The sequence below is a fragment of the Pseudomonas sp. B21-031 genome (assembly GCF_024748985.1).
GTDB classification, from domain to species: Bacteria; Pseudomonadota; Gammaproteobacteria; order Pseudomonadales; family Pseudomonadaceae; genus Aquipseudomonas; species Aquipseudomonas kermanshahensis.
Map to the genome: position 1 here is coordinate 2,979,114 of NZ_CP087181.1, position 115,343 is coordinate 3,094,456.

General features: G+C 63.0%; 60 protein-coding genes and 1 pseudogene (2 of these 61 cut by a window edge). 23 read left to right on the top strand and 38 right to left on the bottom strand.

The genetic code is table 11. The annotated features are described in order from the left end of the window. A pseudogene (locus LOY53_RS26690) lies at positions 1-22 on the bottom strand (SDR family NAD(P)-dependent oxidoreductase) (its annotated part extends 623 nt beyond the left edge of the window); the annotation flags it as partial. Between the two features lie 192 nt (positions 23-214). Here LOY53_RS26690 and LOY53_RS13220 point away from each other — a divergent pair. Further along, the gene (locus tag LOY53_RS13220; RefSeq protein WP_252824202.1) at positions 215-1,156 is read left to right on the top strand and encodes a LysR family transcriptional regulator; all 942 of its coding nucleotides are present in this window, start codon (positions 215-217) and stop codon (positions 1,154-1,156) included. Between the two features lie 2 nt (positions 1,157-1,158). Here LOY53_RS13220 and asnB read toward each other — a convergent pair whose 3' ends face one another. The 9 genes from asnB to LOY53_RS13265 all read right to left on the bottom strand — a co-directional run bounded on the left by asnB (position 1,159) and on the right by LOY53_RS13265 (position 11,763). After that, on the bottom strand, positions 1,159-2,994 hold the full coding sequence (gene asnB, locus LOY53_RS13225) for an asparagine synthase (glutamine-hydrolyzing) (protein WP_258704144.1): 1,836 nt from the start codon (positions 2,992-2,994) through the stop codon (positions 1,159-1,161). Between the two features lie 10 nt (positions 2,995-3,004). Continuing rightward, positions 3,005-4,390 (bottom strand): amidase, encoded by a 1,386-nt coding sequence (locus LOY53_RS13230; RefSeq protein WP_252824204.1) that lies wholly within the window; start codon positions 4,388-4,390, stop codon positions 3,005-3,007. Continuing rightward, complete coding sequence (locus LOY53_RS13235; RefSeq protein WP_258704145.1) at positions 4,377-5,372, bottom strand: AMP-binding protein; 996 nt, start codon at positions 5,370-5,372, stop codon at positions 4,377-4,379. Before LOY53_RS13235 ends, LOY53_RS13230 begins: the two co-directional genes overlap by 14 nt. Further along, positions 5,369-5,653 carry an acyl carrier protein gene (locus LOY53_RS13240; protein WP_252824206.1) on the bottom strand — a complete coding sequence of 95 codons (285 nt, stop codon included), beginning with the start codon at positions 5,651-5,653 and terminating at the stop codon, positions 5,369-5,371. The genes LOY53_RS13235 and LOY53_RS13240 overlap by 4 nt, the downstream gene beginning before the upstream one ends. Then, positions 5,650-6,057 carry a hypothetical protein gene (locus LOY53_RS13245; protein ID WP_258704146.1) on the bottom strand — a complete coding sequence of 136 codons (408 nt, stop codon included), beginning with the start codon at positions 6,055-6,057 and terminating at the stop codon, positions 5,650-5,652. Before LOY53_RS13245 ends, LOY53_RS13240 begins: the two co-directional genes overlap by 4 nt. Before the next feature lie 9 nt (positions 6,058-6,066). After that, on the bottom strand, positions 6,067-7,782 hold the full coding sequence (locus tag LOY53_RS13250) for a prenyltransferase/squalene oxidase repeat-containing protein (protein WP_258704147.1): 1,716 nt from the start codon (positions 7,780-7,782) through the stop codon (positions 6,067-6,069). Next, positions 7,779-9,065: a phenylacetate--CoA ligase family protein gene (locus LOY53_RS13255; protein ID WP_258704148.1), complete on the bottom strand. Its 1,287-nt coding sequence runs from the start codon at positions 9,063-9,065 to the stop codon at positions 7,779-7,781. Before LOY53_RS13255 ends, LOY53_RS13250 begins: the two co-directional genes overlap by 4 nt. 352 nt (positions 9,066-9,417) lie before the next feature. Then, the gene (locus tag LOY53_RS13260) at positions 9,418-10,551 is read right to left on the bottom strand and encodes a glycerate kinase (protein ID WP_252824213.1); all 1,134 of its coding nucleotides are present in this window, start codon (positions 10,549-10,551) and stop codon (positions 9,418-9,420) included. A 114-nt stretch (positions 10,552-10,665) separates the two neighbouring features. Next, positions 10,666-11,763, bottom strand: a complete 1,098-nt coding sequence (locus tag LOY53_RS13265) for a sugar diacid recognition domain-containing protein (RefSeq protein ID WP_238217551.1) — start codon at positions 11,761-11,763, stop codon at positions 10,666-10,668. Positions 11,764-11,925: 162 nt separating this feature from the next. Here LOY53_RS13265 and LOY53_RS13270 point away from each other — a divergent pair, with 162 nt between their 5' ends. The 3 genes from LOY53_RS13270 (at position 11,926) to LOY53_RS13280 (ending at position 16,944) form a co-directional block, all read left to right on the top strand. Beyond that, positions 11,926-13,254 carry an MFS transporter gene (locus tag LOY53_RS13270; protein WP_027595414.1) on the top strand — a complete coding sequence of 443 codons (1,329 nt, stop codon included), beginning with the start codon at positions 11,926-11,928 and terminating at the stop codon, positions 13,252-13,254. 190 nt (positions 13,255-13,444) lie between these two features. Continuing rightward, positions 13,445-14,965 carry an FAD-dependent oxidoreductase gene (locus LOY53_RS13275; RefSeq protein ID WP_252824214.1) on the top strand — a complete coding sequence of 507 codons (1,521 nt, stop codon included), beginning with the start codon at positions 13,445-13,447 and terminating at the stop codon, positions 14,963-14,965. A 65-nt stretch (positions 14,966-15,030) separates the two neighbouring features. After that, positions 15,031-16,944, top strand: a complete 1,914-nt coding sequence (locus LOY53_RS13280) for a sigma-54-dependent Fis family transcriptional regulator (protein WP_252824215.1) — start codon at positions 15,031-15,033, stop codon at positions 16,942-16,944. Between the two features lie 53 nt (positions 16,945-16,997). Here LOY53_RS13280 and aldA read toward each other — a convergent pair whose 3' ends face one another. Beyond that, entirely contained in the window at positions 16,998-18,431 is a 1,434-nt protein-coding gene (aldA, locus tag LOY53_RS13285) for an aldehyde dehydrogenase (RefSeq protein WP_258702752.1), read from the bottom strand. 7 nt (positions 18,432-18,438) lie between these two features. Continuing rightward, positions 18,439-20,619, bottom strand: a complete 2,181-nt coding sequence (locus LOY53_RS13290; protein WP_252824217.1) for a PQQ-dependent dehydrogenase, methanol/ethanol family — start codon at positions 20,617-20,619, stop codon at positions 18,439-18,441. A gap of 276 nt (positions 20,620-20,895) precedes the next feature. Here LOY53_RS13290 and LOY53_RS13295 point away from each other — a divergent pair, with 276 nt between their 5' ends. Then, on the top strand, positions 20,896-21,906 hold the full coding sequence (locus LOY53_RS13295; protein WP_252824218.1) for an aldo/keto reductase: 1,011 nt from the start codon (positions 20,896-20,898) through the stop codon (positions 21,904-21,906). 213 nt (positions 21,907-22,119) lie between these two features. On the opposite strand, the gene LOY53_RS13300 is transcribed toward LOY53_RS13295, so the two are convergent. From LOY53_RS13300 to LOY53_RS13370, 15 genes are all read right to left on the bottom strand, one after another. Further along, positions 22,120-22,332 carry a cold-shock protein gene (locus LOY53_RS13300; RefSeq protein WP_027595420.1) on the bottom strand — a complete coding sequence of 71 codons (213 nt, stop codon included), beginning with the start codon at positions 22,330-22,332 and terminating at the stop codon, positions 22,120-22,122. Positions 22,333-22,536: 204 nt separating this feature from the next. Continuing rightward, positions 22,537-23,616: a metal-dependent hydrolase gene (locus tag LOY53_RS13305; protein WP_252824219.1), complete on the bottom strand. Its 1,080-nt coding sequence runs from the start codon at positions 23,614-23,616 to the stop codon at positions 22,537-22,539. Positions 23,617-23,711: 95 nt separating this feature from the next. Continuing rightward, positions 23,712-24,962, bottom strand: coding sequence for an OprD family porin (locus LOY53_RS13310; RefSeq protein WP_252824220.1), 1,251 nt, complete (start codon positions 24,960-24,962; stop codon positions 23,712-23,714). A 51-nt stretch (positions 24,963-25,013) separates the two neighbouring features. Further along, positions 25,014-26,213 (bottom strand): benzoate/H(+) symporter BenE family transporter, encoded by a 1,200-nt coding sequence (locus LOY53_RS13315; protein WP_099454062.1) that lies wholly within the window; start codon positions 26,211-26,213, stop codon positions 25,014-25,016. Further along, complete coding sequence (locus tag LOY53_RS13320) at positions 26,213-27,541, bottom strand: aromatic acid/H+ symport family MFS transporter (protein ID WP_085274393.1); 1,329 nt, start codon at positions 27,539-27,541, stop codon at positions 26,213-26,215. The genes LOY53_RS13315 and LOY53_RS13320 overlap by 1 nt, the downstream gene beginning before the upstream one ends. Positions 27,542-27,599: 58 nt before the next feature. Continuing rightward, entirely contained in the window at positions 27,600-28,361 is a 762-nt protein-coding gene (locus tag LOY53_RS13325; RefSeq protein ID WP_027595425.1) for a 1,6-dihydroxycyclohexa-2,4-diene-1-carboxylate dehydrogenase, read from the bottom strand. A 133-nt stretch (positions 28,362-28,494) separates the two neighbouring features. Further along, entirely contained in the window at positions 28,495-29,505 is a 1,011-nt protein-coding gene (benC, locus tag LOY53_RS13330) for a benzoate 1,2-dioxygenase electron transfer component BenC (protein ID WP_252824223.1), read from the bottom strand. 70 nt (positions 29,506-29,575) lie between these two features. Beyond that, positions 29,576-30,061, bottom strand: a complete 486-nt coding sequence (benB, locus tag LOY53_RS13335; RefSeq protein ID WP_027595427.1) for a benzoate 1,2-dioxygenase small subunit — start codon at positions 30,059-30,061, stop codon at positions 29,576-29,578. Then, on the bottom strand, positions 30,058-31,416 hold the full coding sequence (benA, locus tag LOY53_RS13340) for a benzoate 1,2-dioxygenase large subunit (protein ID WP_027595428.1): 1,359 nt from the start codon (positions 31,414-31,416) through the stop codon (positions 30,058-30,060). Before benA ends, benB begins: the two co-directional genes overlap by 4 nt. A gap of 95 nt (positions 31,417-31,511) precedes the next feature. Continuing rightward, positions 31,512-32,441 carry an RHS repeat-associated core domain-containing protein gene (locus LOY53_RS13345; protein ID WP_258702753.1) on the bottom strand — a complete coding sequence of 310 codons (930 nt, stop codon included), beginning with the start codon at positions 32,439-32,441 and terminating at the stop codon, positions 31,512-31,514. Between the two features lie 93 nt (positions 32,442-32,534). Beyond that, a complete protein-coding gene (gene benR, locus LOY53_RS13350; RefSeq protein WP_252824227.1) occupies positions 32,535-33,491 on the bottom strand; it encodes a benABC operon transcriptional activator BenR in 957 nt (318 codons plus the stop codon). Positions 33,492-33,737: 246 nt separating this feature from the next. Further along, on the bottom strand, positions 33,738-34,793 hold the full coding sequence (locus tag LOY53_RS13355; RefSeq protein WP_258702754.1) for a GlxA family transcriptional regulator: 1,056 nt from the start codon (positions 34,791-34,793) through the stop codon (positions 33,738-33,740). Positions 34,794-34,932: 139 nt separating this feature from the next. Then, complete coding sequence (proX, locus tag LOY53_RS13360; protein WP_258702755.1) at positions 34,933-35,961, bottom strand: glycine betaine/L-proline ABC transporter substrate-binding protein ProX; 1,029 nt, start codon at positions 35,959-35,961, stop codon at positions 34,933-34,935. 57 nt (positions 35,962-36,018) lie between these two features. Continuing rightward, positions 36,019-36,972, bottom strand: coding sequence for a glycine betaine/L-proline ABC transporter permease ProW (proW, locus tag LOY53_RS13365; protein ID WP_258702756.1), 954 nt, complete (start codon positions 36,970-36,972; stop codon positions 36,019-36,021). A gap of 19 nt (positions 36,973-36,991) precedes the next feature. Further along, positions 36,992-37,870 carry a glycine betaine/L-proline ABC transporter ATP-binding protein gene (locus tag LOY53_RS13370; RefSeq protein WP_276534038.1) on the bottom strand — a complete coding sequence of 293 codons (879 nt, stop codon included), beginning with the start codon at positions 37,868-37,870 and terminating at the stop codon, positions 36,992-36,994. A 395-nt stretch (positions 37,871-38,265) separates the two neighbouring features. Here LOY53_RS13370 and LOY53_RS13375 point away from each other — a divergent pair, with 395 nt between their 5' ends. Further along, the gene (locus LOY53_RS13375) at positions 38,266-39,240 is read left to right on the top strand and encodes a LysR family transcriptional regulator (protein ID WP_027596803.1); all 975 of its coding nucleotides are present in this window, start codon (positions 38,266-38,268) and stop codon (positions 39,238-39,240) included. A gap of 8 nt (positions 39,241-39,248) precedes the next feature. On the opposite strand, the gene LOY53_RS13380 is transcribed toward LOY53_RS13375, so the two are convergent. Both LOY53_RS13380 and hisN read right to left on the bottom strand, forming a co-directional pair. Beyond that, positions 39,249-39,980 (bottom strand): hypothetical protein, encoded by a 732-nt coding sequence (locus LOY53_RS13380; RefSeq protein ID WP_258702757.1) that lies wholly within the window; start codon positions 39,978-39,980, stop codon positions 39,249-39,251. Positions 39,981-40,068: 88 nt separating this feature from the next. After that, positions 40,069-40,860, bottom strand: a complete 792-nt coding sequence (gene hisN / locus LOY53_RS13385) for a histidinol-phosphatase (RefSeq protein ID WP_252824233.1) — start codon at positions 40,858-40,860, stop codon at positions 40,069-40,071. Positions 40,861-41,080: 220 nt separating this feature from the next. Between hisN and LOY53_RS13390 the strand changes: the two genes are divergently transcribed. Further along, complete coding sequence (locus LOY53_RS13390) at positions 41,081-41,725, top strand: LuxR C-terminal-related transcriptional regulator (RefSeq protein ID WP_252824235.1); 645 nt, start codon at positions 41,081-41,083, stop codon at positions 41,723-41,725. 149 nt (positions 41,726-41,874) lie between these two features. Here the strand turns inward: LOY53_RS13390 and LOY53_RS13395 are convergent, their stop codons facing one another. The 5 genes from LOY53_RS13395 to LOY53_RS13420 all read right to left on the bottom strand — a co-directional run bounded on the left by LOY53_RS13395 (position 41,875) and on the right by LOY53_RS13420 (position 85,330). Further along, entirely contained in the window at positions 41,875-43,878 is a 2,004-nt protein-coding gene (locus LOY53_RS13395; RefSeq protein WP_408981301.1) for a MacB family efflux pump subunit, read from the bottom strand. A gap of 2 nt (positions 43,879-43,880) precedes the next feature. Continuing rightward, positions 43,881-45,038: a macrolide transporter subunit MacA gene (macA, locus tag LOY53_RS13400; protein WP_258702758.1), complete on the bottom strand. Its 1,158-nt coding sequence runs from the start codon at positions 45,036-45,038 to the stop codon at positions 43,881-43,883. Positions 45,039-45,101: 63 nt separating this feature from the next. Beyond that, complete coding sequence (locus LOY53_RS13405) at positions 45,102-56,426, bottom strand: non-ribosomal peptide synthetase (RefSeq protein ID WP_258702759.1); 11,325 nt, start codon at positions 56,424-56,426, stop codon at positions 45,102-45,104. Further along, complete coding sequence (locus LOY53_RS26695; RefSeq protein ID WP_309475924.1) at positions 56,423-78,754, bottom strand: non-ribosomal peptide synthase/polyketide synthase; 22,332 nt, start codon at positions 78,752-78,754, stop codon at positions 56,423-56,425. The genes LOY53_RS13405 and LOY53_RS26695 overlap by 4 nt, the downstream gene beginning before the upstream one ends. 207 nt (positions 78,755-78,961) lie before the next feature. Beyond that, positions 78,962-85,330 carry a non-ribosomal peptide synthetase gene (locus LOY53_RS13420; RefSeq protein ID WP_258702760.1) on the bottom strand — a complete coding sequence of 2,123 codons (6,369 nt, stop codon included), beginning with the start codon at positions 85,328-85,330 and terminating at the stop codon, positions 78,962-78,964. Between the two features lie 415 nt (positions 85,331-85,745). On the opposite strand from LOY53_RS13420, the gene LOY53_RS13425 reads away from it, so the two are divergent. From LOY53_RS13425 to LOY53_RS13440, 4 genes are all read left to right on the top strand, one after another. Further along, complete coding sequence (locus tag LOY53_RS13425; RefSeq protein ID WP_258702761.1) at positions 85,746-86,528, top strand: helix-turn-helix transcriptional regulator; 783 nt, start codon at positions 85,746-85,748, stop codon at positions 86,526-86,528. A 17-nt stretch (positions 86,529-86,545) separates the two neighbouring features. Further along, positions 86,546-88,012 carry an efflux transporter outer membrane subunit gene (locus LOY53_RS13430; protein WP_258702762.1) on the top strand — a complete coding sequence of 489 codons (1,467 nt, stop codon included), beginning with the start codon at positions 86,546-86,548 and terminating at the stop codon, positions 88,010-88,012. A gap of 55 nt (positions 88,013-88,067) precedes the next feature. Then, the gene (locus LOY53_RS13435; RefSeq protein ID WP_252824241.1) at positions 88,068-88,958 is read left to right on the top strand and encodes a universal stress protein; all 891 of its coding nucleotides are present in this window, start codon (positions 88,068-88,070) and stop codon (positions 88,956-88,958) included. A gap of 256 nt (positions 88,959-89,214) precedes the next feature. Next, positions 89,215-91,350, top strand: coding sequence for a TonB-dependent siderophore receptor (locus LOY53_RS13440; RefSeq protein ID WP_252824242.1), 2,136 nt, complete (start codon positions 89,215-89,217; stop codon positions 91,348-91,350). A 114-nt stretch (positions 91,351-91,464) separates the two neighbouring features. Here the strand turns inward: LOY53_RS13440 and LOY53_RS13445 are convergent, their stop codons facing one another. The 3 genes from LOY53_RS13445 to LOY53_RS13455 all read right to left on the bottom strand — a co-directional run bounded on the left by LOY53_RS13445 (position 91,465) and on the right by LOY53_RS13455 (position 93,435). Continuing rightward, a complete protein-coding gene (locus LOY53_RS13445) occupies positions 91,465-91,986 on the bottom strand; it encodes an acyloxyacyl hydrolase (protein WP_027596791.1) in 522 nt (173 codons plus the stop codon). Positions 91,987-92,187: 201 nt separating this feature from the next. Next, a complete protein-coding gene (locus LOY53_RS13450; RefSeq protein WP_252824243.1) occupies positions 92,188-92,934 on the bottom strand; it encodes a phytanoyl-CoA dioxygenase family protein in 747 nt (248 codons plus the stop codon). 57 nt (positions 92,935-92,991) lie between these two features. Continuing rightward, entirely contained in the window at positions 92,992-93,435 is a 444-nt protein-coding gene (locus LOY53_RS13455; protein ID WP_252824244.1) for a carboxypeptidase regulatory-like domain-containing protein, read from the bottom strand. A 431-nt stretch (positions 93,436-93,866) separates the two neighbouring features. Between LOY53_RS13455 and tssG the strand changes: the two genes are divergently transcribed. Genes tssG through tssK form a run of 4 tightly spaced genes read left to right on the top strand, consistent with a single transcriptional unit; the run spans position 93,867 to position 97,587 of the window. Continuing rightward, positions 93,867-94,877, top strand: a complete 1,011-nt coding sequence (tssG, locus tag LOY53_RS13460; RefSeq protein WP_258702763.1) for a type VI secretion system baseplate subunit TssG — start codon at positions 93,867-93,869, stop codon at positions 94,875-94,877. Continuing rightward, positions 94,874-95,443 (top strand): FHA domain-containing protein, encoded by a 570-nt coding sequence (locus LOY53_RS13465; protein WP_258702764.1) that lies wholly within the window; start codon positions 94,874-94,876, stop codon positions 95,441-95,443. The genes tssG and LOY53_RS13465 overlap by 4 nt, the downstream gene beginning before the upstream one ends. Beyond that, positions 95,440-96,222, top strand: a complete 783-nt coding sequence (gene tssJ / locus LOY53_RS13470) for a type VI secretion system lipoprotein TssJ (RefSeq protein WP_258702765.1) — start codon at positions 95,440-95,442, stop codon at positions 96,220-96,222. The genes LOY53_RS13465 and tssJ overlap by 4 nt, the downstream gene beginning before the upstream one ends. A 30-nt stretch (positions 96,223-96,252) precedes the next feature. After that, positions 96,253-97,587, top strand: coding sequence for a type VI secretion system baseplate subunit TssK (gene tssK / locus LOY53_RS13475; protein ID WP_258702766.1), 1,335 nt, complete (start codon positions 96,253-96,255; stop codon positions 97,585-97,587). 64 nt (positions 97,588-97,651) lie between these two features. On the opposite strand, the gene tssM is transcribed toward tssK, so the two are convergent. Continuing rightward, positions 97,652-101,320, bottom strand: a complete 3,669-nt coding sequence (tssM, locus tag LOY53_RS13480; RefSeq protein ID WP_258702767.1) for a type VI secretion system membrane subunit TssM — start codon at positions 101,318-101,320, stop codon at positions 97,652-97,654. A gap of 286 nt (positions 101,321-101,606) precedes the next feature. On the opposite strand from tssM, the gene tssF reads away from it, so the two are divergent. The 8 genes from tssF to LOY53_RS13520 all read left to right on the top strand — a co-directional run. Continuing rightward, positions 101,607-103,370, top strand: coding sequence for a type VI secretion system baseplate subunit TssF (tssF, locus tag LOY53_RS13485; RefSeq protein ID WP_258702768.1), 1,764 nt, complete (start codon positions 101,607-101,609; stop codon positions 103,368-103,370). 16 nt (positions 103,371-103,386) lie between these two features. Then, positions 103,387-104,190: a type IVB secretion system protein IcmH/DotU gene (icmH, locus tag LOY53_RS13490; RefSeq protein ID WP_258702769.1), complete on the top strand. Its 804-nt coding sequence runs from the start codon at positions 103,387-103,389 to the stop codon at positions 104,188-104,190. 243 nt (positions 104,191-104,433) lie between these two features. Beyond that, entirely contained in the window at positions 104,434-107,178 is a 2,745-nt protein-coding gene (locus LOY53_RS13495) for a type VI secretion system Vgr family protein (protein ID WP_258702770.1), read from the top strand. 64 nt (positions 107,179-107,242) lie between these two features. Continuing rightward, positions 107,243-111,769, top strand: a complete 4,527-nt coding sequence (locus LOY53_RS13500) for an RHS repeat-associated core domain-containing protein (RefSeq protein ID WP_309475925.1) — start codon at positions 107,243-107,245, stop codon at positions 111,767-111,769. 606 nt (positions 111,770-112,375) lie between these two features. Further along, entirely contained in the window at positions 112,376-112,639 is a 264-nt protein-coding gene (locus LOY53_RS13505) for a PAAR domain-containing protein (protein WP_258702771.1), read from the top strand. A 301-nt stretch (positions 112,640-112,940) separates the two neighbouring features. Next, the gene (locus tag LOY53_RS13510) at positions 112,941-114,239 is read left to right on the top strand and encodes a hypothetical protein (RefSeq protein WP_258702772.1); all 1,299 of its coding nucleotides are present in this window, start codon (positions 112,941-112,943) and stop codon (positions 114,237-114,239) included. 283 nt (positions 114,240-114,522) lie between these two features. Next, a complete protein-coding gene (locus LOY53_RS13515; RefSeq protein ID WP_258702773.1) occupies positions 114,523-115,158 on the top strand; it encodes an RHS repeat-associated core domain-containing protein in 636 nt (211 codons plus the stop codon). A 22-nt stretch (positions 115,159-115,180) separates the two neighbouring features. Beyond that, positions 115,181-115,343 carry the beginning of a hypothetical protein gene (locus LOY53_RS13520; RefSeq protein ID WP_258702774.1) on the top strand. Its footprint extends 188 nt past the window's final position, so only the first 163 of its 351 coding nucleotides appear in the window; it begins with the start codon at positions 115,181-115,183; its stop codon lies off the right edge, out of view.

A 115,343-nucleotide genomic window follows, 5' to 3' on the forward strand; every position in this document is an offset into this window, starting at 1 on the left:
TGAATGGGTCTGTGATTGGCATTGCAGGGCACCTTCGATTCTCCTTTTTTACGATAACAATAAAAAAATCAATGACTTAATATTAAAAGCATGCAACTTTGATATCTCAGGGATATCACCGAGGCTTTGTCACTCGGTGGCCACGCACTATGATGGCCGCCTTGCAGGGGTGGCGCCTGCCAGGCACCCCGGCAAGTCGATGAAGGAACATAGAATGATCGAGACACGTTTGCTCAGGCAGTTCATTGCCGTGGCCGAAGAACTGCACTTCCACAAGGCCGCCATCCGCCTGCACATGGCGCAGCCGCCCCTGAGCCAAGCGATCAACCGCCTTGAAGAAAAGCTCGGCTTCAGCCTGTTTCTGCGCAACAAGCGCGGGGTCAAGCTGACTGCCGCTGGCATGGCCTTTCTGGAAACCGCCTACCGCACGCTCAAGGAGCTTGAGCAAGGCATCGAATACGCGCGCAATGTCTCGGAAGGCATCTGCGGGAAGCTGACCATCACAGCCATCTCCATTGCGTATTACGAGTCGCTGCTCACGACCTTGCGCAGGTTCCGCGAGGTCTACCCGAATGTACGCCTGACCATCCGCGAGATGCCCTCAGCCTCGCAGGCCAAGGCCTTGATGGCCGGCGAAGCCGACATCGGTTTCATGCGCAAGCTGCCGATGCCACCCGATACCATCGAGTCGCGGCTGTTGCTCAACGAGCAGATCATCATGGCCTTGCCCGCCAACCACGCCAGGGCCAATCAGCCGCTGGTAGACCTGCGCGATTTTGCCGAAGAGGACTTTGTCTTCACCCCGCAAGCCCTGGGCAGTGGCTACCACAGCCAGTTGATCGCCCTGTGCGAGTCGGCCGGTTTCTACCCCAAGGTGGTGCAGGAGGCAGCGCAGATCCACACCCTGATCGGCTTGGTCGCCTGTGGCTTCGGCGTGGCCCTGGTGCCGGAGTCGATCGCTTACTCGACGCTGCGTGAGCGCGTGCAATTCCGCCCGATCCGCCCGATCAAGGACCAGCCCACCCCGACCATGGGCTTGTACATGAACTGGAACATCCAGAACGCTTCGCCGGCCCTGGGCAGTTTCATCGCCATGCTCGACCAGGGCGCGCCGAAGCGCTTCAGCGACACCCTGCAGAACCCTTTGATCCTGTAGCCCTACACCGTCAACCGGTACTCGCGTAGCCAGGTGTCCAGCGCCAGGGCCGTCTCCAGGTTGTTACGCCGCAATTGCGAGTTGAAATAGCCCTCGGGCTGGCGCAACTCGGCGGCCAGCCCGCTGTGGTCGACGACCTGGAACACGGGCCGGTCTCGCGCCTCCAGCAACTGCCGAGTACGCTCGCGCAGAAAGCGCTCATAGGCCAGGTTCGCCGACGTCGGGTATGGGCTTTTGCGCCGTTGCAACACTGCAGGCGGTACCCGGTCGGCGCCGGCCTGCTTGAGCAGCCATTTTTCCTCGCCATCCTTGCCCTTGATCGACCACGGCACGTTGTACACGTACTCCACCAGTGAATGGTCAGTGAACGGCACCCGCACCTCAAGGCTGGCGGCCATGCTCAGGCGGTCCTTGCGATCGAGCAGAATCGGCAGCCAGCGCTGCAGGTGCATGTGGCAGATTTCGCGCATGCGCCGTTCCTGCGGGCTGTCCCCTGGCAGATGCTCGACGCTGTCCAAGGCCTGGAGATAACAGCTGTCCTGATACTGGGCAAAATCGCAGGCCCGGTTGAACTCAGGGTTGATCAGCTCGGGCTGCAACAGTTGCATGCGCGACAGCCAAGGGAAGCGCGCTGCGGCCACGGCCTGCGGGTCGCGGAACCAGGCGTAGCCGCCAAACACTTCATCTGCCGCCTCACCGGAGATGGCCACCGTGGAGTGCGCGCGGATCGCCTTGAACAACAGGTACAACGAGGTGTCCACGTCGCCGAAAGTGGCCGCGCTGTCGTTGGCGCGGTACACCGCCAGGCGAGCCAGGTCCGACACCAACTCCCGGTTGTCGATGAGGATGGTCTGGTGCCGGCTGCCGATGTACTGGGCCGCCGCCAGGGCATAAGGCTGGTCACGTTCGGGGCGAAACGCATCACTTTGAAACTGCTCGGCCTGGCCGACGAAATCCACCGAGAACGAATTTACCGCCCCGCCCTGCTCGGCCACTAACCGCTGTTGCGCCATGGCGGTCAGCAGGGTCGAGTCCAGGCCACCGGACAGCAGCGAGCAAACCGGCACATCGGCATGCAACTGCTCGCCCAAGGCATTGTCGAGCAGCTCGCGGGTGCGTTCGACCGTGGTCGCCAGGTCGTCCTGATGCTCGCGGCGTTGCAACTGCCAGTAGCGGCTGATCTTTACCTGCCCCTGGGGCCGCCAGGACAACCGATGCCCCGGCGGCAATTCGCTGACCCCGCGAAAAGCCGTGCGGGTGGTCCCACGGGACAGGCTCAAGGCATCCACCAGGCCAACCGCGTCCAAGGTGCTGGCAACCTCGGGGTGGGCAAGAATCGCCTTGATCTCGGAGCCGAACAGCAGCCCCTGCTGATGACGGGTGTAGTACAGCGGTTTGACCCCCAGGCGATCGCGCACCAACAGGAAGTGACCGTCGCGCCCATCGAACACGGCAAAGGCGAACATGCCATTGAGGTGGTCGCAGCACTGCTCGCCCCACTCCAGGTAGGCGTGCAGTACCACCTCGGTGTCGCTGCGCGTATGAAACACATGCCCGGCCTGGCGCAAGCGTTCGCGCAGGGCATGGTGGTTATAGACCTCCCCGGTGTACACCAGCGCGACCTCTTCACCCGTGGCGAAGCGGTAGGTCATGGGCTGCACGCCACCGCTCAGGTCGATGATGGCCAGGCGCCGATGCCCCAGCAAGGCATTGCGGTGCTGCCAGCTGCCGCTGGCATCCGGCCCCCGCAAGGCCAGGGTATCGGTCATGGCGCCGAGCACCTGGCGCTGGTGCGCCAGGTCGCGGGTGTAGTCCACCCAGCCTGTAATTCCGCACATGGTTCGCCCCTTACACCTGAAGACGACGGGTAGGCAGCAGGCCGATCAGCGCCTGCACGCGTTTGGCGATGTCCAGTAACTGCTGCTCGCTGTCGCGTCGGCCCATGATCTGTATCGCCAGGGGCGCCTTGCCGTCAGCGCTGAGGGCGATCGGCACGGTAATGGCCGGCAGGCCGCTGAAGCTGGCCAGAGGGGTGAAACCGATTTTCTGGGCGTAGTCGTGATCGTCCGGAGACGGAATGGTCGAATCACCTGGTTGTGGGCTGCGCCGGTCGAAGGGCCGGTTCGGGTCCATCGGGAAAATAACGACATCCACCTGAGCGGCCTCGAACCAGGCCTCGATACCCGCACGCACGGCGTCCATGCGGGCATGAATACGCGAGTAGTCGCTGTCGCTTACCCCTTCACCTACCTTGAGCGCGCTGAGCGTTGACCAATGCAGTTCGCAGTCGAAGCGCCGCGCCCAGGCCGCAGACGCCAGCCAAGCGTCGCGCGCGCACAGCTGCCAGGCATCGCCACGGCAGGCCCACAGGTCGGGCATGGCCACTTCACGCGGGGCCATGCCCAGGTCGGCCAGTGCAATACGGGCCTGGCTCAGCATGTCGAGCATTGGTGCGCTGGTCAGTGCTGGGTCGAGCGCGTGTTCAAGCACGCCGACACGGTACTGCTGCTTGAGCGACTGCTGATCGCCCAACAATGGCCCCAAGCCCAGCATCGGCAGCAGCAGGGCAAGGTCGTCGGCACTGCGGGTCACCCAACCCAAGGCGTCCATGCGTGGCGACAGCGGGAATACACCGGCCAGGCTGGCGGCCTTGTGGGTCATGCGCAGGCCAACCATGCCACAGTGGGACGCCGGCCAACGCACCGAGCCCAGCACATCGGTACCCAACGAGATGTCGCACAGGCCTGCAGCCACGGAAACCGCAGACCCGGTGCTGGAACCCGACGGGTCGATGGTCGGGAAATGCGGGTTGCGGCAGCCTGCGCCGAACGCGATGTTCAGCTCGGTGGTCGCCACCTTGCTGGTCAGCGCGATACGCGGGTCGAGGTGGCTCAGCGCCTCGGCGCTGCGTTGCGGGTAGTGACGGTAGCTGCGCAGCCCCAGGCGGGTCGGTAGGCCGGCGACGTCCACGGTGTCCTTCACCCCAAGCCGGACCCACGGCGCCTCAACTGGGCGGGTGCTGGTCAGGCAGCGATAGTGGCTGTCGGCGTGATCGCGCCAGGCCTCATACTGTGCAGCCCAATCAGCCGCCAGTGCAGGGCTGCGTTCCAGCAGTTCGAGGCGCTTGCGCAGGCTTAGGCCGAGGTATTCGGGCTGTTCGCGGCCACTGGCCAGCGGCGCACCGCAGTGGTTCAGGTAATGGGCGATGGTGCCCTGGGTATCAGCGTGGCTCATGTGTGTATTCCTTGACGGTGGATGAGGCGGCCCACGGTTGGGGCTTGCCGGTGGCAGACAGCGGCAGGTGCGCGACCCGGCGCACGGCAACCGGTCGCGGGTGGTGCGCAGGCCAGTGCGTGAGCGCTTCGCGCACGGCCTGCTCGGTCAACGTTGGCGAACTGAACAGCACTTCGAACGCTTCGGCGCGCAACCCATCGCGCACCGCTACGCAGGCCAGGGCCGGGCATTGCAGGCGCTGGCCGAGCTCGCTGGCCAGGCGCGCCAGGTCGAGCCGAACCCCGTTGACCTTGATCAGGCTGCTGGCCCGGCCCAGCCATTGAAAGCGTCGCGCGTCCAATGGCAGTACCAGGTCATCGCAACGATGAGCGTGTGCCGGGGTTGCAGCGCCCTGCTCCCGCGCGATACGTGGGCTGCTGACGTCCAGCGGGCCGGCTGCGCCGATCGGGCTCAGCAACTCGACATCGCTCAACAGCGTCCACGGTTGCTCTGCGGTACTCTGCGCATCCAGCGCGCGATAGGCCATGGCCCCGGTTTCGGTGGCACCCAGCAACTCGATGAAGCGCACCTGCGGCCCGGCGAAGCGGTGCACGATGGCCAATGCGTCCGGTGGCAACAGCGATGCGCTGTGCACCACCAGTACCGAACGCCGTGCTGACAGGCGCGCCAGCAGTGCAGGCAAGAGCCGCCAGGTGCTGGCAATGGCGAGGATCACACAGGGCCCGTCGCCATCGAGTTGCGGTAACTGCTGCTGTTCCAACGAGCAGGCCTGCAACCGCGCGCTCAGCCATTGCGCACCGACCTCGCCCAGGATCATCCCGTAGCTGTGGCAGCTCGGCGCGAACGACAGGACCTCGGTCGCGTCAGCCGCCCAGCGGCCGAGAATCAGCGCGGCCTCGTCGACCATCTGCGCGTGGCTGCGTAGCCAGTGGCGTGGCGCGCCGGTGGAGCCCGACGTGGTGAACAGATGATCGCCGCTCACGGGGTGGCCTGCAGGGTCAATTGGTCTTCGCGTTTCTGGGCGACGAACTGCTCCATCTTTTCCAGTGTTTCAAACCAGTAGCGAACGTCGTCACTCAGGTAATCCACTTCGATGGCGAAACAGCCTTCAATGACGGTGATGACTTCGACGGCCATCAGGCTGTCGAAGCGTTCGCCTAGAAAATCGCGGAAGCTGTCGCGCTTATCGATGGCGTTGAGCTCGTCGCCGAGTAGTTGCGCCAGTGCCTGACGAATCTGCTGCTCAATAGAAAGGTTGCTCACGCGCCTGGTTTTCCTTGTTGAGGGTGGGCATTGATCAATGCCGTTCCCGCGCTGTAGAACACGTGTTCTGGCAGGATCGGATCAAACTGCAGGTAGATGAAAGCGTTCGGGTAGTGACTCACCAGGCAACGGTGCAGGCCTTCGGCCAAGGCCGTATGGGCTAGCCCGTCGCGCGCCGCCGACAGGGTGATGCGCAGGTAGAACTGCAACGCCACACCGTGGCCATCCACGGTCGGCAGTGGCATACCGGCGCTGAACACACACCCAGTTTCCAGCGCGTTGAAAAACACCATGCAGTGCGTGGTATCGGCGCCCTGCGCTTTCAGCAGGCGGGTGAACGCCAGGGCCAGGCGCTTGCGCTCGATGGGCTGCAGTGGTGCACAGGTAACAGTAATGGTTGGCATGCCTGCTCCTCACGACAGCTGCAGGTTGGGCAGGTGCTGACGCTTGCCTTCGGCAAACCCCTGCAACAAGCGCCCCAGGCAATCGGACAGTGCGTCGTGGCCCTCCAGGTACAGCGGCGACCAGGCATGGCCTTGGCCGCTGCGCACCTTGTCGAGGAAGAACTGCAGGTGCGCGCGGTCGACCGGCAACCCCTGCGCGGCGCCGAACGCCACGGCCTGGTAGGTGCTGAGCAAATCAGGGATGCGCTGGCCGAAGTTAGCGAAGCCGCCTTGGCGCACCTTGTGTGCAACCAGCAGTTCGTTTGCCTGCTCGCGCACATCCCGGCCCACATGGTTCAGGCAGATCAAGGCTTGCAGGCTGGCACGCAAGGATGCCTGCCCTCGTGGGTAGGCGGCGTGCCCACTTTGCTGAGCGCAGCTGGCCACAAAGGCCTCCAGCGCCACAAGGTCGACCCCAGCGTTGTTGCCCAGTTGCTGGAGAATCGCCACCGCAGACGCGGTGGACACCAGGTCCGACCCGCGCCCCTCCCAGAACCCGAAGCCACCATCGGGGTTCTGCAACGAGGCCAGCCAGTGCCCGACCGCCGTGCGCGCCGCTGGCTGGGCGGCGAAGGCACCCGCCGCCAAGCCCCAATTGGTGCAGCGGACTTCAGCGCCCCGCCCTGGCATGTACATGAGCCCGGGCTCGTTAGGCATCTGGCAGCCTTCGATCCACTGCAAGGCTGCCGCCCGCTGCGCAGCACTCAGCTGTTCGCCGAGCACGGCAGCCGCCGTGCTCAGCACATCCGCCGCGCTGTCGACCTGCCGATAGGTGTAGCCACCCTGAGGCAGCGCCAAGGTCGCGATGAACCGTGCAATGTCATCTGCCAGGTGGGCCACCGGCTCTCCCAGGGCCTTGAGCGAGCCCACCGCGCAAAAAGCGGCCCAGACGTCCTCGCCGTCATAGCCCTGCCAACGCACGAAAGCGCCACTGAGCCGACGCAGTGCCTCGATCCAGGCGACACAACCGTGGCGCGCCAACGGCTGCGCATGCAATGCCACAAGGCTCGCCGTGGCGCGGTAGGTCGCCCACAGGCACGGCTGCTCGGCTGCCTCGCTGAAGCGAAAGCCGCCGCTTTCCACCTGCTGCGCCTGCAACCAGGCAATCAACCGCGGCTGGTCCCACTGCGGTGCTGGCAGCCCTTGCTGAGCCAGCGCTCGTGCGGCCATCACGCCGTAGAAGCAGGCACGAGTGTCGGCCAAGTTGCGCCGGGCAAAGTCCGCCGACCAACTGAGGCCACCATTGCTGCACTGCAGCCCTTCCAGCCAGGCGTACAACGCCGGGGCATCGGCCACCTGCCCCTGGCACACTTCGATTAACGTGCGCACTGCATAGTGGGTGGCCCAGACATCCGCCGTCTGCCCAGGGCACATGGCGTAGGCATCACCGTCGAACAGCGTTTGCAGCCAATCGGCAGTTTGGGCGCCATGGTCAATGGCGATACCCAGGTCCTTGAGCGTTTCGGTGCAATAAAAAGTCGCCCAGGCGTCGGATGGCATGCCCTTGCTCCAGGCGAACCCCCCGTCGCGGTTACGCCGGGACTGGATATAGCTGTGCAGCGCCGACGTATCGACGCTGTCGAGGCGCTCGACCCAGGCCAGGCTGCGGATCGCGGCGTACGTGCACCACAAGTCAGGCTGGCCGTTGCCCAAGCCGTGCTCTTGGGTAAGGGGTGACGTGGTCATTGCTTGCCCCCCACGAAGCGCAGGTTGGTCTTCTTCCAGCTTTTTTGCGAGCCACCGCTCTTGTTGATGGCCGACAAGTTGTTGACGAACAGCACACGGCTCCAGCGCAGCCCCATCAGTTGCTCGGAACGTGCCAGCAGCTGCGCTTGTAATAGGCCTTCCTGGGCGTTGTCCCAATGCACGTCACGCTCAAGGATCAACGCGGCGCTGTCGTTCTGGCGATCGATTTCGATCACATAGCCGGTGGCGTCGCAGGCGCCGTAGACCACCTCTTCGACGGCGCGAATCTCAAGGTCTACCCCGGCCACCGCGATGCTGTCGCTGTCGCGGCCATTGACCAACAGGCTGGGGCTGCTCCGCCCGGGGTGCCAAGGCGCGGTAATAGTGACGCTGTCGCCGGTGTCCAGCCGCAGTAACGGCCGCGCGTACAGGTTCAGCGGGGTGACGACGAGGCGGCCGGTCAGGCCTTCGGCGGGGGGTACCAGCCTGCCGTCCGGCAACAGCAGCTCGAAATAATTCGTGGCCGTGGCCAGGCGCATCTGCAGGTCCCCGCCTACGGCTGCCAGCGTGCCGGTCTCGGTACTGCCATAACTGGCGTCGTATACCTCGCAGTGCCACCCGCGGGCCAAACGGTCACGAAACGGCTGGGTGTTGACCTCGCCCAGCAGCATGATCGTGCGCACCGACTGGGCAAACGTGTCGAGCAGCTCCCGCTGCTTCAGGTAGCGGGTCAGTTGCACCAGTACGCCGGGGGCGATGAACAGCACCGTGGGCCGGAAGGTGTCAAAGGTCGTGCACACCCGTTCCCAGTCGGTGATGCCGGTGGTAAAGGGGTAGAGCCGTACATGCGACACGTCGAGGTATTCGCAGACGTTGGCGATCAGGTCACCGACCGGCACGATGTCCGATGGCATCAGGTTGGCCACCCGCGCCCCGGGCTGCAGCACCGCTCGCCAGTGGCTGGCGACGCTGACGGCATTCCAGATGATGTCGTGTTTCAGGCGCGGGGTTGGGGTTGGCTCGCCGGTGGTGCCGGTGGTGGCGTAGTACTTGGCCGCATCGCCAAGGGCTACGGTGCAAAACGCCAAGGGTTGGCTTTTCAGCGCGGCCTTGGCGGTCAGCGGCAATTGCTGGAACGCTGTGAAGCTGTAGGGGCCAATCCCTGCGTAATGGCTGCTGTGTTGCGCACGCGTCCAGACTGCTTGCAACTTGCGTTCATAAAATGCGGCATCGGGCACACGCCCGACCTGCTGTTGAAGTTCGCCCTCGGCATCCTTCAACACGCCGAAATCCTTATCGCCATGAACTAACATCGACTCGCCCTCTCGAATAAACAGTGCAGAGAATTGGCGAGCGACGGGGGTTAAGTAAAATACTTAATAGTAAGTAGCGGTGAGAGTCGGACGGTATTACTGGGCCGAAATAGAGCCTTTTGCGTGGGTTGTATGTAGTGCTTTTCTGATCGAAATCAGCGATTCGGCCTTTGTTTATGGCGAGATATCAAACAAAGATAATTTCCATATTTGCCAAGTCTCATAACTTCGGCATGGACGTGTAGGCGCGGCCTTAGGGCGCGAAAGGGCTGCAAAGCAGCCCCCACGCTAGTTGCACTTACACGGAAATCTCTGACCGCGCTTACACCGCGCAGCGCCACAGCCGGGCGATATCACCGGCGCGCGCCTGCAGCAGCTCGCGGGCGTTGGCACACGCCTGCTCCAGGCTCATCGGCCCGCTGGCCAACGCAAAGGCCGCGTCGATGCCGTGGCCATACAACTGCTGATACCCCTCCCCCAGCGTGCCCGCCAGCACCACCACCGGTACACCATGGCGCTTGGCGACCCGGGCCACACCCATTGGCGTCTTGCCACGTAGAGTCTGGGCATCGAAACGTCCCTCGCCGGTCAGCACCAGGTCGGCGCCTTGTACCAGCGCGTCCAGGCCGGCCAGCTCTGCCACCACCTCGACGCCAGGGCGGAACTGCGCGCCCATGAACGCCTTGGCCGCAAAGCCCATGCCGCCTGCAGCGCCGCAGCCCGGGAAGTCACGCACGTCCTCGCCCAGCAATTGCGCGCAGTGATCAGCAAAGTGCCCCAGTGCCTGGTCCAACGCGTGAACTTGCTGCGGGTTTGCCCCCTTCTGCGGGCCGAAAATCGCCGAAGCGCCATTGGCACCGCAGAGTGGGTTGTCGACGTCGGCAGCAACCTCGACCTGGACCTCGGCCAGCCGAGGGTCGAGGTCGCTGGCATCGATACGTGCCAGCTTTGCCAGGGCCAGCCCCCCTTCTTCCAGTGCGTGCCCCTCAGCATCCAGCAGCCGCAGCCCCAGGGCGCGCAGCATGCCACTGCCGCCGTCATTGGTCGCGCTGCCACCAATGGCCAAGACAATGCGCCGGGCACCTGCGGCCAAGGCGGCGGCGATCAGCTGGCCCGTTCCCCAGGTGCTGCTGCGGCAGGCATCACGCTGCTGGGTGGGCACCAATTGCAGGCCACTGGCCTGGGCCATTTCGATGATCGCCGTGCGGCTCTGCGGCAGCCAACCCCAGCCGGCCTCGACGCTGTGCCCCAGCGGCCCACGTACAGCCAGGCGGCGTAATTCTCCCTGGCTGGCGGCCAAAATGGCGTCCATGGTGCCTTCACCGCCATCGGCCATGGGGCATTCGACCAATTCGGCATCCGGCCACACCTCGGCCAAGCCGGTGGCAATGGCGCGGGCGACACCGGCAGCGCCGAGGCTGTCCTTGAACGAGTCGGGGGCGATGACGATCTTCATGGGGATTCTCCTGTCCAGATGAGCGGCATGCTGACAGTTGCCTGGCAAGGTGGCCTCGGTCAAATGCACAAGACGGCGGAGGCGTTGTTTGGGCAAATGCCTTTGGCCGACGCTTCACTCAGCCCGCAGCAGCTGCAACCCCAGGTACAGGCTGAGCATCCCCTCCATCCGCAAGGGGTCGACCTCACCCAGTTCAGCGATCCGCTCCAGCCGGTAGCGCAGGCTGTTGCGGTGAATGCCCAAGGCGTCGGCACAAGCCTGGCTCTGGCCATCATGGGCACACCAGGCGCGCAAGGTCGCAATCAACTGACCACTGGCGTCTTTGGCGCGGATACGTTGCAGCGGTTGCAACAGCTCATCCAGCGCATCGTCATTGCGATGCCGCCACAGCAAGGCCGGCAACCGGTACCGCTCAAGGCTGAGCAGGCGCTCGGCCGGCAGCACCTCCTGCCCATAAGCCAGCAGGTCGCGCACCCGGCGATAACCACGGCGCAGTTGTTCCAGGCTTTGCGCCACGCACCCCAGGGCCAAGCGCTCGACCTGCCAGCCGTGACGCTCGAGGCGCTCCAGCAACCGCGCTTCGTCCAGCACCAGACCCGCCGGGCGACACCACAGCAGCGATTGCCGTGCGGGGCTGACGCACCAGCTGTCCGGGTAACGGCTCATCAGCCAGGACGACAGGGCTTCGGCAGGCGGCCCTGATTCCAGCTCGAACAGGCAAGGTACCCTTGGCAGTTGCGGCTTCAGGCCGAGCTGACGGGCTTCATCGAGCAGCCGAGGCGAATCGCCGCTGCCCCCCAACAGCAAGGCCAGCAGGTCGTCGCAGCGTTGCCGCCGCCATTGCTGTTCAACCTGCAGGTGGCGCTGGGCCAGGAGCATTTCAGCAGTCATGCGCACCAGTTCGCCATAGGTACGCAGCTGCTGCGGGTCGCCGGTCAGGCCCAACACCCCCATCAGCCGGCCATCGAGCATCAATGGCAGGTTCACCCCGGGCTGCACGCCTTTGAGGCACTTGGCCGCGTCCACGTCGAGCTCGACGATCCGGCCGTTGGCCAGCACCAGTTGTGCACCCTCGTGGCGGGTATTGATGCGCTCCGGCTCGCCACTGCCCAGGATCAACCCCTGGCTGTCCATGACATTGACGTTGCACGGCAATATGGCCATCGCACGATCAACGATATCCTGCGCCAGGTCATGGTCGAGTTCGAACATTCAATGGTCCTTAGGGTGGTAGGCTTTGGTCTCGGGCACAGCGCCCTTGGTCAATCGCTGTGCAAAAGCACAAAGACAGGCACGCCGCTGTCCCCGAGACTCGTCAGGGCGAGCGCCGGAACAGGCGACGCGGTGACAACCATAACAACAGAGAACCCGATCATGGCACACAGCCCCGCCCCTGACCAAGGCACGGACACCACCCGCAACGCGCTGTATCGGCGCATCACCTTGCGGCTGATTCCGTTCATTTTCATCTGCTACCTGTTCAACTACCTGGACCGCGTCAACGTCGGCTTTGCCAAGCTGCAGATGCTCGACGCGCTGAAATTCAGCGAAACGGTATACGGCCTTGGCGCCGGTATCTTCTTCATCGGCTACGTCCTCTGCGGCCTGCCGAGCAACCTGGCGCTCAACCGCTTCGGCCCACGGCGCTGGATCGCGCTGATGATGATCGCCTGGGGCAGCCTCTCGACCTGCCTGCTGTTCGTCACCACCCCCACCGAGTTCTACACCCTGCGCCTGCTGACCGGCGCGGCTGAAGCCGGCTTCTTCCCTGGCGTGGTGTTGTACCTCTCGCGCTGGTTCCCGGCTGCCCGTCGCGGCGGCATCATGGCCTTGTTCATGTCGGCGATCCCGGTGTCGGGGCTGTTGGGCGGGCCGTTTTCCGGCTGGATCCTCGAACATTTCGCCGCCGGCCAGCATGGCCTTGCCGGCTGGCAATGGCTGTTCCTGATTCAGGGCCTGCCCACCGTCGTTCTGGGTTGCCTGGCAATCCGCCTGCTCAGCGACGGCTACCAGAAGGCCGCCTGGCTGAGCCCGGCCGAACGCCAATTGATCGAAGCCGACCTGAAGGCCGATGCCGCCAGTAAACCCGCCACCACCGGTGACGGCGTGCTCGCGGTGTTGACCAACCCGTTGATCTGGACGTTCGGCTTCGTCTACTTCTGCATCCAGAGCGGTGTGTACGCGATCAACTTCTGGCTGCCGTCGATCATCAAGAACATGGGCTTCGACAACCCCTTGTTGATTGGCTGGCTGAGCGCCATTCCGTACCTGCTGGCGGGTGTGTTCATGATCGTCTGCGGGCGTTCGGCAGACCGGCGCAACGAACGTCGCTGGCACCTGGTGGTACCAATGCTGATGGGCGCCATCGGCCTGTTGATTGCGGTCAACTTCGCCGGCAACCCGACCATCGCCATCCTTGGCCTGTCGATCGCCACCATGGGCGCCCTCACCGGCCTGCCGATGTTCTGGCCAATGCCTACCGCCCTGCTCAGCGCGGGTGCAGCCGTGGCCGGCCTTGCGCTGATCAACTCGGTGGGCCAGATGGCCGGCTTCCTCAGCCCATACCTGGTGGGTTTCATCAAGGACCAGACCGGCTCGACCGATGCTGCGCTGTATTCGTTGGCGGCATTGATCGTGGTCGGTAGCCTGGTGGCGCTGCGGGTGACGCGTGCAGGCGCGTTGGCCACGGCCAAGGCCAACTAGAACGCCTGTGTAGGAGCAGCCTTGTGCTGCGAAGAGGCCGGCGATAGCAGCGAAAATTTGCTGTGTGATCACCGGCCTCTTCGCAGCTCAAGGCTGCTCCTACAGGGCAATGCCCCCGATCGTCGGCTCGGGTCAGCAACTCATCACCACAGGCGTCAAATGGTTCCAAAGGCCCCTTTGGAGAACCCCCATGACCCAGCACGCCGTGGCCCGCCTCGATCAGCTCGACCCCAACCGCCCCCTGCGTGTGCAGGCCGGCAGTGAAGAACTCATCCTGATCCGCCAGGGCGACCTGGTGCATGCCTACCAGGCCAACTGCCCGCACGCTGGCGCCCCGCTCGAAGAGGGCGTGATCTGCTCGGGGCTGCTGGTCTGCCCATGGCACAAGGCGGCGTTTGCCGTGGACGAAGGTGCGGTGTGCGAACCGCCGGCACTGGCCGACCTGCGCCGCTACCGTGCGTGGGTCAAAGGTGATGAGGTGTGGGTAGATGACCAACCCTTGGCCAAGACCGAGCCCCCTCGGCACAGCGATGCCCGTTGTTTCGTGGTAGTCGGTGCCGGCGCCGCCGGCAGTGCCGCCGTCGCTACCTTGCTGAGGCACGGTTTCGCCGGTCGCCTGGTCTGGCTCGACCAGGAACACCAGCCGGCCTACGACCGGACCGCGCTCAGTAAATTCGTCATTGCTGGGCAAATGCCGCCTGATGAAGTCCCTGCCTTGCTCGAAGCGGATGACTTGCGCAAAGGCCACCTGATCCGTCAGCACGGCAAGGTCCGCACACTCAACAGCGAGAAACGCCAGATCATCCTTGCCGATGGGCAGCACATTGACTATGACGCTTGCCTACTGGCAACGGGCGGTAAAGCGCAACGCCCAGCGCTCCCCGGCGCAGACCTGCCGGGTGTATTCACCCTGCGCTCACGTGAGGACGCCGCGCTGTTGCTGGACGCCGCAGAACCCGGGCAGCCGGTGGTGATCGTCGGCGACGGTTTCATCGGCCTGGAGGCCGCCGCTGCACTGCGCAAGTACGGCCTGCAGGTGCACCTGATCACCCGCCATGAGGTGCCGTTGGCCAAACAATTGGGTGAACGTATCGGGCGCAGCATTCGCGCGCTGCACGAACGCAAAGGCGTGGTCTTTCACGGCCCCACCGAAGTCGAACGTTTCGAAGGCCAGGCTAAGGTGGAGGCCGTGTTGCTGGCAAACGGTGAACGGCTGCAGGCGCCATTGGTACTGCTGGGCACCGGGGTCAAACCTGCCACGGCCTGTGTGCAAGGGGTGGCGCTGGCCGACGATAAATCGCTCCCGGTCAATGCCGAAATGCTTGCGGCACCTGGGCTGTGGGCCGCTGGCGATATCGCCACCTTCCCCCTGGCTGGCCGGCCCGTTCGCATCGAACACTGGCGCCTGGCCCAGCAACACGGCGTGATCGCTGCGGCCAACATGCTCGGCGAGCAGCGCCGCTACGAAGATGTGCCGTTCTTCTGGACCTACCAGCATGGGCGCACCTATGAAGTCCTGGGGCATGCACGGGACTGGAACCGCATCGAGTACGTCGGCCAGCCAGAGCAAGGCGACTTCGTCGCGCTGCAATGCGTGGATGAGCAAGTCGAGGCCGTCATCGCCAAGGGCTACTCGGATGCCATGGCGCAGCTGTCGCAGCGGATGAAGCGGCCGTTACGGCTGGACGAGGCGCTGAAGCTGATTGGCTGACTTTTCCTGGAAAAAATCAGCTATGGTTTCCCCACCTCTAATAACAAGCATTTCGTGGAGCGCCCATGGCCGCGCACACCCCTTCACCCCGCGCCAGTGAACTGGCCGCCTTCGTCAACTGCCACTTCGCCGAGCGCGGCCTGACGCCAGAACCGGTGATTGCCGAATCCTGGTACCGCAGCATCACCCAGCACCGCCTGGACCCCGAGCTGCGCCACGTCGACAACATCCTCAGCGCTGCCGAAATCCGCCAGCACCAGGCCCAACACGAGGCCTACCTGAGCATCGCCAGCCAAGGCGTCAGTGGCCTGGCAAGGCGTGTGGTGGATGCCGGTTTCGCCGTGCTGCTCAGCGACGCCGACGGCATCACCCTCGATGCCCGCCTGCCAGCCGACCACCAGCGTTACACCCGCTCCGGGTTGATTGTCGGCGCGCGCTGGGACGAGTCGATCGCCGGTACCAACGGCATCGGCACTGCCCTTGCCTCGCAGCAAGCGCTGACCATCCACCGCCAGGAACACTTCCTGGCAACCAACGCCCGGCTCAGTTGCTCGGTCGCGCCTATCTTCGATGCCCACAACCAACTGCTCGGCTGCCTCAACGCGACCTGCCTTTATAACGACGGGCCCAAGCAGGCCCAGCACCTGACCTTGCAGTTGGTGACGCTGTACGCCCGGCTGATCGAGAACAGCCATTTCCGCCAGCGCTACCGCGACTGCCTGACCTTGGCCATCAAGCCACGTGACGATTTCTCCGACCTTGCCGCCGAGCAACTGCTTGCCCTGGACGAAGGCGGCCGGGTGATCGGCGCCAATCGGGCGGCCTTCCTGGCGCATGCCGGCACGCTGCTGGGCGTGGCGATCGAGCAACTGCTGCCCGCCAACATTGACCAGTTGCTCGACCTTACCCGCGGCGGTGCCCGTGGCACTCAGTTGCACGGGCATGTGCAAGCGCATCTGCTGGACGTCGGCCTGCGCATACCGGCCGGCTACCGCCAATCCACGCCGTCGCGGCCCCTGCCGGCGCGTGCGGCTTACCCCACGCTTGAGCATTTGGCAGGCGAGGATGCACAGTTGCAACAGGGGGTGAAACGCCTGCGCAAGGTGCTCGACAAGGACATCGCCATTTTGCTGAACGGCGAAACCGGTACCGGCAAGGAGGCCTTCGCCCGTGCCTTGCACCAGGCTAGCCAGCGCCACGCCAAACCCTTCGTCGCACTCAACTGTGCGGCGATACCCGAGTCGCTGATCGAAAGTGAACTGTTCGGCTACCGCGCTGGCAGCTTCACCGGCGCCAACCGCAAGGGCATGAAAGGCAAGCTGGAGCAGGCCAATGGCGGCACGTTGTTCCTGGATGAGATCGGCGACATGCCAACGCACCTGCAAACGCGCCTGCTGCGGGTGCTTGCCGAACGCGAACTGGTAGCACTGGGCGCAGAGGCGCCGGTGACGCTGGATATTCAGGTGATTTCGGCAACGCACCAGGACCTGCAAGCCATGATCGCCGATAAAGGCTTTCGCGAAGACCTTTACTACCGGCTATGCGGCATGCGCATGACGTTGCCGGCATTGCGTGAGCGCAGTGACCGACGTGAATTGATCGAGCGGTTGTTGGCGGGGTTGCCGGGAGGGGCTGATTTGCGCTTGAGCGATCAGGCCTGGCGTTGCTTGTTGGGGTATGCCTGGCCAGGAAACGTGCGGCAGTTGCTCAATACATTGCGCCAGGCGGTAGCGCTGGCGGAAGGTGGGGTCATTGAGCTGGCAGATTTGCCGGAGGAGCTACTGGACCGTGCAGTGCCTGCCAGGCCAAAAGTGCTGGAACAGCAGGTCGAGGATGCCGAGGCGCGGCACTTGCTGGAGGTTCTGAAGCGAGAGCGCTGGAACATGAGCCTGGCAGCAGAGGCGGCGGGGATTTCGCGGTCGACGTTGTATCGGAAGATGAAGCGGTACGGGATCGTTCAGCCGAACCAGTTGGGGTGACTGTACCGGCCTCTTCGCGGGCAAGCCCGCGAAGAGGCCAGATAAGCCCACCCTTATCCCTGGATGTACACCACCTGCGTGCGCGTGTACTCATACAACCCGTGCTTGCCATCCGCCCCGCCGATCCCGGACTTGCGCGCCCCGGCATGGAAGCCCTGCATAGCCTCGAAGTTCTCGCGGTTGATGTAGGTCTCGCCAAAATCGATCTCGCGGCTAGCCTTCAACGCCGCGTTCAGGTCGCGGGTGTACAGCGAAGACGTCAGCCCGTACTCGCTGTCATTGGCCAAGGCAATCGCCTCGTCCAGGTCATCGACCACCTGGATCGGCAGCACCGGCCCAAAAATCTCCTTGCGCATGATCTCCATGTCGGCGGCGCAGCCCGCGAGCACGGTCGGCTGGTAATGGAAGCCGGCCCCCAGGTCCGCCACCTGCCCGCCGGTCACCAACTGGGCGCCCTGCCCGACCGCCGTGCGCACCATCTGCGCTACCTTGTCGAGCCCGGCCTGGTTGATCAGCGGCCCCATGTCCAGGTCGGCCTGGCGCGACGGGTCGCCGTAACGGGTCGCTGCCATGGCTTGGGCCACCTTGTCGACGAACGCGTCGGCCACCTTGCGCGCCACATACACCCGCTCGGCGCAGTTGCACACTTGGCCAGTATTGATCACCCGCGAGGCAACAATGGCTTTCGTCGCCAAGTCCAGGTCAGCGTCCGCCAGCACGATCGCTGGGGCCTTGCCGCCCAGTTCAAGGTTGAGCTTGGTGATGTTCGGCGCTGCCGCCGCCATGATCCGTGCGCCCGTGGCGACGCTGCCGGTAAAGCTGACCAAGTCGATACCGGCATGGCTCGACAGCCCATGGCCGACGCTGGCCCCCTTGCCCCCGACCACGTTGAACACCCCCGCTGGCAGGTCGGTCTCGGCCACCAGCTTGGCGAACTCATAGCAGTTGATGGGCGTTTCTTCACTGGGCTTGATCACGATGGTATTGCCCGTGAGCAGCGCCGGCGCCATCTTGCGGGCGATGAGGAAGAACGGGAAGTTCCAGGGCAGTATCCCAGCCACCACACCCAGCGGTTTGCGCATCAGGAAAATGTGCTCGTTGGCACGGTCGCTGGTCAGCACCTCGCCTTCAAGGCGCCGCGCCCATTCCGCCATGTAGTCGAGGTAGTCGGCGGTGAAGTTCACCTCGACCTGCGCCAGCCCCGGCACCTTGCCGCCTTCCTGGGTGATGATGCGCGCTAGGCGGTCGGCATTGGCACGCACCTTGGCGGCGATCTGGCGCAGGTAGCCGGCGCGTTCGATGGCAGGCTTCGCTGCCCAGCCTTTTTGCGCTTTGCGTGCCGCTGCAATGGCCCGCTCCACCTGTTCGACCGGCGACTCCGGCACACGCCCCAGTAACTGCGCGTTGGCCGGGTTGTACACTTCGATCAGCCCCTCGCTGGGTACGAAGGCGTTGTCGATGTAGTTTTGGTAGATCGCTTCAGTCATGGTCATCTCACTCCTGTGACGGGTTGTCGGCCAGTGACGGCTGGGCAGCCGGCTTGGCGCTGAATTGCTGCCAGGCGTTGCCTTCGCTTTTCAGGTCATGGGCACGCTTGATGAGGTACTGGTGCACCTGCTCGACTTGCTCGGGCTTGAGGTTGTCGGCAAACGACGGCATGCCATCCGGCACGCGACCGCCATAGAGGATGCCGAGGAACATCTGGTGCTTGTCAGCACTGAGTTTGCGCAAATCTGGCAGTACCCCGCCGCTGACGGCATGGATGCCGTGGCACTGTGAGCAGTTGCCGTCGTACAGGGCCGCACCGGCGGCGACAGTCTTGGCGTCGGCGGTCATCGGTGGGGGTTCGGGCGCATTGGCGGGTGGCGCTGGCTCACGCAATTTGGCGGTACCGCCAATCTTGTAGGTCAGCACTTGCGAGAATGGCTGTACCCCGGCACGCAACGACAACGCCCCGGCAAACGTCGAGAAGGCCCCGCCCCAGCCGGCCATGAAGGTGACGTACTGCTCGCCATCGACCGAATAGGTGATCGGCGCTGCCATCACGCCACTGGCGGCGGGGGATTCCCACAGCTTCTTGCCGGTGTCGGCGGCATAGGCGATCACACGGCCATCGGCGCTGCCCTCGAACACCAGGTTGCCGGCGGTGCTCAAGGTGCCGCCGTTGAAGATGGTGATGTAGGGCACCTCCCAGGCCGGCGCCTGTTTCACCGGGTCCCAGGCGATCAGCTTACCGGACCAGGTCTTGGCCATTTCCAGCAGGCCATCGGCACCCTCGGGCATCATGCCGGTGCGTAACCCCAGCTGGTACACGCTTTTGAACGGGTTGCGCTTGGGCGCCTCGGGGATGTGCTCGTAATAGGCCGACATGATATGCGCTGGGATGTACACCAGGCCGGTGTTGGGGTTGTAGGACATTGGGTGCCAGTCATGCGCGCCCCAGAATGCCGGGGTCACCAGCTTGCGCTTGCCGTCCTTCCAGTAGGCCGCTGCCTCATCGTCGAGAATCGGCCGCCCGGTTTTCATGTCGATGCCCTTGGCCCAGTTCACCGGCACGATATTCTTCGCGGACAGCAACTCGCCGGTCGCCCGGTCGAGCACATAGAAGAAGCCATTCTTGGGCGCCTGCATCAGCACTTTGCGCTGTTTGCCGTTGATTGGCAGCTCGGCGAGGATCATGTGCTGGGTGGCGGTGAAGTCCCAGGCATCACCGGGGGTGGTCTGGTAGTGCCAGGCGTATTCGCCGGTATCGGCATTGACCGCGACGATCGACGACAGGAACAGGTTGTCGCCTTTGGCCTGGCTGCGCCATTTAGGGTCCCACATCGAGCCGTTGCCAACGCCGATGTACAACAGGTTCAGCTCAGGGTCGTAGGCGAACGAATCCCAGGCCGTGCCGCCGCCGCCCCACTCAACGAATGCGTCGCCGTGCCAGGTCTTGCTGGCAATCTCCATGGCCTTGTCTTCAGGCGGCAGCTTGGGGTCGCCCGGCACGGTGAAGAAGCGCCAGGCCTGCTTGCCGGTTTCGGCGTCATAGGCCGTCACATAGCCACGCACACCAAATTCCGCCCCACCGTTGCCAATGATGACCTTGCCGTTGACCACCCGCGGCGCACCGGTGATGGTGTAGCTGCGCTTATGGTCGTCGCGGGTGTCCACCGACCACACGCGCTGGCCGGTCTTGGCATCGATCGCCTCCAGGCGCCCGTCCAGCACGCCCACGTAGACCTTGCCCTGCCACACGGCCACGCCGCGGTTTACCGCATCACAGCACGCCTCACCGGCGCGATTGCGGTCTGACTGCGGGTCGTATTTCCACAGCAGCTTGCCGTTGCGGGCATCCAAGGCATACACCACGGAAAACGGCCCCGTGGTGTACATCACCCCATCGACCACGATAGGCGTCGCTTCAACACCCCGGTCCAGGTCGAGCTTATAGCTCCAAGCCAGGCCCAATTGATTGACGTTGTCCTGGTTGATGGCCTTGAGCGGGCTGAAGCGTTGTTCATCGTAGGTACGGCCGTGGCTCATCCAGTTGCCAGGTTCCTGGTCGGCCTGGATGATCCGCTTGCCATCCACTTCTGCAGCAAAAGCGGTTGCGCAGCACGCCAAGGCAAGGGCCAGGCAGCCCAAGGCGTGCGGAAGGGGCCGGCGGTGCGGGCCTGTTCGGTTCATGGTCGGTTCTCCGTTCTTGTTATGGCGACACCGCATCAGGCGTCGATAACAAACAGAGCAACGGCTGTGCCAGCATCACCCAGCACCCTCGAAACAGCCATTACAGAGCGGTTGCTAGGCAAACGACCGGGCAGTGGCTGAGGCCTGCGCATGCAGCAGCCATGGCACAGCTGATGCAGGCTTGGCACAGGTGTGTCAGCCACTGTGGCGGGCTTTCAATGGCGTGCGGTTGTGTGTAAAACAGGCAGACAAGCCCACTGCAAAGGACTCAACCGCATGATCTACCGTCCCCTTGGCCAGAGTGGCCTGCAGGTTTCCGCCCTTACCCTGGGCAGCATGATGTTCGGCGAGCAGACCAGCACCGAGGACTCACTGCGGATCATCGAAAAAGCCTGGGACCAGGGCATCAACTTCATCGACACCGCCGATGTCTACAACAACGGTCGTTCGGAAGAAATCGTCGGCGAAGCCGTAGCGCGCCATCGCCAGGACTGGATAGTGGCGTCCAAGGTCGGCTTTGGCCCGGCCGACGGCCTGCCCAACCGCAGCGGGCTTTCGCGCAAGCACATCTTCAATGCCATCGACGCGACGCTCACGCGCATGGACCTGGACTACCTCGACGTTTACTACCTGCACCGCGAAGACCACAAGGTACCGCTGGAAGAAACCGTGCAAGCCATCGGCGACCTGCTGCGCCAAGGCAAGATCCGCTATTGGGGCGTGTCCAACTTCCGTGGCTGGCGCATTGCCGAGCTGTGCAACCTGGCCGAGCGACTGGGCGTGGCCAAACCGGTGGTGAGCCAGCCGCTGTACAACATCGTCAACCGCCAGGCAGAGCCCGAACAGCTGACCGCTGCGGCCTACCATGGCCTGGGCGTGGTGCCGTTCAGCCCCTTGGCCCGCGGTGTGCTCAGCGGCAAGTACGCACCCGGCTCGGTGCCAGATGCCTGCAGCCGTGCCGGGCGCCAGGACAAGCGGATCATGGAAGTGGAATGGCGCCAGGAATCATTGGCCATCGCCCGCCAGATCCAGGCGTATGTCGAAGCCAAGGGCGTGGGCATCGTCGAGTTCGCGATTGCCTGGGTACTTAATAACCAACTGGTGAGTTCGGCCATTGTCGGGCCGCGCACCGAAGCACAATGGGACACCTATGCCGGCGCATTGAACGTGAAGATCACGGCGGAGGATGAAGCGTTCATCGATTCGCTGGTAACGCCGGGGCATGCCTCGACGCCAGGGTTCAATGACGTGGCGCACTACGTGAGTGGGCGACTGGCGCGCAATTGATGGCAGCCGTTTGATTGAAGCCAAGGGGCCGCAAAGCCGCTTGGCGGTTCTACCGCGTTGCGGCAGATACAAAAAAAGCTCCCTATCTTTCGATACGGAGCTTTTCTTTACACGCCACACAATTGCCAGGCTTCACGCCGTTCGATCAAGCACCCAGGTCAACCCGCAAGGTTGCAAGCACCTGTTCGAACGCCGAGCCGGCGGGTGCGTGTCTTACTCAGGTCGCACTTGGGCGGCCTGCATGCCTTTTTGCCCTTTTTCGGCAACAAAGCTAACAGTCTGGCCTTCTTTCAGCGACTTGAAGCCGTCCGATTCAATGGCTTTGAAATGAACGAAGAGGTCGTCGCCACCACCCGCTGGGGTAATGAAGCCGAACCCTTTTTCATCGTTGAACCATTTAACTGTACCGGTTTGTCTGTTGGACATGCTCTGAGCCCTCGATGGCTTATTTGATGCGTTTTACGTGAAATTACAACGAGGGCCTTATCAAACAACCAGCCCCTGCAGTGGCATATTGAGCGCTTTGGCGACGATAAGCTACTAAGAATTCCACCAAGCCGCAAAATAGCTGCGCCCTGTACCCGATTTCCCCCGCAAAATGGGGGCTGCGGCGGTAAACAGAATCTCCGTTTAATCGCCCGTGGGCTGCGCTGCAGCCGGCTTCAGGTAGCGCGAAGTCCACTCAGCCAGTGGCAATGGGGGGTGCTGATCGACGATACGCCGCCAGATCAAGCCCAGGTCATGCCCGTTGAACATCGATGCCACCCCTGCCCCTCGCCACGCCGTGGGCGTGTCGGCAATCCAGTGCCCCTGGCTGTCACGGTGGGCCATGTTGAAGCGGAAGGTGTAGTTGCCGGGGATGCCCATGCGCAGGTCGGTCACCACCAGGGCGCCGTCGATTTCGTCATAGCGCAACCAGTCATCAGTGAACCAGCGCAGGCGCTGATGCAAAGGCGCACCGGCAACCGCAGCGGCCAGCTCAAGGTTGCGTGGCAGGCGCTGCATTTCTGGCGGTTGCTGGTCGAACCCACTGCTGACGCCTTCGAAGTAGTCGCCGTCCGGCGTCTTGGCCAGCACGCGCCAGATCAGGCTGTTGAAGGCAATCGGCACGGCACGTACGTCGCTGACCGTGATGCCCTGCTGGTCCAACGCGGCCTGAAAGCGTTGCTCCGCCTGCATGCGCCCAGCCAGGCCAAAGCCGAGGTAGGCCGTACTGAAAACCAGTGCCAGGGTCAGCAGCCGCACGGCAGCGCCCGTCACGCCCTTGGCGAGGGTGTAGATCACTGCCGCCAGCAGCGGCACGGTGTAGACAGGGTCAATGATGAACACCGCAGCCCAGCTTTGCGGGGTCAGCGCCAACGGCCAGAACAGTTGCGTGCCATACACGGTAAAGGCATCCAGCACCGGGTGCGTGACCAGCACCAGCCAGAACGCCAGAAACAGGCGCGGCACGGTATAGCCTTTGCCTGGCCAGCACCGGTTGACGCACCAGGCCAGCAGCAGCGCCAGCCCGGTCAGGACGAAAAGGGAGTGGGAGAACCCCCGGTGGTAGGTCATCTGCGACACTGGGTCAGCGTAGCGGATGACCACGTCCAGGTCGGGCAATGTGGCCAGCGCTGCGCCGTACAGCAGCGCTCGGCGGCCTTGGATGCGACCGAGCACAGTGCCCTGGAGGGCGGCGCCGAGTACGGCTTGAGTCAATGAGTCCAAGGCGGGATTTCCTGAGAGGATGACGCGTGAAAGCTAACCCCCTCAACCCTCTGGGTGCAAATGCGGCTCAGTGACAAAAGATGGCAGCTGGGTTTTCACAACAACTGCCAGGTGTACACCAGGGTCAAGCGATTCTCGTCGATATCACTGCGGTAGTTGGACCGTGCCATGGCATTTCTCACGCGAATGCCCAGGCCTTTCAACGCCCCACTCTGCACCGCATAGCCGATATCCAGGTCGCGCTCCCGGTCACGGCCCTCGTAGCCCTGCCCGGTATCGACATTGTTGCCGGTGATATAGCGCACCGTTGCCGTCAGCCCCGGCACGCCCATGGCGGCAAAATTGTAGTCGTAGCGCACCTGATAGGAACGCTCGTCGGTGTAGGCGAACTCGTAGGTAGGCACCTCGTTGCCCAAGGGTGAGATATTGGCAAATACCCGCGGGAACGGGCTGTCACCATAAATGCCCTGATACCCTGCATGGAAGCTGTGCCCGCCATGGCGGGCGGTGAACAGCGAGAAGAATGCCTGGTTATCGATACTGCCCAGCAGGGCGTCGCCGTCCTCGCGGGCGGTGAAATAGCCAAGGTTGGCGCTCAGCACCCAGTCACCGACAGGTTTGCTGTGTTTAAGGCCGACAAAGCCTTGCTCGTAGATATCTTCCAACTGCCCGTACCACAGGCTGACACTGCTTTGGTTCGCATTGAACGCGTAGTCGCCCCCCACATAGTTGAACGCATCACTTTCAGCCTGCCGCATCGGCACGTGGCCGAGCATGGCATTCATCTTGCCGTCGCCGCCCTCGTTGCGCAGGTGGGTTGAGGTCAGATGCCCGGCTTGCAAGGTCAGCCCCTGCAGCTCGGTCGACAACAGGCTGGCACCTTGGTAAGTCGGCGGCAGCAGACGGATATCACTGAACGTCAGCACCGGCAGGTTGGGCTGCAGTTCGCCCACCCGCAGCTCGGTTTTCGACAGCCTGGCCTTGAACGTCGGCGCCAGGCGGCTGTATTCGTCTGCGGCGCGGCCATCGCCATGCACCGGCAACAGACCGGTATTGACCCGGTCCGGGCTGCTGTCGAGTTTGATGCCCAGCAGGCCGAGGGCATCCACCCCGAACCCCACCGTGCCAGGCGTGTACCCCGATTTGAAGTCAAGGATGAAGCCCTGGGCCCACTCCTCGGCCTTGGACTGTTGATTGGCGCCGACAATGTCGGAGAAGTCGCGGCTGAAATAGTAATTACGGGCGCTGAGGCTGGCCTTCGAATCCTCGAAGAAGCCGCCTTCAGCAGCCAGCAGCGGTGGGCTGAGCAATGTCAGGCCAATAGCGACGCAAGGGGTGTGGTTCATTCCGAAGCTCTCTTGATCTTGTTTTTATGGAATAAAGAGGGAACACAGGCATCATGGGGTGCGGCGCATTACCTCCCGCGCTTGAGGCCGCCGCAGAACGAGCAGCGCGTGGGCCAGCAGGCCGAACAGCAGGCCCCAGAACGCCGCCGACAGGCCAAGGAAGGACACCCCCGAAGCGGTGACCAAAAAAGTGAACAGCCCGGCATCACGCTCAGCAGGCTCGGCGAGACTGCGTGCCAGGGCTTCGCTGATTGCCCCGTACAGGGCCAGCCCGGCAAGGGCCGCAATCAGTGCCGCCGGAAATGCCGCAAACAGCGACATCAAGGTGGCCCCAGCAACCCCAAGCAGTAGGTACAGCACACTGCCGGCGACGGCCGCGACATAGCGCCGGCGCGGATTTTCATGGGCCTCATGGCCTGTGCACAGGCTGGCGGTGACAGCCGCCAGGTTCAGGCCGTGGCAAGCAAAAGGCGCGAGCACGGCGCCACCGATGGCGCTGGCACTGATCAACGGGCTGGCCGGTGTGGCGTAGCCGGCGTTGCGCAGCACGGCCATCCCCGGCATGAATTGCCCGGTGAGGGCCACCAGCACCATGGGCAACGCTAGGCTGAACACCGCCGCCAAGCTGAATTGCGGGGTAATCCACTGCGGCGAGGCCAGTTGCAGCACCAACGCCTCGCTGCGAAACGCCCCGCTGGCCACAGTCACGACGGCGCCCACGCACAGTACGGCGGCCACCGCATAGCGCGGCTGAAGCCTGCGCATCAGCACATAGGTGATGAACATCGCCACCACCAGCAGCGGCTGCACCGGCAAGGCGCGGAACACCTCGATGCCGAAACTGAACAGGATGCCGGCTTGCATGCCGGCGGCAATGGAGCCCGGCAAGCGCGCGATGATGCGGTCGAAGGCCCCGCTGATGCCGATCAGCAGCAGGATCAGGTTGGCCACCAGGTACGCCCCCACGGCCTGCTCCAAGCCGAGCTCAGGCAGGGCCGTGACCAACAGCGCCGAGCCTGGGATCGACCAGGCGATCACCACCGGCACCCGGTAGCGCAGGCTGAGTACAGCGCCGAGCACTCCGCTGCCCATGGAAACGGCCCAGACCCAGGAAGACAGCTGGCCATGGGACAACTGCGCGGCCTCGGCAGCGTGAAAGATGATCACCAATGGGCCGGCGTAGGAGATCATCGTCGCCAGGCAGCCGGCGACGATGGCGGACAGCGAGCTGTCCTTGATCAGGGTTTTCATTACGCTTGCGCCGCCGTGGCCAGGCCATGGCGCTTGCCACTGACCAGGTGCACGGCCATGGCCAGCGCGGCAATCGCGCCAGGGATGGCGAAGGCGATGAAATTCAGTTGCAACGGCAGGTTGATGCCCATCAGCGCGCCCCCCAGCAGCGGGCCGACAATGGCGCCATTGCGGCCAATGCCCGACGCCCATCCCAGGCCGGTGGAGCGCACCGCCAGGCCATACATCTGCGCCGCGCCGGCATACAGCAGGATCTGCGTGCCGATGGTGGTGGCGCCGGCGATGAAGATCAGCAGGTACAGCACCGGCATTGGGCTGTTCACCCCCAACAGGCTGATCGACAGCGCGGCGGCGATGAAGAAGCCGACCTTGACCTTGACCAAGTTGTAGCGGTCGCCCAACCAGCCCCCCAAAATCGCCCCGGCCATGCCACCGAAGTTCAGTGCCAACAGGAACGACAGGCTCGAACCCAGGCTGTAACCCGCGTTGGCCATCAGCTTCGGCAACCATGAACTGAGCGCGTAGACCATCAGCAGGCAGCAGAAGAACGCCAGCCACAGGGCCAGGGTGCGCACGGCCAGGCCGTTGCGGAACAGCTCGACGACCGAGCTGCCAGCCCCCTTGCGGTCGGTTGCCTGAAGCACGTCGCCAGGCTGGATGTCGCACGCGGGGTCAAGCTGTTTGAGCAGCTTGCGGGCTTCTTCGGTGCGGCCTTTACGTACCAGGAAGCCAATGGATTCTGGCAGGTAGTAGAGAATCACCGGCAACAGCAGCAGCGGTACCGCCGCAGCGAAGAACATCGACTCCCAGCCGAAACGCGGCAGCATGAAAATACCGACGCCTGCCGACAGCATGCCGCCCAGCGAATAACCACTGAACATGATCGCCACCAGCGTGCTGCGCAGGCGTTTGGGGGCGTATTCGTTCATCAATGCCACGGCGTTAGGCATCAAGCCGCCACACCCGAGGCCGGCGATGAAGCGGTAGATGCCGAACTCGCTGGGGCTGGTGGCAAAGCCGTTGAGGATGGTCGCCGTGGAGAACAACGCGAAGCAGATGGCGATTCCCTTCTTGCGCCCGATGCGGTCGGCCAGGCTGCCGAATACCAGGGCGCCGAACATCATGCCGAACAGCGCGTAACTGCCCAGGGCGCCAGCCTGCAGGGGCGTCAGGCCCCACTCTTTCATGATCACCGGCAGTACCACGCCGTAAATGAACAAGTCATAGCCGTCGAAGATCAACAGCAGGCCGCACCAGGCCATGACCATCCAGTGGAACGCGGTAAAGCGCGCATTATCGATGATCGGGTGCACGTCAAGGGTTCGCATGGCATCTGTCTCTGTTGTTTTTGTTGTGGAGTAAAACGGTTGCCGAGGGGGGGCTGCCTCAGCCCAGGTCGCCGCCCCCTACCGGCAGCGTTACGCCGGTGATGTAGGAGGCTTCGTCGGAGGCCAGGAAGAGAATGGCGCCGACCTGCTCGTCGATGCTGCCGTAGCGGTGCATCAGGCTGCTGTCGAGGGTCTGGTCGACGATTTGCTGGTACCAGGCCTTTTCCTGCGCGCTCTGCTCGGCGGCGTTGCGCGGCACGCGCCGTGGCGGTGCCTCGGTGCCGCCAGGGGCGGTGGCATTGACACGGATACCGCGGCCGGCGGTTTCGAAAGCCAGGCAGGCGGTGAGCGCGTTGACGCCGCCTTTGGCCGCGCCGTACGGCACGCGGTTGACGCCACGGGTGGCGATGGACGAGACGTTGACAATGGCCCCTGCCCCGCGTTCGAGCATGTACGGCAACGCGGCATGGCAACACCACAAGGTGGGGAACAACGAGCGGCGCACTTCGGCCTCGATCTGCTCCACTTCGTAGTGTTCAAAAGGTTTGGCCCAAATGGTGCCGCCGACATTGTTGACCAGGATGTCGAGGCGGCCGAACGCTTCGACCGCAGCGGCCATGACGCGGGCACAATCGCTGTGCAGTTCGAGGTCGGCGGTGAGGGTCAGCATGCCCTCCCCGGCCAGTTCGTGGACCAGCTCGGAGCGGTCCACCGCCACTACCTGTGCGCCTTCGGCCTTGAGCCGCCAGCACACGCCGCGGCCAATGCCTTGGGCGGCGCCGGTGACCAGGGCGACTTTGCCTTGAAATCTTGTGTTCATCAGTATTTCTCCATGCTGACGCGGACGCTGTGGGAGCGGGCTTGCCCCGCTAGCAGACCCCACGATGGATGGCACGGGCTGCGCCCGTGTTCGCGGGGCAAGCCCGCTCACACAAGGGCGGTCCCAAGGAAACTCAGGCCGCGGCGGCGAACTTCTCGTAGTAGAAGTTCGCCGGCGTAATGCCCTGCTCGCGAACGTACTGGCTGACTGCCTCGACCATCGGCGGAGGCCCACACAGGTACACGTCCACATCACCGTCATTGAGGTGGCGCGGTTCGATGTGCTGGGTGACATAGCCTTTCTGCGGGTGCTGGCTGTCTGGGTTGGCCACGCAGGCGCTGAAGGTGAAGTTTGCAATGCGCGCCGCCAAGGCCTGCAGGCGGTCCAATTCGACCAAATCGAAGTCGTTGGTGACCCCGTAGATCAGGTGCAACGGGTACTCGCTGCCCTGCTCGGCGATCTTCTCCAGCATCGCGGTGAACGGTGCCAGCCCGGTGCCGCCTGCCAGCAACAGCAGTGGGCGTTGGATCGGCCGTAGGTAGAAGCTGCCCAGCGGGCCTGCCAGGCTCATGCTGTCGCCGGCCTTGGCCAGGTTGGTGAGGAAGCTGCTCATCAAGCCGCCCGGCACGTTGCGGATCAGGAAGCTGACCTCGCCGTCCTTTTGCAGCGAGCTGAACGAGTAAGCGCGGCTCTGCTCGCTGCCGGGCACCTTGAGGTTGACGTATTGCCCCGGCAGGAACGCCAGCCGGCTCAACGCCTCGCCCTTGATCGACAGGGCAATGGTGCTCGCCGACAACTGGCGCACGTCGCTGATGGCGGCTTCGAAGCTGGCCTGTTCGGTCTTGCACACGTGGGAAGAGGCCGGAATGCGCACCACACAGTCGGATTCAGCCCGCATCTGGCAGGTCAGCACATAGCCTTCGGCGATTTCGTCCTCGCTCAGGGCGTCTTCGATGAAGTTGTCGCCCAGGTCGTAGCGCCCGGACTCGGCCTTGCACTTGCAGGTACCGCAGGCGCCGTCACGGCAGTCCAGCGGGATGTTGATGCCCTGGCGGTAGGCGGCGTCAGCCACGGTCTCATGGCCAGTGGCCTCGATGAAGCGGGTTACCCCGTCCTCGAAATTCAGTGCGATCTGGAAGCTCATGTTGCACCTCGCGGGCGAGCCTGCCCGCGGCGCGCCATGTGGCACACCGGGCGGCTCGCGTTACCTCGGTTCAGATGTGGTAGATGTCGATGACCTGACGCACGTAGTCGTTTTTCAGGACCACCTTCTTGGCCTTGATCAACGGCTGCTCACCGCGCAAATCGAGGGTGTAGAAGCTGCTGCCGAAGTAGCTGTCGGTGGTCTTGTAACGAAAGCTCAGGGTGTGCCAGTTGAAGCGCACCTGGCAGTAACCTTCGCCCTGTTCGACGATCTCGATGTTGCTGATGTTGTGCGAGGTACGGGTGTCCGGCACGGTCGCGCTGGAGCGCTCGGTCTTGATGCGGAACACTCGGTCCTCAAGGCCTCCACGGTTGCCATACCAGATCAGCGAGATTTCGCTTTGTGGGTCTTCGGTGAGGCGGTCGTCATCGTCCCAGGACGGCATCCAGAAGCTGGCATCGGCTGCGTACAGCTCCAGCCACTGGTCCCATTCGGCGTCGTCCAGGTAGCGCGCTTCGCGGTAGAGGAAGTCGCGCACGGTTTCGTAGAGGCTCATTGCACGGCCTCCACGGGGATCAGTTGCTGTTCATCCTTGAGCGCCTGGATCATGGTGTCCTGCCAGTACTTGTGCTGCAGCACGAACAGGCCTTCGTCCTCGGTGCGCACGCCTGACAGCAGCGGCTTGAGCTCGATTTCCTGGGCCGCCTCGTCAGCGCCCTCGACCCAGTGGGCAGCGCCGCGGGACATGTCATTCCAGCCGGTGCCGCCACCGTAACCGGTCTGGCACGAGCGGAACTCTTCAAGATCGTCCGGGGTGGCCATGCCGCTGACGTTGAAGAAGTCCTCGTACTGGCGGATGCGCTTGGCGCGGGCGTCGGCGCTTTCGCCTTTGGGCGCGATGCAATAAATGGTGATTTCGGTCTTGTTCACCGAAATCGGCCGGGCAATACGGATCTGCGAGCTGAACTGGTCCATCAGGTACACATTGGGGTACAGGCAGAGGTTGCGCGAGTTCTCGATCATCCAGTCGGCGCGTGCCTGGCCGTAATCGGCGGCCAGCTGGTCACGGCGCTCGTAGGCCGGGCGGTCTTCTGGGTTGGCCCAACGGGTCCACAGCAGCAGGTGGCCATGGTCGAAGGAATAGAAGCCCCCGCCCTGCTTGGCCCAAGCGCCTGCGCTCATGGTCTTGATCTCGTCACCCGCCTCGCGCTGTTTGCGCTGGTTCTGGGTGGCGGCGTAGTTCCAGTGCACGGAGCTTACGTGGTAGCCGTCGGCGCCGTTCTCGGCGGTGAGCTTCCAGTTGCCTTCGTAGATATACGAACTGGCGCCACGCAGCACTTCCAGGCCTTCGGGCGACTGGTCGACGATCATGTCGATGATCTTGGCCGACTCGCCCAGGTGCTCTACCAGCGGTTTCACATCGGCATTCAAGCTGCCAAACAGAAAGCCCCGGTACGACTCGAAGCGCGCGACCTTGGTCAGGTCGTGGGAGCCGTCGCAGTTGAAGCTGTCGGGGTAGCCGGCGTTGCTCGGGTCTTTGACCTTGAGCAGTTTGCCGCTGTTGTTGAAGGTCCAGCCATGGAATGGGCAGGTGTAGCTGGCACGGTTACCGCGCTTGTGCCGGCACAGCATGGCGCCGCGGTGGCTGCAGGCATTGAGGAAGGCATTGAGTACCCCGTCCTTGTTGCGCGCGATAAAGATCGGCTGGCGCCCCATGGTCAGGGTGAGGAAGTCGTTCTTTTCGGGGATCTGGCTTTCGTGCGCCAGGTAGATCCAGTTGCCCTCGAAGATGTGCTTCATCTCCAGGTCGAACAGGCGTGGGTCGGTGAACATCTCGCGCTTGCAGCGGTAGATACCCTGTTCACGGTCGTCTTCGAGCATGGCATTGAGGTAGTCGAATCCCAGGGACATGGCCAGGGTCTCCATTGTTATTGTTCAGACCGGGTCAGGTTAGGGATTCGACGGGCGGGGGACTATCCGGATTGTGCAGAGTGCTATCCAGTCATTCAGGCCTTTCTAATCGCTGTATTTGCTTTTAGCCATTTTTCCCTATTGGTACTTGCTCTGCTCTGAGCCTCCAAGGTTAATTTAATCCTTGTTGCGAGGAGTTCGAGTTTTTCCACCCCCTCAGCAAGCCAGTCTGCGGCGATAAATCTGGTATCGGTGGACGATTTGATTGGGTGAGTTTTCATATTGGAGATCAGCGCTAGCCCATCCCGATGAAGGGACACCATCGCACTTTGAACCAGCTGTAGATCCTCGGGAAGGAATTTATCGCGCGCAAACAGCTTGTCAATCCACGCTCCAGTCCCCTTGCCCTGATAGGCAATGAGATCTGCAAATTTGTCTTTGTCGCGGCTGGTTATGTGATGCGCGAACGAATAACTATCTCTACTATTATATTTGGTCGGTGGTTTATCTATTGAAAATGGGCCTTGATAGATGAGGTCCGGTATGGAGCTTCGCCGCGGCCGAATTCCAAAAAAAGACTTCCAATCATGCCCACTGGGGTCTGCCCTATTCACAGGGTCGCCGCCACAGTAACAGTACGTATTCACTCCCCCCGCCCCAAATGGACTGAGACTGTCGGCGCTATTGAACCTCATCAACACGGGGTTGAACCCCCGGTATCCATCCCCCAACAAATAATGACACGTCGTAGATTCTTTGCGCTGCCCATTGAATCGCAACAATGAGGAACCCGTGCTATCACCTTCATAGCCGTAACCCGTGTATTTCATCGACGATGCTTGCCCTCCCATACATTCCAAGACCGAATCTTTTAGGTCAGTCAAGTAAAATGTAACATGTTCAGCATCCCGCTGACCGAGCACCTGGCCTGCCGCACGCAATAGCGTCAATGCCTGCGCACCAGGATATTTGACCATCGCCAGACCCTCCGGCGAGTAAAAATACAACTGCTGCAAAGTAGACATAAGTGCCACCATTTTATCCATGAAGGCAAATGGTGGGTCCGCGCTAATCCGCCCGCAACTGGCAGAAATAATAGGTACGAAGCACGGCTCCGCTTAACCGCGTCGCTTGAAGGTCTGCGATGGCAGCTCACCAAATTGCTGCCGGTACACCTCGGAAAACCGCCCCAAATGCAGGAAGCCGTAATCCAGAGCAAGCTCCGTCACACTTCGCACCCCACACGTGGCATCACTCAAACACGCCTGCACCCGCGCCAGCTTGCGTTGCCGCACATAATGCTTAGGCGTGGTACCCAAGTGCCGATCAAACAAGGCATACAACGACCGCACACTCATGCAGGCCTGCTCTGCCAGCACTTCAGCGGAAAGTTCAAGCTTCAAGTTGCGCTCGATGTAATCCAGAATCCGCTCCAGGCTAGCCGCCGGTGCACTCAGGCTTTCGCGCCGAATGTTGGTGCTCATCAAGGTCAGCAGTTTGCTGGCCACAATCTGACTGTAATGCCCCTGCACCCGCGGCAACGACTCATTCACCTCGGCTTCATGGCACACCATCGCCAGCAGGTTTACAAAGCCATCCAGCTCTTCCAATCGGTAGTGGTTACGCAGAAACCGCACACCGCCATCCGGCCGATGCCAGCGTTGTTCGTCGCAGATCGAATCGAGCAGCCGGGTCGGCACCTTGAGGATGAATTTTTCGCAGTCTTCCGAGTAAGTCAGGTCAACTGGGTCGTCCGGGTTGATCAGCAACAACTCGCCCGGCACCAAGTGATGCTCGCGCTGGGGACCGCGCCACAGGCAGTTGCCGTTGAGCAACACTTGCAAGTGGTAGATGGTTTCCAACGCAGGCGAGGTGACGCGCACGCTGCCGCCGTAGCTGATACGGCACAGGTCGAGTTCGGCGAACTTGCGGTGGCTGAGGCTGGCCTGGGGGTGGGTGGTGCGCGACAAACCGATGCAGTGCTGGCCCACATGCTGGTTCACATAATCGGACACAGCATAAGGGTCGGCGTGGTGAAACACGCTACTGCGCTCGCTCAGCAGGCGGCTTTCCATAGGCAAGGCACTCGGTTTCGTTATTGTTCTGGGCGCCGCTTCCTACGGGCCTTGGGGCCGGTGGTTGCGGTCGATCACGGTTATTCTATCGGGCTGGTCGCTGGGTACAGAGGCAGGCGACAGCCGGTGAATAGGCACACACTAAGCAAAAAGGCGGGGGTTGGGCAATGCGACCATTGGAATCGTGGGCGGATAGCGGACAACAGGGCAAGGTTAAGCGTGCGATTATCGAACACTATTTCATTTTTACGGTATCGCTATCTCCTGCCGCCCTGCCCACCCTTGGCTCCTCGCCCGAAACTGGCGCGGCGCAACGGCGAACAGATCACGAAAGCGCCGGTAGAAATGCGGAAAACTGACAAAGCCGCTGGCCACGGCCACTTCGGTTAATGACTTGCTGGTGTGTTGCAGCAACTGCCGGGCATGGGTCAGCCGCAATTCCAGGTAGTAGCGCGGCGGCGTCGCCTGTACATGGCGGCGGAACAGCCGCTCCAAGTGGCGACGCGATAAGCCTGCATGGTCAGCGATTTCGTCGATGCCGATCGGGTCTTCGATATTTGCATGCATCAGCTCAAGGGCCAAGCGTACGCCCTTGGGCAGGCTGGGGTCGATGTCCGCTGCAGTGGCCGGGGCATCGCTCATCACCCGTGCGCGATCGCACGCCAGCATCTGCTCCACCGCCCGGCGCAACCTGTTGCCGCCTCTGTGTTCGAGCAAGGCCAGCATCATGTCCAGGGCACTGCTGGCCCCTGCGCAACTCAGGCGCCGACCGTCCAGTACATGGGCTTGGCGGCTGACACGTACCTTGGGGAACAACTCGCTCATCATCGCTCGGCCATCGGGGTGGAAGGCGCAGTCGTGGTCATTGAGCAGGCCCGCTTCGGCCAGGAAGTAGGTGCCGTTCCATAGACCACCCAGCTGGCAGCCATGCTGGTCGGCCTGGCGCAGCTTGGCGCGCAGCAGCGGTGCGCTTTCCAGGCGCACCCGGAACCCACCGCATACCAACAGGGTGTCTAGCACCTGCACATCGAGTTCGGCCAGTGGCGTGTTGACCGGCAAGGCGATGCCCAGGTCGCTCATGACCTGTGTTCCATCACCCACTACCTGTATTTGGAACAGTGGCGTGGCGCTCATCAGGTTAGCGGTGACCAGGGTGTCCATGGCCGCAGTAAAGGCCATCATGGAGAAATGCTCACGTAACACGAAGGCGACGCGTTGGCACGGCATCGACAGCGAGGTACGGCCTGCGGTGTCCAGGTGGGCCAGGTTGGCGTTCTTGAGGGTGCTTTCAAAATGGCGCATGGCTTTGACTCAACTGCAAAAATCGCGTTGGCTTCTTCGCGAGCAAGCGCGCGCCTACAGGCAGCGCGCAAACCCAACGCTGGCACGCCCCCTGTGGGAGCTGGCTTGCCCGCGAAGAAGCGCTCACCGATGGAACAGGTTACTTGCTGGCCTGTGTCGCCGCCGCGCGCGACGCTTGCAGCCACGCGTCGAACTGCTGGCGATGCGCCGCAACCCATTCTTTGGCATGGCGGGTGATGTCAGCAGGCTTTTTCTCACCTTGCTGCATCTTGAGGTTCTGCGCGCTCTCGTCCGCCGTGGTGATCTGCATCAGCGACAGGAACTTGGTGGCTGCTGGGTTTTCCTGGGCGAATTCCTTGTTCAGCACCGCCTCGACCTTGTCGACCGCAAAGCCCAGGTTCTTGCCCTTGTACATCGTGTCGACATCGTTGTTGCCATCCGGCAGGTCGGTCTTCGGCACTTCCAGCCAAACCACGTCCTTGTCCTCCACCAGCACGGTGGAGATCCACTGTGGCACCCAGGTGAAGTACAGGATCGGCTTGCCTTCCTTGTAGCGGGTGATGGTGTCCGCCATCAGCGCGAAGTACGAGCCCTGGTCAACGTGCACGCTGCTGTCCAGGTCATAGGCTTTGATGTGGTGCGAGATGATCAGCTCGCAGCCCCAGCCAGGGTTACAGCCGGTCAGGTTGGCCTTGCCGTCGCCGTCAGTGTCGAACAGCTTGGCGATTTCCGGCTTCTTCAGGTCGGTGATGTACTTGATGTGGTACTGCTCGGCGGTCTTCTTGTCGATCAGGTAGCCCTGCAGCACGCCGGGCATGATGTCGCCGGACTTGACCATCACGTCATCGCCGCCGGCCTGCTGGTAGAACTTGTCGTGCAGTTTGTCCCACAGGTGCACGGTGAAGTCGGCATCGCCATTCGCCAGGGCCACCATCATCACGCCGTACTCGGTTTCCTTAGGGTCCTGGACCTTGTAGCCCAGCTCGCGCAGGCCTTCCATGGCGACTTCGCCACGGAAGCGCTCTTCGGCGATGGAGGGGAAGATCGGCGTTACCTTCACGCCCTCGCCCGGCTTGTCGGCCGAGGCGTTGGCGCACAGCGAGGCGATTACCAGGGCCAGGGCGGTGGCGCCTTGCAGGATGCTGCGGGAGAACTTGGATTCCAACATCGTCGCGTACCTTCTTCTGGCTTTTATGTCGTGTGCGGCAGTACGAATGTGTTTGCGTCAGGCGGTCTTGCGCCGCCCTGCAGCGTGCCCTGAGCCGCATAGGCGCAGCACCGCACCCACGGGCCCGGCGTGGTACCAGCGCAGGCTCGGGTCGGCATTGGTGCGCGCGCCCATGGCCTGGGTCAGGCGGTCGAGGAAGATCGCCAGCAGCACCAGCCCCATGCCACCGACCGTGGCCAGGCCCATGTCCAGCCGGCCGATGCCGCGCAGTACCATCTGGCCCAGGCCGCCGACTGAGATCATCGAGGCGATCACCACCATCGACAGCGACAGCATCAGGGTCTGGTTGAGCCCGGCCATGATGGTCGAGGTGGCCAGCGGCAGCTGCACGCGGGTCAGCATCTGGCGCGGCGTGCAGCCAAAGGCGCGGGCCGCTTCGATCTTGTCTTCCGGCACCTGGCGGATGCCCAGGTTGGTCAGGCGCACCAGCGGCGGCAGGGCAAACACGATGGTCACCAGCACGCCCGGCACGTTGCCGATGCCGAACAGCATCACCACCGGCACCAGGTAGACGAACGCCGGCAGCGTCTGCATCGCATCGAGCACGGGGCGGATGATGCTTTCCAGGCGGTTGCTGCGGGCGCAGACAATGCCCAGCGGGATGCCGATCACCGCGCAGAAAAACACCGAAGTGAGCACCAGCGCCAGGGTGGTCATCGACTCCGACCACACGCCGATCAGCCCCAGCAGGGTCAGGGTGACGAAGCACAGCAGCGCCATGCGCTTGCCCGCCAGCTGCCAGCCGAGCAAGGACGACAGCAGGATGCCAATGGTGGGCGGGATGCTCTGCAGGGTGAACTCGATGCCGTTGAGCACTTGGTCGATCGGCCAACGGATGGCGCGAAACACCTCGCGGAAGTTGTGCACGAGGAAGTTGAGGGTAGCGGTGACCCAATCGCCCAGGGGGATGGTGGCCGCCTGGAACGGGTCGAGCAGGCTGAATTCGGACATGGGCAAACCTCGCGTGGGGTCAGTGGCGGCTCAGGGACTGCAACGGCGTGCTGTTGGCCAGGCTGGAACACTGGCAGCGGCTGTTGAAGGTCTTGAAGAACGCGCGCACGTAATCGTTGGCCGGCTGGTTGATCAGCTGTTGCGGGGTGCCGATTTGCACCACCCGGCCGCCCTCCATGATCGCGATGCGATGGCCGATGCGGATGGCTTCCTCAATGTCGTGGGAAATGAAGATGATGGTGCGCTGCTGCTCGGCCTGCAGGCGCATCAGCTCGCCCTGCATCTCGTTGCGGATCAACGGGTCGAGGGCCGAGAAGGCTTCGTCCATCAACAGGATGGTCGGGTCGTTGGCCAGCGCCCGGGCCAGGCCCACGCGCTGCTGCATGCCGCCGGACAGCTGGTGCGGGTAGCTGTGCTCGTGGCCGGCCAGGCCGACCTGGCTCAGCGCCTCGCGGGCACGGCGGTGGCGTTCGGTTTCAGCAACGCCGGCGATTTCCAGGCCGAAGGCGGTGTTCTGCAGCACGCTCATGTGCGGCATCAGGGCGAAGGACTGGAACACCATGCCCATTTCCTTGCGGCGCACATCGAGCAGGGCTTTATCGGACAGGCCGGTGATTTCGCGGCCGTTGAGGTGGATGCTGCCAGAAGTGGGCTCGATCAGGCGGTTGAACAGCCGCACCATGGTCGACTTGCCCGAGCCCGACAGGCCCATGATGACGAAGATCTCGCCACGTTTGACGGAAAAGCTTGCATCGAACACGCCGACGACGTGGCCGGTCTTGCTGAAGATTTCGTTCTTGTCGGCGCCCTTGCGGAGCATCTCCATGGCCATGTTCGGGTTGGGGCCGAACACTTTGAAGATGTTGTTTACCGAAAGAATCTCATCGGCATGGCTCATACGACCCTCGTTATTATGCTTATTAACCAATCTATCAACATCGCACTGTTCGGTAAGGCGGGTAGATCAGTGCGAGTACGCTTGGCAGTCCGTTCAAGAGCGAACGTGAGTCAACACCGGCACGCAGAAAGTCCTGCTTCAAAAAGTTATTCGACATCGATGTCTCAATGTCGCGCCGTGGGATTTACGTTATGCCTTGGCCCAGGGTGGGTCCAACGACATTTGCAGGGCGCTAATCATTACCTGAAGTTATCAATCAAGGCCTGAACCCACCCTGCACTTGTAGGAGCAGCCTTGTGCTGCGAAGAGGCCCGCTCATACACTGGCTATGGGTGCCTGTACCGGCCCTTTTGCAGCACAAGGCTGCTCCTAGACAGGACCTGAACCCTACCGACATGGTCAGACACTCCGAACCCGATCAGACCTTGATCAAGATGCCTTCGCTGCGCGCGGTCAAAGTCTTCGTCGCGGCCGCCAAGTACCAGAATTTCACCCGTGCCGCCGAGGCCCTGTGCGTCACTCAGGCCGCCGTGAGCCGGCAGATCCGTGAGCTGGAAACCTACCTGGGTGCCGAACTGTTTACCCGTGTCGGCCGCGCGGTAGAGCTGACCGTGGCGGGTTCAATCTTCTTCGATGCGGTGCAGTTATCGTTCGTCAACATCTCCCAGGCGGCCGAGCGAATCCGCAGCAACATCAACCCCAAGCACGTGGTTACCCTGTGCTGCTCGCCAGCGTTTGCCGCCCTGTGGCTGGGGCCACGGATGCCGAAGTTCTTCGAGCAAAACCCGGACATCGACATCAACCTGGTGACCACCCAGAACTTCCTGTCAATGGAGCCTGGCGTACGGCCGGACATCTACATCACCAAACTGGGCAAGATCCAGGCCGGCTACAGCTGCCACCCGCTCAACCATGATGTGGTCTACCCGGTATGCAGCCCGCAATACCTGGCACAGCACCCACAGCTGGCTACCTTGGAAGGTATTCGCGACGGCTCGCTGCTCAACCTCAGCCCCTACGGGCGCTCCCAGGTGGCCGAGCACGTCGACTGGAATGTCTGGTTGGCGTTCCATGATGTCGACCTGAAGAGCCGTGCCAGCACGGCGCCGCATTTCTTCAATGCCAATGACTACAACCTGCTGGTGCAGCTTGCCCTGAGTAGCCAGGGCGTGGCATTGGGTTGGCACCACCTGGTGGGCCCGCTGGTGGAGCAAGGCTTGCTGGTGCGGCCGGTCGAACAGCAGTTGGTGCTCAAGGACACCTTCCATTTCCTGGCCTTCAACGAAGACAAGGAACATGACGCCAGTTGCCGACGGTTGCGCGACTGGTTGTTGGCGGAGTTTCAGCCGTTGCTGACGGCCGCCACTTAAGGCCCGCGTCACTGCACCGGCAAGAAATTCATCAACAACAGGCTTTGCGCATAATTGAGCCCGATCCGGCGATAGCGCTCGTCCAGCAGCTCTGCCAGCAAATCCAGCCGCGCCACGATCTTGCCGAACTCGACGGCAAAACTCAGGTTGCTGCCCTCCTCCGAAATCTCGTTGGAGAACAGCAACAGCACGCCATTCGCATCCTGCCGCTGGCTCAGCATCCAGGTGGCTTTCTCGATATTGCGTGCCGCGTTATTGACGAACAGCGGGTCGATGGTGTCCGTCATGTAGAACTCGGTGCGCCCGCCATGGGCGGTAATCAGCATGCTGCCGATGGCATAGATGAACGCGCCGACCCGGTCCCCGCGAAACTCCGGGCTCAACGCGTAACTCAAGGCGGCAAGGTCGCGGCGATTGCCCAACTGCGCCAACGGTTGGCGCTGTTCGATGGCTATCCGGATCTGCCGCTCGGCCGTGGCGGCATCGACGTAGCCAGACATCTTCCACTGGTTGGGGTTGCGCAGGTACAGCTTGTTCATCAGCAGGTACAAGCTCTGCAGGTTGTCGCGCATCGACAGTGTCGCCAGGCGGTCGACGCTGGTCTGGAACAGCTCGCTGGGCTTGCCGTTGCCGAACTGGCTGATGACGTCACGGCCCTGCTCTTGGGTACAGGCGCACAGGCACGTCAGGGCACCTGCCAACAGCAGGCCGGGGACTATTCTGGAAGGGCTTGCAACCATCGGCACCGGGTCGATATTCGGCGGCCGCACCGGGGATCAGTGCAGCCTGGCCAAGCATAGAGCCCAAGAAACCGAAAAAGTGCGATGGTCACATGGCGTGACGCAACATCTCCACCACCTGCGCATGCAACGCCGGGTCACCACAAGCCACCACACACCCGCCATGCTGCGCCGAGCTGCCATCCCAGGCCGTGATCACACCGCCCGCCCCTTCGATGATCGGCATCAAGGCCTGCACGTCATACGGCTGCAGGCTCGCCTCCACGATCACATCGACAAAGCCCGACGCCAGCATGCAATAGGCATAGCAGTCGCCGCCGTAACGCATCAGCCGAGCCTTGCCGGCCACGGTCTCGAACGCTGCCTTGCGCGCTGCGGTGTCGAACATGTCCGGGGTGGTGCACATCAGCGTGGCCGAGGCCAGGTCGGCGCAGGCACGGGTTTTCAGCGGCGTGCCACTGCGCCAGGCCCCTTCCGGGGTACCGACGAAGCGTTCGCCGGTAAAGGGCTGGTTCATCACCCCTACCCGCGGACGCGCGCCATCGTTCAAGGCAATCAAGGTGCCCCACAGCGGCAAGCCGGTGATGAACGCGCGGGTACCGTCGATCGGGTCGAGTACCCAGGTCAAGGGGCTGGAGCCCACTGCCACGCCTTGCTCTTCACCCAAAATGCCGTGCTCGGGATAGCGCGCCTGGATCAGCGCGCGCATGGCATCTTCAGCTGCCTTGTCGGCCACCGTCACCGGGTCGTACAACCGCCCGCCCTTGTCCTCGACGTCCAGGCTGGCACGGAAATACGGCGTGATCGCCACAGCGGCGGCATCGGCCAACTGCTCGGCAAAGGCGCGGAATTCGCCAATCTGTTCAGCACTCAGGGACATGGGGCAGGCCTCTTGAAGATGATGGGGGCCAGCATCATACCCGACAACCCGCGCCACAGCAGTCGCCTGCCATAGATGCCATTATTATGCCACTATCGCTACTTCATTTAACCGTCACTCAATCGTTGTACTAGGATACCCATCACCTCCCGAATGCGGCCCAGGATGCGGGCCAACAGCCAGACGGGAAATTGCACCACCGGACCTCATGGACGACACGATGAATTCGCACCTGCTCTACCCACAAATCGGCAAAGTCATTGCCAGCACCGGCAGCCGCCAGTTTCCGCGCATGCTGCACGACCTGATCCAGGCCCACCTGACCATCGACGCCACGCACATCCGCCTGCTGCCCGTGGCCCCGGCCGGCCCCGACGCCAACGCGCCCGTGATCAACGAGACCGTATTTTCCTCGGACGTGCAGCCAAGCAGGGACTGCAGTGACCCGTCGCGCTTGCACCTGATTCGCCGCAAAGGCGACGCCCGCTACGAAATCCATGTACTGCGCGCGGACTCCGCCTATGGCTTCTCCGCCTTCGAGCGCAACCGCCTGGACGACATCTCGCCGTTGCTGCTGCCGATGCTGGAAAAACACATCGATGCCCTGCAACCCGCCGCCGAGCGCGCCACGCAAGAGAGCCTTGAACAGCGTTTTCTCGACCGCCTGGCGCAATCGGGGCTGAAGCTGTCCGAACGGGAGCGCCAGGTATGCCTTGGCCTGCTGGCCGGGCATACCGCACCGGAGCAGGCCGAGCGGCTGGAGTTGAAGGTGAATACGGTCGAAAGCTATTTACGCCGGGCGGCGATCAAGCTGGGTATCAGCGGGCGGCATTCGTTGATGCGCTGGATGTATACGGCAGTTTGATCTTGTAATCCCCTACTGGACATAAATTGCCTTGTAGGAGCAGCCTTGTGCTGCGAAGAGGCCGGTGATAACACCGTAAATCTTCGTTGCTATTACCGGCCTCTTCGCAGCACAAGGCTGCTCCTACAAGGGTTGAGGTACGGGGCACCTCAATCCCGCGCCAGCGCCTCGATCGGGTCAAGCCGGGCCGCATTGCGCGCTGGCACAAAGCCGAACACCACCCCAATCAACGTCGAACAGGCAAACGCCATCACGATCGACGCCGGTGAGAACACCATCTCCCACTGTTTGACGAACAACTCGAACAGGTAGCCGATGCCGTACGACAAGCCAATACCGACCAGCCCGCCAAACAGGCAGACCATCACCGCCTCCACCAGAAACTGCTGACGAATGTCCGACTGCCGTGCCCCCACCGCCATGCGAATGCCGATCTCGCGGGTACGCTCAGTCACCGACACCAACATGATATTCATCACCCCGATACCGCCCACCACCAGCGAAATCACCGCGATCAGCGACAGCAGCAGGGTCAGCGAGCGGCTGGTCTTTTGCACGGTCTGCATGATGCTGTCGAGGTTGTTGGTGAAAAAGTCCTTGGTGCCATGGCGTTGCAGCATCAGCTTGGTCACCTCCTCCTCGACCCGCTTGCTGGGCACGCCGTCCTTGATGCGCACGCTGATACTGTCCAAGTGGCGTTGGCCAAGCACGCGGCCGGCAGCAGTCTCGTACGGCACCCAGATATTCAGCTGGTTGCTGGCGACGAACAGGTTCTTGTTCTCGGCGGTGACGCCGATCACGGTGCACGGCAGGTTCCCCACCAGGATCACCTGCCCCAGCGGATCTACGTTGGGGCCGAACAGGCGCTTGCGGGTGTTATGGTCGATCACCACCACCTGGGCCTGGCGCCGGGCGTCCTCGGCACTGAACACAATACCGGCGGCCAGGGGGATGTTGCGCACCTGGAAGTAGTGCTCGCTGACGCCATTGAGCTGCACATCGACATCCAGGTTGCGGTAGCGCACCAAGGTGCTCTGGCCGATCACAGGGGTGGCGCTATCGACGTAGTACAGCGCATTGAGCGCAGTGACGTCGGCGGGCACCAGGGTTTCGATGGTCTTCGCCCGGCTGTCTCCGAAGTTGCTGCCCGAATAGATATCGATGGTGTTGCTGCCAATTGCCTGAATGTCCTTGAGCACGTAGCCCTTGGCCCCTTCGCCGATGGCCGAGATGGACACCACCGAGGTGATGCCAATGACAATCCCGAGCATGGTCAACAAGGTGCGCATGCGGTGCGAGATCAAAGCGATCCAGGCCATCTTGAAGGCCTCGCGGAACATTCCCAGGCTAGCGACCAGACGCCTTGCTGGCGACGCGACCGGTGCCGGCTCGGCCACCGGGGTGGGCATGGCTGCGGTGCCCGTGCGCCGGTCGCTGACGATCTGACCGTCGCTGACCTCGATGACCCGTTCGGCATGCGCGGCGACTTTGGGGTCGTGGGTCACCAGGATCACCGTGTGCCCGGCTGCGTGCAGCTCCAGCAGAATATTCATCACCTCTTTGCCGCTGGCCGTGTCCAGCGCACCGGTCGGCTCGTCGGCGAGTATCACCTGGCCACCGTTCATCAGCGCCCGGCAGATACTCACCCGCTGCTGCTGCCCGCCGGACAACTGGCTGGGGCGGTGTTCCAGATGCCCGGCAAGGCCCAGGCGCGTGAGCAGCTCACGTGCCCGGTCGTGGCGTTGCCCATGCGCAGTGCCGGCATACACTGCTGGAATCTCGACGTTGTGCAGGGCATCGAGGTGCGGCAGCAGGTGGTAGCGCTGGAAGATGAAGCCAAAATGGTCGCGGCGCAGTGCCGCCAAGGCATCGTCGTCCAGCGTGCGTGTCTCTTGCCCGCCGACCTGGTAGCTGCCACTGCTGGCGTTGTCCAGGCAGCCGAGGATGTTCATCAAGGTGGACTTGCCGGACCCGGAGGCGCCGATGATCGCCACCAACTCGCCACTGTGGATCTGCAGGTCAATACCCTTCAGCGCCAGGAACTCGCGGTCGCCGGCCAGAAAACTGCGGCTGACACCCTGCAGGCGCAACAACGGCTCGCCGTTGCAGCAGGCAACGGCGCTGTGTGCGCTCAGCTCGACATTCATGTTCATGCTCACGCCCCTGCTTCGCCAGACACCGGCTCACCAATCACCACACGGTCACCTTCGGCCAGGCCATCCTTGATCTGCACTTTGACGTTGTTGTTGATCCCCGCCTGCACGTTGCGCACCTGGGCGAAGCCCTTGGCATCGAGCACCCGCACCGGGAAGCTGCCGTCGCCATTGCGCGCGCCCAGGGCGGCCACCGGCACAGTGAGCACGCCTTCGGCCGTGTCGAGCACAATATGTACCTGAGCAGTCATCGAGATGCGCAGGCGGTGCTCGGGGTTCGCCACCTCGAACAGGGCGTTGTAAAACACCGCGCCATTGGGTTTCGTGGCACTGCCATCGCTGTTGTCGATGCTTTGCGCGTAGTTCTGCGGGGCCGGCTCGGTGCCGCGCAGCTTGGCGTAGTAGCGTTTGTCTTCACCGAGGATGGTGAAGTACACCGGTTGGCCTGGGCTGATGTGGATCACATCGGCTTCCGACACCTGCGCCTTGACGGTCATGGTGTCGAGGTCGGCCAGCTTGAGCAGCACCGGCGCCAACTGGTTGGCGATCACGGTTTGCCCTTCTTGCGTGACGATGCCCACCACATGGCCGTTGATCGGTGCATTGATGCGGGTGTAGCCCAGGTTGACCTTGGCCGTGTCGATCTCGACGCGGGCACTCTGGATCTGCGCATCGAGCGAGCGCACGGCGGCCTGCTGCACCTCGTATTCCGACTCGGCGTTCTCGAAGTCCTGGCGCGACACCGACTCGTCGGCCTGCAGTTCGCGATAGCGCTCATACACCCGCCTGGCCTGCTTGAGCTGGGCCAGGCTAGAACGGCGCTCAGCCTGCAATTTGTCCTCGTCGACCTCCGCCTGGCGCAAGGTATTGCGCAGCACCAGCGGGTCGATTTCGGCCAGCCACTGGCCCTCGGTGACCTTGTCACCCAGCTTGACCTTCAGCGAGCGCAACTGCCCCGACACCTGGGCGCCGACGTCCACCTGCTTGATGCCCTGCAACGTGCCGGTGGCCAACACGGCGTTCTCGATGTCACCACGCTCGACCGTGGCGGTGATGTACTGCGGCGGCTTGGCCGGGGCCTGGACGGCATACAGCGTGATGCCGGCGACCAGGGCCACAGCGATGCCGAGGCTGAATTTGCGGAATCTGGACTTTTCCATGAACACTCACTATCTCTCGGGATTCGCATGACCCGGCCCCACTGGGGCCGGGAAGGCCCATCTTTAAGGGGTAACCTTGCCGTGGTGCAGCGCCTGCCCGTCGTGCCACCAGGCCGCCAGGCTGAACACATCCGGCACCTTGAGGATGCTGAAGTGGTCACCGGGCCCTTGCCACAGCGCAAGCGTGGGCATCAGTTGCTGCCAACCAGCCTGCATGGCGGCATGCTCGCGGGCATTGCCCAAGGCATCCAGGCCCGGGTCATCCACCAGTACCAGGCCGACCGGCCCGTGGTAGCTCAACGTTGGCCGGTAGGCCGTGCGCAACGCCGTGGCGAAGGTCCGTACGGTGCCGTCCAGCGCCCCAGGCTGCGACCGCGCCGGCAGCAATCCGACCCGCACCATGGCCGCGTGCAACTGGCTCAACTGCTGATCATCGCTGGCCCCGGCAAAGGCGCCTGGGTCGATACCCAGGGTTTTCCCGGTGGACAGCTGCAACGCCTCGATCAGCCGTTGCAAGGCTGCGCCCAGGGTGTAGGGCTGGCCACAGGTGCCGCCCTCGCCCGGCGCTTCGCTGTCGATCAGTGTCAATGAACGCACGTGCCGGCCCTTGGCCTCGAACCGGGCAGCCATGGCATGTGCCACCCAGCCGCCAAACGAATGCCCGACCAGGTTCAGCGGCCCCTGCGGATAAAGCGCCTCGATGGCCTGCACATGACAATCGGCAGCAGCCTCCACCGAAGTGTGCGGCACCGAGCAGCCGTCCAGCCCCCGCGCCTGCAGGCCGTACAGCGGCCAGTCCGGGCCCAGAGCCTCGGCCAGGCCAATGAAGCTGGTGACGCTGTCGCCAGCCCCCGGCACGCAAAACAACGGTGCATGCCCGTGCTGACCAGTCTGGATCGCCACCAAGGGCTGATAAGCCGCTGCCTTGGTGATGTTCGTGCTAGGCACACTGCCCAGTAGCTGGCCAAGCGCCTGACCGAGTGCGGCCACGTGGGGCGCCTGCATCATGCTGCGGTGGTCCCCCGGCACACCCAGGAGGACCAGGGCCTGGGACGGCAGGGCTTCACGCCAGCCCAGAGTCGACTGGCTGTCACTGCCCTGTTCAGCGCGCAGCAGGTGCACCGGCACGCTCAACGGTGAAGGGCGGTAATGTGCCAACGCACGGCCGTGCGCCAGTTCACGGGTGAAGTAGTGCAGCAGTTGCGCGTCGGTCATGCTCGCCCATAGCCCATAGAGCAACTGGTGCTCGCGGCAGCTGGCGACCAGCGTGGCAAAATCGGCCTGACCGGCCTCCAGTTGCTGCAGGCGTGCCAGCTTGTCGGTGCCTGCCGGGCCTTGCGTGCGCCAGAACGTGCTGCAGTTCAACAGCAACTGCCGTTCGAGTGCACGTGGCCCCTCCCAGCGCGCCTTGCCCTGGTCGGCCAGGCGCGGCACATAGGTGTCGATCAAACCGAGGAATTCGACCTCCTCGTCCACACCCAGCAATTGGTTAGCCATTTCGAAGGCCACTACCCCACCGAACGACCAGCCTGCCAGGCGATACGGCCCCTGTGGCTGCACGCTGCGCATCTGTTCGATCTGGTAGCGGGCCAGGCACTCGAGCGTTTGTGGCTGCGCTTGATCGGCCGGGATGCCGGGTAGCCCATAGAGGGCGAAATCACCGGGCAGGTGCTGGCCCAGCACCGGGAAGTAGAAATCCAGGCCGGTGAATTCGTGAACCAGGAACAGCGGCGTCTGACTGCCCCCTGCACGCACCCGGATCACCCCGCGGTGCGCAGCGTCAGGGCTGCCGAGCCTGGCCGCCAGCAAGGCCACGCTGGGGTGCTGGAACACATCGTTGATGGCCACCTTCAGGCCCGCCTTGGTCATCTTGTCGACCAGCCGGATTGCCGCCAGGGAGTGGCCGCCCAGCTCGAAGAAGTTGTCGTGCCGCCCTACCCGCTCCACCCCCAACAGTTCGGACCAGATCGTTGCCAACCGGGTTTCGGTTTCACCTTCTGGCGCTTGGTACTCGCGGTTCTGCAGGGCCCCGGTATCCGGTAATGGCAAAGCCTTGCGGTCGAGCTTGCCGTTGGGGCTCAAGGGCAGTGCCTGCAGGTGGACGAACAGCGCCGGCACCATGAAGGTCGGCAGGCGCCCGAGCAATGCCGAGCGCAGCGCCTCCACCGGGAACGACTCCCCCGTGTAGTAAGCGAGCAACTGCTGCTCATGAGCGATCACCACGGCCTCCTTGACCCCCTCTATCCGCGTCAGGCAGGCCTGGATTTCGCCCAGTTCGATGCGCAAGCCGTGGATTTTGACCTGATCGTCGTTGCGGCCCAGGTATTCGAGGTTGCCGTCTGCCAGGTGCCGCGCCAGGTCGCCAGTGCGGTACAGGCGTGCACCAGGGCGGGTGCTGAACGGGTCGTCGAGGAACCGTTCGGCGGTCAGTTCGATGCGGTTCAGGTAGCCTCGGGCGACTTGCACGCCGCCGATGAACAGCTCACCGGCCACGCCTTGCGGTACTGGCTGGCCTTGGCTGTCGAGTACGTAAAGCGTGGTGTTGGCGATGGGTTTGCCGATGGGGGTGTTGTCCGGCGCCGTCACGCAATGCCAGGCGCTCACGTCCACCGCTGCTTCGGTCGGGCCGTACAGGTTGTGCAGTTCGACAGTCGGCAGTTGCGTGTGGAAGCGTCGGACCAGGCTGCCTGGCAGAGCTTCGCCGCTGCACAGGACGCGCTTGAGACCATCGGCCGATATTTGGCCGTGAGCCAGGAACACATCCAGCATCGAGGGCACGAAGTGCAAGGTCGTGACGTTTTCGCTGCGGATCACCTGGCGCAGATACGCCGGATCACGATGGCCGCCGGGACGCGCCATGACCAGGCGCGCGCCAGTTTGCAGCGGCCAGAGGAACTCCCATACCGATACGTCAAAGCTGAACGGGGTCTTCTGCAAGACCACGTCGTCTGCGCCGAGGTTATAGGCGTCTTGCATCCACAACAGGCGGTTGACCACGCCGGCATGCTCGTTCATCACGCCCTTCGGCAAGCCGGTGGAGCCTGAGGTGTAGATCACGTAGGCCAGGTGACGCGGGGTCAAGCTGGTGACAACTGGGTTGCTGGAAGGCTGGACGTTCCAAGTCGGCTGATCCAGGTCGATAACCTGGGCCGAATCCGGTACGTGCCGCGTAGCACTGTGCACCAGCACCGCCACTGGCGCGCTATCGCTCAGCATATGCCGCACGCGCTCCGCTGGGTAATCCGGGTCAACCGGCACATACGCGCCGCCGGCCTTAAGAATGGCCAGCAAGCCAACCACCATCGACAGCCCACGCTCGACGCAAATCGCCACCCGATCATCAGATTTAACACCCAGTTCAATCAGGTGATGTGCTAATCGGTTGGCTTGCTCATTCAGCTGGCGATAGCTCAGTACCCCGTCTTCGGCTTTAACCGCGACCGCATCCGGCGTACGCAACACCTGCGCCTCGATCATCCCGTGCAGGGTCTGCTCAAGGTCATAATCCACCGCCGTGTCGTTGAAGCCCTGCAGCAACCGCTTGCGCTCATCGGCATCCGGCAACCCGACATGGCCCGGAAAGGCCCGATCGCTCTCCACGAAGGCCCACAGCAATTGTTCGAGATACCCCGCATAACGCACGATGGTCGCCCGCTCGAACAGGGCTGTGGCAAACACGATACCGCCGGCAAAACCTTCGGCGCGTTCACCCAGGCTCAGGCTCAGGTCGAACTTGGCAATGCACGCGGGCCCACTCACTGCGCTCACCGACAGATCGGCCAGTTGCAGCGCCTGCCGCTCCGGGCTGGCGTCCCAGTCCAGGGTGGCTTGGTACAGCGGCGTATGCGCAAGGCTTCGGCGCGGGCGCAGCAACTCGACCACCTGTTCGAACGGCAAGTCCTGATGCGCCTGCCCGCCCAGCACCACGGCCTTTACCCGGGCCAACAAGGTCGCCACATCCGGTGCCCCCGAGGTGTCCACGCGCAACGCCATGGCATTGACGAACATGCCGACCAGGCCATCCACTTCAGCCTGCCTGCGGTTGGCTACCGGCGAGCCGATCACCACTTCATCCTGGCCGGCCAGCCGGCTCAATAGCACCGCCCAGGCCGCCATGAACAGCATGTAAGGCGTGACGCCATGGCGCCGGCACGCGGCTTTAAGCTCGACACTCAGGCGCGGGGCCAAGCTCAGCGCGACGCTGTCACCGGCATACTGCTGACGCTCCGGCCGTGGGTGGTCCCAGGGCAAGCCGAGCAGCGCTGGTGCCCCGGCCAGCTGGCCAACCCAGTAATCGGCCTGCTGGCGCAGCGCATCGCCGCTCAGCCAGCGCCGCTGCCACAGGGCATAGTCGATGTACTGCACGGGCAAGGCCGGCAAGGGGGCGTCACCACCGCAGCTGAAGGCTTGGTACAACTCGCCAAGCTCGCGCACCAACACCCCCAGCGACCAACCGTCGGCCACCAGGTGGTGCAAGGTCAGCAGTAGCAGGTGGTGGTCCTCGGCCAGCTGCAGCAGGCGCCCACGCACCGGCAGGTCGCGGCTAAGCACGAAAGGTTGGCTCGCCTCCTGACGGATCAACGCCGCAATAGCGGCTTCATCCAGGCCCTGGCAAAGGTCCCGGCCAAACAGGAAGCCTTCGCTACCGGTTGCCAGGACCACCTGCGGCTCGCCTTCCTGTTCAACAAAATGGCTGCGCAAGCTTTCATGGCGCTCGACCAGGCGCCTTAACGCGCGCTCCAGCGCCCCAGCGTCCAAACGGCCCTTCAGGCGCAGAGCCAGGGGAATGTGATAGGCCGCGCTGGCTTCCTCCATCTGCGCCAGAAACCACAGCCGCTGCTGGGCGAACGAAAGCGGTAAAGCACCGTCACGTGGGCCCGGCTGGATGGCCGGCAAGGTATCACCGTCACGCGCAAGGCAGGCGGCCACCGCGGCCAGGCTGTCATCGGCAAACAGGTCGCCCAATGCCAGCTCCAGCCCCAGGCGTTGGCGAACTTGAGCCAACATGCGCATCGCCAGCAGTGAATGGCCGCCCAATTCGAAGAAGCGGTCGTGACGCCCGACGCGTTCCAGGTGCAGCAGTTCACCCCACAACGTGGCCAGCGCCTGCTCGCGCTCGCCTTCCGGTGCTTCGTACGCTGTCACCGCCAGGTCCTGGGGCGCCGGCACCGGCAAGGCCTGGCGATCAACCTTGCCATTGTTGTTCAGCGGCATCTGCGGCAATGCGACAAAAGCGGTAGGCACCATGTAATCTGGCAAGCGCCCACGCAGGAACGCACGCAGGTCAGCGGCCTCCACTGGGGCCTCGTGCCGGGTAAACCAGGCCACCAGCCGCAATGGGCCCTGCTCGTTCGGCACAGCCATCACCACGACTTCACCGACACCCGGTGCCAGTGCCAACTGCTGCTCGATTTCGCCCAGCTCGATCCGGTAACCGCGAATCTTGACCTGGTCGTCATTGCGCCCCAGGCACTCCAGTTGGCCGTCAGGCTGCCAGCGCACCAGGTCGCCGGTGCGGTACAGCCGAGCGCCCGGCTGCGGGCTGAACGGGTCATCGATAAACCGCTGCGCCGTCAGTTCTGGGCGGTTCAGGTAACCCAGGGCCACGCCGTCGCCGCCGATATACAGTTCACCGACCACGCCTTGCGGCACGGGCTGTTGCCAGGCGTCCAGCACATACACCTGGGTATTGCCGATCGGTCGGCCAATCGGCACTTGGGCTGCATTGGGCGCCAATTCACGCACCTCGCAGGTCACCGCGAACGTGGTCGTTTCAGTGGGCCCGTAGCCATTGAGCAGGCGCAGCTCAGGTGCTTTGTGCAGCAGGGTGCGGAAGGCGGCGGGTTCGGCACGCTCACCGCCGCTGATCAGCACGCGCAGCGCGGCCAGGGCCTCGGGGATCAACTGCACGTACTGATTGAACAACGCCGTGGTCAAGAACAGAACGGTGATGCCCTGCTCCGCCAGCGCCTTCGCGAAAAGCGCTGGGTCGACCAGCGTGCGGTGGTCGATCACCCGCACCTGCCCGCCATTGAGCAACGCGCCCCACACTTCCAGGGTGCTGGCATCGAACGCCGGGTTGGAAGCGAAAGCGATGCGGTCGCTGGCCAACAACCCGGCATACCGCTCGTTCAGCACCAACCGCGCAATACCCCGGTGCGGCACGCACACGCCCTTGGGTTTGCCCGTGGTGCCAGAGGTGTACATCACATAGGCCGCACTGCCAGCATCCTGAGCCAACACAGGGTTGTGGCCAGGCTGGTCATCGAGGACCAGTTGGTCCAGGTCGACCCGCCGTACCGCATACTCAACCGGCGTGCCAGCAAGTGTCAGCAGCGCGGTGGCCTGACAATCCTCGACCATGAAGGCCTGGCGCACGGTCGGGGCATGAATGTCGAGCGGTACATAGACCGCACCACACTTAAGCACGGCCAGTTGCGCCACCAGCAAGTGCAACGTGCGCGGCAGCAGCACGGCCACATAGGCACCCGGTGCCACACCAGCGCCCATCAGGTAGTGGGCCAGACGGTTGGCGCGTTCGTTGAGGGCCCCGTAGCACAGCGCCTGGTCGCCCTGCACTGCCGCCACGGCCAGGGGATGGCGCGCCACGCGCTGCTCAAACAGCTGCTGCACGGCTTGGTCCCGGGGGTAATCGCGCTGCGTGGCATTGAAACTGTGCAGCAGTGTGTGGCGCTCGGCGTCGCCAAGCAACGGCACCTGTGCCAGCGGCTGTTGATCATCGCCGATCATGGCCCAGAGCACGGTTTCGAAATAGCCGACATAGCGCCGCACGGTTGCTTCGTCGAACAGCGAGGTGGCGTAGTCCAGGCTGCCGGCCAGCGTGTCGCCGAATTCGCCGAGGTTCAGCGTCAGGTCGAACTTGGCGACCTGGCCAGTCTGGGCCACGGCCTCCAACTGCAGGCCCGGCAGTTGCAAGGCGCCACCTTCGATCGCCTGCCAATTGAGCGTGGCCTGGAACAAGGGGGTATGGCCGAGGCTGCGCACTGGGCGGACGATTTCCACCACCTGTTCGAATGGCAGGTCCTGGTGCGCCTGTGCCTCCAGCACGCGCGTGCGGACCTGCTCCAGCAGGGTTTGCGCCGTCGGTGCGGCAGCCGTGTCGATGCGCACGGCCAGGGTATTGACGAACAAGCCCAGCAGCGGCTCCAGCTCGGCACGGCCGCGGCCCGCCACAGGGCAACCGATGACGATTTCGCCCTGGCCGGAAAGCCGCGTCAACACGGCGGCCCAGGCGCTCAGCACGGCCATGTACAGGGTTACCCCGTGGCGCTGGGCCAGGCTGCGCAGGCCAGCCGCCAGGCGGGGCTGCAACTGCAGTGGCAGGCTTGCGCCGGCAAAGTCCTGGCGTTCGGGGCGTGGGCGATCACTGGGCAGTTTGAGCAGGCTGGGCGCGCCGTCCAGGGCCTGGCGCCAGTAATCGGCCTGGCGCTGCAACTGGGCGCCGGCCAACCAGCGGCGTTGCCACACGGCATAGTCGCCGTACTGGATGTCCAGGGCCGGCAGCGGATCATCCTGGCCCTGGCAGCAGGCCGTATACAGCGCGCTCAGTTCGCGGGTCAGCACGCCCAGTGACCAGCCGTCGGCAACGATGTGGTGCACGGTCAGCGCTAGCACATGATGCTCTGCGCTCAAGCGCAGCAAACGCGCACGCAGCAGCGGCCCGTGGGCCAGGTCGAAAGGCGCACTGGCCACTTCATGCAAGCGGGCCGGCAGCGCCTCAACGCTCAGGTCTTCACGCTGGAACCAATCGGCACCCGCAGTGGTAGCCAGCACCACCTCGGCACTGTCATCGCGTGGTACGAAGCGGCTGCGCAAGCTCTCGTGGCGCTCGATGATACCCAGCAAGGCCGCTTCCAGCGCATCGGCATCCAGTGCCCCGCGCAGCCCCAGGGCCAGCGGCACATTGTAAGCCTGGTTGCCGCCTTCCATTTGCGCCAGGAACCACAGCCGCTGTTGGGCGAACGACATCGGCAGCGGCGCATCGCGCGGCACCGGGCGTATCGCTGGCAGCTCACTGCGCCCGGCATGGGCCAGTACCTCGGCCACGGCGGCCAGCTCGGGGTTGGCGAACAGGTCGGCCAGGCTCAGTTCGACACCCAGGCGCAGGCGCACCTGGGAGACCATGCGCATCGCCAGCAGTGAATGCCCGCCCAAGCTGAAAAAATGGTCGCGACGGCCGACCCGCTCAACGTGCAGCAACTCGGCCCATAGCGTTGCCAGCGCCTGCTCCAACGCCCCTTCGGGGGCCTCGTAACCCTGCTCGAACAGCGCCGAGCGCTCCGGGCGTGGCAATGCGCGGCGGTCGAGTTTGCCGTTGGCCGTCAGCGGCAACGCCGGCAGCTCAACATACGCCACCGGCACCATGTATTCCGGCAGGTGCGCCTGCAATTGGCTGCGCAGGCCTTCTGGGGTGAGCGGTTGGACGCCTGCCTGGGCGGTGAAGTAGGCCACCAGGCGCGGCTGGCCGGGCTGGTCCTCGCGGGCCAGCACCACGGCTTCATCGATGCCAGCCAGGGCGTTCAGCCGGCTTTCGATCTCGCCCAGTTCGATGCGCACGCCGCGGATCTTCACCTGGTCGTCGTTGCGCCCCAGGTAGTCCAGGGTGCCGTCCGCCAGCCAGCGCACCAGGTCGCCTGTGCGGTACATGCGCCCACGGGCGACGAAGGGGTCGTCCAGGAAGCGCTCGGCGGTGAGCGCCGGGCGGTTCAGGTAGCCTCGGGCAACCCCGGCGCCACCAATGTACAGCTCACCTGGCACACCCAACGCGACAGGCTGCAGGTGTGGGTCGAGTACGTACAGACGGGCGTTATCGACCGGCCGACCGATGTGCAGCGCCCCGCCCGCTTCCACCGCGCCGGAGCTGGCCACCACCGTGGTTTCGGTCGGGCCGTAGTTGTTGACCACGGCAAAGCGCTGGGTGCGGTTGAACTGGCGCAGGCGGTCACCGCCGATCAACAGGGTGCGCAGGGTCGGGTGTTCGAGCTGATGGTTGAAGGCATACTCGGCCACTGGCGTCGGCAAGAAGCTCACGTCCAGGGGCTGCGCCTGCCACCAGGCGAGCATGGCATCCAGGTCGTCGTTGCCCTCCGACGCCGGCGCCAGGTGCAACGTGGCCCCGGCGCACAACGCCGGCCAGACTTCCCAGGCCATGGCGTCGAAACCAAAACCGGCCAGGCTCGAAGTGTGCCGGCCATGGCACAGGTCGAAGGCGCGGCAGTGCCAATCGACCAGGTTGTTGACGGTCTGGTGCTCGACCATCACGCCCTTGGGCTGCCCGGTGGAACCGGAGGTGTAGATCACATAGGCCAGGTGGCACGCGCTCAGCCCCGGCACAACCGGGTCGCTCTCGCATACAGGCCAGTGCGGCTGATCGAGCAGCACCACCGGCACCGCGACAGGCCCCAGGCGCTCACGCAGCACCTGCTGCGTCAGCACCGCTACCGGGCCGCTGTCATTCAGCAGGTAGTGCACGCGCTCATCCGGGTGGGCGGGGTCTACCGGCACGTAACCGGCTCCGGCCTTGAGTACCGCTAACAAGCCCACCAGCGTCTGAAGGCTGCGCCGCGCCACCACGGCGACGCGGTCGTCAGGCCGCACGCCCAGGTTGATCAGGTGCTGCGCCAGGGCATTGGCCTGGCGGTTGAGCTCGGCGTAACTCAAGCGCGTACCGTCACAGGTGGCGGCGACGGTGTCAGGGTGCAGCTCGGCGCGGTGTGCAATGCGCTGGTGCAGGGTCAGTTGCCGCTCATACGGGGCCGGATAATCGTTGAACGCTTCCAGCAGCTCCGTGCGCTCGCTGTCGGGGAGCATGGCCAGCGCCAGGACCGACGACTGCGGTGCTTGCACCAGGCTTTCGAGGGTCTGCTGCAGGTAAGCACAGACGCGCTGCGCCGGCACTTCGGCGCTGGCCAGCAAGGTCAGGCGAAACGCTTCGCCCAGGTCGTCGACGCTAAGCGTCAAGGGGTAGTTGGTGGCTTCGGCCGACTCGACGATGTCGATGCCGGCCAGGGCTGCGCGGCGTGGCTGGGTGCTGTCCACTGCGCTGTGGCGGTAATTGAGCAAGGCATTGAACAGCGGCGCCGGCGCCGCCACACCGCTGCACCGCTGGGCCAGGGCCAGTGGCGCGTGTTCATGGCGCATCAATGCGCTCAGCCGTTGGTGGGTGGCGCGGATCGCCGTCGGCAAGTCAGCACTGTCCAGGTCCACGCGTACCGGCAGGGTATTGATGAAAATCCCCAGCGCCCGGTCGGTGGCTTCGGCGCCCTGCAAGCGCCCCATCAGCACTGTGCCGAACACCACCTGCTCGCGACCGGTCAGCCCACCCAGCACGCGCCCCCAGGCCAGGTGGAAGAGGCTGGCGACGCTCACGCCCAGGCTACGCGCCTGGCTGCGTAGCTGCTGGCACAGCGCAAGTGGCAGGTCGAGCGCGTGCTCGTTGTGCACCTCGCCCACGCCTTGCACATCCTGGATGCCGTAGGCCAGGGTCGACGCGTCGATCCCCCCCAGCATGTCGCGGAAAAACGCCTCGTGTTCGGCCTCGCTGATACCCAGCACGGCTTGTGCCACATAATTGCGAAACGGCACCGAGGTGCCGAGCCGATCACCCTCGCCGGCCAGAAACGCGATCAGTTCGTGACGCACCACTTCCAAGGCACTGTGGTCCATGGCGATATGGTGGAACTGCAGGGTGGCGGTCAGTGCGCCATCGGCCTGCTCGGCCTCACGTAGCAGGCGGATTAGCGGTGCCTGGGTCAGGTCGAGCCTGCCGCGCGTGGGGTCGTTGTCGGATAACGTCGCCACCTGCAGGTCGGCGCGGCGCCAGACCACCTGCACCGGCGTTTCCAGCCCTTCCCAGTGCACCGAGGTGCGCAAGATGTCGTGGCGGGCAATTACACCACGCAGCGCATCGGCAAACGCCTGCAAGCGGGCCTCGCTGGCAAACACGAAACGCGCCTGCATCACGTACGGGTCGCTGTCGGTGGCACTGGCGTGGTGGAACAGCATGCCCTGCTGCAGCGGTGCCAGCGGGTAGATGTCTTGCACGTTGGCCGCGCCGCCGGGGATGCAAGCGACGATGCGGTCAAGGGTGCCCTGGTCCAGGTCGATCAGGTTGAGGTGCTGCGGCGTAATGCGCGTGCAGCCCGGCTCGATGAGGTTGGACGGCACGTGTACCGCGCCCTGTTTCACGGCCACGTACTCGCCGCGCTCGATCATCGCCACCAGCGTTGGCTTGTGTTCACGCAGTTGCGCCACCAACGCGGGGTCGGTCAGGGCCTGACGGTTGCCCTGGACGGCCAGTTGGCCGTCCTTCAACGCCAGTTGCACGTTTTTGGCCGTCAGTGTTGCCAGTAGTTGGTTGATGCTCACAGGACGATCTCCATTCTGTCTGTGATGGCTGCGTAGCCCGCCAAGGTCGGTTGGTCGAACAGGGCGCGCACGTCGGCTTCCAGGCCTTGATCACGCAGGCGGGAGGTCAGGGTCACCGCCAGCAGCGAATGGCCGCCCAGTTCAAAGAAGTTGTCATGCCGCCCTACCCGCTCAACGCCCAGCAGCTCAGCCCAGATCGCAGCCAGCAGGGTTTCGGTTTCGCCTTCTGGGGCTTCGTAAACACCTTTTTGCAGGGCTTCGGCGTCCGGTAATGGCAAAGCCTTGCGGTCGAGTTTGCCGTTGGGGCTTAGGGGCAGTGCGTCCAGGTGCAGGAACAACGCGGGCACCATGAACTCCGGCAGGTGGGCCAGCAATGCCGTGCGCAGAACGTCTGCGGCCATTTGCTCACCGGTGTAGTACGCCACCAGACGCTGGTCGCGGGCCACCACGACGGCTTCCTTCACGCCTTCGATGGCCGTCAGCCCAGCCTGGATTTCACCCAGCTCGATACGCAGGCCGCGCAGCTTCACTTGGTCATCGTTACGGCCCAGGTACTCGATGTTGCCATCGGCCAGGTGCCGCGCCAGGTCGCCGGTGCGGTACAGGCGTGCACCAGGGCGGGTGCTGAACGGGTCGTCGAGGAACCGTTCGGCGGTCAGTTCGATGCGGTTCAGGTAGCCTCGGGCGACTTGCACGCCGCCGATGAACAGCTCACCGGCCACGCCTTGCGGTACTGGCTGGCCTTGGCTGTCGAGTACGTAAAGCGTGGTGTTGGCGATGGGTTTGCCGATGGGGGTGTTGTCTGGTGCCGTCACGCAGTGCCAGGCACTCACGTCCACCGCTGCTTCAGTCGGGCCGTACAGGTTGTGCAGTTCGACAGTCGGCAGTTGCGTGTGGAAGCGTCGGACCAGGCTGCCTGGCAGAGCTTCGCCGCTGCACAGGACGCGCTTGAGACCATCGGCCGATATTTGGCCGTGAGCCAGGAACACATCCAGCATCGAGGGCACGAAGTGCAAGGTCGTGACATTTTCGCTACGGATCACCTGGCGCAGGTACTCTGGATCGCGATGGCCGCCGGGGCGCGCTATGACCAGACGTGCGCCGGTTTGCAGCGGCCAGAGGAACTCCCATACCGATACGTCAAAGCTGAACGGGGTCTTCTGCAAGACCACGTCTTCAGCGCTGAGGTTATAGGCGTCTTGCATCCACAACAGGCGGTTGACCACGCCGGCATGCTCGTTCATCACACCCTTCGGCAAGCCGGTGGAGCCTGAGGTGTAGATCACGTAGGCCAGGTGACGCGGGGTCAAGCTGGTGACAACTGGGTTGCTGGAAGGCTGGGCGTTCCAGGTTGGCTGATCCAGGTCGATAACCTGGGCCGAATCCGGTACGTGCCGCGTAGCACTGTGCACCAACACCGCCACCGGCGCGCTGTCGCTCAGCATATGCCGCACGCGCTCCGCTGGGTAATCCGGGTCAACCGGCACATACGCGCCGCCGGCCTTAAGAATGGCCAGCAAGCCAACCACCATCGACAGCCCACGTTCGACGCAGATCGCTACCCGATCATCAGATTTAACACCCAGTTCAATCAGGTGATGTGCTAATCGGTTGGCTTGCTCATTCAGCTGGCGATAGCTCAGTGCCCCTTCTTCGGCTTTAACCGCGACCGCATCCGGCGTACGCAACACCTGCGCCTCGATCATCCCATGCAGGGTCTGCTCAAGGTCATAGTCCACCGCCGTGTCGTTGAAGCCCAGCAGCACACGCTCACGCTCCTGCGCTTCCAGCACCGGCAAGCGCTGCACCGGCAGTGCCGGCGTCTGCTCCAGCGCCTCGACCATGGCCTCCAACACCTGGTTCATCTGCCCACAGATACGTGCCGCGCCTACGTCGGCCGGGGTCATGGCAACCAGGCGGAAGCCCTCCCCCAGGTCATCCACGTTCAAGCCCAGCGGGTAGTTACTGCGTTCCTGGCTTTCCAGGTTGTCGATACCTTGCGTCGCCTGCCGCTGGCTGTCAGTGACCTGCGTGCTGTGCCGGTAGTTGAGCATGGCGCTGAACAACGGCAAGGGCGCAGCCACGCCACTGCAACGCTGGGCTAACGCCAGCGATGCATGCTCGTGGGCCAGCAAGGCACTGAGGCGCTGATGGGTAGCACGGGCCCCTTCACGCAGGCTGATACCGCCCAGGTCGACCCGCAGCGGCAAGGTGTTGATGAACATGCCCAGCGCCCGCTCGGCGCCTTCACCGCCTTGCAGGCGGCCCAACAGTACGGTGCCGAACACCACGCTGTCCTGGCCACTGGCGGCCGCCAGCAGGCGCGCCCAGGCCAGGTGGAACAGGCTGGCGACGCTGATACCCAACTGCCGGCCTTGCTGGCGCAGGCGTTGTGCCAGGTCGTCACGCAGCCACAGCTGGGCCTCCTCGATGTCTCGGCCGTCACCCTGCACATCGCTAAGGCCGAACGGCAGCGTTGGCGCGTCAATATCCGCCAGTTGCCCGCGGAAGAACGTTTCATGCTCGGCCTGGCTGATACCCAGCCGCGCCTGGGCCACGTAGTTACGGTACGGGACCGGTGCCTGGGCCGGCTCGGCCGCACCCTGCAGATAACCGATCAGCTCCTCGCCGACCACTTCCATGGCGGTGTGGTCGAGGACGATGTGGTGGAACTGCAAGGTGGCTTCGATGCGTGCCGCGCCCGGCTGCTGCGTGTACAGCAGACGGATCAGCGGTGCCTTGCTCAGGTCAAGCATTGCCTCGCTGTCGCGACCACGCGCCATGACCGACAACGGCGCCTGCCGCCAGACCACCTGCACCGGCTGCGGCAAGCCTTCCCAGAGCACCGCTGTGCGCAGCACGTCGTGGCGGGCGATGACCTTGTCCAATGCTGCCGCGAAGTTGTTCAAGTGTTCGCGGCTGGCGAACCCGAAGCGCGACTGCAGCACATAAGGGTCGTGCCCCTGCGCGCTGAGGTGGTGGTACAGGATGCCTTCCTGCAAGGGTGCCAGCGGGTAGATGTCCTGCACGTTGCAAGCACCGCCGGGTACCTGGGCAACGATGCGGTCGATGGCCGCCTGCTCCAGCGCCACCAGCGGCAGCATGCCGGGGGTGATGTGCGGGCAGCCGGCCGGGATCAGGTTGTCCGGCACCTGCACTTGTTGCACCTGGCCCAGGGTCGTCGCCAGTGCCGCCACCGTCGGCTGGCCAAACAGCGTACGCACATCCACCTGCACGCCCTCGCGGCGCAAGCGCGCGGTCAGGTTCACCGCCAGCAACGAATGGCCACCCAGCTCGAAGAAGTTATCGTGCCGGCCCACTCGCTCAACGCCCAGCATGTCGGCCCACACCGCTGCCAGGGCCATTTCCACTTCGCCCTGCGGGGCGACATAGGCCTGGCCTGCAAGCAGCGCCGGATCCGGGTCGGGCAACGCCTTGCGGTCGAGCTTGCCATGGCTGGTCAACGGCAGTGCTGGCAGGCAGGTGAAGGCCAACGGCACCAGGTGAGCGGGCAGGCTTGCCTGCAAAGCCTGGCGCAGTGTGTCCACCGCCACCGGTGTGGTTTCAGTGAACCAGGCCAGCAGCCGCTCGCCACGCACCAGCACCACCGCATCGCCGATACCAGGCTGCGCGGCAAGTACACTTTCGATCTCGCCAAGCTCCACCCGTACGCCGCGGATCTTCACCTGGTCGTCGTTACGGCCCAGGTAATCCAGGGTGCCGTCAGCGTTCCAGCGCACCAGGTCACCTGTGCGGTAGAGCCGCGCATGGGGTTGGGCGGCGAACGGATCGGCAATGAAGCGCTCCTCGGTCAGTGCCGGGCGGTTGAAGTAACCGCGGGCCACCCCGGCGCCGCCAATGCACAACTCGCCCACGGCGCCCACCGGCACCGGCTGGCGGTGCTCGTCGAGCACATACACCTGGGTGTTGGCGATAGGCTTGCCGATATGCAGCGCTCCCGCGGGTACCAGTTGCCCGGACGTGGCCACCACGGTGGCTTCGGTCGGGCCATAGTTATTGACCAGGGCAAAACCTGGGTCGCGCTCGAACTGGCGCAGGCGATCGCCGCCGACCAGCAGCGTGCGCAAGGTCGGGTGCTGACGCTCACGGCGCAGCGCCTGTTCGGCCACGGGTGTGGGCAGGAAGCTGACAGCCAGCGGCTGCTCTAGCCACCAGTCGAGCAATTCGTCGACGTGCTCACCGGCGATGCGTGCGGGTGGCACGTGCAGCACTGCCCCCGTGCACAGCGCCGGCCATACCTCCCAGGCCACTGCATCGAAGCCGAAACCGGCCACCGTGCTGGTATGGCTGCCCGCTTTCAAGGCAAAGGCCTCACAGTGCCAGTGCACCAGGTTGGCCAGGGTCGCATGCTCGACCATCACCCCTTTCGGCTGGCCGGTGGAGCCGGAGGTGTAGATCACATACGCCAGTTGGCGATCATCCAGGCCTGCCACGCAGGGGTTGCTGTCGGCTGCGCCCTGCCAGGCATCGCGGTGCAGCTCGACACGCGGAGTGTCCCCCACCAGCGCCAGGGTGGCCGCATCGACCAGCACCAATGCCGGCGTGCTGTCTTCAAGCAGGTAGGCGATGCGTTCGCCTGGGTAGGCCGGGTCGATCGGCACATAGGCCGCACCGGCCTTGAGGATGGCCAGCAGGCCGACCAGGCGCTCCAGGGTGCGCGGCAAGCACAATGCCACCCGGTCGCCGACCTTCACCCCGCGGCTGATCAGGTGATGCGCCAGGCGGTTGGCGCAGCGGTTAAGCTCGCCGTAGCTCAGTACCTGGCCATCCTGCACCAGCGCTGCCGCTTGCGGTGCGCGGGCCGCCTGGGCCTCGACCAAGGCGTGCACGGCCTGCCCTTTCGGGTAGTCGCGTGCGGTGGCATTGAACGCTTCCAGCACCTGCTGCCGGGCTACCGGGCACAGGATCGACAACGCGTCGACCGGCTTGCCCGCAGACTGCGTCAGCGCCTGCAGCAGTTCGACCAAGGCCTGGTTCATCCAGCCAGCGACCCGTTCGGCGCCAATGCCTGCCTGGGCCAGCACACTCAAGGCAAAGCCTTCGCCCAGGTCGTCGACACTCAGGGTCAGCGGGTAGTTGCTGCGTTCCTCGCCGCCCAGCAGGCGAACACCCTGACTGTGGGTATCGCCGTCGGCAGGCACCCCTGCCGTACTGTGGCGGTAGTTGAACAAGGCGCTGAACAACGGCGTGGACGCCGCCACGCCACTGCAGCGCTGGGCCAGTGCCAACGAGGCATGCTCGTGCGCCAACAGCGCCGAGAGCCGCTGATGGGTGGCGCGCACCGCCTGCGCCACCGGTGCAGTCAGGTCGATGCGCAGCGGCAAGGTGTTGATGAACACGCCCAACGCCCGGTCGGCCCCTTCACCGCCCTGCAAGCGCCCCATCAGCACGGTGCCAAACACGACATCGGTGCGGTTGGCGAGCACACCCAGCACCCGTGCCCAGGCCAAGTGCGCCAGGCTCGCGGCACTTACGCCCAGCTGCCGAGCCTGTTCGCGCAGGCCACGGGCCACGCTGGCGTCAATGGCCAGGTGGGCTTCTTCGATAGCGTGGCCGTCACCCTGTACGTCGCTCAGGCCAAACGGCAAGGTCGGGGCGTCAAGGTCCCCCAGCATCTCGCGGAAGAACGCTTCATGGCTGGCATCGTCGGCCCCAAGGCGGGCTTGGGCAACATAGGTGCGATAAGGCACTGGCGCCGGCAAGCGTTCGCCCTGGCCCGCCAGCAGCAACTGCATTTCGCTGGCGATGACTTCCATGGCGGTATGGTCCAGGGCCAGGTGATGGAATTGCAGAATCGCTACCACGCGCTGGTTAGCCGGGTCATCGGCATGCAGCAGGCGCAGCAAGGGTGCCCGCGACAGGTCGAGGCGCTGGTGACGGGCGTCGAAGCGCGCCTGCAAGGCATCGATCACCGACCCAGTAGCCAGGCCTTCGATTGCGCTCACCTGCATCCTCGCTTCCCGCCAGACCACTTGTACTGCGTGCGCAAGCCCTTCGCTGACCACTGCGGTGCGCAGAATGTCGTGCCGGTCGATGACCTGCTGCAAGGCGCCCGCCCAGCGCTGCAAGTGCGCCAGGCTGTCGAAGGCCAGGCGCGACTGCAGCAGGTACGGGTCGCCCTGTGCGGCGCTCAAGTGGTGGTACAGGATGCCCTCCTGCAGCGGGGCCAGCGGGTAGATCTCTTGCACATTGGCGGCGCCACCCGGCACCGTGGCGACGATACGGTCGATACTGGCCTGGTCGAGCTCGATCAGGCTGAGCATGTCCGGGGTGATGTGACGGGCAGCATGCGGCACACGGTTGGCCGGCACCTGCACTTCGCGACCGCTGCCCACGGCGGCGGCCAGCGCCGCCAGGGTGGGCTGGGCAAACAGCACACGCACATCGGCACTGAGGCCGGCCTTGCGCATGCGCTCGACCAGGGTCACGGCCAGCAGCGAGTGGCCGCCCAGCTCGAAGAAGTGGTCGTGGCGCCCGACCTGCGCGACCTTGAGCAGGTCGGCCCAGATCGCTGCCAGGGTGGTTTCAACCTCGCCTTGTGGCGCCTCGAAGGCGCGGCTGAGTACTGCCTCGTGGCCGGGTTGCGGCAAGGCACGGCGGTCAAGCTTGCCATTGGCGGTCAGCGGCAATGCATCCAGGCACACGTAGGCCGCTGGCAGCATGTAGTCCGGCAACTGGCCTTGCAGCTGTTGGTGCAGCTCGGCAATGCCAGGGGCTGGGTTGTTAGCGGTGAAATAGGCCACCAGGCGCTTGTCACCGGGCACGTCCTCACGCACGACCACAGCCGTGTCACGCACACCGGCACACGTGCCCAAGCGCGCTTCGATTTCACCCAGCTCGATGCGGAAGCCTCGCAGCTTGATCTGCTGGTCGGCACGGCCCAGGTAACGCAACGTGCCATCGGCCTGCCAGCAGGCCAGGTCGCCACTGCGGTACATGCGCGCACCCGGCTCACGGCTGAACGGGTCGTCGAGGAAGCGTTCGGCGGTAAGTGCCGGCTGGCCGAGGTACCCCAAGGCGACGCCAGCGCCGCCGATGTACAGCTCACCGACCGCGCCAACCGGCAACGGCTGCTGACGGGCATCGAGCACGTAGCAACGGGCATTGCCGATCGGCCTGCCAATCGGGATGCTGCCCTCGCCGACCGTGGCGATGAGGTGGGTGGTGCTGAAGGTGGTGGCTTCAGTCGGGCCATAGCCATTGAGCAGGTGTTGTGGGGCGCCTTCGCGCAGCACCCGGCCGACGATGGCCGGGTCCAGCACATCGCCGCCCACCATCAGGTAGCGCAGCTTGGCGAATGCCGGCAGCAGGTCATCGGCAAACTGATGGAACAGGCCGGCAGTCAGCCACAGCACGCTGACGCGCTGCGCCAGCAACACCTCACGCAACGCCTGGCGCGACAGCACCTGGTCCTGGTCGATGACCACCACAGTGCCGCCATTGAGCAGCGGCGCCCAGACTTCCAGGGTACTGGCGTCGAACGCGGGGTTGGAGGCGAACGCGACGCGGTCCTGGCAGGTGAATTCGGCAAAGCCGTTGTTGATCACCAGGCGCACGATGGCCCGGTGCGGCACTTGCACCCCCTTAGGGGTGCCGGTAGAGCCAGAGGTGTACATGATGTAGGCGGCGCTTTCGGCGGCTACCACCAGGCCCGGCGACTGCTGCGCATACCCGGTGAGGTCGAGGCGGTCCAGTTCGACGCGCAGGGCATTGCCTACCCGCTGTTCGCTACTGAAGGTGAGCAAGACACGCGCCTGGCTGTCTTCGATCATGAAGGCCTGGCGCTCGGCAGGCGCGTTGCTGTCCAGCGGCACGAACACCGCCGCGCATTTGCTGGCCGCCAGTTGCGCCGCCAGTAACTCGATGCTGCGGGGCAGCAGCAGGGCCACACGATCGCCAGGGCGTACGCCCAGGGCCAACAGGTGGAGAGCCAGGCGGTTGGCGTGCTGTTCGAGCTGCTCATAGCTGCAGTGCCGGCCACCGTGAACCACCGCCGGTGCAGCTGGGCTGAGCGCGGCATAGGTGCCAAACAGGGTGTGCAGCGCATGTTCCCGTGGGTAATCGCGGCGGGTGGCATTGAAGCCTTGCAACACCAGCTCGCGCTCGGCAGGCGCCAACTGGCTCACCTGGTGCAGGGCCGTGGACGGCGCCTGCGCAAGGGCCTGGGCCAGTTGCTCAAGGGCGGTGCTGAGCAGGCGGCAGACCTGCGCGCCATCGACCTCCGGCACCGCTTGCACGGTCAGCACAAAGGCGTCGCCCACGTCGTCGACGTTGACCACCAATGGGTAGTTGCTGCGCTCATGCGCGGCCAGTTGCTCGATACCCTGCCAGGCCTGGCGCAGCTCAGCCTTGGCCGGTGCACTGTGGCGGAAGTTGAGCAGGCTGGTGAACAGCGCCTGGGACGCCGGGACTGCACTGCAACGCTGAGCCAACGCCAGCGAGGCTTGCTCATGGGCCAGCAGGCGGCCCAGTCGTTGGTGGGTCAGGCGTACGCCCTCGGCCACCGCCGTGGCACCCACGCTCACCCGCAGCGGCAAGGTGTTGATGAACATGCCCAGGGCCCGTTCAGCCCCCTCGCCGCCTTGCAGGCGACCCAGCAACACCGTGCCGAACACCACTTCCTCGCGCCCTGACAGTTGCGCCAGCACCTGCCCCCAGGCCTGGTGCACCAGGCTGGCGACGCTGATGCCAAGCAGGCGGGCCTGCTCGCGCAAGCGGGCGGCCAGTGCCGTGTCCAGAGCCAGACGGCTGTCCAGTACACGGCTGCCGTCACTGCGTGCATCACGTAGGCCGAATACTGTGGTGGGTTCGTCAATGTCGCCCAGCAGCTCGCGGAACAGTGCTTCGTCAGCCTGGGTATCGGCGCCCAGGCGTGCCTGCGCCACATAGTTGCGGTAGGGCACGCTGGCCTGCGACAGCGCCTGGCCTTGCAGCACAGCGGTGATCTCGGCCACCAGCTGTTCGACGGCTGCGTGGTCGAGGATGATGTGGTGGATCAGCAGCGTGGCTTCCACGCGGCCCTCGCCGTGGCTAGGGAGCAGGCGGATCAAGGGGGCCTTGTTCAAGTCGAGCGTGGTGCTGCTTTCATCACCGCGCAGGGCTGCGCCGACTGCAGGCACAGTGCGCCAGACGACCTGCACGGGCTCCTCCAGCCCCTGCCAATGGATGCTGGTGCGCAGGATGTCGTGACGGGCGATGACCTGGTCGAGCGCTGCGGCAAAGGCATCAAGCTCGGCTTGCGTTGGGAAGGCGAAGCGTGCCTGCAGCACGTAGGGGTCTGCGCCTTCGCTGGCCAGGTGATGGTAGAGGATGCCTTGCTGCAGCGGGGCCAGGCCGTAGACATCCTGGACATTGGCCGCGCCACCGGGGATCTGCGCGACCAGGGTGTCGATGGCCGCCTGGGACAGCTCGGCGAGCGGTAGCATGTCCGGCGTTATGCGTGCGCCCTCTGCTGGAATGCGGTTGGCTGGCACGCTGATGCGGGTTTCACCGCCTACCGCAGCGGCGAGCGCTGCCAAGGTCGGCTGGCCGAACAATACGCGGATATCGGCATGCAGGCCTTGTTGGCGCAGGCGCGAGGTCAGGGTCACCGCCAGCAGCGAATGGCCGCCCAGTTCGAAGAAGTTGTCATGCCGCCCTACCCGCTCAACGCCCAGCAGCTCGGCCCAAATCGCAGCCAGCAGGGTTTCGGTTTCGCCTTCTGGGGCTTCGTAAACACCTTTTTGCAGGGCTTCGGCGTCCGGTAATGGCAAAGCCTTGCGGTCGAGTTTGCCGTTGGGGCTTAGGGGCAGTGCGTCCAGGTGCAGGAACAGCGCGGGCACCATGAACTCCGGCAGGTGGGCCAGCAATGCCGTGCGCAGAACGTCTGCGGCCATTTGCTCACCGGTGTAGTACGCCACCAGACGCTGGTCGCGGGCGACAACGACGGCTTCCTTCACGCCTTCGATGGCCGTCAGCCCAGCCTGGATTTCACCCAGCTCGATACGCAGGCCGCGCAGCTTCACCTGGTCATCGTTACGGCCCAGATACTCGATGTTGCCATCGGCCAGGTGCCGCGCCAGGTCGCCGGTGCGGTACAGGCGTGCACCAGGGCGGGTGCTGAACGGGTCGTCGAGGAACCGTTCGGCGGTCAGTTCGATGCGGTTCAGGTAGCCTCGGGCGACTTGCACGCCGCCGATGAACAGCTCACCGGCCACGCCTTGCGGTACTGGCTGGCCTTGGCTGTCGAGTACGTAAAGCGTGGTGTTGGCGATGGGTTTGCCGATGGGGGTGTTGTCCGGCGCCGTCACGCAATGCCAGGCGCTCACGTCCACCGCTGCTTCGGTCGGGCCGTACAGGTTGTGCAGTTCCACAGTCGGCAGTTGCGTGTGGAAGCGTCGGACCAGGCTGCCTGGCAAAGCTTCGCCGCTGCACAGGACGCGCTTGAGACCATCTGCCGATATTTGGCCGTGAGCCAGGAACACATCCAGCATCGAGGGCACGAAGTGCAAGGTCGTGACATTTTCGCTACGGATCACCTGGCGCAGGTATTCAGGATCGCGATGGCCGCCGGGGCGCGCCATGACCAGACGTGCGCCAGTTTGCAGCGGCCAGAGGAACTCCCATACCGATACGTCAAAGCTGAACGGGGTCTTCTGCAAGACCACGTCGTCTGCGCCGAGGTTATAGGCGTCTTGCATCCACAACAGGCGGTTGACCACGCCGGCATGCTCGTTCATCACGCCCTTCGGCAAGCCGGTGGAGCCTGAGGTGTAGATCACGTAGGCCAGGTGACGCGGGGTCAAGCTGGTGACAACTGGGTTGCTGGAAGGCTGGACGTTCCAAGTCGGCTGATCCAGGTCGATAACCTGGGCCGAATCCGGTACGTGCCGCGTAGCACTGTGCACCAGCACCGCCACTGGCGCGCTATCGCTCAGCATATGCCGCACGCGCTCCGCTGGGTAATCCGGGTCAACCGGCACATACGCGCCGCCGGCCTTAAGAATGGCCAGCAAGCCAACCACCATCGACAGCCCACGCTCGACGCAAATCGCCACCCGATCATCAGATTTAACACCCAGTTCAATCAGGTGATGTGCTAATCGGTTGGCTTGCTCATTCAGCTGGCGATAGCTCAGTACCCCGTCTTCGGCTTTAACCGCGACCGCATCCGGCGTACGCAACACCTGCGCCTCGATCATCCCGTGCAGGGTCTGCTCAAGGTCATAGTCCACCGCCGTGTCGTTGAAGCCCAGTAGCACACGCTCACGCTCCTGCGCTTCCAGCACCGGCAAGCGCTGCACTGGCAGTGCCGGCGTCTGCTCCAGCGCCTCGACCATGGCCTCCAGCACCTGGTTCATCTGCCCACAGATACGTGCCGCGCCTACGTCGGCCGGGGTCATGGCAACCAGGCGGAAGCCCTCCCCCAAATCGTCAACGTTCAGGCTCAACGGGTAGTTGGTACGCTCCTGGCCTTCGAGCACGTCGATGCCTTGCCACGCCTGCCGCTGTTCGGCGCTGGCTTCTGCGCCATGGCGGTAGTTGAGCATGGCGCTGAACAACGGCAACGGTGCAGCCACAGCACTGCAGCGCTGGGCCAACGCCAAGGACGCGTGTTCGTGCGCCAGCAGTGCACTGAGGCGCTGATGCACGGCCTGCGCCCCTTCGCGCAGGCTAACCTCGCCCAGGTCGACCCGCAGCGGCAAGGTATTGATAAACATACCGAGCGCCCGCTCGGCGCCCTCACCGCCTTGCAGGCGCCCCAGCAACACCGTGCCGAACACCACGCGGTCCTTACCACTGGCAGCGGCCAACAGGCGCGCCCAAGCCAGGTGGAACAGGCTGGCGACACTGATGCCCAGGTGCCGTGCCTGGCGCCGCAGCCCTGCGGCCAGCGCGGCCGACAGCGCCAGCTTGGCTTCTTGCATGCCAAGGCCATCGCCTTGCACATCGCTAAGGCCGAATGGCAACGTCGGCTCGTCGACATCCGCCAACTGCTCGCGGAAGAACGCCTCATGTTCGTCCTGGCTGATACCCAGGCGCGCCTGGGCCACGTAGTTGCGATACGGCACGGGGGGTTGGACCGGCGGCGTGCCCTGCAGGAAGCCAATCAACTCCTCACCGACCACCTCCAGGGCGGTGTGGTCGAGGACGATGTGGTGGAACTGCAAGGTGGCTTCGATGCACTCGCTGCCCGGTGCCTGGCGATGGAGCAGACGAATCAGCGGCGCTTGGCTCAAGTCCAGGCCAACGGTAGCCGCACCGTCGTCGCGCAGAACCTGCAGCGGTGCGTGACGCCAGACCACCTGCACAGCCTGCGGCAGGCCGTCCCATAGCACAGCTGTGCGCAGCACGTCGTGGCGGGCGATGACCTGGTCCAGCGCGCTGGCGAAGGCTTGCAGGCGTTCGCCGTTGTCAAAACGTAGCCGGGAATACAGCACGTAGGGATCGTGCTCGGCGCTCAGGTGATGGTAAAGGATACCCTCCTGCAGCGGGGCCAGCGGGTAGATGTCCTGCACATTGGCCGCACCGCCCGGCACGCGCGCGACGATGCGGTCGATTGCGGGTTGGTCGAGGTCGATCAGGCTCAACAGGTCTGGGGTGATCTGAGTACAACCGGCAGGGATGCGGTTTTCAGGTACCTGCACTTGCTGGTTGCGCCCCAAGGTCTCGGCCAGGGCCGCGACGGTAGGCTGGCCGAACAGGGTCCGTACATCGACTTGCAGACCTTCCAGGCGCAGCCGCGCGGTCAGGCTTACTGCCAGCAGCGAGTGGCCACCCAGCTCGAAGAAGTTGTCGTGCCGGCCCACGTGCTCGACGCCCAGCAATTGCGCCCACAGTTGGGCCAGCAGGATTTCGGTCTGCCCCTGCGGCGCCTGGTAGGGGCGTTCATGCAAGGCGGCATCCGGCGCGGGCAGCGCTTTACGGTCGAGCTTGCCATTGGGCGTCAACGGCAACTGGTCGAGGTGGATGTACTGTGCCGGCAGCATGTATTCCGGCAGGTCCTGCAGCAGCGTCTGACGCAGGCTGTCCGCCACGGGCGGCTCACCGGTGAGGTAGGCGACCAGGCGCGGCCCACTGGCCGGGGCGTCGTAGGCCAGCACCACAGCCTCGCGCACACCGGGCACACGCACCAGGCAGGCTTCGATCTCGCCCGGCTCGATGCGCAGGCCGCGGATTTTGACCTGGTGGTCGTTACGGCCGAGGAAGACCAGGTTGCCATCCTCGCGCTGGCGCACCAGGTCACCACTGCGGTACAGGCGATCGCCGTCAACGAAGGGACTGGCGATGAAGCGCTCGGCCTGCTGCTCGGGCAAACCCAGGTAACCCCGCGCTACGCCCGCGCCGCCGATATGCAGCTGGCCGACCACGCCCCACGGCACGGGTTGGTCGTAGCGGTCGAGTACATACAGCCGGGTATTGTCGATGGCGGTGCCAATCGGCAATGCCCCGTGCGGCAGGTCCGCGCCCGGTTCCAGCGTCCAGGCGCTGCAATCGACGGTGGTCTCGGTCGGGCCATACACGTTATGCAGTCGCACACCCGGCAGGCGCTCGCGCACCTGGGCGGCCAGCGCCTGGGTCAACTCACCGCCACCGCAGACGATATCGCTGAGGCTGGTGCAGAGAGCGCTGGCGGGTGCTTCGAGGAACTGCTGCAGCAACGCCGGCACGAATTGCACCACGCTGACGTGCTGCGCATCGATCAATTGCGCGAGGTAGTGCGGGTCACGCTGGCCGTCCAGGCGCGCCAGTACCAGGCGTAGGCCGCTGCACAACGGCCAGAACAGTTCCCACACCGAGGCATCGAAGCTGACCGGGGTCTTGTGCAGCACGGCGCCCGGGCCAGGCACCTGGCAAAGGCGTTGGCTCCAGCGCACCAGGTTGACCACGTTGCGGTGTTCGACCATTACCCCCTTGGGTTGGCCTGTCGAGCCGGAGGTGTAGATCACATACGCCAGGTGGCTCGCTTTCAGCGCGGCTACGCGTGGGTTGCTGATCGGCTGGGCTTCCCAGCAAGGCTGATCGAGGTCGATCAACTGCACCGGGGTGTCGTGTACGACCTCACGGGTAGCGCCGTGCACCAGCACGGCCAGCGGCGCACTGTCGCTCAGCATGTGGCGGATACGTTCAGCCGGGTAACCCGGGTCGACTGGCACATAGGCGCCGCCTGCCTTGAGGATGGCCAGCAACCCGACCACCATCGACAGCCCGCGCTCGACGCAGATCGCTACACGGTCATCCGGTTTGACGCCCAAGCCGATCAAATGATGGGCAAGCCGATTGGCCTGCTCATCGAGCTGGCGATAGCTCAGCTCGCCGTCCTCGGCGACCAGTGCGATGGCATTGGGGGTGCGCCGTACCTGGGCCTCGAACAGCCCGTGCAGCGGTTGCGCCACGTCGTGAGGCGTTTGCGGGGCATTGGCCAGCAGTCGCCGGCGCTCATCAGGCGTCAGTACCGGTAACTGCTGCACTGGCGTGTCAGGCGCGTGCTCAAGTGCATCCAGCAACCCGTGCAGCACCTGCAGCAGTTGGTCGCATACACGCTGCGCGCCCACCTGAGCGCTGACTTGGGCCGTCAGCCGCAGGCCATCGCCCAGGTCGTCCACGTTGACACTTAGCGGGTAGTTGCCGTGGCCGCCGCTGGGCAGTGCCTGGATGCCTTCCAAGGCTTCGCGTTGCGCTTGCTGCTCGGGCTGGCTGGCGCCATGCCGGTAGTTGAGCATGGCACTGAACAACGGCGTCGGCGCAGCCACGCCGCTGCAACGCTGGGCCAAGGCCAGCGAGGCGTGCTCGTGCACCAGCAATGCACTCAGCCGCTGGTGGGCCAGGTGCACCCCGGCGCGCACGCCTAGCCCTTGCAGGTCCAGGCGCAGTGGCAAGGTATTGATGAACATGCCCAGGCCGCGATCGGCCCCGGCGCCCCCTTGTAGGCGGCCCAGCAGCACGGTGCCGAACACCACGCGGTCTTTGCCACTGGTGGCGCCCACCAGCCGCGCCCAGGCCAGGTGCAGCACGCTGGCGGCGCTCACGCCCAACTGCTGGGCCTGGCTACGCAGGCGCCGGTACTGCTCAGTGGCCAGTTGCACCGTGGCCAACTCGAAGGCGCTGGCCTGGCCCTGCAGGTCGGCCAGGCCATAGGGCAAGGTCGGTTCGTCGATGTCGGCCAGTTCGGCGCGGAAGAACGCTTCGTGCTCGGCCTCGCTGATGGCCAGGCGCGCTTGAGCCACGTAGTTGCGGTACGGCACGGCCGGTTGGCTGGGCTGCTGGCCGCGCAGGTGATCGCGGATCTCTTCCAGCACCACCTTCATGGCCGTGTGGTCCAGGGCGATGTGGTGGAACTGCAGGGTGGCTTCGAGGCCTTCGGTGCCTGGCTGTGGGGTCTGCAGCAGGCGGATCAGTGGGGCTTGGCTCAGGTCGAGAGGGCCGGTGGCTTCGTTGCTATTGACCAGCACCGAGCCCGGCACGCTGCGCCATACCACCTGCACAGGCTGCGCCAGGCCGTCCCAGAGCACGGCGGTACGCAGGATATCGTGGCGCGCGATGACCTTGTCCAAGGCTTGGGCAAAGGCCAGCAGGCGGGCGTGGCTGTCGAATGCGACGCGCCACTGCAGCAGGTACGGGTCTTCGTCTGTGGCACTCAGGTGATGGTAGAGAATGCCCTCCTGCAGCGGTGCCAACGGGTAGATGTCCTGCACGTTGGCAGCACCACCTGGCACCGTGGCGACGATGCGTGCGAGGGTGCTGGCGTCCAACGTCAGCAAAGGCAGCATGGCGGGGGTGATGTGGGTGCAGCCCGCCGGAATACGGTTCTCGGGCACGCTGACCTGACGACCTTTGCCCAGCGCGGCAGCCAGTGCAGCCACGGTGGGCTGGCCGAACAGCACCCGCACGTCGGTCTGCAAGCCCTGTTGGCGCAAGCGTTCGATCAGGGTCACGGCCAGCAGCGAGTGTCCGCCCAACTCGAAGAAGTTGTCGTGCCGCCCTACCCGTTCCACGCCCAGCACGTCGGCCCAGACGCTGGCCATGGCCGCTTCAGTCTTGCTGGCAGGGGCTTCATAGCCCTGGCTGATCAGTTGGGCCGCGTCCGGCTCAGGCAGGGCCCGACGGTCCAGCTTGCCATGGCGGGTCAACGGCCATTGGTCCAGGCGGATGTACGCCTGCGGCACCATGTGCCCAGGCAAGCTGGCCTGCAGCGCGTGACGCACAGCCTTGACCGCCACCGGCACCTGTTCGGTGAACCAGGCCAGCAGGCGCTCGCCACGCACCAATACCACGGCATCGGCAATACCGGGCTGGGCTGTCAGCGCCGCCTCGATTTCACCCAACTCCACGCGCACGCCGCGGACCTTCACTTGGTCGTCATTGCGGCCGAGGTAGTCCAGCGTGCCATCAGCGTTCCAGCGCACCAGGTCGCCACTGCGGTACATGCGCGCGCCGGGCTTGCGGCTGAACGGGTCGGCGATGAAGCGCTCTTCGGTCAGCTCAGGGCGATTGAAATAGCCCCGCGCCACCTGCGCGCCGCCGATGTACAGCTCGCCCACGACGCCCACGGGCACCGCTTGGCGATGCGCATCGAGCACATAGACGCGGGTATTGGCGATGGGCGTGCCAATGTGCAACGCCGCACCCGGCAAGACCTGGCCAGACGTGGCGACGACCGTGGTCTCGGTCGGCCCATAGTTGTTGACCAGGGCGAAGCCTGGATCGCGGTCGAACTGGCGCAGGCGGTCGCCACCGATCAGCAAGGTGCGCAAGGTCGGGTGTTGGCGTTCGCGGCGCAGCGCCTGTTCGGCCACCGGCGTGGGCAAGAAGCTGACCGCCAGCGGCTGCTCGAGCCACCAGTCGAGCAGCTCATCGACATGTTCATTGCCGATGTGCGCAGGTGGCAGGTGCAGCGTGGCACCGGCACACAGCGCCGGCCATACTTCCCAGGCCATGGCGTCGAAGCCAAAGCCAGCGACGCTCGAAGTACGCACACCGGCCTCCAGCGCGAAGGCCTGGCAGTGCCAGTGCACCAGGTTGGCCAGTGTGTGGTGCTCAATCATCACGCCCTTGGGCTGGCCGGTGGAGCCGGAGGTGTAGACCAGGTAAGCCAGGTGGTGCGCATCCAGCCCAGGTACGTGCGGGTTGCTGTCCAGGGCGTCATCGGCGGCGGCCTGGTCGAGGTTAAGCCGGGGTATGTCAGCAGGCAGGCCGGCAATGCCCGTTTCGCTCAGCACCAGGGCGGGCGCGCTGTCGGCCAGCAGGTAGGCAATGCGCTCGGCAGGATAGCCCGGGTCGACCGGCACATAGGCAGCGCCGGCCTTGAGCACGGCCAGCAGGCCGATCACCCGCTCGGCGCTGCGGCCCAAACACAATGCCACGCGGTCACCGCCGCGCACGCCACGTGCGATCAACTGGTGCGCCAGGCGGTTGGCCCGCACGTTCAGCTCACCATAGCTGAGTGCCTGGCCATCCTGGCTCACGGCCGTGGCATCCGGGGTCTCGGCTGCTCGGGCCTCCACCAGCGCGTGCACCGTCAGCCCTTGCGGGTAGTGCTGTGCGGTGGCGTTGAAACTGCCCAGCAGCTGTTGGCGCCCTTCGTCGCTCAGGATCGACAAGCTGTCGACCCGCGCTTCCTGCCCTTGCTGCAATGCTTGCAGCAACTGGGTGACGGCATTGACCATCCAGGCGGCGACTCGCGCCGCACCAATTCCTGCGATAGCCAGCACACTGAAGGTGAAACCTTCACCCAGGTCATTGACGCTGAGGGTCAGCGGGTAGTTGCTGCGCTCCTCGCCACCGAGCAGGCGCACACCCTCCCACATTGCCTCGCCGGGCGCCGCGTCGGTGCTGTGCCGATAGTTGAGCAAGGCACTGAACAACGGCGCGGACGCGGTCACGCCACTGCAGCGCTGGGCCAAGGCCAGCGGCGCGTGCTCATGGCCCAGCAAGGCCGAGAGGTTGCGGTGGGTGGCGCGCACGGCGGCACGCACGGCCAGCGTGGTGTCCACCCGCAGCGGCAGGGTGTTGATGAACATCCCCAACGCCCGATCGGCGCCCTCGCCGCCCTGCAGGCGGCCCATCAGCACCGTGCCAAACACCACATCATCGCGGTTGGCCAGCACGCCCAGTACGCGCGCCCAGGCCAGGTGCATGAGGCTGGCGGCACTGACGCCCAGTTGCCGCGCCTGGGTGCGCAAACCATGGGCAACTTCGCCGTCCAGTGCCTCGAATGCCGTTTCGATGCCGCGGCCATCACCCTGCACATCGGCAAAGCCCAGTGGCAAGGTCGGTTCTTCGACTTCCGCCAGCATCTCGCGGAAGAACGCCTCGTGGCCCGCCTGGTCACCCAGGCGAGCCTGAGCCACGTAATTGCGGTATGGCACCGCCGCCGGCAGCGTGTGCCCCTGGCCGAACAGCAACGCGCGCATTTCGCGGGCAACCACGTCCATGGCCGTGTGGTCGAGGGTCAGGTGATGGAACAGCAGAATCGCCACCACCTGCTGGTTGGCCGGGTCCAGGCTGTAATACAGGCGGGTCAATGGCGCCTGGGTCAGGTCCAACCGGTGGTGCCGCGCATCGAACCGGGCATGCAACTGTTCGACCCGCGCCAGGCCATCGTCATCGGCCAGGTCGTCGATTTCGCTGACCACCAGCTCGGCCTTGCGCCATACCACCTGCAGCGGCTGCGCCAGCCCTTGCCAGAGCACGGCGGTGCGCAGGATATCGTGGCGATCGATGACCTTCTGCAGCGCACCCGCCCAGGCCAGCAAGCGCTCGACACTGTCGAAGGCCAGGCGGGTTTGCAACAGGTAGGGGTCGCCCTGCTCGGCGCTCAGGTGGTGATAGAGAATGCCTTCCTGCAGCGGGGCCAGCGGGTAGATTTCCTGCACATTGGCGGCGCCACCCGGCACTGTGGCGACGATGTCGTCGATTGCTGCCTGGTCCAGGTCGATCAGGCTGAGCATGCTCGGCGTGATGCGTTGGGCCTGCGCGGGCACCCGGTTGGCCGGCACCTTCACTTCGTGGCCGATGCCCGCTGCGCCGGCCAGGGCAGCCAGGGTCGGCTGGGCGAACAGCACCCGCACATCGATCAGCAGGCCTGCCTTGCGCAAGCGCTCGACCAACGTCACCGCTAGCAGGGAGTGGCCGCCCAGTTCGAAGAAGTTGTCATGGCGCCCTACCCGCTGCACACCCAGCACGTCGGCCCAGATCGCCGCCATCGTCGCTTCGGTTTCGCCCGTGGGCGCTTCGTAGGCCTGGCCGAACAACTGCGAGGTCTCTGGGTCAGGCAGCGCACGGCGGTCGAGTTTGCCATGGCTGGTCAGCGGCAGCTCATCGAGGCGCACGAACGCCAGCGGCACCATGTGCGCTGGCAAGCGGGCCTGCAGGGCCTGGCGCAAGGCGTCCAGGGCGACAGGGGCAGTCTCGGTGAACCAGGCCAGCAAACGCTCGCCCCGCACCAGCACCACGGCGGCGTCGATACCCGGCTGCGCCGCGAGGGTGGCCTCGATTTCACCCAGCTCAACCCGCACACCGCGGATCTTCACCTGGTCGTCGTTGCGGCCGAGGTAGTCGAGGGTGCCGTCGGCATTCCAGCGCACCCGATCACCGCTGCGGTACATGCGTGCGTTGGGCTGCTCGCTGAACGGGTCGACAAGAAAAGCCTGTTCGGTCAACGCCGGGCGATTGAAGTAGCCCCGCGCCACTTGCGCGCCGCCGATGAACAGCTCACCCGCGACGCCAACCGGGACTGGCTGCAAGCCTTCGTCCAGCACATAGACGCGGGTATTCGCGATGGGCCGGCCGATGTGCAGTGCGCCGTTGGGCAAGACCTGCCCAGAGGTGGCGACAACAGTGGTTTCGGTCGGCCCGTAGTTGTTGATCAGGGCAAAGCCTGGCGCTCGCTCGAACTGGCGCAGGCGGTCCCCGCCCACCAGCAAGGTGCGCAGGGTCGGGTGCTGGTGTTCCCGGCGCAGGGCCTGCTCCGCTACCGGGGTGGGCAGGAAGCTGACCTTCAGTGGCTGCAACAGCCACCAGTCGAGCAACTCATCGACATGCTCGTTGGCGATGTGCGCGGGTGGCAGGTGCAGCGTGGCCCCGGCGCACAAGGCTGGCCAGACCTCCCAGGCCATGGCGTCAAACCCGAAACCGGCCACGCTTGACGTGTGCGCATCGGCGTCCAGCGCAAAGGCCTGGCAGTGCCAATGCACCAGGTTGGCGAGCGTGTGGTGCTCGATCATCACCCCCTTGGGCTGGCCGGTGGAGCCGGAGGTGTAGACCACATAGGCCAGTTGCTGCGCGTCCAGCCCAGGTCGCTGTGGGTTGCTGTCGTGCGCAGCACAGGTGCTGATGTGGTCCAGGTCCAGGCGCTGCACCTCGGCCGGCAGCCCATTCACGGTAGTCTCGCTCACGACCAGTGTCGGGCTGCTGTCAGCCAGCAGGTAGGCAATACGCTCTGCTGGGTACGCCGGGTCCACCGGCACATAGGCCGCGCCCGCTTTAAGCACTGCCAGCAACGCAACCACGCGCCCACTGTTGCGCGGCAGGCACAGGGCCACGCGGTCCCCCACCTGAACGCCGCGTTCGATCAGCTGGTGAGCCAGTTGGTTAGCACGGCGGTTGAGTTCGTCGTAACGCAGCGCCTGGCCATCCTGCAGCAGCGCGACCGCTGCCGGCGCAGTGGCAGCGCGGGCTTCGACCATGGCGTGTACGGTGTGCCCCTGCGGATAAAGCTGAGCGGTGTGGTTGAACTGTTGCAGCACCTGATCACGCTCGGCAGGCGGCAATACCTGCAACCCTTGCAGCGCTGCCGCGGGGGTGTGTTCCAGGGCGTCGACCAGGCTTGCCAACACCTGTTCGAACTGCGCGCACAGGCGTGACGCGCTCCACGCCGGCAGGCTCTGCACGGTTAGGCGCAGCGCGTCGCCCAGGTCGTCGACGCTGACAGTCAGCGGGTAATCGGTGCGCTCCTCGGCGCCGACGATATCGATGCCAGCAGCCACCGGGATGATCTCGGCGGCATCACCGGCGTCACTGTGCCGGTAGTTGAGCAGACTATTGAACAGCGGCGCCGGCGCGGCCACACCGCTGCAGCGCTGCGCCAGGGCCAGCGATGCTTGTTCGTGGCCGAGCAAGGCGCTGAGCCGTCGGTGGGTGGCCAGCAGGGCGTCACGCACGCTGGTTGGGCCCAGGTCGATGCGCAACGGCAGGCTGTTGATGAACATCCCCAGCGCCTGTTCGCTGCCGTCGCCGGTGGTCATCCGGCCCAGCAGCACGCTGCCGAACACCACCTGCTGGCGGCCCGACAGTTGCCCGATCAAGCGGCCAAAGCCCAGGTGTAACACGCTTGCCGGGCTCACGCCGAGTTGCCGGGCCTGGCTGCGCAGGCGCTGGCTGAGCGCAGGCGGCAGGGTCAGGCGTGCTTGCTCCAGTTGCACGTCACCTTTGTCCTGCAGGCCAAAGGCAAGCGTGGGCTCATCGATGTCGCCCAGCATCTCGCGGAAGAAGCGCTCATGGGCGTCCTCATCCAGTGCCTGGCGAGCGGCGGCCAGCACATTGCGAAACGGCATGGGGGCCGCCAGTCGGTCGGACTGGCCGGCGATGTGCGCCTGGATTTCACGGCGCACGATATCCAGGGCGGTATGGTCCATCACCACGTGGTGGAACATCAGCAGCGCCACCCACGTCGTGCCCTCGCCTTGTGCGTGCATCAGTTGCATCAGCGGTGCCTGGCGCAGGTCGAGACGATACTGGCGCGGGTCGAAGCGCGCGCACAGCTCGGCGAGGGCAGTGCTGCCAGCGACTGGCACGGCTTCGCGGACCAGCGTCGCCTCGTGCCAGACCACCTGCACCGGTTGGTCGAGGTATTCCCAGTGCAGCCCGGTGCGCAGGATATCGTGGCGCTGGATCACCCACTGCAGCGCCTCGGCGAAGGCTTCCAGGTGGGTTTTGCTGGCGAAGCGCAGTTGCACCTGCGACAGGTACGGGTCGCCCTCGGTGGCGGACAGGTGGTGGTACAGCATGCCCTGCTGTAGCGGGGCCAGCGGGTAGATGTCCTGAACGTTGGCTGCGCCGCCCGGTACGCTGGCGACGATGCGGTCGATGGCTTCCTGGTCCAGCGTGACCAGCGGCAGCATGTCGGGGGTTATGCGGAAGGCCGGGCTGAGCCAGTCGTCATCGCGTTCGGCGAGCATCTCCAGCAACGCCGGCTTGTGCCGTGACAACGCCTCCCACAAGCTGTCGTCCAGGGTATCGTCATCGCCGAGGACGATCAGGTCCTGGTCTTCACGCTGGAGTCGGATCGCACGGGTGGAAAGAGCAGCCATCAGTTCGCTGAAGTGCATCGGTAAGCATCCTGCTTTGCCTGGAATGGGAATCGTGCACACGCTAAAGGATCGTGACCGGTCGGTCTGACATGGGAAGCGGGGACAATTTCGGATAGTGATCGCCGGCAAGACGGCTCCCACAGGTATCTGCACAGGCTCAGACCTTGTGAGCACCCTGTGGGAGCTGGCTTGCGGGCGATGGGCCGCAACGCGGCCCCGGCGATCTTAGATGCGCCTGCGTTTGCCCAGGCTGGGAATGGTGGTCAGCGGTATCACCACCTCGACCTGCTCGAGGCGGGTGCTGGCGGCCAGCGCAGCCAGGGTCGGCTGGCTGAACAAGGTGCGGGCATCCACATGCAAGCCGGCCTGGCGCATGCGTGCCACCAGGCTGACCGCCAGCAGTGAGTGGCCGCCCAGCTCGAAGAAGTTGTCGTCACGCCCAACCTGCTCGATCTTCAGCACATCGGTCCAGATCTCGGCCAGCGCGGTTTCCAGCTCGCCACGCGGGGCCTGGTACTGGCGGCTGATCACCGACTCGGCCCCGGGCGCTGGCAAGGCCTTGCGGTCGACCTTGCCGTTGTTGCTCAACGGCAGCTGGGCCAGGGCCACGAACGCCTGCGGCACCATGTAGTCGGGCACGCGCGCCAGCACGTGGCTGCGCAGCACTTCAAGCGCGGGTGCGCTGCTGCCCTCGCGGCAGGTAAAGTAGGCCACCAGGCGCTCTTCGCGCATCAGCACCACGGCCTGCCCAATGGCCGGATGCGCCGTCAGCGACGCTTCGATTTCCCCCAGTTCGACCCGCAACCCACGTAGCTTGACCTGGAAATCGTTGCGGCCGACAAAGTCCAGCTCACCGTCCAGGCGGTACCGCACCAAGTCGCCGGTACGGTACAGGCGGTCGCCCTCGACGAACGGGCTGGCGATGAAGCGCTCAGCCTGCAATGCCGGCAACCCGAGGTAGCCGCGGGCCACGCCGACCCCGCCAATGTGCAACTGGCCCACCGCGCCGAGTGGCACTGGGCGGTCATGCGCATCGAGCACATACAGGCGGGTATTGGTGATCGGCCGGCCAATCGGCGGCGCGATCAACGGCAGCGGTTCGTGGGGCTGCAGGGTCCAGGCGGTGCTGTCGACTGTCGCTTCGGTCGGGCCATAGACGTTGTGCAGGCGCACCGCGGGCAGACGTTCGCGCAGGCGTTGCACCAGCGCCAATGTCAGTTCACCGCCGCCGCAGAAGATGTCCGTCAGGCTAGTGCAACGCTCAACACCTGGCTCTTCCAAAAACTGATGCAGCAACGCCGGGACGAATTTGATCGTGGTCACCTGCCTGGCCTGCACCAACTGCACCAGGTACGCCGGGTCGCGGTGCCCGTCAGGGCGCGCCAGGACCAGGCGCAAACCGGCGGTCAGCGGCCAGAACAGCTCCCAGACCGAACCGTCGAAGGTGAACGGCGCCCGTTGCAGCAAGGCATCGCCCGGTTGTGGCGGGCAGATGCGCGAACCCCAGTGCATCAGGTTGCACAGGCCACGGTGCTCGACCATCACCCCCTTCGGGGAGCCGGTGGAGCCCGAGGTGTACATCACATAGGCCAACTGCCTCGGGCCCAGGCCCGGCACTTGCGGGTCGGCTGCCGAGCAGGTGTGCCAATCGCCACGGTCAAGGTCAAGCACAGGGCCTGGCATTTGCTCGAACAGGCCCAGGGTAGCGCCGTGCACCAACACCACCGACGGCGTGCTGTCTTCCAGCATGAAGCGCAGCCGCTCGGCCGGGTAAGCGGGGTCGAGTGGCACGTAGGCGCCGCCGGCCTTGAGCACGCCCAGCAAGGCGACCATCAGTGCAACGCCACGTTCGACACAAACCGCCACCCGCGCGTCGGGCTTAACACCCAGGGCGATCAGGTGGTGGGCCAGGCGGTTGGCCTGGGCGTTGAGGGCCTGGTAATCGAGGCAGCCGTCCTCAGCCTGCAGCGCGATGGCGTGGGGTGTACGCCGCACCTGGGCCTGGAACAGCGCCGGCAAGGTCTGCCTGACCGGGCTTTGCGGGTCTTCGGTGGCGTTGAAGCCCTGCAGCAAGCGGTGCAGCTCGCCATCTGGCACCGCGCACAGTGCATCCAGGCGCGTGCTGCGGCGCTCGGCCAGGGCATTGCCCAGTTGGCGCAAGGTGGTCAACAGGTAGTTCAGCACCCGCTGCGCGCCAATCGCACGCGGCGCGCGCAGGGCGAGCTGTAGCCCGTCGGCATGGTCGTCCACCGTGAGGACCAGGCCATGGCTGTGTACTTCACTGGCTTCGGCTAGCTCCACGCCTGGCAATACCGGACCGAGCATTACTGCCCCTTGCCGGTAGTTGATCAGGCTGTTGAACAGCGGCGTGCCGGCGGGCAAACCACTGCACTGCTGGGCGAGGATCAGCGGCGCATCTTCATGGCCAAGCAAGGCGGCCAGCCGCGCGTGGGTCTCGCTCAGCGCCTGGTCGACCGAGCGATTCGCCAGGCCTACCCGCAAGGGCACGCTGTTGATGAACATGCCCAGGGCACGATCAGCCCCGTTGCCAGCCATGCTGCGGCCAAGCAGCACGGTGCCCAGGGTGACCTCATCACGCCCACCGAGGGCGCCAAGCACCTGGGCCCAGGCCAGGTGCAGCAGGCTGGCCAGGCTCGCGCCATGGTGCCGGGCCTGAGCGCGCAACAGGCCTGCCAGCGGCGCATCGATCACCTGGCTATGGCTGTGCAGGTCACCCTCGTCGACCGGCTCGCCGCCCAGCCCGGCAATCGGCGCTGGCGGTTCGATGCCAGCCAGTTGCTCGCGGAAGAAGGCTTCGTGCCGGGCCTGGCGCTCGGGGGCAGCGCTTAGCGCCACGTAGTCACGATACGGCACAGGCGCCGGCAACGGCTCGCCGCGCCCAGCCATCAAGGCGTCCAGCTCGCCCAACAGCACCTGCAGCGAAACGGCATCGTTGACCAAGTGATGGAAGCGCAGCAAGCCCAACCAACGCCCGTGCTGGGCATCCTCGGCGCAGGCCAGCGCCATCATCGGTGCGTGGCGCAGGTCCAAGGGCCGTTGCTGGGTGTCGAAGTGGCTGCGCATTTGCCCGGCAATGTTGCCTGCGTGTCCCTCCCCCTCCCAGTTGTCGACCGTCAGAAGGGCCTGGCGCCAGACCACCTGCTGGGGCTGTTCTAGCCCCTCCCAGGCCAGGCTGGTGCGCAAGATGTCGTGACGGTCGACCACCTGCTGCAACGCTTCGGTGAAGGCCTGTAACTGCATGGGGCTGGCAAAGGTAAACAAAGCCTGTTGCTGGTACGGGTCGCGAGCATCGGTGACGTGGTGGTAAAGCAGGCCTTGTTGCAGGGGCGCCAGCGGATAGATTTCCTGCACGTTGCCTGCGCCGCCCGGCACCGTGGCAACGATGCGGTCGATATCAACCTGCGAGAGGTCGCTGAGGGTGAGCATGCCCGGCGTGATGTGCTGGCACCCTGGCGGAACCCGGTTGGCCGGCACGTGTGCGGCTTCGCCGACCACTACGCTGGCCGCAAGGCTGGCCAGGGTCGATTGGCCGAACAGTACCTGTACATCGGCTTGCAGGCCCTGCTGGCGCATGCGCTCGATCAGTTGCACGGCCAGCAGCGAGTGGCCGCCCAGCTCGAAGAAGTGGTCCTGGCGCCCTACCCGCTCGACCTGCAGCAATTCGGCCCACAGCAAGGCCAGGCGTTGCTCGACGTCGCCGATTGGCGCCTCGTGTTCGCGGCGCACCTTGGCGGCTTCGTCCGCTGTCGGCAAGGCACGGCGGTCGAGTTTGCCATTGGCAGTCAATGGCCAACTGGCCAGGTTGACATAGGCCACCGGCAACAAAGCGACTGGCAGGCGTTCGCGCAAGTGGTCATGCAGCGCCCTGGGCAGCACCGCCGCCTCGCCAATGAACCAAGCCTGCAACTGGCCTTCGCGCAGCATCACCACACACTCGCGCACCGCCGCATGGCTGGCCAGGGCAGCTTCGATTTCGGCCAGTTCAACCCGCACACCGCGGATTTTCACCTGGTCGTCATTGCGCCCGAGGTACTCCAGCGTGCCGTCGGGCAGCCAGCGCACCAGGTCGCCCGTGCGGTACATGCGTGCCCCTGGCAGCGCACTGAACGGGTCGTCGAGAAAACGCTCGGCGGTCATCTGCGGCCGGTTGAGGTAGCCCCGGGCCACCCCCGTGCCGCCCACATACAATTCGCCAGGGGCGCCGATCGGCAGCAAACGGCACTGCTCATCGAGGACGTACACCTGGGTGTTGGCCACCGGGCGGCCGATATGCAGCGGGCCGCCGGCGTTTACTTCGCCCGACGTCGCCACCACCGTGGCTTCGGTGGGGCCATAGTTGTTGATGACCCGGTAGCGCCGCTCGCGAGCCAGGCGCCGCAGGCGGTCGCCGCCAATCAGCAGGGTCTGCAAGGTTGGGTGCAGCTCGCCCTGGGCGAAGGCATGCTCGGCCACCGGGGTGGGCAGGAAGCTGACATCCAGCGGCTGGGCGCGCCACCAGCTGAGCAAGGCGTCGATGTCTTCAGAACCGTCACGCACCGGTGCCAGGTGCAAAGTAGCGCCACTGCACAGCGCGGGCCACACCTCCCAGGCCATGGCGTCGAAGCCGAAGCCGGCCAGGCTCGACTGGTGGCGCCCGGGGCCCAGGTTGAAGGCACTGCAGTGCCAGTCGACCAGGTTGGCCAGCATGTGGTGCTCGACCATCACGCCCTTTGGCTGGCCGGTGGAGCCGGAGGTGTAGATGACATAGGCCAGGTCGCTGGCTTGCGGCTGCACAGGCGCTGGCATTGCGGCGGTTGCCGTGTTCCAGTCCCAGCGGTCCAACACGATCTGTGGCAGGCCATGGGGCGGAAGGCGGTCGAGCAGCCGCGACTGGGTCAGCACCACGGCCGGCGCGCTGTCTTGCAGCAGATAGGCCAGGCGCTCCTGCGGGTGGGCTGGGTCGATCGGTACGTAAGCGGCCCCGGCCTTGAGCACGGCCAGCAGGCCGACCAAGGTGTCCAGGCCGCGCTGGGCGACCACCGCTACCCTCTGGTCAGGTTTGCCGCCAAGGGCTGACAGGTGCAGGGACAGCGCGTCGGCACGCCGGTCGAGCTCGCCATAGCTCAGACGCTGGCCGTCGTGCAGCGCCGCCACGGCGTGTGGCGTGGCGTTGGCCTGGGCTTGGATACGACGATGGATCAACGCCTCAGCCTGTTCAGGCGCTGCTTGCGCCGTCGCATTCCACTGCCGCAGGCGGGCGTGTTCGCGGGCGGTCAGCAGGTCGAACGCCGCGATACTTTGTTCGGGCTGCTCCAGGCCTTGCTCCAGCACATGCAGCAGGCGCTCGGACATCGCTGTCACGTCCTCTTCACTGAACCAGGCGCGGTTGTGCACCAGGTGCAGGCACGCGCTGTCGCGTTGGCTGTTGCAGCGCAGGTGGATGCTCAAGGGCGTGGGCTCGTGGCCGTTGCAGATCATCACCGTGTGGCCAGGCACGTCACCGAAGCGCAGGTCGTTGCCATCCTCCTCGAACGACACCATCAGCTCGAACAGGTGGGGCCGCTCTTCACGCAATGCACCAAGGTTGCGATTGAGTTCGCTAAGGGCGAAACGCTGATGGCGAAAGTCTTGCTTGAGCGCATCGCGGATCCCCTGTACCAGCGCGCTGAACGAGCGTACACGGCCAAAGTCCATGCGCAGTGCGCTGACTTGGGTAAACAGCCCCAGGGTCGACTTGAACTGGGCGTTGCCACGGTTGCGCACCGGCAGGCCGACCACCCACTCGTCACGCTGCCAGGTACGTGCGCTGCACACATGCAACGCCGCCAGCAGCACATGGAAGGGCGAGGCCTGCAACGTCGTGCCGAGGGCGCGCATACGTGCCAGCAAGCGGGTATCGAAGGGCTGTTCGAGTACCGCACTGGGCGGCGACACGTGCTGCGCATTACGCTCGCGGGGTGCCAGCAAGGCATCGGGTAGCTGCTGGTATTTGGCCAGCCAGTAATCGCGGTCACGGTCATGGCGTGGCGAGCCCTGGTACTGGGCATCGTCCTCGATGAACGCGCGGTAAGACGGTGCGCTGCCTGGCAGTGCCAGCCCCTGTTCAAGCAGGCGGTAATGGTCGGCGATCTGCTTGAACCACTGGTCCACGCCCCAGCCATCGAGAACCAGGTGATGGGCCTGCACGGCAAACAGGTACCGCTGCTCACCCAGGCGGATCAATGTCGCCCCCCACAGTGGGCTGGCATCCAGGCGGTACGGTATCTGCATCTGTGTTTGCAACAGGCCTAGGGCAGCGCCGAATGGGTCATCCGCGCTGCGGACATCGTGCTGCACCAACTGCACATCGAGCGTGTCGGCAAAGTACTGGCGGGCTACGCCACCCTGGCCCGCTTGCGTTACCAGCACGGTGCGCAGGCCATCATGCTGGGCGACCAGGTGCGCCAGTGCCCGGTTTAACCGCTCGGCATCCACCCCGCCGGCCAGTTCGACGTAGGCGCCGATGTTGTACAGCGGCGAGTCGCCATGGCTGATCTGGTCCAGCCAGATGTCGCGCTGGGCAACGGTCAGGGCAAAGGTTTGGGCGGCAGGCATGGTTCGGCAGGTCCTTCTGGTTGATCATCCGCGGATTCAAGCACCCCACCTTCAGGCTGTATGGCCCCCGAAACCCGGACACGTACCAGGCCTGTCGATGGCTGCTGAAAAACATGTAGGAGATTTGCCACAGAGGCTGCCCGGTTTGGCCTACGCCAGGGGGTATCGGTCGGGATCAGGCGTTGATCGCCACGCTTCTGACGTCAATTGGCTGGCTGATCCGTTCATGTGCAGCGTCCCGCCTGTAAGTGCCCTGCCCCGCTGATCCGTAATCGGTGGCACTTTCTGTCCCTGTTTTCCATTACAGACGCGGCCCCTAGGCCGGGCTTGAATACCGCCACAAACCGCTCGCCACCCGGAGGACTCGCCAGCGACACCACCCGCCGTAACGCTTTGGATCAAGGATGACAACGCTATGAAGCTGACCGACAGCCTCGAACACCGCCCCGACCCCCAGCTGTATCTGCAACTTGGCGAGCTGATCGCCAGTACCGGCGCCGAGGGCTTTGCCGAACAGATGTTGCACCTGGTCGATACCCAAGTGCCGATCCACAGGCTCGACCTCAGCGAATGGACCCTCGAGCCACGCGGCGCCAGCATCAGCCGCATCAGGGTACTCGGCAGCGCCGGCCCGGCCCCTGAACTGCCCGGCGTCGATCCTCTGCGCCACCCTTTGCTGCAGAGCATCATGCAGATGAAGGACCCGCTGCTGATCGAGTTCAAGGCCCCCCCGGACACCGACCACCCGCGCCACAGCGCCCACCAGTGCAACCTGGTGTCTTGCAGCGGTGCCCGGCGCTGGGTCATCTGCTTTCACCGCCTGCCCAGCCAGCGGGGCTTTTCGTTGAGTGAGTTGTCGCAGTTGAAAAGCTTGTCCGACACCTTGCTGCCCCTGGTCGAGCACCACGGTCAGTTGCTCAACCAAGGGGCCGCGCGGCAGGCCGGGGCGCCGCTGTGCGATCTGCAGGCGGGCGCGTTACGCCACTCCTTTGGCGAACGGCTGGTGCAGGAAGCCGTGCGGCTTTCGACACGTGAACAGGAGGTCTGCCTGGGCCTGCTGACGGGCGGCACGGTGCCAGAAATGGCGCAGCGGCTTAACGTGAAGAACAGCTCGATCGAAACCTACCTCAAGCGCGCCACCGCCAAGCTGGGGGTCAGTGGCCGCCATGGGCTGACCAAATGGATGGCAGGCGCCTGACTCTGCGAGACCCTCTGATGCCCCGACCCAGCCTTATCCTGTGCGCGGCGCTGTTGTGCGGCTGTTCGTTGGCCCCTGACTACCAGCGCCCGGACACCCCCGTCGCCACCCAGTACCCGCAAGGGCCGGCCTACGCCGGCGATGTGCAGAAGCACCCGACCATCGAGGACTGGCGCCACGTGTTCCACGACCCTGCCCTGCGCCAACTGATCGACAGCGCCCTGGCCAATAACCGCGACCTGCGCAGCGCGGCGCTCAATGTCGAAGCCTACCGCGCCCAATACCGCATTCAGCGCGCCGAGCTGTTGCCAAAGGTCTCGGCCAATGGCCAGGGGCAACGCCAGTATCTGCCGCGGCGAATGACCGGTACCGACCAGGGCATGATCAGTTCCACCACTGCTGCGACGCTAGGCGTGAGTGCTTATGAACTGGACCTGTTCGGACGCCTGCGCAGCCTCAGTGACCAAGCGCTGTTGACTTACCTGGCCAGCGACCAGGCCCGGCGCAGCACCCAATTGAGCCTGGTGGCCAGTGTCGCCAGCGTGTACCTGACCTGGCGTGCCGACCAGGAACTGCTGACGCTGGCCAACGAAACCCTGGCCGCGGACGAGCGCAGCCTGCGCCTGACCGCCAACCAGCGCCGCGCCGGCACAGTGTCGGCCCTGGACCAGATCCAGGCGCGGACCAGCGTCGACAGTACCCGGGCGGCCGTCGCCCGTTACAAACGCCAGGTCGCCCAAGACCTCAACCAACTGACGGTACTGGTGGGCGCCCCTGTGGCCGACGGCCTCGGCGCCTTGCCGCTGGCCGACGAACAGATCGCCAGCTTGCAAGCCGGGCTGCCGTCAGACCTGCTACAACGTCGCCCCGACATCCTCCAGGCCGAATACCAGCTGCGTGCGGCCAACGCCGATATTGGCGCCGCGCGTGCGGCGTTTTTCCCAAGCATCAGCCTGACCGCCAATGCCGGCAGTACCAGCCCGGCGCTCAGTGGGCTGTTCGATGCAGGGTCAGGGACCTGGCTGTTCCAACCACAGATCAACCTGCCGATCTTCACCGCCGGCAGCCTGCGTGCCAGCCTGGACTATGCCCAGTTGCAGAAGGACATTCAGGTGGCGCAGTACGAAAAAGCAATCCAAAGCGCGTTTCAGGAAGTGGCCGACGGCTTGGCGGCGCGGGCGACTTACCAGCGGCAGTTGCAGGCACAACGCGACTTGGTGGCCTCCAACCAGCGTTACTACAACCTTGCTGAACACCGCTACCGAATCGGCGTGGACAGCAGCCTGACCTTTCTCGACGCGCAGCGCTCGTTGTTCAGTGCCCAGCAGGGGCTGATCAATGACCGCCTGGCGCAATTGGTGGCAGAGGTGAATCTGTACGCGGCGTTGGGTGGCGGGTGGGAAGAGGCCGCTGACACCCAGGCTCCGTCTGCGGCAAGCGCAAGCGAAGCGGCGCCCAAGGGTGCCTACGTGGGTCTAGACTGAACAGGGCCAGATCACCAGGCATGAACCGGGGGGCTTCCACACGCGGAGGTGTGAGATGAGCCAGTTCAAGCGTTTGTTCGTCATGCTCGGCCCGCAGATGCGCCACACGCCGGCTCTACAACGCGCGGCGGCGTTGGCAGAGTCAAGCGGTGCGCTACTCGATATCAACGTATTCGTCGACGATGTCGACACTTTCGGTTTGATGAGCGATGGCCGGGAGCGTGAACGGCTGCTCAGCGACAATCGCCAGTGGCTGGCCGATGAAGCCGAGCAGATGGCCGACGCCGGCCTGGATGTGTCGACCGAACTGCTGCTGACCCGCGACCCGTTGGCCAGCGTGCTTGAGCGCATCGAACGCCTGGGCTGCGACCTGCTGATCAAGGACGTGCAGCACGAACCGGTGCTCAAACGCTTGCTGGTGACACCGCTGGACTGGCAGTTGCTCAAGGACAGCCCGGTCGCCGTGCACCTGGTCAGTGATATCCGCCTGCCCCTGCCCAAGCAGATTGCCGCCGCAGTGGACCTGAACAGCCATGGCGCCGGTGAACACCTCGACGAGCAGGTCATTCACAGCGCCCATGCGTTGGCGCTGCAGTGCAATGCCGAACTGCACCTGCTGCATGTGTGCGACGCGGCCAAGACCCACATCGCCGACTTCGGCGCCGGTACCGTCACCATGCCCGGTTTCGATGGCAGCGTGCGGGCAGCGCAACGGTCAGCGTTCAATCGCCTGGGCGACCATCACCAGGTGCCCTTGGAGCGCAGGCATTTCGTCGAGGGGCCCGCTATTCGCGCGATTGCCCAATTCGTCAGCCATAGCCGGGTCGATGTGATCGTCATGGGCAGCCACCGCCACGACGCCATGCAGACCTTTTTGGGCGGTACCACAGCACATGTGCTGGAGCATCCGCTGTGCAATGTGCTGGCGATCAAGGCGATGCATTAATCGGCAAACTGCCTGTCCCGGTAGGAGCAGCCTTGTGCTGCGAAGAGGCCTGTTCCAGCAACAGATAGGTATTGATGTGTACGGCCTCTTCGCAGCACAAGGCTGCTCCTTCCGGGATCGCGTATGGGCGGAGACTGAGCCCGGAGTTTGGTACGCGCGCTCCATTTAAAAAGAATGCATTTGATAATGATTCGTAGTAGTTTCGCGACGCTTTCTACCCCTATCCCTAGCGCCCTACTCCAGGATCGTACCGTCGATGCGTCGCACGTTCGTTTCGCTTTGTGTGCTTCATGCTGTCTCCCCGTTGGCCTGGGCTGAGCCCGAATCGCCCAACGACCCCGCCCAGATCGAACTCCAGGCCTTGAGTATCACCGGCACTGCCGACAGTGAACGCGCCGATGGCCCGGTCGTTGGCTACAAGGCCAGCCGTTCGGCAAGCGCCACGCGCACCGACACCGCCCTGCACGAAACCCCGCAATCGGTCAGCGTGGTCCCCAGGGACGTGCTCGAAGACACCGGCGCCACGCGGCTGCAAGATGGCCTGGACTACGCCGGCGGCGTTGGCCGTGCTAATAACTTTGGCGGCCAGGGCCTGACCACGTTCACGGTGCGTGGCTTTACCACGGGCGAGTTCTACCGCAATGGCTTCCCGATCAACCGCGGCTACCCCAACGCCCCCGACGCCAATACTGTCGAGCGCCTTGAAGTGATCCGCGGCCCGGCCACCAGCTTGTATGGCCGTGGCGACCCCGGTGGCACCTTCAATGTGGTCAGCAAGCAGCCGCTGGCTGAACGCAAGGTCACCCTGGGCAGCCAGATCGACGACCAAGGCATGCACCGCGCCACCCTCGATGCCACCGGCCCGCTGAATGAGGACGGCTCGCTCGCTTACCGGTTGAACGTGCTTGGCGAAGGTGGCGAGAGCTTTCGCGATGATGTCGAGAGCGAGCGCTATGACGTGGCGCCCGTGGTCAGCTGGCAGGTCAACGACAGCACCAGAATCGTCTTCGAAGGCGACTTCATGCGCAACAACCACCCACTGGACCGCGGTCTGACCCGCTATGCCACCCAAACCGGCAGCGCCTCGCGCGACACCTACATCTGGGAGAAAGGCAGCGACAACTTGCTGCACAACGACAACAACATGGCCCAGGTGCGCTTCGAGCACCTGCTCAATGACAACTGGACGTTGGGAGGCGGGTTCCAGTTTCTCGATGGCTCGCTCAAGGGCAACGCGGTGGAAGCCAACGGCGCACCCGCTGACGGGCGTACCCTGCAGCGCAACTTCAACTACCGCAAACTGGAATGGACTGACCGTGACTGGCAGCTGAACCTTACCGGGCATTTCGACACCGGTGGTTTTAGCCACACCCTGCTGACCGGTATCGAGTACGAAAACTACGATTACAACTCGATCATTCAGCGTTCCTCGGCGGCCGTCGGCACCTACCCCATCGATATCTACGACCCGGTGCTCGGCCAGCCAAGGCCCGCGTTGACACGCACCACCACCTGGGACAAGGAAAACCTGCAGACCTGGGCCTTCTTCATTCAGGACCAGGTGGCGTTGACCGAGCGCCTCAAGGCCTTGGCCGGCATCCGTTTCGAGCGCTTCGAGCATGACTATGACGACAAGCTGGTCGACACCCGTGACTTCAGCAAAGGCGAGAACGGCGTCACCCCGCGCGTTGGCCTGATCTACGACCTGACCGACACGGTGGCGGTCTATGCCAACACGGCGCGTTCATTCAAGCCCAACAGTGGCGCCCCTGCCGGGGGCGGCAGTTTCGACCCGGAGAAGGGTAAATCCTACGAGCTGGGTGTGAAGTGGGAAGCGCTCGATCGTCAGCTGAGCATCGATGCGGCGGTGTACCACATCGTCAAGGAAAACGTGCTGGCACGCGACCCCAACGACCCCACCGGGGTCTACAGCATCGCTGCGGGTGAGGTGCGCAGCCGCGGGCTGGACATCAACATTGCGGGCAACATCACCCCCGAGTGGCGCGTGATCGGTGGCTACGCTTATGTCGATGCCGAAGTGACAAAAGACACCAGCTTGCCTACCGGCACCCACCTGGCCAACATCCCGCGCAACAGTTTCAGCCTGCTGAACACTTACGAATTCCAGGACGGCGCGGTCAAAGGCCTTGGATTGGGTGTTGGCCTGAAATACGTGGATGATCGCGCCGGCCAGACAGCCGTGACGACCTACACCATGGAGCGCTACAGCGTGGTTGACCTGCTCAGCTTCTACAAGGTCAATGAACACGTGCGGCTGAACCTGGATGTGAAGAACGTCTTCAACAAGGGGTATGACGAAGGGGCGTTCAACAACTACGTGTACCCGGGCGCACCGCGAACGGTGCAGGCCGGGGTTTCGTACACCTTCTAGCTGACTGTTGGAGCAGCCTTGTGCTGCGAAGAGGTCGGTACTGGCACTGCATATCTGTTGCCGGTACCGGCCTCTTCGCAGCGCAAGGCTGCTCCTACAAAAAGCGCATCAAACTCAGAACGCCTTGCTGTAGAACAACGCGTACGACTCGATCCCGTCGTTAGGCTGTTTGATACCCGCGTTGGAGTAATGCATCGCGCGGATGCCGACCTTCTGCGCACCCGGCAGCTTCAGGCCGAAACCAATGCGGTCTTCGAAGTTGACCGCCGAACCCAGGCGCTGGTCGCCCACTTCAGTCTTGGAAAACGCCGCCAGGCCAATACCGGCCTCGATGTAGGGGGTGTAGGTGAAACCGCTGAACTCGTAGGTGAATACCGGGCTGAACGACAGCGAGTGCGCGCCGCTGGCGTCGCCGCCTTCCCAATAGGTGTAGGCCGCATCCCAGTAACCGGTCACATAACCGGTACTGCTTTCCAGCCATTTCTTGTCCCAGTCGAACGAAAGGCCGATACGGTAGGTCATGTCGCCTTGGCTGGTGGCGCCAACTGCAGCCGATACCTGCGCGGCCTGGGCCAGGTTGGCCCCCGCGAAGGCCAGCACTGCAGCGGCCAGCGAAGCAGCGAGACGGGTTTTCATCAATGACATCTCCTGATGGTCTACAACACGGGCAAAGTGGGGGCTTGAGCCCCTCGAGCTTATGCGGTGGCCGGCGCATCCAAACCGGTCACACCAAGTAATACTTCTCTGATTATTGTCCAGATAATCAGAAAGTTGAAAGCTGTTTGCCACCATTGGCTAATACCAGGGCGACGGCCTTATCACGGGCCCTGTCGCCGTTCAGTCGTAGGCCGCCTCTTCATGCTCACCCAACAGCCGCCGCTGCCTCGGCGTCGCCTCCTCCAGCACCTGGGGGTTGAATTGCCAGTGCAAATACGGCGAAAACTTCTGCGCCACCATGCGTCGACCGTAATGCACCTGCAGCATGTCGCGCTCACGCGACTGCGTGCAATTGGCGCCGCCGCTGTGCCAGACATCACTGCGAAACACCAGTGCATCCCCCGCCTTGCACAACACCGGATGCGCTTCACGCCCTTGCCACTCGGACTCGCCGGCCTCGGGTGGGCGTGCTGCCCGATGGCTGCCAGGCACGATCCAAGTCGGCCCGATGCTGTGATCGATATCGCTGAGGTACAGCTGCGCGGTAAGGATCTGCATGGGCTGGGTAAAGGCTCCTCGCTCGCTGAGCCAGGCGGGCAGTTGCATGGGCAGGTGATCAAGGTGCAGCGCCATGCCGGGGTAACCGGGGTGGCTACGCCAGGCGGTCTGGCCGATCACGTGGCAGTCCTCGCCCAGCGCGGCCTCGGCCAGGTTGATAAGCGGTGGCAGATCAAGAAAAGGCAACCACAGGGGGTTGCGGTTGAACACGCACTTGTAGTGTTCGAGCAGCCCTTGGTAATCCCAGTGAATGGGCTGCAAGTCATCGATGGCGCAGCGCAGCAAAGCGATACGCAGGGGTTCGAGCACACCGGGGATCAACACAAAACCCCGCTCGTCCAACATCTCCAGCTGAAGGTCCAGGCTCATGGCGGTGCGCTCCTTTTCGGCAGGAGTACAGATGTACTCCTGCCCGGACTGTGCCATTCAACGCCAGTGCAGGTTCACCGTGGCAGGCGCTTTGCCGTCGACGACCACCTGTTGTTGTACTGTCTCACCTTGGGCGTTACCGGTGACTTTGTAATGGCCCGGTGGCAACTGCACATAGAGCAGCGGGCCTACGTTGGTAACGCTAAGCACGGGCTGGCCCTGTGCGCTCTGTATGTCGACTGTGGCGCCACTCTGGAACTCGCTTCCCGGGCCTGCCGAGAGTTCGACATGCAAGTCGTACCCTTTGGTCTTGCGCAGGGCATTGGCTTCATCCTGGCCGATACCGCCTTCCAGGTAACGGATGCCGTTTTGCTCTTGCGGCTGCAGCTGGACAGCCTGCATGTCGATAGGCGCATTGAGGTCGGCGGCCGCCGCTAACGTCCAAGGCATGGCCAGGGTGAGCAGTAGCGCAGCGCCAAGGGCATAGTGATGATTACGCATGGTAGAACCCTCCTTCTGAGGATGGTTTACCTATTATTACGCCCTCTAACGACACTCGTTTTCTTACTGACAGAGGGTCGTCCGGGCACGGGCAGCAAGTCGTCGCTTCAACGTGCGCATTTATATTTCATGGGCATATTGCACTCTTTATTCAAAAAAGGCTGGATCGGCAAACGACCAGCGAACACACATTTTCTTACACCCAAATACTCGACAGCAAACCATCATCCAGTACATCGTGAATTTCCGGAAGAATGCACTCTAGTGTTCGAGCTGTTTAATTTCGACGAACGCGATAGCGAATTTTCCTACAAACTCTTAAAGGTACACCGATCGAACACAACCATCATCCAACAACATGACTTACATCAACACAGATCAAATAGCGCCACGACAGGCATAATCAAACACAGTGGGATGTGCAATACGCTATGGACAACCTCGATAAAGAAACACGTCGTGAACGAGCCGATATTGTTCTTCGTAGCGCGCACCAGTACAGCTACTTCCAATTACTGGAACTGATGCACCAGCTGCACGGGGACGATCTCGAACAACGCCCCCTGTCCCGGGAGACTCGGCGCCGCTTGCGGCTGGAGGTTTCTCCCAGTTTATCGTTCCCGGTTGCCGATGTACTGCGCGCTGACCGCCTGGAGGACGATCGCTATCGGATTCAGGCCAGCTTCCTGGGGCTGCATGGCACAGATTCGCCGCTACCCACCTACTATCTCGACGACATAGCCTACGAACACGCTCATGGCATCGGGCTGCGTCCGGCGTACTTCAACTTCTTCAACCATCGCCTGCACACCCTGTTGCATCAGGGCTGGCGCAAGTACCGCTACTACCGGCGCTTTCAACCGGGCGCAAAAGATGGCTTCTCTCGCTACATCTTTGCCCTCATCGGGTTGGATGACTCAGCGTTGCGAGGCGCCACACCGCTACCGTGGAGCCGGTTGCTCAGTTATGTGGGAATGATCGCCAGCCGCAGCCGATCACCGAGCATGGTGGCCGGCATGATCGCGCACTGCTTCGACCTGCAGCAGGTGGCCATCCGTGAATACGAAAAACGTACGGTGCCGATTCCCTTGCCCCAGCGCAATGGCCTAGGCACCCGCAATTGCCAACTTGATAACAACTTCTTGATCGGTGACAGCACCGAATCACGCAACAGCAAGTTCACCATCGTGATCGCTGGCCTGAATCAGCCGCAGTTTCGCGAATTCTTGCCCAGCGGCGGTAACTTCCAGAAGTTGAGCCACCTGGTGGACTTCCTGCTCCGCGATGTCGGTGCCTATGACCTGGAACTGCGCATGCGTGCGGAGGAAGCGCCGCCCTTCAGCTTGCGGGCTGAGCACGGCACCCACCTAGGATGGACCAGCTTCATCGCAGAGCCCAGTGACCCTGCGCCCCCCCCTGTTCGCATCACGGTACGCGCATGAGCCCACCTGTTATCCAACCTAGTCTCACCCTCTCCATTCTTAACCCAGAACAGCTGCTGCATGGCAGTGAACCGCAACACCGATTCGACATCGCAGGCGGCACCATTGGCAGTCAGGGCACGTGGCAGCTACATGATCGCCAGACGCACATCCTGCCGGTGCACTGCGAAATTGCTTGGCATGAAGGCCACTTCTGCATCATCGACCACAGCGGCAAAAGCTTCATGAATGGCAGTGATACCGGGCTTCTCTCGGGAACATTCATCCGTTTAAGGCATAACGACAGACTGCACATCGGCACCTATCAGATCGCCATACGCCTGTTTAACGAAGACGCTGTGAGGCCAGAACACTGTGCAGCCAAAAACCCGCTTACTGCGCTGCTGACCACACAGCTTTGCCCGCTGCAAGCGCTAGGCACACCAATGACCGACACTTCAAGGTTTCTTCAGCCTGTGACGACCGCACCGGTCGACGAACTTGACCCGCTGGCCTTATTGGACCGAGCTGCAGAAGCCCGGATTGATCCGGCCATCGCGCGCATCTTCGGCAAGGAGGCTCGATGAAAACGACCATTGGATGGTTGCTCATTGGCCTGGTACTCACTGGCTGCACGTCGATCAGCAGGATCTATCAAGTGGCAGTGAATCCAAACTTGCCTATCGGCGGCCCCAACAACGATATCAGCCACGTGGCACTGAGCCTCTATGCTGCTGATCTACCAGCACTTGCCACTTCGGCGCATGAGACGTCAGGTGCACCCGCACCGGCGCATGGCCATCCCGAACTATTGGCGGCTAGCCTCAGCGCCGAGGACGCCGTAGCGCTTACGGACAGGCTCAGTTCACTGGCCGAACAGCTGCACCAGAACTACCCCACTTCCGCGGAGCATGAGCAGGCCATCAACGATGCGAAATCGCCCGCGCCATTGGCCAGCTATGCAGCGACAGGACCCGCGCTGCCCTCAGAACCCAGCAGCCCGCCCCAGCGCCAAACACCGTCATCCATCGCGTTCAAAGTCCTGCAACTGCGGGACGATTCGTTGCTGCTGGATGCTACCTATGAGCAAGTAGAGGAAGACCTGGACAGAGCACTGGGCACCACGCTGATCAGCGCTGACGACTACCGTCTGATGCCCGGCCATTTCAAATTCATCGAGCACGAAGAACTCAACGAACGCACTCGCTACATCGCCGTCATTGCGCGCCTGGGCGATAGCCCGCTGGGCAACTGGAAGGATGCCGTGCGTATCCAACCTCGCGGCTATAACCACACCATACATGTCCACTTTGAAAACAATGGCGTTGAACTTCGGCACGACAGCGAATACCGCCGTGACCAGTGAGTCCGCTACCCAACCAAGAGGAACATCTTCATGAGTTCACGCAACGCGGTATTGTGGAAAGAAGGGCTGTTTGTCAAACCCCAGCATTTTCAGCAAATGGCCTACGCCGCCGAATCGGCATTGCAACAACGTATTACCAGTTTGAACGATGCGTTCTACGGTTTCAGCGAGTTGGAACTGAACGCCGAGTACTTGAGCTTCGGCAAAATCGCGATCACCCGTGCCCGTGGTGTAATGCCTGATGGTACGGTCTTCGATATTCCTGGCGACATGCCACCACCTCCTCCATTGGAAATCCCTCTGGATGCTGCCAACAAGGTCATCTTCCTCGCCCTGCCTCTACATGCACCCGGCGCCCCCGAGGTGCGCTGGCCCGACAGCGACCATTCAGGCGGTCGATTTATTGCCAAAGGTGTTCCGGTCATGGACAACCACGGCGGCAGCGGCGACTCGATGATCCTCGATGTCGCCATTCCGAACGTGCAGATCAGGCTGCAGGACGACAACAGCGCCTACAGCTGCCTGGCATTAGCCAAAGTGCTAGACAAGCGGCCCGATGGCAGTGTGATGCTGGACCCGCGTTTCTATCCCACGAGCATCTCGCTGAAGGCGGCACCGGCCCTGTTGGGCTTCCTTGAAGAGGCGACGGGGCTGATGCGCGAGCGCGCACGCAATCTCGCGCGGCGGATCTGCTCACCCGGCCAGTCCGGTATCGCCGATATCACTGACTTTGCCCTGCTGCAAGTGATGAACCGGCTCCACCCCTATTTCCATCACCTGGCTCGTCGTCGCAACGTGCACCCTGAGCAGTTGCATATCGCGTTAGGGCAGGCCTGTGGCGAACTGGTGACCTTCACCGACGACGGTCGGCTGCCACTGGAGTACCCGGCTTACCAACATGATGACCTGGCCGAATCCTTCCACATGCTGGAGGAGACCCTGCGCCGTTCCCTTAGCACCATCCTCCAGCCCCGCGCCGTGTCGCTGCCGATCCAGGAGCAGCAATATGGCGTGCTCACGGCAACGCTGCATGAGCGCAAACTTCTGGAAGACGCCACCTTCATTCTGGCCGTACGGGCAGACCTACCGGGTGAGGATCTGCGCAAGAAGTTCCAGCAACAGGGCAAGGTCACTTCGATCGAACAACTGCATCACTTCGTACAACTGCAAATGCCTGGCATGCCGCTGATTCCGCAGCTGGTAACACCTCGCTTCCTGCCTCACCACTCCGGGTTCGTCTACTTCGAACTCGACCGTCAGCATGAATCGTGGCAGCAAATGAAGCAGGCAAGTGGCTTTGGGTTCCACATTGCTGGCGAGTTCCCGAACCTGGAAATGCAACTTTGGGCTATCAGGCCGGAGTAGACCCCGTAGGAGAAATCCCGATCCAGGTCACTGGCATCGGGATTTTGTTGTGGGCCGTGAAGCGCTACTGCTGTGCTACTTCACTGGCAATGTCATCTCGAAGCAAGCGCTGCGGTAGCGCGAAGCCCGCAAAGAGCTGGCGGGTGAAGGGGTTGTTTGCACCGGTAGCGTGGAACTTATAGCGGGCAGAATCGCCTGCAATCTTGAAGCTCAAATCCACGCTGGTTGGAGTGCGCGCATTGAGCCCACCTCGGCTGAGCAGACGATAGAGCGACCAGGGGCCGTGGTAACTCTGGCTGACCGTGGTACCAGTGGCCTGCACCAAGGTGACCCGACTATGCCCGCTCTCCCCGGCGGGCCCTGGCCAAGTCATGCCGATGGGCTCTTTACCTCTGTCCGCAAAGGCGTGCAACAGCCCATCAAGGCCGAATACGCTGCCCCGCAGCCCGCTGCTGATCGCCACAGGTTCAAGGCCAAAACTGACGTTCAGTTCGCCGCGGTTATCGAAAAAAGCGTTGCGAATGACTTCGGCCTGCTTAAGCTGCGCAATCACCTCGGGGCGCACCAGAAAGCCATCGCCGGCACTCGATTGCAGCGCGTCGAGGTTGTCTTTGAGGAACACGGTGAGGTACTGATCCTCGAAGCGCTTCAGTTGGCCTTGGGGGCCAAAGAACGCCTCGAAATCCTTGAGCGACACATCCGGGCCGGCCGGGTCGATGGGATAGCGCGATGCTAAACGCTCCAGGTAGACGCTGTATACCTCGGCGCCCCAGCGCTGCTCCAGTTCCTGCAACGCCATGACCATCAGCACCTGCGAGGTTTGCTCAGCCAGTTGGCGTACCTGACGGTTCAGCGGCTCAGGTAGCCCTGTAGCAATGCGTTGCAGATTACGAATGGGGTCAGGGTCTTTTTCCGAGAAGCGGCTCAACGCTACCGCGAGCGCCGCCCTGCCCCGATTCGAGTTGTCCTGCACCGCCTTTGCATAATCGTAGACGGCACTGATGGCCTGCAACGTTTCGTCGTAATAAGACGGTTTATCGCCCAGAACGTCGAGCATGCCGGACAGGCCGGCGAAGGAACGGTAGATACCCATCGCCTGGGCGTGCGCCTGCTGGGCGGGCTGCGATTGCTTTTCGCTGTCCGCCCCCTGCGGATAGATCATCGTGTTGCCACGCACCGTTTCCAGCAGTCGACGTATCGGCGCGGCGGGCCCTGTGACCTGCTCTAGCACACTCAATGCATGCGTGAGGTCGCTGAACTCGGTCACCGAGAACTGGTTCAGCACGCGCCGCCAACTGTCGATGTAGTCTGCGCTGTACAGGGCACGCAACCGCTCGGTCAGGGCTTGTCGGTCTACCTCTGAATAGTCGAGGTGTCGTCGCTCGCCCAGCACCCATTGATCAATCAGGGCAAGGTCGGTCGCATTTTGGCTGTGCTGATCGAAGTAGTCCCGAAAACCACTCGCAGTCAACAAGGGTGCTAGGGACAGGTTGCCATCGACCCCCGCCTGGTGATCACGCTCGGCCAGTGACACATACACGATATCGAATGCCGGGCCGATTTCGTTGCGCAAATCCAGCTCACCGTGCAGTTGCTCCTGCGCCTGCTGCCGCAGGCCAATATAGACCCGTTGGGCCAATGGCAGCTTGCGCAACTGCTGCTGTGCTTCGGCCACCATCTGCCGATACTCGGGCAGCTCGACGTCGGCATAAGCCAGTGCGTATTTGAGGTGCCGCATCAACGCGACCTGCAATTGCCCCTGCCCCGGATATGCCTTCTGCCATTCACGGGCCATCCACTGCTCTACCAGCTCCGGTCGGCGGTTATTGCGATCCTCGATCATACGGTAGATGCGCAATGCCGACAGTTGCTCATCACTCCCGGGGATAGACCGTTTGATGGTGGCCGCCACACCGCCTGCGATTGCCGGTAGGAAGCGCCTGGCTAGGGCATTCAGGTAAGCCTGGTCCACCTGTGGGCCAATGGCTTTGCCTTGGTACAGTCCCATGTCGGTGAACACGGTCCAGCCTGAACGGTAATCGCCATACAGGCTCACAGCTTCGCGGATGTCATTCAGGGGCATCAGCAGACTACGCCCGGTCAGATCGTCTTTTGCGTCCATGCTCGTTTGAGTGAACGCGTTACTTTTCTCCAGTACATGCTCCGCCTTGTCGCGGTTAACGCTGTAGAAATGCAACCAGCCACCGGCCATGGCCAGCCCGCACAACCCCGCCGCCACTGCACCACCTTTCAACAGCTGCGTCTTGTACTGAACGACCTTCTGGTTGTCGCCCGCCAAGCCGGCTTCGGGATAGACCACCCGTTGCAAGAGCTGCTGGGCGAAGTACACCACCGAGGTGCCTTGCGGTTTGGTTGACAACGCCGGCGAAGCAAAGGCGAAGGCGCGGGCTGAAGCATCGGCAAAGAGGTTACGCACCTCGCCCCGCTGATAAACCGAAGAAAAGTACAGGCCCCGCACCAAGGCAGGTGTGCTGTAGCGATCGCTGCCCAGGACATCGCCCAGAAAACTCAGCAACAGGTTTTGGGCGCCGCTCAATTCCTTGAGCAGTGAGTAAGCGCTCTTGCGGCACGCACTTGGCGTTCCCATCGTCGCACTCATCATCCGATCGCCGAGTCGCCCAACGAAGTCCAAATAGGCGCTACCCAACTCCTCAAGCCAGGCATCGAAGTCCTTCACCGACGCCAAGGTGAAGGTGAACCCCTGCACCTCTTCGCGCTCGCGTGCCGGTAGTTTGGCAAAAAGTTCGTCAAAGCCGTCCAGCAAGTCGAACTTGCTCATCACCACGTAGAGCGGTAACCGGGTACCCAGCTCCCCACCCAGCTCAGTCAAGCGAGCACGCAACACGAAGGCCAAGTCACGGCGCTCAGTTGCCGACCGTGCGAATAGGTTGACCATGTCCACCAGCAATACCACGCCGTTGAGCGGACGTCGGCTGCGGTTGTCTGCGAGCCAGCCGATCAGGTGCAGCCACAAGCGTCGCTCGATGCCAGGTGGTAGACCGATGGGTTCTACATTCGGGCCTGCTGTTTCATCCACTTCAACCGTCTCGACCTCCCCTTCGGCGCCACTGGTCACAGGCTGCTTGATGGGATCAGCCACGACCACTGGCTGTTCAGGCTGACTGATGAACTCGCCTGGCGGATCGATCAACACGGCATCGTCGCCAACCCACCAATCGATGCCAAAAGCCAGGTCCGGGTCTGTCGTGGCCCGCTGGCTTGCGCTGCGCTCGGTACGCGTCAGTGCAAAGCGCTGATCCGAACGGCTGACAAAGCTGGACTTTCCTGCATTCTCTTCGCCAAGGATGAGATACCACGGCACATCGTAGAGATGCCTTCGCCCACCCTGGCTATCGCGCAACCGGGCCAGGCTGGTGTCGAGCAAACGTTGCTGGGCCTGGACATACGCCAAGCTGGGGTCTTCGACCTGACGCGCCTGTCGTTGCTGTTCGCGCACGATCAAACGGTTACGCCGATGCACCTGCGCACTCCAGATCAGCAGTGGCAGGGCCATCAGCAGCACAGTTGCCGCAATGCGAACGGGTAGATCAGCCAGTGGCTGCCGCTCATCCCAACGCCATTCAGGCCCCAACCACCAGAGCCAGACCAATGCTGCTGCAATACCAATGATTATGGCAGCAACAACGACGGGCATTGCTTGGCGCTGCAACAACGACAAACCATGTAGGAAATAATCCTTTTTCAGTTTCATAGCGGTAAACCTTACCGACTGCATTTTCGAAGATGGAGGCACTTACGATGCGCACACTTCGAAAGACAGTAACAGCACTGCAAAACACTGTTCAATGTTATTTATTGAGAAATACCCGCTAACACTTTTCTTGCAGACGACAGGCAATAACTTGAACTATGAAAAGGAGTACGTATTGCATCAGAACCTTCTAATCCCGCAACTTGTAGGAAATTTCCCACGAATTGACTGGAATCTTTTCTCGCAGCGACGAGAGCCACCCGATTAGAGTCAAAAAACGATAAACATGAAGTTTAAAGATTGGTTCATACAGGAAAAACGGCACCTCCAACAATTGGGCGACGACTTTGTCGAGGACAACCCACGGCTGGCCCCGTTCCTCGGCCGAACGGCCTCGGGGGAGGATGTCGAACGCGTGATGGAGAACTTCGCGTTTCTCACCGCTCGCCTGGTGATGAAGATTGAAGACCATCTGCCCGAGCTGACCCATCCGCTGCTGCAACTGCTCTGTCCTAACGTCCTACGGCCATTGCCCAGCGTCACGATGATGCAGTTCCAGCTCATCGACCACGCCTTGAGCGAGACCCAGGTGTTGCCCAAAGGCACACCGGTGTTTTCCCGCCCGCTCGAAGGCGTGAGTTGCGAGTTCCGCACCTGTGCGGACCTGGCCATCGCCCCGTTAGAAATCCGTAACATCACAACATTGCGCAGTGCCGAAGCGCCCGTAGTGCGCATCGACCTGGGCGCCTTATCCGAACAACCGCTGGGGCGCATGAAGTGCGACCACCTGCGCTTTCACCTGGCGGGCGGGAGCCATAATGCACTGACCTTGTACCAGTGGCTGTCGCAGCATTTGGACAAGCTGTACCTGCACATCAACCAGTACCGCTTCACACTGCCGCCCACTGTCGCTTTCGTCGGCTTCGAGAAGGAGGAATCACTGTTGCCCAGCGCCGGCGAACACCTGGACGGCTATCGCATTCTGCAAGAGTTTCTCTGGTTCCCCGAGCGTTTCTACGGTTTCTGTATCGAAGGGCTTTTAGCCTACTGGCCCGACGAGGCCGCAGCGCACATCCAACTGGAATTTCGCTTCAATGCCCCTCTTCCGCCTGATCTACTGATCGACCAGACGACGATCCTGCTCAACTGCATCCCCGCCATCAACCTGTTTTCCTGCTCGGCGCAACCCATGCCGCTGAATGGGCAGGCGCTGCGTGAGACCATTCAAACGGCGCGGCGTGACGGCGCGCAAGATGAGATCTTCTGCATTGATCGTGTCAGCAGCCAGCGCCAGAAAACCCGGGAGCATCTGCGGGAGTTCAAACCCTACGATTCCCTCGACCCCAGTTTTCCACTAGCGGAGGCGCAGCCCACGCCTTACTACAAGCTGGATCTCGAACAGAACCCGATCACTGAAAAGGTGGAGCACCGCTTACGCCTGGTGCATCGTAACCTTACGCCTTACCTGGCTCAGCAAGAGGCACTGAGCATCGAGCTGACCTGTACCAACGGCGCCCTGGCGCAGCAGTTGGAGGTGGGCCACATCGATGTCACAACGCAAGGTACGCCCTCATTCGTCACCTACCGCAACCTGTCACGGCCCAGCCGCACATACCCGCCGTTACTGCAGAGCGGTGGTCAGGGTGAGCGACACTGGGCGCTGATTTCCAACCTCACCTTGAACAATCTGTCGCTCTCCTCGCCGTCTGCGTTCGCCTCGGTACTGCGGGCCTACGACTTCGTGGCCGTGCACGACCTGCAACAACAACGCCTAACTTCGCAGCGGCTGGATGCCATCAAGCAGGTGGACAGCGAACCGTATGACTGGTTGATCAAGGGCCAGCCCGTGCGCGGCCGGCGCACCACGCTGCACATCGATCCTGCCGGCTTTGCGTGCGAGGGGGAACTGCAGCTGTTCGGCAATGTGCTTTCCCACTTCATGGCGTTGTACGCCAGCAGCAATTCCTTTCATCAACTGCAGGTCGTCAATACGGCGAATGCAACCCGCCAGCTTTGGCCTGCCCAGACCGGGCGGCAGCCGGTGATGTGACCAGGAGGTCCTCCTTATGGCCGTTACATCCTCTCAAACGTATGACAAGGATCAGATAGACACGCGCGAATCGCCTTCACTGAGCGAGCTATTCCCGCAAGTCGATGCCCTGGGATTCGACACCCGCTCGAACACAGGCAACCCCATCCACGACATCGCCTCGCCGCTGCTCGGCTTGGTCATTCGCATGGAGGGTACCGAGCAGTATGACCATGTCGAACAGCTGTACGCTCATGTCAAAACCATGATCCATGGAATGGTCGAGGAAGTGCGCCAACTTGAGCACTGCGATGAAGGTGACCGTGTAGTGTTCTCCTACTGCCTGTGCTGCGTGGTGGACGAAGCGGTGATGGCCACACCGTGGGGACGCGAGTCGCCCTGGAAGGCGCAGTCCTTGCTCAGCGCCATCCATCAAGAGACCTGGGGCGGCGAGAAATTCTTCAGTGTGCTCGAACGCCTGCTAGAGGCGCCGGAGAATCGCTATGACCTGTTCGTGTTCCTGTTCTGGTGCCTGGCATTGGGCTACCGAGGCAAGTATGCCAACCAAACCAACGGCGATCAGGAGCTGGATATCTGGATGAATCGCTTGCACGAGCGAATCATTGAGCTGCGCGGCAGCCGGCCTACCGCCGAACGTTTGACCGATCCTTTCACCAACGTGGCACCCCGGCACTATCGCATGAACCGTCAACTGCCCTGGTGGACACCGTGGGCGGTCATGGGCGTGTGCTGCACCGGCATCTATCTGTACTTCACCACCAAACTCAACGGCATTACCCAACAGGTGTTGGCATCACTGCAGACCATGCTCCAGCAATAACTTCAGCAAGGCTGTCTTGATATGACTCAACAGTCACCGTACCTATAGGCACGGCCAGTACGGTTATGCCCATAAAAATAAATAGCGCTGCATTTAGAGAAACTTCCTACAACTTTTTAGGACGTGATAACGGCGACCTGGAATGGATTCCTCGCTACGGTCTTGAGTGCACTGATGCCGCGCGTTCTATATACGCGTTCGGCCCCATGAACCTGCCCGAAAGGATGAACAGCAGGAGTTCGCATGAGCAACTTGAATGATGTGCGTTTTACTTTCAGCACCCCCGCCGATGAGGCCATCAATTTCGACGTGGTGTCGTTCGAACTGAATGAGGCCGTGAGCGAGCTGTATCGGCTGGACATCGAACTGGTCAGCTTTGCCAACGACGCCGACTTCGCCACCCTTCTCGACCAACCCGCCGTGCTGACCATCTGGCAGCAGCAGGAAGCCGTGCGCCATGTGCACGGCCTGATCAGCAGTTTCGAACAAGGCAAAACCGGCCACCGCCGCACTCGCTACCGCGCCGTGATCGAGCCGCAACTGGCCCGCGCAAGCCTGCAGTCCGATTGGCGCATCTTCCAGCACCGCCCGGTCCCGCAGCTGTTAGAGGAACTGTTCCGCGAACGCCAATGGGGCACTTTGATCCAGTATGTGGTCAACCCACACCAGAGCCGCGAGTACTGTGTCCAGGCCGGTGACCTGGACCTGGGTTTCTTCTGGCGCCTGTCGGCCGAGGAAGGCTTGATCTGCACCTTCGAGCACAGCGCAGCCAACCACGTGGTGATCCAGACGGATCACATCAGCAATTTCGGTAGCCTGGAAGGCGAGCCAGTATTGTATGTCGCCAACCGCGGCGGCATGGAGCAGCAACCCTGCCTGCGCCACTTCGCCTACCGCGAACAGGTACGCACCAGCAAGCAGGTCCAGCGCGACTACACCTTCACCCACCCACGCTACAACCATGAGCACACCATGTTCCCTCAGGACATGGGCAATCAAAGCAACGACTACGAACGCTACGACTACCCTGGCCGCTACAAGCACGACAATGCCGGTAAGCCGTTCACCCAGACCAAAGTCACTGCCCTGTTCGGCGATGCGCGCGTGGCCGAGGTCGAAGGCGATGATGCTCGCCTGCAACCGGGTATCGCCTTCCAGCTGGCTGGCCATGCCCGCGAGGACATGAACATCCTCTGGCGGCCACTGCGCATCACCCACAGGGGCCGCCAGTTTACGGCACTGGAAGAGGATGCTGCCGAAGCCGAAGTCGGCACGTCCTACACCCTTACTGCGACCTTGATTCCGGCGCAAGTCGAATGGCACGCCCCTGCCCGCCCCAAACCGGTAATCGAAGGCCCGCAGATGGCCAAGGTAGTCGGGCCACCCGGTGAGGAAATCTACTGCGACGAGCACGGCCGTGTGCGCGTGCAATTCCCCTGGGACCGCCTAGGCCAGGACGATGAGAAAAGCTCGTGCTGGGTGCGGGTCACTCAAGCCTGGGCCGGCGCCACCTGGGGCCACATGGCCATTCCCCGGATCGGGCAGGAAGTGGTGGTCAGTTTCCTCAACGGCGACCCCGATCAGCCGATGATCACCGGGCGCAGTTATCACATCGTCAACCGCCCGCCGTACCGCTTGCCTGAGTTCAAGGCACTCAGCCCGATCCGCAGCAAGGAGCACCACGGCAAACGCCACAACGAACTGCGCCTGGACGACACCACCGGGCAGATCAGTGCGGCGTTGATGAGTGACCACGACCACTCGGCACTGAACCTCGGTTACCTTACCCATCCTCGCCACTTTGGCGGCAAGCCGCGTGGGCAAGGCTTCGAGCTGCGCACCGATACCCACGGTGTGGTTCGTGCGGGTGGCGGGCTGCTGCTGACGACGGAGGCGCGCAGCCGTGCCACCGAGCATCACACCGACTTGGCGGAAACCGCCGAACGCCTGAAGACCGCCCAGGAGTACCACACCACCTTTGCCAGTGAAGCCCGCGATCACCTGGCCCAGGAAGGCGGCGATCAGGATGAAGTGGGTGATGCCCTCAAGGCCCAGCACGACGCCATTCTCGGCAGCGGTGGCAACCCTGAAGCCAACCGTTTCCCCGAACTGGCCGATCCGCAACTGGTGATCGCCAGCCCAACCGGCATCGCCACTACCACACCGCAATCCACCCACATCGCCAGCGGCGAACACCTGGGTCTGAGCACGGGCGGCCACACCAGCCTGGCCATCGGCAAGCGCCTGTTGATCAGTGCCAGTCGGGGCGTGCGGCAGTTCGTGCAGAGCATGGGCTGGCGATTAGTCGCGGCTTCCGGCGACATCAACCTGAAAGCGCTCAAGGACAACATCAACCTGCTGGCCAAGCTCAAGGTCAGCGTCACCGCCGAACGGATCACCCTCAGCGCCAAGGAGGAACTGGTGATTCAAGCCGGCGGCAGCAGTACGACCTACAACGCGGGCGGAATTCTGCACGCCACGGCTGGGCAGTACACGGCACACGCTACTGACTTCATCTACAAGGGCTCAAAAAGCCAAGCAGCGGCATTTCCCGAGGACATCAAGGCGGGTAACGGCAATCTGGAGCTGTTCCAGCACTACGCGAACAACCATGCGTTCAAGGGCGCCGAGTACGAAGTTGAGGATGCTTTGGGCCAGATCGTCAAAGGCACATTAGATGATAACGGGTTCGCTGCCATTTCCGGACTCGCCACTGGGCCAGTGAAAGTTCTGTTCGGCCGTGACCGCACCAAGGCCATCTCGGCAACACCGTTCGCGGAGCAGTCCTCACCACCCACCGCCGATCAAAAAGCGCCTCTTACCCCAGCTGCGGCAATGCAGGAAGCCGTGAGCCAACTCATCAAATCCGGCGAGCTGGAAGCTCACGATGCCAAGCAATTCACCCAATCCGCCATTAAGTCAGCCCCGTTGAAAGAGCTCTCGCTTCCGATGGCGCGCCCCACTACAAGGACAACCCAACATGGATAGGTGTGGCGGGGTAGTTGCCCCTAAAGAGACCTTCGATGAGGAGGACGTAAGAGCTGGCACCGAAATGCTAGCCAAATGGCTCACGGACCTCACAGGAGACATTGTCAACTGGAGGACAGTCATCTCTGTTGGCGAAGTTCTCCCTGTAGCCGGGTCCATCTTTGCTGCAACAGATGCCATTGGCGACATCATAGAACTGGCCAAGGGTGACAGTGCCTATCGGGCTGACCCGTTCAACTGGGTAGGTCTTGGTATCAATCTGTTTGCTATCGCGCCACTGCCTGGTGTCGGGCCCGCACGGATAGTCATGCGCCCAGCGCTGAAGTCGCTAAGAGCCGCGTCCAAGGACGGCATTGCTCAAGCACTGCTCATAACGATTGAAGAGGCACTTGCCGAGGTTTGTCCGGGAGAGCTTGAGGAGTTCATTGGGGAGATCGAAGCGCAGTTGCAGAGCATTCTTGCCAGCTTCGCCAAGAAGATTGTCGAGGTCTGCAAGTTCCTCGCTGACTTGATCCGGTCGGTGGCAGATGGAACGGTGAAGGATGTCGCCTTGACGGCCCTGTTCCCCGGTATGCGGCTGGTGGCTGAAGCATCTGACTACTTCAAACGAAAGACCGGGATTGGCTTCAGCAAAAACCAACTGGGCTTCGGAGAGAGCGAAAAGCTGAAAACCCTGCTTGAGCCTGTCGCACAAAGCCTTGAAAGCATCGGGCGTATGGCAGGCAACAAGATAGTTGCCATCGGCAGTAAGACGGACCCAGGCAGCATCGCTTCAATTCTGAGTGTACTCAGACTGGCTCTGATCAAAAGAGGATACAAGCCGAGACGAAGCAGCATCGCGCCTGGCTCAACCAGCCAAAGCCGTAACGTGCAGGGCCGTCAGGGTACCGAGGCGGCTCCAGGGCAGCGGGCAGCAAAGGCAGATCCAAACTGCAAGAAACGCGGTACGAAAGCGGGTACTAACTGCAGCATCAGCTTCGCCACAGGCAGCGAAACAATCGTACACACCGATTTCCAGCTACCTGGCGTGTTCCTCATCGAGTGGAACCGCACCTATCGCTCTTCATTATCCGCATTTGACAACGGCCCCTACGGATCACGCTGGATCACGCCGTTCGCAGCTCGCTTCGATCTGGTCGAAGATCAACTCACCTATCATGGCACTGACGGCAGAAGTCAAAAGTACTCACTGCCGAAGCTCAAAGGCAGTCATTACGATTCCATCGAGAATGTGGTCATTGCTCGGATCGCCAAAGACACCCTTGCCCTGCTCAGGGGTCATGAGAGCCAAGAGATCTATCAGCGGCACGGCAACCAGTTCCGCTTGAGCACCATCAAGAACAAGGGCGGTTCCAGCATTGCCCTGCACTACGAACATTGTGTAGGCGACAGCGCCGTGCTGTCCGACCTGGTGACCTATCAACACGGCACACCTCATCACCATATCCATACGACAATTGATAATCAGGGACGTGTCATCGCGCTTTGGCTGATGGATGAAGGTCAGCCACAGCGCCAACTGGCGTCATACACCTATGACACACACGGCGACCTGTGCAGCGCCAAGGGCGAGCATGGGACCGAGTGGACGTATCAGTACAAGCACCACCTCGTAACACGTTATACCGACCGCACCGGTCGGGGCATGAACCTCGAATGGCTCGGAGAAGGTGCTGATGCCAAAGCTGTTCGCGAGTGGGGGGACGATGGCAGCCTAGACACTCGATTGAGCTGGGACCCGAACATCCGCCTGACACGCATCGTGGATGCCAACGGCAATGAAACCCAGCACTTCTGCGACATTCTCGGCTACCCCTATCGCATCATCCATCCCGACAGGAACGAGGAATGGATTTACAGGGATGCCGCCAAGAACGTCACCCAGCACATCCACACGGATGGCAGTAGCGATGTCTATGCCTACGACGAGCGCGGCAACCTACTCCAGCACACCCGCCCGGACGGCTCATCAATCCACCATGCCTATGACGATCTGGACCAGCGCTTCAAGACCCGCGATGCCGAGGGCGGCCTGTGGAAATATGACTACGACCAGCGCGGCAACATCATCGAAACCCAGGATCCGCTGGAGAACAAGACGCTCTATTCCTACAACAGCGGCAACCTGCCCATCGCCATCACCGACGCCAACGGTGGTGAGAAGAAACTGGCGTACAACAGTGATGGGCAGCTGACCAGCTACACCGACTGCTCAGGCAAGACCACGCAATGGAAATACGACGCGCTGGGTCAACTTGCCAAACTCATCAACGCCGCTGGCGAGATCACCGAGTACCAGTACGAAGCCGGCCAACTGGTGCTGCTCGTCCATCCGGACAAGACTACGGAACGCTTCGAGCGCGATGCCGAAGGTCGGCTGCTCAGCCACACCGATGCCCTGCATCGCCGAACCACATGGACCTACAACGAAGCCGGGTTGATCTACCAACGCTTCAACGCCAACGACACCACCCTCACCTACCACTGGGACAAGCTCGGCCAACTCGTGCGCCTGCGCAACGAAAACAACAGCGAAGCCAGCTTTAAGTATGACCCTGTAGGTCGACTGCTTAAGGAAACCGGCTTCGATAAAGAAACCACCCACTACCTCTACGACAACGGCAGCAACCTGCCCACCCGCCGTGTGGATGGCGACAGAACCACCCACTTCGAGTACGACCCCATGGGCCGGCTTATCCAGCGCAAGGCCGGACGACGTGGCGGCGAGAAGTGGGAGGTTGAGACCTTTGCCTATGACGGTAATGGCAAGCTGCTGCTTGCTAACAACGGTACCTGCAGGCTGCAATGGTTCTACGATGCAGCAGGCAACAACACGCGTGAGCATCAGTGGCTGGATTATTTGGTCAAGCCGCAGGTGGCCGTGCTCAAGCACGAGTACGATGTCCTCAACCAACGCATCGCCACCACCCGCCCCGATGGCCACCGGGTTAGCTGGCTAACCTACGGCAGCGGTCACCTGCTCGCGCTCAAACTCGATGATCAGGAGTTGATTAGTTACGAGCGTGATGACCTGCACCGAGAGATCGGCCGCGTTCAGGGCAATGGCCTGATCCAGCGCCAGACCTGGAGCCCGAATGGCCAATTGCTGGAACAGACGCTGGCTCGACAAGGCGAGTCCAAACGCATAGCGGCCCGCACCTATCGCTACGACGAGGCTGGTCAGTTACACCACATCAAGGACTTGAACCGTGGTGATCTGCGCTATCGCTATGACCCAGTAGGGCGCTTGCTCGAAGCCAGCCTTAACTACGAGAAGGAAACGTTTGCCTTCGACCCGGCGAGCAACCTGCTGGACCCCGAAGCTCCACCGGGGCCCAATCCACACTCGCCGCGCAAGCTCATGGACAACGTGCTGCGCAGCTACTGCGGCACGCAGTACCGCTACGACGAGCGCGGCAATCTGCTGGAGCGGATTGAGAACGGCAAGACCGGCAAGTTTACCTGGGACCTGTATGACCGCCTGCGTCGATACGAGGATGATCGACTGGTTGTCGAGTTTGGATATGACGCCTTAGGCCGCCGTGTCTACAAGGACTCGCGCTCGAAGTACCGCAACCGGGTCCAGGCCGGACCGGTCTGGAACGAGAACGCACGACGTGCGCTGGATGAAAAACTGGGCTGCGATCTGACGCTATTTATCTGGGACGGCGACACACTGGCGTTCGAGCAACGCGGCAGGGATGGCAAAGGGCAGACCAAACATTATGTGTTTGAACCAGGCACCTTCGTTCCGGTCGCGCAAGGGGTGATGAATCACATTGAGGAGATGTTGCGGCAGCCGAGCTATGATTTTCCGTATGACATCGACCGGGATCCGATCTGGCAACAGAAACCGGCACCGAGATCTATTGAGAAGGTTGACTGGTATCAATGCGATCACCTTGGAACACCTAGAGAACTCACCAATGATCTTGGACGCATTGCTTGGAGCAGCAACCACAAGGCCTGGGGGCAAACAAGTACAAATATTGGCAACAGCTCCAACGGCGAGATGCGCAATAGCCAATGGCATTTCCAAGGACAATATTTTGACATCGAAACAGGTTTGCACTACAACTACCACCGATACTACGATCCCAACACAGGCAGATACATCACCAAGGATCCCATTGGATTCATAGGCGGAATTAATGTTTACAACTACGCCCCAAATCCTACAGAGTGGATTGATCCATTAGGACTAGCGCGGAATTGTCAGCTGGGGAGATACGCGGACCTTACTGGACAAGGCCATGAAGGAGACAGCTTAGATGCACATGAATTCATACGACATCAAGCACTCCGGCAGATGGGAGTAACGTCTTCCGCTGCGCGGAACCCCAACAACCCCTCGATAGCCATTCCGCGCCCCATGCATACAGCCGCACACAGAAATGAGTCCGCGCTGGCTGAAAAACACTTAAACTTAGGAATCAATCAGTTCGATTTCAACAGTTCTGGTACACCAAGTAAACGACAAATGGATGTTTGGCAAGGCGCCCTAAGGCAAGCAGGCGTCCCAGCATCACAGGCAAGGAGACTAAGGGTTCAAGCCAATCAATTCATCAACTGCGATTGTTTCTGCCCATAGGAGTTTATTACTTTGAAAAAACTAACATTCTCAGCCCCTCCCAAAAAAGATGAGGCATTCCTAGGGGGGAGTCCGCGCCTGCCCCAAAACATAGCATGGCCGCATGACTCCCAAGGCTGCCCGTTAATGCACCTAATCAGCCTACCCGCAAGCTTTGTTAACGACAACAGCCATGAGATCTCAGTAAATCACGGACTTACCATCTCTGTATTCACCCCCTTCGACACCAACCCTCTAAATCACATCCATAAAGCAATGAATGAAAATGGCATTGCTATTGCGTACTCAGTCGCGAACACTGAAAGAAATGAACATCCCTTTCCCCTCAAAAAATCCCCAATCGGGGCGGAGGAAACAAACGAACCAGACAGCAGTGCAAATGGGGTATCTAAAGTAGGGGGAATACCCTGCTGGATACAAGACGACGAGAGCAACGGATTGGTTTTCTTTATGCAAATCGATGAATACGACCTAGACGCGCTGTTCCCAGACCACAGAGGCCTATTCGCAGGAGGCATGAGTTACCTACTTTTGTCCCCAAACATCTCTGAGGGCGGCACTGAGGCAGGACTCTTAAAGATACAAACTTCCTAAAGGCGAAATTTTATGAACCACATCGTTCGCCTTGGCGATAAAAAAGATCATGGAGGGTATGTAGTTGAATGTATCCCGCATACAAACCTCAACGGCAAACCGATGGCCGGCAAAGGCAACATGGTTTTCTGCCCTCTATGCAAAGGCAATTTCCCCATCATCGATGGCAGTGACAGCTACCGAGTCGATGGCATCCCCGTCGCACTCGACGGCATGAAGACCGCGTGCGGCGCCAGCCTGATCGCCAGCGCTTCACACGGCAGCGTCCATCGCTGAGGCAACCGACCCAATCGGGGTAGGCGAACAACAGACATCCCAGCAGTATGTCTGTTGCCGCCACTCTAAGCCTGCCCTGCTTCAGGAACATGAAAGCGAATAGATCTACCAGCGATACGGCAACCAGTTCCGGCTGAGCACCATCAAAAACAAGAGCGGCTCCAGTATTGCCCTGCACTACGAGCATCGCGTAGCCGACAGCGCCGTACTCTCCGATCTGGTGACCTATTAACACGACACGCCCCATCAGCATATCCACACGCAGATTGATGATCACGGTAGCGTCATTGCACGTTGGCTGATGTACGAGCGCCAGCCACATCGTCAACTGGCGTCATACACCTACGACGCACAAGGCGATCTGTGCGGCGCCAAGGACGAACATGGGGCGCAATGGAGGAACCAGTACACGCACCATCTCGTAACACGTTATACCGACCGCACCGGTCGGGGCATGAACCTCGAATGGTTCGGAGAAGGTGCTGATGCCAAAGCTGTTCGCGAGTGGGGGGACGATGGCAGCCTAGACACTCGACTGAGCTGGGACCCGAACATCCGCCTGACCCGCATCGTGGATGCCAACGGCAATGAAACCCAGCACTTCTGCGACATTCTCGGCTACCCCTATCGGATCATCCATCCCGACAGGAACGAGGAATGGATTTACCGGGATGCCGCCAAGAACGTCACCCAGCACATCCTCACGGATGGCAGTAGCGATGTCTATGCCTACGACGAGCGCGGCAACCTACTCCAGCACACCCGCCCGGACGGCTCATCAATCCACCATGCCTATGACGATCTGGACCAGCGCTTCAAGACCCGCGATGCCGAGGGCGGCCTGTGGAAATATGACTACGACCAGCGCGGCAACATCATCGAAACCCAGGATCCGCTGGAGAACAAGACGCTCTATTCCTACAACAGCGGCAACCTGCCCATCGCCATCACCGACGCCAACGGTGGTGAGAAGAAACTGGCGTACAACAGTGATGGGCAGCTGACCAGCTACACCGACTGCTCAGGCAAGACCACGCAATGGAAATACGACGCGCTGGGTCAACTTGCCAAACTCATCAACGCCGCTGGCGAGATCACCGAGTACCAGTACGAAGCCGGCCAACTGGTGCTGCTCGTCCATCCGGACAAGACTACGGAACGCTTCGAGCGCGATGCCGAAGGTCGGCTGCTCAGCCACACCGATGCCCTGCATCGCCGAACCACATGGACCTACAACGAAGCCGGGTTGATCTACCAACGCTTCAACGCCAACGACACCACCCTCACCTACCACTGGGACAAGCTCGGCCAACTCGTGCGCCTGCGCAACGAAAACAACAGCGAAGCCAGCTTTAAGTATGACCCTGTAGGTCGACTGCTTAAGGAAACCGGCTTCGATAAAGAAACCACCCACTACCTCTACGACAACGGCAGCAACCTGCCCACCCGCCGTGTGGATGGCGACAGAACCACCCACTACGAGTACGACCCCATGGGTCGGCTTAGGCCGCCGTGTCTACAAGGACTCGCGCTCGAAGTACCGCAACCGGGTCCAGGCCGGACCGGTCTGGAACGAGAACGCACGACGTGCGCTGGATGAAAAACTGGGCTGCGATCTGACGCTATTTATCTGGGACGGCGACACACTGGCGTTCGAGCAACGCGGCAGGGATGGCAAAGGGCAGACCACGCACTATGTTTTTGAGCCGGGGACCTTCATCCCCGTGGCGCAAGGCGTGATGAATAATATTCAGGAGATGCTGCATCAGCCGAGATATGAGTTTCCGTATGACATTGATCGAGATCCAGTTTGGCAAAACAAGCCGACTCCGAAGCCGTTCGACACTTTTAGCTGGTATCAGTGTGATCAGCTGGGTACGCCAATGGAAACTACCGGCGTCAGCGGAGAGATACTTTGGAAGGGAAACTACAAACCCTGGGGAAGCACAGTAGAACAGATCGGCATCGCCCCGCCAGACCATGAATACAACATCCGCTTTCAAGGTCACCACTTCGACGGAGAAACAAACTTACATTACAATAGATATCGATACTACGCGCCCGCCACCGGTCGCTTCATAGGTGTTGATCCCATTAGGTTTTCCGGAGGCCTAAATGTATACCAGTACGCCCCAAATCCTACGGCTTGGATTGATCCATTCGGGCTATCCAGTTGCCCATGCAACCCATGTTCTAAATATGATATAGGTATATATAGCGACCTAAAAAGCCGGTCCATGCCTGGTGATAAGCTCGACATCAACCATGCGATGCAGGCCCAACCAGCCTCTCAGGTCATTCCCAACTACAACTATGTGTCTGCACCAGCAATTGCCGTCCCGAGGGCAGAGCACATACGAATTCCAACCCCAAAAAAAGGAATCTATACTGGAAGCGCAAGGCAGCTTCTTGCAAAAGACATAAGGGACTTAAGAGCTCATACAGGAGCACCAAATGAATGCCTTCAAAACTTGATAAGACTCAACAAAGAGACGTATCCTGCATCACTTGCCAAGTAAACAAAACAAAATGGAAAACACCATGACTAGAGAAGATTTTTTTTCACATATAGACACTCACGTCAAAGAAGCAACGGTTAGTGATCTGACAGATATATTCACGTCTCCGCCCGGAAGGAATGCTGACAAAACATTGAAAGCCATTGCGGACTGGCGCGCCTCCCTTAAGAAGGAAGATGTCGATA

Bases quoted from the DNA above. Each gene is read 5' to 3' on its own strand.
- LOY53_RS13220 (WP_252824202.1), top strand. From the start codon at position 215: ATGATCGAGACACGTTTGCTCAGGCAGTTCATTGCCGTGGCCGAAGAA.
- asnB (WP_258704144.1), bottom strand. From the start codon at position 2,994: ATGTGCGGAATTACAGGCTGGGTGGACTACACCCGCGACCTGGCGCAC.
- LOY53_RS13230 (WP_252824204.1), bottom strand. From the start codon at position 4,390: ATGAGCCACGCTGATACCCAGGGCACCATCGCCCATTACCTGAACCAC.
- LOY53_RS13245 (WP_258704146.1), bottom strand. From the start codon at position 6,057: ATGCCAACCATTACTGTTACCTGTGCACCACTGCAGCCCATCGAGCGC.
- LOY53_RS13250 (WP_258704147.1), bottom strand. From the start codon at position 7,782: ATGACCACGTCACCCCTTACCCAAGAGCACGGCTTGGGCAACGGCCAG.
- LOY53_RS13260 (WP_252824213.1), bottom strand. From the start codon at position 10,551: ATGAAGATCGTCATCGCCCCCGACTCGTTCAAGGACAGCCTCGGCGCT.
- LOY53_RS13265 (WP_238217551.1), bottom strand. From the start codon at position 11,763: ATGTTCGAACTCGACCATGACCTGGCGCAGGATATCGTTGATCGTGCG.
- LOY53_RS13270 (WP_027595414.1), top strand. From the start codon at position 11,926: ATGGCACACAGCCCCGCCCCTGACCAAGGCACGGACACCACCCGCAAC.
- LOY53_RS13275 (WP_252824214.1), top strand. From the start codon at position 13,445: ATGACCCAGCACGCCGTGGCCCGCCTCGATCAGCTCGACCCCAACCGC.
- LOY53_RS13280 (WP_252824215.1), top strand. From the start codon at position 15,031: ATGGCCGCGCACACCCCTTCACCCCGCGCCAGTGAACTGGCCGCCTTC.
- aldA (WP_258702752.1), bottom strand. From the start codon at position 18,431: ATGACTGAAGCGATCTACCAAAACTACATCGACAACGCCTTCGTACCC.
- LOY53_RS13290 (WP_252824217.1), bottom strand. From the start codon at position 20,619: ATGAACCGAACAGGCCCGCACCGCCGGCCCCTTCCGCACGCCTTGGGC.
- LOY53_RS13295 (WP_252824218.1), top strand. From the start codon at position 20,896: ATGATCTACCGTCCCCTTGGCCAGAGTGGCCTGCAGGTTTCCGCCCTT.
- LOY53_RS13300 (WP_027595420.1), bottom strand. From the start codon at position 22,332: ATGTCCAACAGACAAACCGGTACAGTTAAATGGTTCAACGATGAAAAA.
- LOY53_RS13310 (WP_252824220.1), bottom strand. From the start codon at position 24,962: ATGAACCACACCCCTTGCGTCGCTATTGGCCTGACATTGCTCAGCCCA.
- LOY53_RS13315 (WP_099454062.1), bottom strand. From the start codon at position 26,213: ATGAAAACCCTGATCAAGGACAGCTCGCTGTCCGCCATCGTCGCCGGC.
- LOY53_RS13320 (WP_085274393.1), bottom strand. From the start codon at position 27,541: ATGCGAACCCTTGACGTGCACCCGATCATCGATAATGCGCGCTTTACC.
- LOY53_RS13325 (WP_027595425.1), bottom strand. From the start codon at position 28,361: ATGAACACAAGATTTCAAGGCAAAGTCGCCCTGGTCACCGGCGCCGCC.
- benC (WP_252824223.1), bottom strand. From the start codon at position 29,505: ATGAGCTTCCAGATCGCACTGAATTTCGAGGACGGGGTAACCCGCTTC.
- benB (WP_027595427.1), bottom strand. From the start codon at position 30,061: ATGAGCCTCTACGAAACCGTGCGCGACTTCCTCTACCGCGAAGCGCGC.
- benA (WP_027595428.1), bottom strand. From the start codon at position 31,416: ATGTCCCTGGGATTCGACTACCTCAATGCCATGCTCGAAGACGACCGT.
- LOY53_RS13345 (WP_258702753.1), bottom strand. From the start codon at position 32,441: ATGTCTACTTTGCAGCAGTTGTATTTTTACTCGCCGGAGGGTCTGGCG.
- benR (WP_252824227.1), bottom strand. From the start codon at position 33,491: ATGGAAAGCCGCCTGCTGAGCGAGCGCAGTAGCGTGTTTCACCACGCC.
- LOY53_RS13355 (WP_258702754.1), bottom strand. From the start codon at position 34,793: ATGCGCCATTTTGAAAGCACCCTCAAGAACGCCAACCTGGCCCACCTG.
- proX (WP_258702755.1), bottom strand. From the start codon at position 35,961: ATGTTGGAATCCAAGTTCTCCCGCAGCATCCTGCAAGGCGCCACCGCC.
- proW (WP_258702756.1), bottom strand. From the start codon at position 36,972: ATGTCCGAATTCAGCCTGCTCGACCCGTTCCAGGCGGCCACCATCCCC.
- LOY53_RS13370 (WP_276534038.1), bottom strand. From the start codon at position 37,870: ATGAGCCATGCCGATGAGATTCTTTCGGTAAACAACATCTTCAAAGTG.
- LOY53_RS13375 (WP_027596803.1), top strand. From the start codon at position 38,266: ATGGTCAGACACTCCGAACCCGATCAGACCTTGATCAAGATGCCTTCG.
- LOY53_RS13380 (WP_258702757.1), bottom strand. From the start codon at position 39,980: ATGGTTGCAAGCCCTTCCAGAATAGTCCCCGGCCTGCTGTTGGCAGGT.
- hisN (WP_252824233.1), bottom strand. From the start codon at position 40,860: ATGTCCCTGAGTGCTGAACAGATTGGCGAATTCCGCGCCTTTGCCGAG.
- LOY53_RS13390 (WP_252824235.1), top strand. From the start codon at position 41,081: ATGAATTCGCACCTGCTCTACCCACAAATCGGCAAAGTCATTGCCAGC.
- LOY53_RS13395 (WP_408981301.1), bottom strand. From the start codon at position 43,878: ATGAACATGAATGTCGAGCTGAGCGCACACAGCGCCGTTGCCTGCTGC.
- macA (WP_258702758.1), bottom strand. From the start codon at position 45,038: ATGGAAAAGTCCAGATTCCGCAAATTCAGCCTCGGCATCGCTGTGGCC.
- LOY53_RS26695 (WP_309475924.1), bottom strand. From the start codon at position 78,754: ATGCACTTCAGCGAACTGATGGCTGCTCTTTCCACCCGTGCGATCCGA.
- LOY53_RS13420 (WP_258702760.1), bottom strand. From the start codon at position 85,330: ATGCCTGCCGCCCAAACCTTTGCCCTGACCGTTGCCCAGCGCGACATC.
- LOY53_RS13425 (WP_258702761.1), top strand. From the start codon at position 85,746: ATGAAGCTGACCGACAGCCTCGAACACCGCCCCGACCCCCAGCTGTAT.
- LOY53_RS13430 (WP_258702762.1), top strand. From the start codon at position 86,546: ATGCCCCGACCCAGCCTTATCCTGTGCGCGGCGCTGTTGTGCGGCTGT.
- LOY53_RS13435 (WP_252824241.1), top strand. From the start codon at position 88,068: ATGAGCCAGTTCAAGCGTTTGTTCGTCATGCTCGGCCCGCAGATGCGC.
- LOY53_RS13440 (WP_252824242.1), top strand. From the start codon at position 89,215: ATGCGTCGCACGTTCGTTTCGCTTTGTGTGCTTCATGCTGTCTCCCCG.
- LOY53_RS13445 (WP_027596791.1), bottom strand. From the start codon at position 91,986: ATGAAAACCCGTCTCGCTGCTTCGCTGGCCGCTGCAGTGCTGGCCTTC.
- LOY53_RS13450 (WP_252824243.1), bottom strand. From the start codon at position 92,934: ATGAGCCTGGACCTTCAGCTGGAGATGTTGGACGAGCGGGGTTTTGTG.
- LOY53_RS13455 (WP_252824244.1), bottom strand. From the start codon at position 93,435: ATGCGTAATCATCACTATGCCCTTGGCGCTGCGCTACTGCTCACCCTG.
- tssG (WP_258702763.1), top strand. From the start codon at position 93,867: ATGGACAACCTCGATAAAGAAACACGTCGTGAACGAGCCGATATTGTT.
- LOY53_RS13465 (WP_258702764.1), top strand. From the start codon at position 94,874: ATGAGCCCACCTGTTATCCAACCTAGTCTCACCCTCTCCATTCTTAAC.
- tssJ (WP_258702765.1), top strand. From the start codon at position 95,440: ATGAAAACGACCATTGGATGGTTGCTCATTGGCCTGGTACTCACTGGC.
- tssK (WP_258702766.1), top strand. From the start codon at position 96,253: ATGAGTTCACGCAACGCGGTATTGTGGAAAGAAGGGCTGTTTGTCAAA.
- tssM (WP_258702767.1), bottom strand. From the start codon at position 101,320: ATGAAACTGAAAAAGGATTATTTCCTACATGGTTTGTCGTTGTTGCAG.
- tssF (WP_258702768.1), top strand. From the start codon at position 101,607: ATGAAGTTTAAAGATTGGTTCATACAGGAAAAACGGCACCTCCAACAA.
- icmH (WP_258702769.1), top strand. From the start codon at position 103,387: ATGGCCGTTACATCCTCTCAAACGTATGACAAGGATCAGATAGACACG.
- LOY53_RS13495 (WP_258702770.1), top strand. From the start codon at position 104,434: ATGAGCAACTTGAATGATGTGCGTTTTACTTTCAGCACCCCCGCCGAT.
- LOY53_RS13500 (WP_309475925.1), top strand. From the start codon at position 107,243: ATGCTAGCCAAATGGCTCACGGACCTCACAGGAGACATTGTCAACTGG.
- LOY53_RS13505 (WP_258702771.1), top strand. From the start codon at position 112,376: ATGAACCACATCGTTCGCCTTGGCGATAAAAAAGATCATGGAGGGTAT.
- LOY53_RS13510 (WP_258702772.1), top strand. From the start codon at position 112,941: ATGTACGAGCGCCAGCCACATCGTCAACTGGCGTCATACACCTACGAC.
- LOY53_RS13515 (WP_258702773.1), top strand. From the start codon at position 114,523: ATGGAAACTACCGGCGTCAGCGGAGAGATACTTTGGAAGGGAAACTAC.